We start from the raw sequence: 114,188 nt of genomic DNA, 5'->3' as shown, positions 1-114,188 counted from the left end.
CACTGCGGGAAACTCCACTCAACATGCCTTGGCATTGATTCAGTGCTGCTGCAAATGTCCGTAAAGCTTGGCGTATAGACCGCCTTCGGCAATCAACTGCTGATGGTCGCCATCTTCGGCAATCTGCCCGCCATCGAACACCAGCACCCGGTCAGCCTGCTTCACCGCCGACAAACGATGGGCGATGATCAGGGTGGTGCGATGGCTGAGGAATCGCGCGAGCGCCTGGTGCAGGTTGTATTCGGTGGCGGCATCCAGCGCCGAGGTAGCTTCGTCGAGAATCACCACCTTGGGATCGGCCAGCACCATCCGCGCGATAGCCAGGCGTTGGCGCTGGCCACCGGACAAGCGCACCCCGGAACGCCCGACGACGCTGTCCAGGCCGTTGGGCAATTCACGCACCGTGGTGTGCAATTGCGCGATTTCCAAGGCATTCCAGCAAGCCTCGTCACTGCGTTCACGGCCCATGGTCAGGTTCGCGCGCACCGTATCATTGAAGAGCGCCGGGTGTTGCAGGACCACCGCGACATTTTCCCGCACGGTCTCCAGGCCGATTTCCTGCTGGGTCGAACCACCGAAACGAATAGTCCCGGCCAGCGGCGTGTACAAGCCCAGCAGCAATTGCACCAGGGTGCTCTTGCCGCCACCGCTGGCGCCGACGATCGCGACCTTTTCACCGGGGGCAATCGACAGGTTCATCTGGTTCAGTACCAGTTCGTCACCGTAGCCGAAGCTCAGCCCCTGAACCTCGATACCCACGGTCTGGCGACCAATGAACGGGTCGACACCGCACGGGTACTGCGGCTCATCGGCGCGCGACAGCAGCTCATTGATTCGCGACAGTGCGCCACCGGCGGCGTAGTAGGCATATTGCAGGTTGAGCAGTTGTTCAACCGGACCGATCATGAACCACAGGTAGCTGAATACCGCGAGCATCTGGCCGATGGACAGGTCGGAGAACAGCACGGTCAGCATGGCCGCCGCACGGAAAATATCGATGCCGAACTGGAACAGCAGACCGCTGGCCCGGTTCGAGGCATCGGTTTTCCATTGCGAGTTCACCGCGTAATCCCGTACGTCCCGGGCGCGATGCCCCAGACGACCGAGGAAAAAGCCCTGGCGGTTACCGGCACGCACTTCCTGGATCGCGTCCAGGGTTTCGGTCAACGCCTGGGTGAAGCGCGAGGTGCTGTCGTTCTCGAGTTTCTTCAGGTGCTTGACCCGCTTGCCCAGTTGCACCGTGGCGTAGATCACCAGCGGGTTGAACAACAGGATCAGCAACGCCAGTTGCCAGTGCATCCACACCAGGATTGCCGCAGTGCCGACCAGCGTCAGCATGGCCACCAGGAAACGACTGAGGGTTTCGCCGACGAACTTGTCCAGGGTGTCGAGATCGGTCACCAGGTGCGTGGTCACGGTGCCGCTGCCCAGGCTTTCGTATTCCGCCAGCGAGATGCACTTGAGTCGTTCGATCAGGCGGATGCGAATGCGGTAGACGATGTCCTTGGCCAAGGCCGCGAACAAGCGCGCCTGCACCACGTTGAACAGCAATGCCGCGCAACGCAGGGCCAGCGTCACCACCAGCATCAGGCCAATGTAGCCCGCGGCTTTCTGCCAAACCTCAGGCAGCGCGAGGTTCATGATTTTCAGCGCGGCGTCACCGTGCCCCAGCAACACTTCGTCCACCAGCAACGGCAGGAGCAAGGGAATCGGCACGCTGCACAGTGTCGCCAGCACGGCCACACCGTTGGCGATCCACAGGGATTTCTTGTGATGAAGAGCCAGGCGACGAATTTCTGCCCAGCTCAGCCGGTCGACACGCTTTACGACTGGGGTGTCGTCGGGCTGGTCATGCACAGGCAGCGCGCTCCAGCCAGCGGCCGAGTAAGGGGGACAGGACACTGAGGGGCTGATAGCCATTGGTCAGCAACGCCAATTGCCCATTGCGTTCCGCCAGCAAGGTCGGGAAACCGGCGATACCCAGGTCCTGGACCCAGGTGAAATCGGCGGCCGTCGCGGCGTGCGTATCGGCACGGTCGAAAGCGGCGGCGAACTCGATGCGCGGCAGCCCGGCCTGCTCCGCCAACTCGACCAGAACGCTGGCGCGGGTGACATCACGACCTTCGGCGTAAAACGCATGCTGGATCAACCCGAGCAGCTTCCATGCGCAATCCGGCGCCAGGCCGCGTGCAGTCACCAGCGCCCGGCAAGCGGGTTCGGTGTCGTAGACGAAGCCGTCGGGCAGCGCCCCTTCAAGCTTGAAGGGTTGGCCGGTGGCCTCGGTGACCGCCTGCCAGTGCTCGAGTATGTAGCGACGGGTGGTCGGCTCCAGCGCCGAACCGCTGCCGGTGCGCAAACCACCCACCACCAGGTGTACATCCACGCCGGCGGCTTGCGCCTGCTCGACCAATGCGTTGGCAACCGGCGCGAAGCCCCAGCACCAGGAACACATCGGGTCCATCACATAGAGCAGGCGTGCAGACATGGTTCAGGCCTCGGTGGATGCTTGCTTGTAGTTGTAGCCGATCGGGTGCGGCATGTTGCGAGCCTTGGCCAGTTCGATCTGCTTTTGCCGGTCGATGGCGCTGCGACGGGTTTTCTCGCTCAGCGTATTCCAGCAATGCGGGCAGCTGATCCCGGGCACGTAATGTTCGGACGCGCGGTCGGAGGCGCTGACCGGTGTGCGGCAGGCATGACATTGATCGTAGTCGCCTTCGCTGAGGTCGTGGCGAACCGTCACGCGGTTGTCGAACACGAAGCAGTCGCCCTGCCACTTGGTTTCTTCCTGAGGCACCTCTTCGAGGTATTTCAGGATGCCACCCTTGAGGTGATAGACCTCATCGAAACCCTCGCTGAGCATGTAGCTCGAGGCTTTTTCGCAACGAATGCCACCGGTGCAGAACATTGCCACTTTCTTGTGCACGGCCGGGTCGAAATTGGCTTTGATGTAGTCAGGAAATTCGCGAAAACTGGTGGTTTTCGGATCGATAGCACCTTCAAAGGTGCCGATCGAGACTTCGTAGTCGTTGCGGGTATCGATCAACAGGACTTCAGGGTCGCTGATCAGCGCATTCCAATCCTGCGGATCGACATAGGTGCCGACCTTCTTGTTCGGGTCCACGCCCTCGACGCCCAGGGTCACGATCTCTTTCTTGAGCTTGACCTTGGTGCGGTAGAACGGCTGTTCGTCGCAGTACGACTCTTTATGGTCGATATCGTCCATGCGCGGATCGTTCTTGAGCCAGGCCATCAGCCCGTCGATGCCTTCGCGGCTGCCGGACACGGTGCCGTTGATGCCTTCTTCGGCGATCAGTAGCGTGCCCTTGATGCCGTTGTCGACCATTGCCTTGAGCAGGGGCTCGCGCAGGGCGACGTAATCTTGCAGGGTGACGAACTTATACAGTGCCGCCACGACAATCTGTTGTGTCATGGGTAAATCTCCAGGTGGCTACCCTCGTAAGGGGTGAACCGGATGCGAAAAAAAACGCGCCGCAGGAGCGGCGCGTTGGACATTCTAACAAATATTACGCCATCGCTGTAGGCGCTGGCTTGTGTAGGAGCTGGCTTGCCAGCGAAAGCGATCTTAAGGACGCCTTCGCTGGCATGCCAGCTCCTGCAACAAGCCAGCGCCACAAGGCGTGTCAGGTTTTGCTACCACCGGCACAGGTCGGCGAGGCCGGAGCCGCGTCGATCTGCGCCCATTCCTCGGGCGTGTAGGTGTGCAAGGCCAACGCATGGAATTCACCCATCAGCTCGCCAAGCGTGGCGTAGACCTTCTGGTGGCGCTTGACCCGGTTCAAGCCTTCGAACTGTGCACTCACCACTACAGCCTTGTAGTGGGTTTGCAGCCCACGACTGTGCATGTGGCTTTCGTCCAGCACCTGCAAATGCTCGGGCTGTAGAAGGCTCAGTGTCGATTCAATGCGTTGTTGCATGGTCATGCCGAACTCCGCTTATGGCTTTTTCTTGGCCGGAGCAGCGGCGCCTTTCGGCTCCAGCTCGGCGGTCATGTCAGCCAGCAGTTTGTTGACCACAGGCACCGCGCTTTCCAGCTTGGCCTGGGTCATCTGGGCCGATTGCTGGGTCAGCTGCGGCATTTTCTCCAGGACTTTCTTGCCCAGTGGCGACTGGTAGAACGCGACCAGATCCTTGAGCTCCGATTCGGTAAAGTTGGTGGTGTAGAGCTTGACCATGTCCGGCTTCAGCTTGTTCCAGCCAATGGCTTGGTCCAGAGCGGCATTGGCCTTGGCCTGATAGGTTTCCAGTACGGCTTTTTTCGACTCGGGGGCTTTGGTTTGCTGGAAGCGCTGGGCGAACATCTGCTGTACTTGCATGTACACCGGAGTGCCCAGTTTGTCAGCGTGCGCCAGGGTCAGGAAAGCCTCGGCACTGGCGTTGTGGCTGGCGGTATCGGCAAAAACAGGGCCGCTGGCGCAGACCAGTGCAACCGCGGTACAGATGGCACGAAGACGAGTCATCGAGTTTCCTTTTCTAGCAGACGAGGTAAAACCCCAAGGACGACCATTCTGCGCCTAAAAAAGTGTGTCGCTCAACCCCAAGCCTTGTCGCACCTGATTTAGAGGGGTTGAATGGGCAGATCCCAGACTGATGGAACCACGGCCGTCGATCACGGCCTAAACTGCGCAATCAGACCTACAGGAGTGTGCATGATGAGCCGAATCGAAACCGATAGCCTGGGCCAGGTAGAAGTCCCGGATGAGGCCTACTGGGGTGCTCAGACGCAACGCTCGCTGGTCAATTTCGCCATCGGCAACGAACGTATGCCGCTGGCGGTACTGCACGGCCTGGCGCTGATCAAGAAAGCGGCTGCACGGGTCAACGACCGTAACGGCGATTTGCCCGCCGACATCGCCCGGTTGATCGAGCAGGCGGCCGACGAAGTGCTCGACGGCGAGCATGACGATCAGTTCCCGCTGGTGGTCTGGCAAACAGGCAGCGGCACCCAGAGCAACATGAACGTCAACGAGGTGATCGCCGGACGCGCCAACGAACTGGCCGGTAACCCCCGCGGCGGCAAGTCCCCGGTGCACCCCAACGATCACGTCAACCGCTCCCAGAGTTCCAACGACTGTTTCCCCACGGCCATGCACATTGCGGCGGTCCAGGCGGTGCAACAGCAGTTGCTGCCGGCCATCAGCGAACTGTCCGGTGGCCTGGCCGAGCTATCGGCCCGCCATATGAAACTGGTCAAGACCGGCCGCACCCACATGATGGATGCCACGCCGATCACCTTTGGCCAGGAACTCTCGGCGTTCATCGCCCAGCTCGATTACGCCGAACGGGCGATCCGCAGTGCGCTGCCGGCGGTCTGTGAACTGGCCCAGGGCGGTACGGCGGTTGGCACCGGGCTGAACTCGCCCCACGGCTTCGGTGAAGCCATCGCCGCGGAACTGGCGGCCCTTTCCGGCTTGCCGTTCGTCACCGCGCCGAACAAGTTCGCCGCCCTGGCCGGCCACGAGCCGCTGACCAGCTTGTCCGGCGCGCTGAAGACCCTCGCCGTGACGCTGATGAAAATCGCCAATGACTTGCGCCTGCTCGGCTCCGGCCCGCGCGCCGGCTTTGCCGAAGTGAAGCTGCCGGCCAACGAACCGGGCAGTTCGATCATGCCGGGCAAGGTCAACCCGACCCAGTGCGAAGCGCTGTCGATGCTGGCCTGCCAGGTCTTGGGTAACGACGTGACCATCGGTTTCGCGGCAAGCCAGGGTCACCTGCAGCTGAACGTATTCAAGCCGGTGATCATCCACAACCTGCTGCAATCGATCCGCCTGCTGGCCGACGGCTGCAGCAACTTCCAGCAGCATTGCATCGCCGGCCTGGAACCGGACGCCGGGAAAATGGCTGAGCATCTGGAACAAGGTTTGATGCTGGTGACAGCGCTGAACCCGCACATTGGTTATGACAAGTCGGCGGAGATCGCCAAGAAAGCCTATGCCGAGGGGCTGACATTGAGGGCGGCGGCGTTGCAGCTGGGCTATCTGACCGATGAAGAGTTCGATGCCTGGGTGAGGCCGGAGAATATGCTGGAGGCTGGGGCCAAGGGCTGAGCTCTTTAGCGCCTGATAGTCCGTCTTCGCGAGCGGGCTCGCTCCCACAATGGACCGTGCACGGATCATGTGGGAGCGAGCCTGCTCGCGAAGAACGAAAACGCGGTCTAACTGGCCGCCATCCGAATCTTGCGAGCCCGAAGCCCGGCCATCAACGACGGCCCCAACGCCACCAGCGCCGACCCCAACACCACCAGCACCGCTCCGCCATAGCCCAGGCCATTGATGGTCTCGGCGTGCACATACTCCGGCCACCACCAGGCGGCCACGGCCACGGCGGCCAAGGTCACCAGCGGCGTGATAGCCAGGGTCGCACTGACCCGCGACGCCTCCCAATGCGCCAGCGCCTCGGCAAATGCGCCATAGGCAATCAGGGTGTTCATGCAGCACGCCAGCAGCAGCCAGCCTTGTACGGGGGTCAATTGCAGCGCCTCCAGCGGATGAACCCACGGCGTCAGCAACAGCCCGCAGAACAGGTAGATCACCATCATCACCTGCAGTGAATTCCATACGGTCAGCAACTGCTTCTGCCCCAGCGCATAAAACGTCCAGACCGTGGAAGCCAGCAATACCAGCAGCACACCGGCGGTGTAGTCGCTCAACGAGGTCAGCAGTTCACTCAGGCGCTGGTTGAAAAACAGCACGAAGCCGACCAGCAACACCAACAAACCGATCCCCTGCCCCAGACTGAAGCGCTCCTTGAACACGAACACACTGGCGATCAGCAACATGATCGGGCCCATCTGCACCACCAGTTGCGCGGTGCCGGGACTGAGCAGATTCAACCCCATCAGATACAGCACGTAGTTGCCCACCAGGCCGAGCACCGCCATCAGCACCAGCCAGCCCCCGCGCGGCCCGAGCACCTTGCGGCTCGGCAGGCGCCGGGTCGCCGCCAGGTAAATGAACAGGCAACTACCGGACACCATCAGGCGAAACCAGGTCACCGTGACCGGGTCCATCACCAGCAGCACCTGCTTGAGCTTGATCGGCAGGATTCCCCACAACAGCGCGGTCAGCAAGGCCAGGAACAGCCCATAAACCCAGCGACCCGATGAAATGTGCATGCCAACCCCAATCCGGAAACAAGTAGCGCCATTCTAGGCGCTGACTCGCTTGGGACACAGGGACAGTTGAGGCCTGGGCGCGAATGAAACTGTGCAGGTCGCGAGCTGGCTTTACGACTATCTATACAAATCCGTGAAACCTAACGCACCGCCTCGAACAACCCGGTAGCCCCCATCCCGCCGCCCACGCACATGGTGACAATGCCGTAACGCAGATTGCGCCGCTGCAACTCACGAACGAGGTGCCCGACCTGGCGCGAACCGGTCATGCCGAACGGGTGGCCGATGGAAATCGAACCACCATTGACGTTATACCGCTCGTTGTCGATTTCCAGCCGGTTACGCGCGTACAGGCACTGCGAGGCGAAGGCTTCGTTGAGTTCCCACAAATCGATATCGTTAATGTGCAAGCCCTTGGCCTTGAGCAGTTTCGGCACCGAGAACACCGGGCCGATGCCCATCTCGTCCGGTTCGCAGCCCGCCACGGTGAATCCGCGGAAGAACGCCTTGGGCTTCAAGCCCAGCGCCAGGGCTTTTTCCAGGCTCATCACCAGGGTCATGGAGGCGCCGTCGGACAGCTGCGACGAGTTACCGGCGGTGACCGAGCCACCCTCGGCAAACACTGGATTCAGTCCGGCCAGGCTTTGCAGGGTGGTGTCGGGACGGTTGCAGTCATCGCGCCCCACCATGCCCTCGAGAATCTGCACCTGGCCGCTGGCCTTGTCTTCGACCCGGTACTTCACCGCCATCGGTACGATTTCATCGTCGAACAATCCCTGCGCTTGTGCCCGGGCAGTGCGCTGCTGGCTTTGCAGGGCGTACAGGTCCTGTTCTTCGCGGCTGACGTCGTATCGACGTGCGACGATTTCAGCGGTCTGGCCCATCGGGAAGTAGATCCCCGGCACTTGCTCCTTGAGCAGCGGATTGATCAGGTGATCGGTGTTGATGCTTTTCATCGTCAGGCTGATGGACTCAACGCCACCGGCCACGATGATGTCGCTGCAACCGGAGGCAATCTGGTTGGCGGCGATGGCGATCGCCTGCAAGCCCGAGGAACAGAAGCGGTTGAGGGTCATGCCGGCGACGCCGATGCCCAGGCGCGACAACACCGCGACGTTGCGCCCGATGTTATAGCCCTGGGAGCCTTCGTTGGAGCCGGCACCGACGATGCAGTCCTCGACGCTGGCCGGGTCGATGCCGGTACGCGCCAGCAAGGCGTCGACACAATGCGCCGCCATGTCGTCGGGACGGGTCATGTTGAACTTGCCGCGAAAGGATTTGGCCAGGCCGGTCCGCACGCTGTCGACGATCACCACTTCACGCATGGCATACCTCATTGTTGTTGTCGGTTGAAAGTGAACCGAGCATAAGCCCACCCAATAACCGACCGCGACAATCATTCACCCCGCGTATGCGCAACCATCGCCTGACTACTTGCCCCTGCCCTTGCCCTTGCCTTTGCCCTTGTCCGACTGTTCGAACGCTTCTTCCACTGCGCGATTGATGGTGCGCAAGACCTTGACCCGCGCCCAGCGCTTGTCATTGGCCTCAACCAGTGTCCAGGGCGAGATCTCCGTGCTGGTGCGGTCAACCATGTCACCGACGGCGGTGCGATAGTCCTCCCACTTGTCGCGGTTGCGCCAATCGTCCTCGGTGATCTTGAAGCGTTTGAACGGGATGTTTTCGCGTTCCTGGAAGCGTTCCAGCTGCGTCTGCTTATCGATGGCCAGCCAGAACTTGACCACGATCACCCCGGCATCGCTGAGCTGTTCCTCAAAATCGTTGATTTCGCTGTAGGCGCGCAGCCAGTCCGCCGGGGTGCAAAATCCTTCGATACGCTCCACCAGCACCCGCCCGTACCAGGAGCGGTCGAACACGGTGAATTTGCCCCGTGCGGGAATATGCCGCCAAAAACGCCAAAGGTACGGCTGTGCCCGCTCCTCCTCGGTGGGCGCGGCAATCGGCACGATGTTGTATTGGCGCGGGTCCAACGCCGCGGCAACCCGGCGAATCGCCCCGCCCTTGCCCGCCGCGTCATTGCCTTCGAACACCGCCACCAGCGCGTGGCGGCGCATGCGTTTGTCGCGCATCAACCCGGAAAACCTTGCCTGTTCGGTAATCAGTTGCTCTTCATAATCGTTTTTGGCCAGATTCGAGGTGAGGTCGAGGCTATCCAGCAGGTTCAATTGATCGACGCTTGGGAATACGGGGGCGGCGTTGACTTTTTCCGGGTGGATTTTCGGTCGTCTCAGGGCGTTTTGCAGGCCTTCGAGCAGAATTTTCCCCACCACCAGGCTGCGATAATGCGCATCCATGCCGGCGATCACATGCCAGGGCGCATAGTCGCGGCTGGTGCGACGCAAGACGCGTTCACCGTATTTCACAAAGCGGTCGTAGGTTTCGGATTGCTGCCAGTCCAGCGGGCTGATGCGCCAGCTGTGGAGCGGGTCATCGGCCAAGGCCTTGAGGCGTGCCTTCATTTGTTTCTTGGACAAGTGGAACCAGAACTTGAAGATCAGCGCGCCTTCGTCGCACAGCATTTTTTCCAGGCGTTCGGCGGCGTTGATACTTTGATCGAACCTTGGGTCCTTGATCACGCCATGGACCCGAGCCTGCAGCATCTGGCTGTACCAGTTGCCGAAAAACACGCCCATGCGGCCCCTGGCCGGGAGCATCCGCCAATAGCGCCAGGCCGGTGGCCGCGCCAGCTCTTCATCGGTTTGCTGATCGAAGGTGCGGACCTCGATCAGGCGCGGGTCCATCCACTCGTTGAGCAGCTTGACCGTCTCACCCTTGCCGGCGCCTTCGATGCCATTGATCAGAATGATCACCGGAAAGCGGCTCTGCTGGCGCAGCTCGAATTGCGCTTCGAGCAAGGCTTCACGCAGGGCCGGGACCTCGGCGTCGTAGGTTTCTTTGTCGATGGCGTGATCGATTTCGGCGGATTCGAACATGGGCAGCTCCCTGGCAGATGTGAGCAAGACTAGTGGATTGACCTCTCCTGCGGGGGAGAAATCCCATTTTCATCGCTGGCGGCGTTGCCGGCCTTGCCATGGATCAAGCACCCCACCCGCGATCGGATAGAATGTGCGCCTTGCCGTGACCGAGCCTGCCATGAAACCTGTACTGCCCCACGCCCAGATCGACTGGGACGACCAAGGCCTCCCGCGCTCGCGGGTGTTCGACGATGTGTACTTTTCCGACCTGTCGGGGCTGGATGAAACCCGCTACGTGTTCCTCGAACAGAACGCTTTGCGTGAACGTTTTGCCGCGTTGCCGGTGGGCGGGCGACTGGTGATTGGCGAAACCGGCTTCGGCACCGGGTTGAATTTTCTCTGCGCCTGGCAGTTGTTCGAGCAGCACGCTTTGGCCGGTGCGCGCCTGCATTTCGTCAGCGTCGAGAAATACCCGCTGAGCCTGGCCGACCTGCAACGGGCGCTGGCCTTGTGGCCGGAACTCAAGCCGTTCGCTGATCAACTGCTGGCGCAATACCAGGCGATCCACCAAGGTTTCCAGCGCCTGGTCCTGGATAACGGCCGCGTCACGCTCACCTTGCTGATCGGCGATGCCCTGGAGCAATTACCGCAACTGGACGCGCAGATCGACGCCTGGTTTCTCGACGGCTTCGCCCCGGCGAAAAACCCCGACATGTGGACCGCCCAATTGTTTGCCGAACTCGCCCGCCTGGCGGCACCCGGTTCGACCATCAGCACCTTCACCAGTACCGGTTGGGTGCGCCGGCTGCTCAATGCCGCGGGCTTCAAGATGAAACGTACGCCAGGCATCGGCCACAAATGGGAAATCCTGCGCGGCACGTTTCTCGGCTGGCCGGCAGAAGGCCCGACACCCGCGGTGGCGAAACCCTGGTTTGCGCGCCCGACACCGCCCACCGGCGAACGTCGCGCGCTGGTGATCGGCGCCGGGCTGGCCGGTTGTGCGACGGCCGCGAGCCTGGCTGCGCGCGGTTGGCAGGTGAGTCTGCTGGAGCGTCACCATGCGCTGGCGCAGGAAGCCTCGGGCAATCCCCAGGGCGTGCTGTACCTCAAGCTTTCCGCGCACGGCACGGCGTTGTCGCAATTGATCGTCAGTGGCTTCGGCTACACCCGGCGCTTGCTTGAGCATCTGCAACGGGGCGTCGACTGGGACGATTGCGGAGTCTTGCAATTGGCCTTCAACGCCAAGGAAGCCGAGCGGCAAGCGCAATTGGCGGCGGCGTTTCCCGAAGGCTTGCTGCACAGCCTCGATCAAGTGCAAGCCGAGGCTCGCGCCGGTATCGCGTTGCCAGCGGGGGGCCTGTTTTACCCCGAAGGCGGCTGGGTGCATCCACCCGCTCTGTGCCAATGGCAGGCCGGGCAATCGAACATTGAACTGCTGACCCATCACGATGTGCTGGAATTGCGCCGCGTGGACGGAGACTGGCAAGCCTGGGATGGCGACAGGTTACTTGCCCAAGCCCCCACCGTGGTGCTGGCCGGCGCCGCCGAGATCAAGCGATTCACCTACAGCAGCGGGTTGCCGCTCAAGCGCATTCGCGGACAAATCACCCGCCTGCCCCAAACCCCTGCAAGCCAGGCGCTGAGTACCGTGGTGTGCGCCGAAGGCTACGTCGCGCCGGCACGCCTGGGTGAACATACCCTGGGGGCGAGTTTCGATTTCAACAACGACGACCTGACCCCGACCACTGCCGAACACCTCGGCAACTTGCAGATGCTCGAAGAGATCTCGCTGGATCTGGTCGCTCGGCTCGGAGCCGACTCGTTGCACGCAAACGAACTGGAAGGCCGCGCAGCGTTTCGCTGCACCAGCCCGGATTACTTGCCGATTGTCGGCCCATTGGCCGACAGCCAGGCGTTCACCGACAACTACGTCGCATTGAGCAAGGATGCCCGGCAAGTCCCGGACATCCCTTGCCCTTGGCTGGATGGCTTGTACGTCAACAGCGGCCACGGTTCGCGAGGGCTGATCACTGCGCCGTTGTCAGGCGAACTGATCGCCGCCTGGCTGGATGACGAACCGCTGCCGCTGCCCAGGGCCGTGGCCGAGGCCTGTCATCCAAATCGCTTCGCCTTGCGTCGCTTGATACGCGGCAAGGCCTGACGGGGTCAGTCCAGCGCAAAGCAGGCCTTTAACTCGTCGGCTTTCATGGCGGCCTCGGTCAGGCGCTTCAACAAATCGCTCTCAGCCACCTTCATTTCAGCGGCGATGCCGTCGACCGTGGTGCGATAGTCCGCGCCAAACGCTTCCTCACTTTCAAAGGCGGTCTGCATACGCTCTTGAAATGGTGCAGCCAGGTCGGTGAACTGTTTGCCATGATGCTGGCGCAAAAAGTCACTCCAAAACGTACGGCCTCGCACGTAAGTCAATAGTTCGGGGGACATTTCGGCGGTGAGGACGTCGTTGCAGGCATCGTCCAGGTCCTTGGCTGTTACGCCGCTGAGTGATGCATAGCGCATATGCCGGGGTTGACCTACCAGTTCGAGCCGATCGGCCAGGCCGGTGCGATAGGCCAATTCCACTTCCACGGGGTCGAGCTTGGGATTGGCCCGGACTTTCTCCCGGGCGAACCTGGCGAGGTAATCCAGGCGGAACAAACGTCGCGCAAGTTTCAACAACCGAGCGGCCTGATCATGGGCATTGACCGACTGGCGAACCACCGTGTCGATATCCACGGCCACTTCAAGATTACTGAAGATTGTCGCCGCAGAGTCGGCGCAGTTGGCTTTCACCGCCATCGCCAGCAATTGATCGCGCAATGCAGGGTCTGTCCGGGTCGAGTCAATGACACTCCACACCCGCCGCGTCATGTCTTCGTGGACAAAGCGGCTGTCCCCCGAGCTTCCCAACTCTGCCAGCAACTCAAAAAAACCCTTCGAACCCGGTTCGTTCTTCAACGCCAGCCATGCCTGGTTACGAAGGGCATAGGTTTCTTCCACCGGGTTCGACATCCACAGGTCTCGCGCCTTCTGCTCGTTGAACACTTCGGTTCTGGTGTCCAGCAGCCCCATCCCGATCCCCGTGTTGTCACGGAAGATTTCCAGCTTCGCACGGCTCGCCTCGGATATCGGGTTGTTGCGCAGGTTGATCGTCTGGGCAAGTCGTCGAGGGACCTGGAGCAGCCAGGCAGGCAACTCACGAATCTCGTTGCCCCTCAGGTCGACGAAATCCAGATACGGCAAGTGCGCCAGCCCGACGGGCAATTCCGTTGCGTGGGTATCGCCCAGGAACAGGGCTTGCAGATGCAGCATCTTGCTGACGTCGATCGTGGCCCCCAACCGATTGCCACTGAGCCCCAAGGTGCGCAAATTGCGCATGCCGGCGAGTTTTTTCAGCGTGTGCTCGGTCAGCGCTATCTGATTGCCGTCCAGCCTCAGGTGCTCAAGGTCGGGCATGTGCGACAGCACTTCAGGCAATCGTGTGAGTTGATTGCGGTCCAGCTCCAGGCTGACAAGGCCTTTGAACGGTTTGAGGAAATACGCGAGTTCATCACCGGCCTGCATGTCCATGATCGAAAGGCTGCGCACATGGGCGACATCCTCCTCGGTCAGGGTCGGTAACTGGCCCACCGGGTTGCGCGTCAGCGTGAGCGAAGTGAAGGGCTGATGTTGCGGCCACCCCACAGGCGTTATCCGGCGCCAGCAGTTTTCGAGGGTCCTGGCCACCTGACGACGGCTGACACGGATGTCGTTAAGCACCCCCGGCAACTTCCTCATCTGCACCTCGTCGCTGCACCAGGCGTCCAGCACCCCGCGCAGTGTCTTCAGTCGCTGACCCAGCACCTTGACTCGATTCGCCCGCTGCATCGGCGTACTGCCGGCCCCATCGAGAAACGCCGACACCTGGGCATTCGTAAACATCGGATACAGCTTTTTGACTTTACGCATCAAGCCCGAGGGATAGGCGCTGGCAGCGGGAGGACTCGCCTGGACACAGGCGTACAGGTACGCCGCTGTTTCAGTGCGTTCGCCCCGTAGCACCCGCCCGGTATGCGCGGGGTCACCCGTGGCGGCCCTCGACAGACGAGACCGAAGTGTCGGGACGTCGAGCGTATCGCTGCCGGTGAAGCCCATGCGGGAACGATCGGAAGCAGGCAATGCATCCAGTATTGACTCAAGCAGCGATTGGCTCGTATGAGTGAAAGTCACATTGCCGCCGTCGTTTGTGACCTGATAGCGGGTGGGCAGCTTGACGATCACAGCGAGCGACTGCGCAGCAGCGTCGCCCACGCTGTCGAGCAAGGTGCTTGTTACTGACCCCTGGCGTACTTCGAGTCGAAAGTCGTCATTCCAGCCTTGCACTCGATCCATCAAACCGAGCATCAGTTTGTCGGTGTCGGCATTGGCCAGTGTCGGCAGGTGCAGCCCCGTGAGTGCACGGTCCTGCCTGATCCTGGCCTGCGCCTCACTGACCTGCCGGGCGAGATCCACCCCCGGGATCTTGCGCTCGCGCAGAAAGCTTCGATCCCGACCCGAAGCGTTGTCCAGCAACTCCTGGCACACGCGCACGGGCAGGTCAGCGGCGTGTTCGCGCAGTGTCGCGACGTCACCGGTAGCGCTTGAGTTCCAGGTTTTATAGAGCCATTCAAACAACGGCTGACGATTGCCCTTGAGACTGGTTGCGATCTTCTTGGCCAACAACTGCGATCGCGACTCAGTTGTCGTGGTACCGACAATGCCCTCGACTTCTTCCGGATAGAGACCATCGATGACGGTATCGAGCAATTGTCCCGAGTTCAATTGCGTCTGCCAAACCGGCACGCTGTTGACATCATCGTCGTATGGGGCTGTTTCGGGGAAGCGGGACACGACCAGGTCGCTCTCGTCGAGCACTTCGATGAAACGCTCCTGCGGCCAACCGGCCAGCCTTGGTAACGTATGCAGTTGTTCCTGGATGAAAGCCGTGTTTGCGATCTCTCCCTGCTCCAGCGAAGCAACCATCGCGGTAATGCGCCGGTCGATCCTGAAACGCTCGACACAGTCATTCAACCGCTGCGGCAACTTGAGGTTGCTTTCATGCAAACGGTGCAATTTGTCAGGGGTCATCGCAGTGATTTCGGCAATCGCATCCAGGTCGCTGCCCAGATCACTCAAGCGCTGATCCGTGCGCCCCAACGCATATCCCCCTTCGCGCCATTCGTGGACGTGCTCATAAACATGCCGCCAGCCACCTTGCAAGTTCCGCTCGACGGCCGGCCGGAATGCGTCACTTCGCACCGGGTGATTGATGATCCATGCCGTGTCCGCCGCGTTGCGGGTCACTCTATAGGGTGCTCCATCCACGACGATCGAAGTGTGTCCGGCGTGCCGGTAGATCCCTTGCGAATCAGGTTGTACATCTGCTGGCAGCGTCGTGGTGTGCTTATAGGGTTCGAGGTCCGGCTTCCATAGCCTTGCCTTGCCATCCGTTCCGGTGACGGCCTCGAAACCGTCGAAGAATGCCGCCTGCTCTTTCACGCCCTTGCTCACGGCTGTCGAGATTATTTTGCTGCCCGCCGCAAACGCCGCTATCTGCGCGAGGTTTTCCACGACGTTCAGCAAATGGGACAACGCCTGCGTTCGCTCACCGCGAGTCCAATCCAGCACCCCTTCGAACACCTCGCTGGCAATATCGACCACAGCCGCCGCCAACATCATCTGGCCAATCAGCGGGACGAAAAACGAGGCGGCATTCATTAGCAGAAGACCTCCGTCCTGCAACACCCGAAGGGTTTTTTCCCGTTGTTGTTCATCCACGTCTTCGGTCGGCACAACAAGGATCCGTGCGTCTTCCTGGGTCTTGCTGACAAACGAACTGAAGAAAAAATCGGCAAGGCACGTATCGGCAGGAAGGGCCTTGAGCGTTCCCAAGGCCCTGCCGTTGTCAAACCGGGAAAAAAACCCGGTCTTGTCGTGGCCATGCAGGTACTGCCGGACGAAAAACTTCCTGTAGCTTGTACTTTGCAGCTTGAGGGTGAGGTAGGTCCGGAACTCCTCCAGCGAGGCGTATTCATACAGCGGTCGACGAGGTTCGTTCGGCATGTAGACCACGCACCCGGCTTTCGTGTCGGTATCGATGGAGACCTTGCTGAACACCAGGACTCCACAAATGCAGGCGTCATGAATCGACAGGCCTTGCCACAGCACCGGGGCGCCAGCAAGCAGCGCATCCCTTGTTTGAGCCGCCGGGACATCCTGTTCGAGCACGCTCAGCAGCATGGTGTAAACGGCGTGGGTGATGTCCTTTTTCAGATAGGCCATATGCAGTGCGACTTGCATATCCAGCGCCTTCAGGCGCCGGATATCCGCGATGCCAGCCTGATCATCGACGGGCGCACCGCCTGCAGGCTTGGCCGGTAACGCCAGGGTTTCAATAATGTGGCGTTGATAGTTGGCACCAAGATCAAGCTCTCGACACAGCGTTGCGAATTCGCCAGCAGTGACTTCATCACCTGATGGCGGCTTTGTATCGATTCGAATCACCGCGCCCGTCAGGCCGCCGCCGCTCCCGGCCTCTGCGAGGGTGAAATTTTCCATGGCCGCCTGGAGCAGGCTGCGAGAAAGGGTGTTGTCTTCAGCCAAATAACCGACCGGGAACAGCCCTGTTGATGCGTAGGCTTTTTTTGCGATTTGCAGGGTGTCGCGCTCGACGTCGACATCAATCTTCCATTTGGCCTTGAGGCCGCTGGTCAGCTGCTCTTTGCAGAACTCGTCCAGTGGCTTGAGCTGTTCAAGTGCCGTCGTGACTTTGCCTTGAGTGAGAAACGACTGCTCGAACGCAGTTTTCAGCGCCTGCACCACTTTCAGGTCCGCATCGGACAACCACTTTGGAATGGACGCTTGCAAGACGTCAGCCTTGTCCAGATCGCCGGCGTGCTCCAGCAAAGCCTCCAGACGTTGTGCTGGGGTCATGGACGCGGCCTCGGGGGCGTCCTCAAGTGTTTTGATTAGCATGGGGCAATATCCTTATTGCATGGGGAGACACTCAGTTTATGAAGCTCGACGGGCAATTGATAATTCGAAAACCGGAACGAAGCGGGCGGTGTCACAACAGCTTCTCCTATGCATCCCAGCAATAATTACCACCACGGCAATGCAAGCTTGTGCACCACGGACGTGCGCCGCCAAACGACTGCTTATAACCGATTGTTCTAAAACTCCCACTACCGAGGCGGGTCAGTTTCTGAGTACCCGCCGTTTTGGCGGTATCGATTACCCCTCCCCAACGGAAAAACCGGTAAGGAATTTATGTGCGGATTAGCTGGCGAGTTACGTTTTGACAATCAACCTGCAGACCTTGCAGCCATTGAGCGGATCACCCATCACCTGGCACCTCGAGGCCCCGACGCCTGGGGTTTTCACAGCCAGGGGCCGATTGCCCTGGGCCATCGCCGCCTGAAAATCATGGACTTGTCGGACGGTTCGGCGCAGCCGATGATCGACAACCAATTGGGGCTGTCCCTGGCCTTCAATGGCGCGATCTACAACTTCCCGGAACTGCGCAGCGAACTTGAAAGCCTGGGTTATGCCTTCTATTCCGGTGGCGACACTGAAGTACTGCTCAAGGGCTTTCATGCCTGGGGTGAAGCACTTCTACCAAAACTCAACGGCATGTTTGCCTTCGCCATTTGGGAACGCGACAGCCAACGCCTGTTCATCGCTCGCGACCGCCTGGGCGTCAAGCCGCTGTACCTCTCGCGCACCGGCCAGCGCCTGCGCTTTGCCTCGGCGTTACCAGCGTTGCTCAAGGGCGGCGATATCAATCCGATCCTCGATCCGGTTGCGCTCAATCACTATCTGAATTTCCACGCCGTGGTTCCGGCGCCGCGCACATTGCTGGCCGGTATCGAAAAACTGCCACCGGCGAGCTGGATGCGCATTGAAGCGGATGGCCGCACCGAGCAGAAAACCTGGTGGACCCTGCCCTACGGCCCACACGACGATGAGAAAAATCTGACGCTCGAAGACTGGCGTGACCGCGTACTCGACAGTACGCGCGACGCGGTGGCCATCCGCCAACGTGCCGCGGTGGATGTCGGCGTGCTGCTGTCCGGCGGTGTCGATTCGAGCATGCTGGTCGGGCTGTTGCGCGAGGTCGGCGTGGAAAACCTGTCGACCTTCTCCATCGGTTTCCAGGATGCCGGCGGCGAGCGCGGCGACGAGTTCCAGTATTCGGACCTGATCGCCAAACACTACGGTACCCAGCACCACCAATTGCGCATCGACGAAAAAGAGATCATCGAACAATTGCCCGCTGCGTTCCGCGCCATGAGCGAGCCGATGGTCAGCCACGACTGCATCGCCTTTTACCTGCTGTCCCGGGAAGTGGCAAAGCATTGCAAAGTGGTGCAAAGCGGCCAGGGTGCCGACGAACTGTTTGCCGGATACCACTGGTATCCACAGGTCGACGGCGCCAGCGATCCGTACGCGGCCTATCGCGAAGCGTTTTTCGACCGCAGCTACGACGACTATGCCGCCACCGTGCAGCCGAAATGGCTGACAGCCAATGACGCTGCCGGCGACTTCGTGAAGGAACATTTCGCACAGCCCGGCGCCGATGCCGCTGTGGACAAGGCCCTGCGCCTGGACAGCACGGTGATGCTGGTGGACGACCCGGTCAAGCGCGTCGACAACATGACCATGGCCTGGGGCCTGGAAGCGCGCACACCGTTTCTCGACTATCGCCTGGTGGAATTGTCGGCGCGGGTGCCGGGCAAATTCAAACTGCCCGACGGTGGCAAGCAGGTCCTGAAGGAAGCGGCGCGCCTGGTGATCCCCAGTGAAGTGATCGACCGCAAGAAGGGTTACTTTCCGGTACCTGGTCTCAAGCACTTGCAGGGTGACACGCTGAACTGGGTGCGCGAACTGCTGCTCGATCCAAGCCAGGATCGCGGCCTGTTCAACCCCGCCATGCTCGATCGCCTGCTGACTGATCCGCAAGGTCAATTGACGCCGTTGCGCGGCTCCAAGCTGTGGCAACTGGCAGCGCTGAACCTGTGGCTCAGTGAACAAGGAATCTGACCGATGAAACCTCACGCTACGGCCATCAGCCAGCGCTTGTTGCGCGGTCAGGCGCCTTCCTACGAACGTTTGCAGGCGCGCCTGGCCGAAGACGGCAGCAGCCTGGGCGCCGAGCCCATTGCCGTGCATTGCGGCTGGGGCCGCCTGCTGATCGGGCACACTTTCGCCGACGCCGCCAGCCTCGCCCGGGAGCTGCTCAAGGAGCAGCCAGGCGAACGGGATATCGCTCTCTACGTCGCCGCGCCCCAGCAGGTGCTGGGGCTGGAACCCGCTCAGCTGTTCCTCGATCCGTCCGATACCTTGCGCCTGTGGTTCAGCGATTACCGCCAGGCCACCCGGGTGTTTCGCGGTTTTCGCATTCGCCGTGCCCAGAGCGAAGCAGACTGGGACGCCATCAATCAGCTTTACCACGCACGCGGCATGCTGCCGATCGATGCCCGCCGGCTGACCCCCATGCACCAGGGCGGTCCGGTGTATTGGCTGGCGGAAGACGAAGACAGCGGCGCGATCATCGGCAGCGTCATGGGCCTCAATCATCACAAGGCCTTCAACGATCCGGAAAACGGCAGCAGCCTGTGGTGCCTGGCGGTCGATCCGCGCTGTTCGCGGCCCGGCGTCGGTGAGGTGCTGGTGCGGCATTTGATTGAACACTTCATGAGTCGCGGGTTGAGCTACCTCGATCTGTCCGTACTGCACGACAACCGCCAGGCGAAAAATCTCTACGCCAAGCTCGGCTTTCGCAACCTCTCGACGTTCGCCATCAAGCGCAAGAACGGTATCAACCAGTCGCTGTTCCTTGGTCCGGGTCCTGAAGCGGCGTTCAATCCGTACGCGCGGATCATCGTCGAAGAAGCGCACCGGCGCGGCATCGATGTCCAGGTCGATGATGCCGAAGCCGGCATGTTCACCCTCAGCCATGGTGGCCGCCGGGTACGCTGTCGCGAGTCCCTCAGCGACCTGACCAGCGCCATCAGCATGAGCCTGTGCCAGGACAAAAGCCTGACCCATAAAGTGCTTACGGCCGCTGGCCTGAACCTGCCGGCGCAGCAACTGGCGGGTAACGCCGATGACAACCTGGCGTTTCTCGACGAACACCATCGAGTGGTGGTCAAACCGCTGGACGGTGAACAAGGCCAAGGGGTGGCAGTGGATCTGCAAACGATCGAGGAGGTCCAGCAAGCCATCGACGCGGCCCGCCAATTCGACACTCGAGTGCTGTTGGAAAGCTTCCACGAAGGCCTGGACCTGCGGATTCTGGTGATCGGCTTTGAAGTGGTGGCTGCGGCGATCCGTCGGCCGGCGGAGGTGGTGGGCGATGGCCAGCACTCCATCGGTGCGCTGATCGAAGCCCAGAGTCGGCGGCGGCAGGCGGCTACGAGCGGCGAAAGCAAGATACCGCTGGATCATGAGACCGAGCGTACCGTGCAGGCAGCGGGTTACGACTTCGACAGTATTCTGCCGGCGGGCGAGCATTTGTTCGTACGGCGTACTGCGAATCTTCATACAGGCGGGATTCTCGAGGACGTCACCGCGATTCTGCATCCCACCCTGGTGGACGCCGCCGTGCGCGCGGCGCGGGCGCTGGATATTGCCATGGTCGGCCTCGACCTGATGGTGTCTGCCGCCGACCAACCGGAGTACGTATTCATCGAAGCCAACGAGCGCGCCGGGCTGGCCAATCATGAACCGCAGCCGACGGCTGAGCGGTTTGTGGACCTGTTGTTTCCGCACAGTCAGCCGGCCGTTTCTTAATTGTGGTGGCTGGACGGCCGCTTTCGCTGGCAAGCCAGCTCCCACAAGGTTTTTTGTTTGACCTGTAGGAGCTGGCTTGCCAGCGAAGACGGCCTGACAGGCCACAAAAAAACCTCATCGAAACCATCGATGGCCTCAACTCATCAGGAGTTTCCATGACCCGCCAATACCCGGAACCGGACCTGACCTATCTGCAAAAAGTCCTGCTGGAAATGCTCGCCATTCCCAGCCCCACCGGCTTTACCGACACCATCGTGCGCTATGTCGCCGAACGCCTCGAAGAGCTGGGCATTCCCTTCGAGATGACACGCCGCGGCACCATCCGCGCCACCCTCAAGGGCAAGAAAAACAGCCCCGACCGCGCCGTCTCCGCCCACCTGGACACCATTGGCGCCGCCGTGCGCGCCATCAAGGACAACGGCCGCCTGACGCTCGCCCCCGTGGGTTGCTGGTCCAGCCGCTTTGCCGAAGGCAGCCGCGTGAGCCTGTTTACCGACAATGGCGTGATCCGCGGCAGCGTGTTGCCCTTGATGGCCTCCGGGCACGCGTTCAATACTGCCGTGGATGAAATGCCAATCAGTTGGGATCACATCGAACTGCGCCTGGATGCCTATTGCGCCACCCGCGCCGATTGCGATTCCCTGGGCATCAGCGTCGGCGATTTCGTCGCCTTCGACCCGCTGCCGGAGTTCACCGAGAGCGGCCACATCAGCGCCCGTCACCTGGACGACAAGGCCGGCGTCGCGGCCTTGCTGGCCGCGTTGAAAGCCATCGTCGACAGTGGCGAAGAGCTGGCGATCGATTGTCATCCGCTGTTCACCATCACCGAGGAAACCGGCAGTGGTGCCGCGGCGGCGCTACCGTGGGACGTCAGTGAATTCGTCGGTATCGACATTGCGCCCGTCGCGCCCGGCCAGCACTCCAGCGAGCACGCGGTTAGCATTGCGATGCAGGATTCCGGCGGGCCGTACGACTATCACTTGTCGCGGCACCTGCTACGCCTGGCCAGTGACAACGAGCTGCCGGTCCGCCGCGACTTGTTCCGCTACTACTTCAGCGACGCGCACTCGGCGGTCACCGCCGGCCATGACATCCGCACCGCCCTGCTCGCCTTTGGCTGCGATGCCACCCACGGCTACGAACGCACCCACATCGACAGCCTCGCCGCCCTCAGTCGCCTGCTCGGCGCCTATATCCTCAGCCCGCCGGTGTTCGCCAGCGACGCGCAGCCGGCCAAGGGCTCGCTGGACCGGTTCAGTCACCAGATCGAGCACGAAACGCAGATGGAAAGCGATACGCGGGTGCCATCGGTGGATAGCCTCGTAGGCCAACGCAACAATAGCTAAGCCGGTATTTCGCTGACCGGTCTACCGTCATCACCATCAGGCTGGCGCCCGCAGGGTTGTGCACTCAACTGTGAGAGCCAGCCTGATGGCGATGACGTCAGACCGACAACGCAGCCCCCAGGCTAGCCCCGCCCGGTGATTCACCGTAGCATCGCGCCATTGATTTGACCGAGGTGCCTATGCTGATTCCCCACGACCAACTTGAAGTCGATACCCTGACCCGCCTGATCGAGGATTTCGTGACCCGCGACGGTACCGACAATGGCGATGACACACCGCTGGAAACCCGTGTATTGAGGGTTCGCCAGGCATTGACCAAGGGCCAGGCCCTGATTGTCTTCGATCCGGACAGCGAGCAATGCCAGCTGATGCTCAAGCATGACGTGCCCAAGCATCTATTCGACTGATTTTTTGTTTTGAGCCAGCTTGCGCTGGATGCGCTCGTAGATCTCCGAACGGTGCACGCTGACATGGTTAGGGGCTTCAATGCCGAAGCGTACATGGCCGCCATTGACGGCAATGATGCGCACCGAAATGGTGTCGCCGATGGAAATCAATTCGCCGACTACGCGACTGAGTACAAGCATGGCTGTGGTCCTTCAGGGTTACCGGACCTTGAAGATGCCCGGTGCACCCCGGGCCTACAAGACAGCCGCGGTAAACCAGACCAAACCTACAACCACAGGCCTGCCTTGCTGAAGGAAATGCCTGACAAACGCTTCAAACAAAGGCCGATTCGTCAGGACGCCGAGAAGCGCGGGCCGAACAGGATGATGCTTGCACCTATCACGCACAGGGCTACGCCAAGCCAGTCGGAGCCCAGTGGACGAATCCGCTCGACCATCGCCAGCCAGGCAATTGAAGCAATGATGTAGATACCGCCGTAGGCGGCATAGGCACGGCCTGCATAAGTCGCCTCTATTCGCGTCAGCAGCATCGCGAACAACGTCAGGCTCAGTAGCGCCGGCAGTACCCACCAGGCACTTTTACCCTGACGCAACCACATCCAGAAGGCAAAGCAGCCAGCAATTTCAAACAGCGCGGCGAGGAAAAACCACAGGTAATTGAGCATGGGAAGGTCTCGCGAGGTTGGCCGATGGCGGCCACCCTAACGAGGCTGTTCGGAGCAGGCAAGTTCAGCTAGCGGATTGTTTGGCCTTGGCGCGCATCTTGTCGGCCATCTGGGTCATTTCGTTGTAGAGCAGTTGCGGGTTCTTCTGCTTGAGCGCCCAGGCCAGACGACCCTGTTCGTGGGGCAGGATCATGAACTCGCCAGCGGCGACCTGCTGGTAGATATAGTCGGCAATATCGGCAGCACTGATGGGCGAGCTTTCCAGCAACTTGCCGACCTGGGCTTTCATGGCCGGGGTCGGGCCACGGAAGGAGTCCAGCAGATTGGTCTGGAAGAACGACGGGCACACCACATGCACGCCGACTTCCTGATGCGCGAGTTCAATCAGCAGGCTTTCGGATAACGCCACCACGCCGGCCTTGGCCACGTTGTAGTTGCTCATGGCCGGGCCCTGCATCAGCGCCGCCATCGACGCGATGTTGATAATCTTGCCCTTGCTCTTCTCCAGCAACGGCAGGAAAGCCTTGCAGCCCTTGACCACGCCCATGAGATTGATTGCGATCTGCCAGTCCCAGTCTTCCAGGGACAGCTCGCTGAAGAACCCACCCGACGCCACGCCAGCGTTGTTGACGATGACGTCGATGCCGCCGAACTTGACTTCGCAAGCCTGGGCGAACGCGGTCAGTTGACTGTAGTCGCGTACGTCACAACGCTGGATAAACCCGTCACCACCAGCCTCTCGCACCAGCTTCAGGGTTTCCTGCAGGCCAGGCTCACTGACGTCCGACAAGGCCAGCTGCCAGCCTTCGCGCGCCCAGCGCAGCGCGATTTCGCGACCCAGGCCTGAGCCTGCGCCAGTGATCATCATGCGATTTTGCATAGCAAACAGCCTTGTTGTTCCGGGGAAGATGCGTCGAGTGTAGCGAAGGCTATCGGCCTACCCACGCTCTATCAGATTGCTGAATGCCCCGGGCAAACCGCAGACACGGCACATCAACTAACGCAACAGCGTCCGGAATAGGCCATCGCTCTAAAAACTGCAAAAAAACTTGGAATTTTATGCCTTGCGTCGCGGTCGGATTTTTTAAGCAGCTCGAATTAATGACATTCCCGCTGACTGTTGAACGGCTAGGTCATTCCTGAATACTTACAGCAAGGAAACAGACATGGGCACAATTCTTCTGATCATTTTGATCCTGTTACTGATCGGTGGTCTACCGGTCTTCCCACACTCCAGAAGTTGGGGTTATGGCCCGTCCGGTATCATCGGCGTGGTGTTGGTGGTGATACTCATCCTGTTGTTGCTCGGCAAGATATGAAGTTCTGACCGATAAAAAAAGAGGCCCTTAAAAAGGGCCTCTTTCTATTGCAGCACTGTTTAGTCCGGCTTGCCGTCGACTACACCGGCGGTGTTATCAATCAGGCTCTTGGTCGCCGTTTGCAGGAACGCTTCGAGCTTGGTTTTAAGCTCGGCGGTGCGCGGAGCATTCGCAACGACCACGGCACTTGGCGTAGCGCCCAGTTGGTACTGGTACATCTTCGGTGCCATGTCCTTGTCTCTCGGCAAGACCAGGATCTGGTCGGCGGTGATGATCGCGGTGGTCTGCTCGCTGCCCGATGGCTTGATCACGCCAAAACCGGTATCGCCTTCAGGCAGGTTGAGCAAGTCGCGGCCCCAGCACTGATGACGTACTTCGCCACCGATGCGGCCCATGATGGTCGGCACGATGTCGACCTGGGTGCCCACGGTGTGGTCGAGGGTGCCGAATTTTTCCTGGATGCCCGGTGCGATCATCAGCATCGGCACGTTGAAGCGGCCCAGGTCCATTTCGGTGATCTGGCGCTCGTTGCCGAAACCGTGGTCGCCGACGATGACAAACAGGGTCTCCTTGAAGTACGGCTCCTTGCGCGCCTTTTCAAAGAACTGGCCCAGGGCCCAGTCCGAGTAGCGCATGGCCGTCAAATGTTCGTTCAAGCTGCCGCGGTCGGTCACACGTTCAACCGGCAATGGGCTCGGCAGGGCGTACGGGGTGTGGTTGGACAGGGTTTGCAGCAAGGCATAGAAAGGCTTCTTGTCCTTGCCATCGCGAGCCTTGAGTTCCACCAGACCGCGATCGAACATGTCCTGGTCGGACACGCCCCAGGTCGGATCGGAGAACACCGGGTTAACGAAGTCGTTACGACCGATGAAATTGGTCATGCCCTGGTTACTGAAGAAACCCGACTGGTTATCCCAGGCGAAATCGCCGTTGTAGACATACACATCGTCGTAGTCACGCGCGCTGAGCAACTGCGGCAGGCCGGACAGTTTGTGGCTGCCCTCCGGGGTCTGCATCAGGTATTCGAAACCCGGCAGGTTCGGGAAGCAGGCCATGGTGGCGAACATGCCCTGGTGGGTATGGGTACCGTTGGAGAAGAAACGGTCGAACAGCAGGCCCTCCTTCGACAGTTTGTCGAGGTACGGCGTGATGTTGCCCGGCCCGCCGAGTGCACCCACAGAGTGACCGGCCATGCTTTCCATCAGGATCACGACGACGTTCTTGATCGGCAGGGTCTTGTCCGCTGGCGGCATGTAGTCGCGACGTACGGCGGCGGTCTCGGCATCCACCAGTTTGTCGTCCTTCATCACCAGCAGGTCCCGCACGGTCTGCTGCGCCATCGGTTGCGGCAACGTGGCTTTCCAGATGTTATCGCGATCTTCGGACATCCGGCTCTTCGCCGCCGCCACCAGGGACAGGGTGCCGTTGAGACCCAACTGGTTGGCGAAGTTCGAATCGGTGGTGTAGACATCACCCCAACGCATTGGCGGACCTTGACGCAAGGTGCCGCGAGCGGCGACCACGCAGATCAGCAGGCACACCACGAATACCGCGGTGCGCGTATACCAGGGGGCAACCTGACGGGTGCTGATGCTGCCGCCGCTGAAAGGCCCACGAGGACGCGTGGCACGATCGGCGCCCTTGAACGCCAGGCTCAGGATCCAGGTGCCTAAAGCCCAGGCCAGCAGGTAGCGAACCACCGGAAAACCGTACCAGAGCATGCTCATCACGGTTTTCGGGTCTTCCTTCACATACTGGAAGACCAGACCGTTGAGGCGCTGGTGGAATTCACGGTAGAAGTCCATCTCCATCAGGCCCAGGAACAGCGCGATACTGGAAGTCACTGTCAGCCAGAAGCGGAAGATTCCCCGCGCCGCCATGGCACGGGCACCGAACAGCGCCAGTATCAGCGGTATGCTGAGGTAGACCACCAGGCGCAGGTCGAAACGCAAGCCATTGGCGAAGGCTTCGAAAAAGGTCGCGGCCGGTGTATCGAGGATCATTTCGCGGTTGTAGACCAGCAGCGCGAGGCGCAGCGCGGAAAACATCACCATCATGACCAGAGCGCACAACAGCGTGTAGGCCAGATGCGATTTGACGGTCGGTTGCAGCAAGCGACTCGATGCTCGCTTCTGACTCAGGGCGTCCGGGATTGCCATGTCGTTTTAGGACCCATTGGAAGTTGAAGTTTCGAAAATACAGCTGCGCCCTGCCCTCTGTTGGCCAGTACTCGGCCTGGGGTTTGCGCGGTGCGCAAATGTTGCACGATCAATCGCGGCATTGCCATTGATTACTGTTCGTCGATGGCGGCGCGGGCGAATTGTCTTGGAGGTGTTGTGAAAATTCTGTGCAAAGCATATCTGGAAACACAATAAAGGTTTTCAGGCTTTGATGGCGGTTTGGGGGGCAAGGCCAAAGATCGCAGCCTTCGACACCTCCTGCAGAGGCTGCGATCTTTTGATCGGGCTTACTTTTCGGCGCGCGCCTTCAAAGCCTTCAACGTATTGAACGGGGCATCCACCACAAATTTGTTGGCCACCATCGACGGCACGCTGCCACCCGGCTCGGTATGTACCTGGTAGGTCACTTCAACCTGATCGCCCTTGGGTACGAATTTCCAGAAACCGTCGACCTTGGCGACCCGGACAAAGCCTTTTTCTTCAGGCAAGTATTTCGGTACGCCCTCGAGCTTGCGGGTCAGGCTGCCATCGGCACCTTCTGTGGTGGTGACATGCAGCACCGAATCACGTGGCGTGACCGGCCATGGCGTATTGAACTGGGTGTAGGTCCAGGTCTGGTTGCCTTCGTGCTTGAGCAGCTTCTGGGTCTTGCACTCGTGAATCCAGGCGCAGGCGCCGACCACGTCTTCCTGCAGCGCCCGCAGCTTGGCCACGGTGGTCTTCATCAGGGCGACACCCTGATAGGCCTTGTAGTCGGAACCGGCCACGTCACTCAGGGATATCTTGATGCCGTCTTCATTCCTGGCGTCCTTCCAGTCTTCGGCCTGGGCGACCGAAGTGACCAAAACCGCCGTCAAACCACACAACACAGCCATACGATGCAGCGAACCCATAATTTTATTCCTTATTGTTTAAGTTCCGTTCGTCGAACACATCACGCTGCCGTCATCTGCTCCCACCAGCCAATCAACCGAATCGCCTCCTCGCTGCTGCTGCCACACACCTCGACGTCAGCCTCGAACGCCGAACACACCGCCGGGCGCTCAGGCTTACCGAAAATATTGCACAGGTTCTCGGCAGACAGTTGCAGGCAACGTTCACCGGCGGCCTTGCCATTGGGCATACCGGGAATCGGTGAACTGATGGAAGGGGCAATGCAGCAGGCGCCACAGCCCTCACGGCATTTCATGACGAAAAGCTCCTCGCGACGAGCGATGTGTTAAAAGACGGGGCACAGAGTAACCGCTAAAACAGTTGTTTTAAATTACTGGCCCTCGGGTTTTTACGCGCAAGCGGGCTTGACCGGGCAGTCTCCGACAAAGCGTCTGGCTGACGGCCATGCAAAAGCAGGATTCAGCGCTTGAATTCGAATTCCAGCGCCGCGCCTTCGACTTCACGGCGATCTTCGTTACGTAGTTGCAACTGCATTTCGTTATTGATCAGCCGGCCGTTGAGCTGGAACTGATGACTTTTGTCCCCGAACATCTGCGGCAACACCGGTTCGCGCTTGGGCAATGGCACCATGCCGAGCGGTTTCAGCTCATCGACCATGTCCTTGGGCAGACTCAAGTCCAGGTCGGCTGTAGGTACCGGGGTTTTCACCACCTCGCTGGCCGGTTTTGACTTGGCGGCAATAGGTGGGCGTTTTTTGACCGCGGCGGTCTTTTTGACCGGTGCGGTCTTATTCGCAGGTGCGGTTTTTTTCGGGGTAACCCGGGCATCGCTCGCGGCGGGTTTTCCCTGCCCGGATTCGGCCATCACGGACGCGGGATAAACACTCGTTAAAAGGCAGATCAACAGCCAAACGGCAGGAAAAATCGGCTTCATGTACCCAACGATGCAAACGGCGTAGATGACAGAAGTGTAGATGCTGGCCTTTTGCGCCCCCCTTGACAAGCACGGACCGAAACCGCCCGCTCAAAAGCCGCCGGCCATTTCCTGGCAGAGCTGGGTGGCAAGCATGCCCAGGGTCATCAACGCACGTTCGGCTTCGCGGTTCCACGGGATGCCGCAATTGAGCCGGATGCAGTGATTGAACTGCTCGGTGTTACTGAAAATCAGCCCCGGCGCGATGCTGATGCCCTGCTGCAACGCTCGCACATGCAGTTCCTGGGTGTTGACCCGTCCCGGCAGGCTCACCCACAAAATGAACCCGCCGGTCGGCCGGGTCATTTGCGTGCCCTCGGGGAAATACTGCTGCACCGCCAGCTGGAAAGCGCTGAGGTTCTTGCGGTACTCCTGGCGGATGTAACGCAAATGGCGGTCGTAACCACCGTTTTCCAGATAGGCGGCAATACCCATCTGCGTGACGCTGCAGGCTGAATGGGTACTGAAGGTCTGCAAGCGCTGGATCTCCTGCTGATACTTGCCGGCAATCATCCAGCCGATCCGCACCCCCGGCGACAGGGTCTTGGAGAAACTGGAGCAATAGATCACCCGATCCAGGCGGTCATAGGCCTTGAGCGACTTGGTGCGGCCCTGTTCAAACATAAGCTCCCCGTAGATATCGTCCTCGACTATCTGGATATCGAAGTCCGACGCCAGGCGCAGCAGCTGCTTCTGCCGCTCCTCGGGCATGGTGCCGCCTAACGGATTACTCAGACGAGTGGTCAACACCAGCGCCTTGATCGACCACTGGTTGGCCGCCAATTGCAACGCTTCGAGGCTCATGCCGGTGGACGGGTCGCTGGGAATTTCAATGACCTTGAGACCCAGCAGATCGGCAAGCTGCAGCAAACCGTAGTAGGTCGGCGACTCGGCCGCAATCAGGTCACCGGGCCGGGTCAGTACTCGCAGCGACATCTGCAAGGCGTCGACACAGCCGTGGGTGATCACCACTTCCGAGGGGTCGACCACCACGCCGGCATCGCGCATGCGGATCGCCACCTGTCGGCGCAAGGGTTCGAAACCGGGGCTGAACATGTAGCTGAAAGCCCGCGGGCTATGGAACCGGGTGACTTTTGCCAATTGCTGGTGCAGCGCCCGCACCGGCAAATAGTCGACGCTGGGCACCGCGGCGCCCAGGGGGAAAACACCTTCGCGACGGGATTCGACCAATACCTGCTGGATGATGCTGCTGCGGGTGACCAGGCCTGGTCGTTCGACCCGGGCGATGTCCGGGGTCGGCGCAGTCAGCGCCGGGGTCTGGTGCACGTAGTAACCGGATTGCGGCCGCGCACGGATCAGACCCTGATCCTCTAGATTGGCATACGCCTGCAGCACCGTGGCATGGCTGACGTTGAGCTGCGAACTCATCTTGCGCACCGAAGGCACGCGCTCTCCCGGTTGATAGACACCACGGCGGATGTCTTCGGCCAGTTGCTGAGCAATACGTTGGTAGAGCAAGAGATTAGTCATGACGCAGCACTCGATTTCACGGGCATTTTATTCTTGTGTGAAACAATACCGGAACAGTTTAGAAGTGTACGGGGACAGTTGCCACAATAGTCGACAGTACAGTGCAGTGTCAGCAAGAACTGTACTGTTTTGTGCGGTAATCGGCAGGCGAAAAAAAACCCGGCGCTGTCTGGCAGGCCGGGCTTTCCAGAGACGCCGCCCTTTAGCGGGCCGCGCCCAACTGGCCTTTCTCGTCGGAAAACACGATTTCCACTCGACGGTTCTGCGCACGCCCACGCTCGGTGGCGTTCACGTCCACAGGGTATTCATCGCCGTAACCTTCAACCTTGATGCGCTTGTCGTCGATACCCAGGTCCATCAAGACGTTAGCCACCGACTGCGCGCGGTCCCGTGACAGCTTGAGGTTGTCCTGTTTACCACCGGTGCTGTCGGTGTAGCCCTCGATCCGCACCACGCGCTTGGGGTTGAGCTGCAGGAACTGCACGATCTTGAGCACCACGCGGTTGGCCGAGTTTTTCAACTCCGCTTCGCCAGTGTCGAACAGCACATCGCCCAGGGTCATCACCAGGCCACGATCGGTCTGGGTGGTCGCCAACGCGACAATCTGTTCTTCGAGCAACTTGCCTTGCTGCTGCACGCTGAACAGCTTGGATTCACGCAATGCCAGTTGCAGGCGTTGACGCTCCAGTTCGAGCTTCGCTGCGCGCTCTTCGTTGAGCACCTGGTTGGTGTGCTCGCGAGCGATTTCGCTATAGCGCTTGCTCAGGTAGGCGTAATGCACCACGTCCGAACCGCTGCCCCAGTAGCTGGACAACCGGTCGGCGCGGGCAAGGGACTCACCGGCGCGAATCACGTCCTTGGGGGCGATGCGCAGCACGTTGGAGTCTTCCTTGACCTTCTGGAAGTCGGCGCCAGCCTGCTGCAGTGCCACTTCGCTTTGCTGTCCGGCACAGCCAACAAGGCTCGCGGTACCGGCCAGGATCAAGCAGCCGAGAATATTGCACTTGAGGCTCATTGGGCATCTCCCAACTGCTTGTGCAGGCGGGCTATGCGGGTATTGAGCACGTTCAGTTGCTCTTCACTCTTGAGGGTCAGGACGCGGGCCTCTGCCAGGCGCGCGTCCAGCTCGGCCTGTTCAGAGCGCATCCGCGCATTCCTGAAAGACTGGTCGGCCATGCTGCCCTTGGCCCGGTTGAACTTGTCTTCAGCCAGTTTCATTTCCGGCACTTCGTCGGCAGTGGCGCCCACGGCCTTCGCTTGTTCGAGTGCCTGTTCGGTCAGGCGCATTTGTTCATTAGGCGCCGGATCGGCTGCACAACCCGCCAGGGCCAGAAGGGCCAGGGCAGCGAAAAGGGGTCGGATACTCACTAAAAATCCTTACTGTTTTGGGGCACTGACAGGTTGTTTCTGCCGTTGAGAAAGTTGAGCGTTCCAGCGCTCGATATTGCGCAACAGCACGACCTCCGTCAGTCCGGACGCGGGCAATTCTGTCATCTTTTTGGCCAGCTGTCCGCGTAACCACGGATCGTTGCAGGCGGAGTTGTGGGAAACCGCCAGGAACAGTCCGGGTTTGTCGACCGGGTGTTCGCGCGCGACCAGGTCGTTGGTCATGCCCAGGGTCTGCGCCATTGCAATGCCGGAATAGCGCCCTGCCAAGACAAATTCCACCTCGCCCAAAAGCAGTTTCTGAAAGGCCTGGGTGAGGTTTGGCGTACGCGTGAGGGTCAATTGCTGCTCGGCTACAGTGCCGAATTCCGTGGTCAATCGAGACTTTTCCGACAAAGCGCCGGAATGACCGTGCAGGTCCTGGACGTCGTTGTAGACCAGCGATGAATCCTTGCGGGTCCAGACCAGGTAATCGTTTACCAGCAACGGCGGATGAATGTAATCCAGGGATTCCAGCTCGCTGACCGTCAACGGGGCATCGGCCAGCATGTCCATGCGCCCGCTGCGCACTTCATCCAGGGCCTGGGAACGTTTGCCGGCGTAGAGAATGTCGACCTTGATCCCCAACTGCCCCGCTACCTGCTGCAGCAAGTCGGCGCTGGCACCGATCAGGTGCTTGGGATTTTGCGGGTCCTGCCACAGGTAGGGTGGGGCATCCGGGCTGCCGGTCACCACCAGGCGTTCGCATTTGCCGGCGGCGTTGGACAGTGCCGGCAACAGCACACATCCGAGCAAGCTCCACGCGAGGCGCAAATCCATGGCAATACACTCCTCGATCCCGGTTATGTCATAGAAAAAAACTAAAAAAAAAGCCCGACCAAAAGGTCGGGCTCTTTATAAGTGAAGCAGCCGGATTAGACCAGCTTCTCCAGCTCAGGGATGGCTTCGAACAGGTCCGCCACCAGGCCGTAATCGGCCACCTGGAAGATCGGCGCTTCTTCATCCTTGTTGATCGCAACGATCACTTTGGAGTCTTTCATGCCGGCCAGGTGCTGGATCGCGCCGGAAATACCGACGGCGATGTACAGCTGTGGAGCAACGATCTTGCCGGTCTGACCGACCTGCATGTCGTTCGGAACAAAACCTGCGTCGACCGCGGCGCGGGAAGCACCGACAGCAGCGCCCAGCTTGTCGGCCAGGGCGTACAGGTGTTTGAAGTTGTCGCCGTTCTGCATGCCGCGACCGCCGGAAACGACGATCTTGGCAGCGGTCAGTTCCGGACGATCAGATTTAGCCAGCTCTTCGCCAACGAAGCTGGAGATACCAGCGTCGTGAGCAGCGCCAACAGCTTCAACAGCCGCCGAACCACCGGTAGCGGCAACCGGGTCGAAACCGGTGGCACGCACGGTGATCACTTTCACGGCAGCGTTCGATTGAACGGTAGCGATAGCGTTACCGGCGTAGATCGGACGCTTGAAGGTGTCGGCGCTTTCTACCGAGATGATCTCGGAGATCTGGTCAACGTCCAGGGCAGCGGCAACGCGCGGCAGGATGTTTTTGCCGTTGGAAGTGGCGGCGGCCAGGATGTGGCTGTAGCCCTTGCCCAATTCAGCAACCAGAGGAGCAACGTTTTCCGGCAGTTGGTGAGCGTAGGCAGCGTTGTCAGCGACCAGGACTTTGCTCACGCCAGCCACTTGCGCTGCAGCTTCAGCCACGGCGCCAGCGCCCTGGCCTGCAACCAGAACGTGGATATCACCACCGATTTTGGCGGCAGCAGCCACGGTGTTCAGCGTGGCCGGGGCCAGCACTTTGTTGTCGTGTTCAGCAATAACCAAGATAGTCATTTAGATTACCTTCGCTTCGTTTTTCAGTTTCTCGACCAGTTCAGCCACCGACTTGACCTTGATACCCGCGCTGCGTGCAGCAGGCGCTTCGACTTTGACGGTCTTGTTGGTGGAGGCGGTGGAAACGCCCAAAGCGTCCGGAGTCAGCACTTCGAGAGGCTTCTTCTTGGCTTTCATGATGTTTGGCAGGGACGCGTAGCGCGGCTCGTTCAAACGCAGGTCGGTGGTAACGATGGCCGGCAGTTTCAGGGAAACGGTCTGCGCGCCGCCGTCGATTTCGCGGGTTACAGCAACGCTGTCGCCGCTGATTTCGACTTTCGACGCGAACGTGCCCTGACCGTAGCCGCTCAGTGCAGCCAGCATCTGGCCAGTCTGGTTGTTGTCGCTATCGATGGCTTGTTTGCCAAGGATCACCAGCTGAGGCTGTTCCTTGTCGACAACGGCTTTCAACAGCTTGGCAACGGCCAGGGAAGTCAGGTCTTCGGCGGACTCGACGAGGATGGCGCGGTCGGCACCCAGAGCCAGCGCGGTGCGCAGTTGCTCTTGAGCGGTGGACGGGCCGACGGAGACGACGACGATTTCAGTCGCAACACCCTTTTCTTTCAGGCGTACGGCTTCTTCCACGGCGATCTCGCAGAACGGGTTCATCGACATCTTGACGTTGGCAAGATCGACGCCGGAATTGTCCGCCTTGACGCGAACTTTCACGTTGTAATCCACAACGCGTTTGACAGCTACAAGAACCTTCATGGATTCCTCGTTACTCTCCGGTGAAAAGAAAGTCGCCTAGGCGAACCTGGCGGTTGATGCTCATCGGGCGCAAGGGCACCTCCAAAAACGCCGGCAAACGTGTCAAGTGACCATCGCTCATGATGCAAATGACCGTTTGTCAGGAGTGACTAACGGGTCATTCAATATCGTGGCGTGTAAACTGCGCGCCAAACCCGCGCTACGCATTCACCTTCCACTGCCATCGCCCTGTCTTTAGAGGTGCTCTTGAAACCAACAGTCAGCCTACGGCGAGCGCAAAACCGCCCGTATCTTGACCGGAACACCTATTCCGGTCAATACGCCAAAATGGCCGTTCATAAGCCGGGTGACTTTGATTTCTCTGGCTTGGAGCCATTTCAAACAAACGTTTGTATTGGACGCTGAGAGTGGTGTAGATATAATGCGCCACCAAAGAGAAAGGTGGTTAATCGATTGTCCTCTCCCTGCGTTGCGCAGGGATTCACGGATGCGACACCCAACCTCCATATTAGAAAAAAAACTGTTGAGCCTTGAGTAGGAGATAACCTGTGGAACGCGAATACATGGAATTCGACGTGGTCATCGTCGGTGCCGGCCCCGCTGGTCTTTCCGCTGCCTGCCGATTGAAGCAGAAGGCCGCCGAAGCCGGTAAGGAAATCAGCGTCTGCGTGGTCGAAAAAGGCTCCGAAGTCGGTGCTCACATCCTGTCCGGTGCGGTGTTCGAGCCACGGGCCCTGAACGAACTGTTCCCGGACTGGAAAGCGCTCGGCGCGCCGCTGAACACGCCGGTCACCCGCGACGACATCTTCGTGCTGAAGAACGCTGAAAGCGCGCAGAAAATTCCAGACTTCTTTGTGCCCAAGACCATGCACAACGAAGGCAACTACATCATCTCCCTGGGCAACCTGTGCCGCTGGCTGGCCCAGCAGGCCGAGAACCTGGGTGTAGAGATCTACCCGGGCTTCGCCGCCCAGGAAGCCCTGTTCGACGAGAACGGCGTGGTTCGCGGGATCATCACCGGCGACCTGGGTGTCGATCGCGAGGGCAATCCGAAAGAAGGCCTGTATACCCCGGGCATGGAACTGCGTGGCAAATACACGCTGTTCGCCGAAGGTTGCCGTGGCCACATCGGCAAGCAGCTGATCAAGCGCTTCAACCTGGACACTGACGCTGATGCCCAGCACTACGGCATCGGCCTGAAGGAAATCTGGGAAGTCGACCCGGCCAAGCACCAGCCAGGCCTGGTGGTCCACACCGCCGGTTGGCCGATGGACATCATGGGCACCGAGAACACCGGTGGCTCGTTCCTCTATCACCTGGAAAACAACCAGGTAGTGGTCGGCCTGATCGTCGACCTGTCCTACAGCAACACTTACCTGTCGCCATTCGACGAATTCCAGCGCCTCAAGCATCACCCGGTGCTCAAGCAGTACCTGGAAGGCGGCAAGCGCATCAGCTACGGCGCCCGTGCCATCTGCAAGGGTGGCCTGAACTCGCTGCCGAAAATGGTCTTCAAGGGCGGCGCGCTGATCGGTTGCGACCTCGGCACCCTGAACTTCGCCAAGATCAAGGGCAGCCACACCGCGATGAAGTCCGGCATGCTCGCCGCTGAATCCGTGGCTGACGCACTGTTCGCCGAGAAGGACGGCAGCGAAGAGCTGACCACCTACGTCGACGCGTTCAAGAACAGCTGGCTGCACGAAGAACTGTTCGCCAGCCGTAACTTCGGCCCGGCGATCCACAAGTTCGGCGCTATCGTCGGTGGTGGTTTCAACTGGCTCGACCAGAACATCTTCGGCGGCAAACTGCCGTTCACCCTGCACGACACCAAGCCGGACTACGCGTGCCTCAAACTGGCGGCCGACTGCAAGAAGATCGACTACCCGAAACCGGACGGCAAGATCAGCTTCGACAAACTCAGCTCGGTGTTCATCTCTGGTACCAACCATGAAGAAGAGCAGCCGTGCCACCTCAAGCTGACCGACCCAAGCATCCCGATCAGCAAGAACCTGCCGCTGTACGATGAACCGGCACAGCGTTACTGCCCGGCCGGCGTGTATGAAGTGATCACCAAGGAAGACGGCGAGAAGCGCTTCCAGATCAACGCCCAGAACTGCGTGCACTGCAAGACCTGTGACATCAAGGATCCTTCGCAGAACATCACCTGGGTGACGCCGGAAGGCGCTGGCGGCCCGACTTACCCGAACATGTAAGCCGATAGCCCGAACATCAAGGCTCCCGCCATGGGGGCCTTTTTGTTGCCTGCAATTTAAGCCCCCGCCACAAGACCACTGTGGGAGCGAGCCTGCTCGCGAAGACGGCCTGAAATCCAACATCGATGCTGACTGACATACCGCATTCGCGAGCAGGCTCGCTCCCACAGGGTTTCCTTTCGGGATCAGGCGGCGCGTTCTTCTCCTGGATTACGCTCGAAGTAGCGCTTGTACTCGCGACTGAACTGCGACGTGCTCTGATACCCCACCCGATGCGCCACCTGGGCCACGCCCAGCCCCTCGCCCAGCAACAACTGCTGCGCCCGAAGCAAGCGCAGTCGCTTCAGGTACTGCACCGGCGACAACAAGGTGCTGCGCTTGAAATGCTCATGAAAGGTCGAGGCACTCATGTTCGCGCAACCGGCCAGGGTCTCGACGTTCAACGGTTCGGCGAAATGCGCATGCAGATGGCTGAGCGACGCCGCGATCCGCGCGAATTGCCCCTGCTGCTCGACCAGCGCACGCAACACGTCGGCTTGCGGACCGCGCAAGGCGACGAACAACAATTCACGCAAACGTGCTTGCCCCATGATCTGGCATTCCAGCGGATCGTGCAGGCAGCGCAACAAGCGCTCGACACAACCGCGCATGGCGTCATCGAGCACTGCCGAGGTCATGGACTCCGGCGTTTGTGCCGGAATCTGCCGACCCGGTGCCAGGCCCATCGCCAATACCAACTCGCCGAGCATTACCCGGTCGATCGCGACAGAAACACCCAGCATTGGCCCGCTCGGCGCGGCAAAGGTTTCACACTCGAACGGCACCGGAAGGGCCTGAATCAGATAGTGCCCTGCCCCGTATTCCAATGTGCGCGGCCCCAGGTACGCCAGTTTGCTGCCCTGGGCGATGATCACCAGGCTCGGCTCGTAGATCTGCGGCCCACGGGCCACATCGCAACTGGCCCGAAGAATCTGCACGCCCGGCAACGCGGTCGGGACAAAACCTTCGCGCGTGGACAGCGGCGCGATCAACGAAACCAGCGTGGCATTGGCATCAAGATGACGGGTCAGCAGCATCGGAGCTCTTCACAAAAGACACGGAAAAAGGAATGAAAGCATCATCGCAGGTCTGATCGCCAATGCGATCGATCAAGGGACGATGTCGGAGGAATAGGCATGACACCCGGAGGAATTGCCATGGCCGCGATGAGGGTCGGCGCCCAGAATGCGCCACCTCACTTGTCAGCGCTTTTGCGAGGTTCACCATGTACACCGCCATCGGATACGCCGCCCAATCGGCCACCACGCCCCTCGCCCCAATGAAATTCCAACGTCGCAGCCCACGGGCCGATGACGTGGCGATCGAGATTCTCTACTGCGGCGTGTGCCATTCCGACATCCATCAGGCACGCAACGAGTGGGGCATTGCCGTCTACCCCTTGATGCCTGGCCACGAGATCGTCGGAAAAGTTACCGCCATTGGTGCGAATGTCACCCAATACAGAATCGGCGATCTGGTCGGTGTTGGCTGCATGGTTGACTCCTGCCGCAGCTGCGACGCCTGCCAGGCCGACCTCGAGCAATACTGCCTCGCAGGTCCGACCATGACCTACGCCACCCCCGACCGGGTCGACGGCAGCAACACCATGGGCGGCTACTCCGATAGCATCGTGGTCAGCGAGCACTTCGTTGTGCGCATTCCGCAAAAGCTCGACCTGGCCAGTGCCGCGCCCATCCTGTGTGCCGGTATCACCACCTATTCGCCGCTCAAGCACTATGGCGTGAAGGCCGGTGACAAAGTCGGGATTCTCGGCATGGGCGGCCTCGGCCACATGGGCATCAAGTTCGCCAAGGCCATGGGTGCCGAAGTGACCTTGTTCACCCGTTCGCCGAGCAAGGCGGAAGAAGCCCGCCGCCAGGGCGCGGACCACGTCATCGTGTCCACCGATGCCGAACAGATGAAGGCCGCGGCGGGACATTTCGACTTCCTGCTCGACACCATTCCGGTGCAGCACGACCTCAATCCCTACCTTGATACGTTGCGCTTCGATGGCGTGCACATTCTGGTGGGCTTGATCGAACCGGTGGATCCGCCGGTGCACGCCGGCAAACTGGTGATGAGCCGTCGCGTGCTGGCCGGTTCCTTGATCGGCGGCATCGCCGAAACCCAGGAAGTGCTGGATTTCTGCGCCGAGCACAACATCACCTGCGACATCGAGATGCTCGACATTCGCCAGATCAACGAGGCGTTCACACGCATGATCGCCGGTGACGTGAAGTACCGCTTCGTCATCGATATGGCGACCCTCAAGGTCTAAACCTTGAGCCCAAGCTCCGCCGAGAGCCGGGCTGTGACCCCTTTGATCAGGGGAATCAGCTCGGCCATTTTTTCCAGCGGCATGTACGGCACGGTGCTGGCAATGCTGATGCCGGCGACGATGCGCTTGCTGGCATCGCGGATCGGCGCCGCCACGCAGCGGATAGACGGTTCGTTGTCTTCCAGGTCGAAGGCGTAGCCGCCGGCCACATACTCGACCATGCGCTGCCGGAACTGCTCCCAGGACTGCTCCGGGTGCTGCGGCCAGAACAGATTTTTCCCACCCACCGGCAGGCTGACTTCGTACAGGCGCTGCCACTCCTGCGGTGAGTCATCGAGCATCAATGCCTTGCCGATCCCGGTACGCGCCAACGGCATGCGATGGCCGACCCGCGAACGCATTTCCGGACCGTTGCGCCCCGGATTCTTGTGCAGGTACAGCACTTCGTCGCCTTCGCGGATCGCCAAGTGAATGGTGTCGCCGGTGGCCGCCGACAACTCATCCAGGTACGGCCCGGCCAGGGTCACCAGCGGCAACTCTTCGCGCGCCTGAAACCCCAGCTCGATCAGCTTGGGCCCCAACAGGTAACCGACCTGCGGTACCACCCGCAGATAGCGCTCGTCCACCAGGCAACTGGCCAGGCGGTGCGTGGTGCTGCGCGTGGTGCCGATCAACCGGGCGATTTCCTTGAGGTCGCGGGCGCCACTGGCCACGGCCTGAACCACACCCAGACCGCGAAGCAGGGTCTGAGTGCCGGTGGGCGCGGCGTCCTTGGCGATTTTTGGGGCGTCTTCCTGCATATCCAGCCTTTACCGTTGAGCGAGTGAACGGGCGGCATTATGGTCGCCCGCAGGTCACGACTACAACTTGATACGCTCGACCTTTCCAACCAGCAAGATGTAGGAAAGTGCCCCGATCAACGCCAGAACCGAGATATAGGTGATGGCCGGGGCAAAGGAGTCGCCGCTGGCCAGGAAGCCGATCACGATTGGCGTGGCGATGGCCGACAGGTTGCCGATGAAATTGAACACACCACCGGTCAGTCCCAGCAAGCGGGCCGGCGCCAGGGTCGACACCAGCGACCAGGTGATCGACGCCAGGCCGTTGCCGAAAAATGCCAGCGCGAGGAAGGCAATCACCAGCGGCGTCGACTCGACGAAGTTGGCGCCAATGATCGAGGTCGAGATCAGCAAGCCACTGATGATCGGCAACTTGCGCGCGAACCCTACGCTGTAGCCGCGACGGATCAGCAAGTCCGAGAAGAACCCGGAACACAACACACCGACGAACGCCGCGAGAAACGGCAGCGACGCCAGCAGGCCGGACTTGATGAAGTCCATGCCGCGGTATTTCACCAGGTAGGTGGGGAACCACGTCAGGAAGAACCACAGCGTCGAGTTGAGGCAGAACTGGCCGAGGTAGATGCCCCAGAGCTTGCGCTTGGTCAGGACAATGCCCAGGTCGGTCCAGCTGAACTTGGCCTTGACCTTGGCTTGTTCAGCCTGGATATCCACCAGCCCGCCGCCTTCGCGGATCAAATCGATTTCGGCCTCGTTGGCACCTTTGAAATCCCGTGGCTCGCGATACACCGCGTACCAGATCGCCGCCCACAGAATGCCCACCGCGCCAGTGGCGACAAACACCATGTGCCAGCCAAATGCATGCTGCAGCCAGGCCAGTACCGGCGTCAGGAATGCCAGGCCGACGAATTGCCCGGAGGTGTAGAAACCGATGGCCGTGGCGCGCTCACGCTCGGGAAACCAGGTGGTGACCACGCGGCTGTTGATCGGATACGCCGGTGCTTCGAGTGCACCGACCGCCATGCGCAACACGAACAGGGCGATGAAACTGGCGGCGAAACCGAGCATGACTGTGGCAATCGACCACAGCAGCAGTGCGGCGGTGTACAAGATACGCGGCGGTACCCGGTCCACCAGCCAGCCACCGGGAATCTGCATGGCGGCGTAGGTCCAGCCGAAGGCCGAGAAGATCAGGCCGACGTGGATCGGATCGATGCCCAGGTCGCTGGTCAGCGCTGGCGCGGCGATCGACAGATTGCTGCGGTCCAGATAGTTGATCACCACGGTGATGAACAGCAGGACCATGATGAAAAAACGCTTGCGGCTGGGCGCCGCCAACGACGCCTGCCCGGTGAGGGTTTGCGGTTGCATGGGGAGTGCCTCTTTTTATGTTTATTGAGGTCGGTCTAAAGACTGGCGCTGAACCCTGTAGGAGCTGGCTTACCAGCGAAGGCGGTCTCAGGTGTGGAGCAAGACTCAAAGACCCCTTCGCTGGCAAGCCAGCTCCTACAGTGGGCTTGTGGTGGGTCAGGCAGCACTCACCACTCGGCAAAACTGCCGTCGGCATGGCGCCAGATCGGGTTGCGCCAGCGGTGGCCGACTGCGGCGCGTTCGATCACGTATTCCTCGTTGATCTCGATGCCCAGGCCCGGACCGTTGGGGATCTTCACGAAACCTTTGTCGTAGTCGAATACCCGCGTGTCTTTCACGTAGTCGAGCAGGTCATTGCTCTCGTTGTAATGGATGCCCAGGCTTTGCTCCTGAATGAACGCGTTATAGCAAACCGCATCCAGTTGCAGGCACGCCGCCAGCGCGATCGGGCCCAGCGGACAATGCAACGCCAGCGCCACGTCGTAGGCTTCGGCCATGTTGGCGATCTTGCGGGTTTCGGTGATGCCGCCAGCGTGGGAAGCATCGGGCTGGATGATGTCGACGTAGCCTTCGCTGAGCACGCGCTTGAAATCCCAGCGCGAGAACAGCCGCTCGCCCAGGGCGATCGGCGTGCTGGTCAGCGGCGCCAGCTCCTTCAGTGCTTCGTAGTTTTCGCTGAGCACCGGCTCTTCGATGAACATCAGTTTGTAGGGGTCGAGTTCCTTCATCAGCACCTTGGCCATGGGCTTGTGCACGCGGCCATGGAAGTCGACGCCGATGCCGACGTTCGGCCCCACCGCATCACGCACGGCGGCGACGTTGGCCAGGGCCAGGTCGACCTTGTCGAAGGTATCGAGGAACTGCAGCTCTTCGGTGCCGTTCATTTTCACCGCGGTGAACCCCCGGCTGACCGCTTCTTTCGCAGCACGCGCGGTGTCGGCCGGGCGGTCGCCGCCGATCCACGAATACACGCGGATCTTGTCCCGCACCTGGCCACCCAGCAGGTCACTGACCGACACGCCCAGCGCCTTGCCCTTGATGTCCCACAACGCCTGGTCGATACCGGCCAGGGCACTCATGTGGATCGCACCACCACGGTAGAAGCCACCGCGGTACAGCACGGTCCAGATGTCTTCGATGTTGCGCGGGTCTTTGCCGATCAGGTAGTCGGACAGTTCTTCAACGGCGGCAGCAACCGTGTGCGCGCGGCCTTCGACCACGGGCTCACCCCAGCCGGTCACGCCTTCGTCGGTCTCGACCTTGAGGAAGCACCAGCGCGGTGGAACGATGAATGTGGTCAGTTTGGTGATTTTCATCTTTTGTCTCTCTTATGGATGCAGCGCTCGCAGCGCCAAAAAAGTCTTAGCGAAGGGCTTTCCAGGCAGTGACGTAGGCCTTGGCATTGGCCGCCACTTGCGCCGGGGTCATGCCCGGCTTGAACAGCCCGGAGCCGAGACCGAAGCCCTTGACGCCGGCGTCGATGAACACCTGCATGTTGTCCGGGGTGATGCCGCCGACCGGCACCAGCAGGGTTCCGGCGGGCAGCACCGCGAGCCAGGCTTTGACGACCGCCGGCCCCATCTGCTCGGCCGGGAACAGCTTCAGCACATCAGCGCCCTCGGCCAGCGCCGCGAAGGCCTCGGTCGGGGTGGCGACACCGGGCGACAGATACAGGCCGGCCGCTTTCGCCGCGCGCAAAACCTTCGGATCACTGTGAGGCATGACGATCACCTGCCCGCCCGCCGCCTTGACCTGTTCAACCTGCTCCGGCGTCAGCACCGTGCCCGCACCGACCAGGCAATCGGCGGGCAAGCTGCTGCGCAGGATGCGGATGCTTTCGTATGGCTCCGGGGAATTGAGCGGTACTTCGATGACGCGAAATCCGGCCGCGTAGAGGACTTCGCCGATGGCGGCTGCTTCTTGCGGTCGCAGGCCACGCAGAATCGCGATCAGACCGTTTTGCGCCAGTGCTTGCTTGAGCATGTCAGGACTCCAGTCAGGTTTAATGATTTTGAGTGGACGCGATCAGGCCGGCCGCCATTGCCAGCTGCCACAGCCCGCGTTCGGTGGCCTGCTCGGCCAGGGTCACCCGGGCAAAACCGCAGGCATCGAGCGCCCGGCCATAGCGGCTGCACAGTTGGGAATTGCCGATCAGGACGACCGAAGGCAAGTGCACGCTGTTGCGTCGATGCCGCTGCACGCAGGCCAGGGCCGACAGTTCATGGCCGATCAACAGGCCGGACAGATAATCCACTTGCGCCGTGGCGCTGAGCTCACCGGTCAGGCCGAGGCTGCGCGCACTGAACACGGTCGACAGGGGGCCGATTTCGCCGTCCGTCGACAACGCCACTTGCACGCCGCGATCGAACGCATCGCCGTCGAATGACCCGCCGCGTTGCTGGGTGCGCCCCAGAATGCTGTGTTCGCTGAGCACGGCGAAGATTTCGCCGGTCATGAAGGTATCGAAATGCACGATGCAGCCGTCGGCCACTTCCACCCATTTCGAATGGCTGCCCGGCAGGCCGATCAGCAGATCGGCACCCGCCTCGCCCGCCAGGTTCTGCAGCACGCCGAGCACCTGGGTTTCCTCGCCGCGCATCACGTTCGGCAGGCGCGAACGCTGAATCACTCCCGGCACGATGTGTACATCGACACCGCGAAGACTGCGTACGGTTTGCAGGGAGGTACCGAGGTTGGCGACGTTCGCCGGTGTGTCGCGATAGGCCGCTTCGCGCCAGCCCTGGGCGCTGCCGACCATGCCGCAGGCGATGACCGGCAAGTCGGGCTGTTCGTCGAGCCAGTCACCACAGGCCTCGTCGAAGGCCAGTTCAAAACCGTCGGTGCATTCGCGACCCTTGATGATTCGCCCAGCCTTGGGCAACTGCATGATCCCCGACGACAGCGAACGCTGTTCGAGCACCTGGCCGCCCGCGGCAAGTTTGTAGGCACGTAATGAGGTTGTCCCCCAGTCGAGCGCGATCAATTGCGCCTGCATCGCTTCACCTGTTCTGTTTTTGGCAGTGAGTGAGCGGACTATAAACCTTGGCGCCGATAAATCTCAATATATAAATATCATTCCCATATATTGGGATACTCTTATTTCAGACAAAAAAAATCGCAGACGTTGATTTCTGCGATATTTGAAACATACACAGCCCTGGAGCCGGCTTGCTGGTGATCCTACCTGAGGTGCTGCGCTGCTCTTCAGGTCGCCTTCGCTGGCAAGCCAGCTCCTACAGATGGGTTTACGCCGTGATTAATTACCGTCTGCGAACTCTCTCAGCACCTTGCCATCCATGCGGTAACGAACCCACTCTTCCTGCGGCTGCGCGCCCAGGGATTTGTAGAAGTCGATGGCTGGGGTGTTCCACTCCAGCACGCTCCATTCGAAGCGCCCGCAGTCGTTGGCACAGGCAATTTTCGCCAGGTGGCGCAACAGGGTCTTGCCAGCGCCGCCGCCGCGCTGCTCAGGCGTGATGTACAGGTCTTCGAGGTACAGGCAGTTGCTGCCCAGCCACGTGGAGTAGCTGAAGAAGAACACGGCAAATCCGATCGGCACGCCTTCGCGCAGACAGATCAGGCCATGGGCCGTGGCCCCTTCGCTGAACAGGCTGCGTTCGATGTCAGCGACGCTGGCGATGACTTCATGCCGAGCACGTTCGTAGTCGGCCAGTTCAGTGATGAACGCGAGGATTTGCGGCGCGTCACTGGGGGTCGCCGGGCGGATTTCGATCGTCATGGACGTGCCTTGTCAGAAAGTGAAAACGCCATACTAAGGCGGTGCGTGGCGCTCGTCACATGGCAAATGAAAATGCCATCCCGGGCATTACTCCGCCCGACGCTAACCCTCGCATCGCGAACCTCGGACCTATCCTTGCCGCCCGCCGTGTTAGATAGAGGCCCTGGGTATCTATCGGGTCAAGGAACCGCGTCATGTCTACTGCAACACCTCAAGTCTCCAGTAAGTTGTTCGGCCTGTTTTGCCTGGCCAGCTACTTGCTATCCCTGTCCTACGGCTCGACTTTTTTGCTGTCCTTGCTGATCGGTTCCCGCGGGGGGAACGAGCACGATGCCGGCAGCGTGATTTCGACGGCGATGCTCAGCACCTTCGTTGCGGTGATCGTTTCCGGTCACCTGTGCGACCTGCTCGGTGCGGCACGTTCGGTGGCACTGTTCGGCCTGTTGCTGGCGGCCGCCAGCCTGGGCTTTGCCCTGACACCGGGCATTGGCCACTGGCTGCTGTTTTTCGGGCTGCTGCTGGGCTTGGGCTGGGGCGTGTTCTACACCCTCGGGCCGATCATCGTCGCCAGCCTGGTGATGCCAGCGCAACGGGCGAAATATTTTGCCCTGCTGTCGGGCAGCATGATGACCGGGATCGGCAGCGGTCCCTTGCTGGGTCGTGCCGCCAGTGCCCTTGGCTATCCGGTGACGGTCGCGTTTTACCTGGCCGCCTTCGCCAGCCTGATGGGCGTGTTGCTGTTCTGGCGACTGGATCGCCAACTGAAACAAGCAGCCGTGCCCTCGACTGCCGTGTCGCGGATTTCCTGGCGTGCCGCCGCGCAAGTGCTGTCGTCCCGGGCGGCGCTGCCGATCGTCATGGTCGGCCTTGGCGGGTGCGTTTTTGGTGGCCTGTCGAGTTTCCAGACCAGCTACGCCGCCGCGCGCTCACTGGACTATTCACTGTTCTTCCTCGGTTTCATGGGTGCAGCGATCAGCAGCCGCCTGCTGATCGCAGGCTTCGTGGTCAAGCGCGATCCGCTGCGCGCCTCGTGCCTGCTTTCGGGCCTGATGATGGGCTCGATCCTGATGTTCGGTTTCATGGTCGACGATGGCTTGAGCTATGTGCTGGCGGCGGTGATGCTCGGGGTCGGTTACGGCCTGACCTATTCGGTGATCAACGGCCTGGCCGCTAATGAGGCGCCGAGCGGCACCACAGCGCAATCCTTGCTGCTGTTCAGCCTGTCTTACTTCATCGGCGTGTTCGGTTTCCCGCTGATCGCCGGGAAAATTATCGTCGAGCAAGGCATGGCGACGCTCCTGTACGCCGTGCTGGCAGTCGCCGGCCTCAACTGGCTGATCACTGTGGGGCGGCTAATCTGGCGTCGATTGAGTGCGACCCGGTCATTGCAGCAAGCCTGAACCGTTCGTCGTTCATCAGGCACCAATTCGAAACGGGGGCGGACCAACATCAGGTAAGGACTCTAAATCGATGGAGACACCACCATGCGCACGCCCAGGTTGACCGCCCTCGCTCTCGCTGTCCTGCTATCCCCACTTGCCGTTGCTGGCACCACCGCTTCCGGCACAGGCCCGACCAACCCGGTCGAAGCACCCAAGGCCCCCGCCATCCAGAGCGCCCCCGGCATCAACACCAACGGCACGGGCGTCGACAACAGCTTGCCGCCGTCAACCGGCACAGATCCGCGCATCCAGGGCAACGATACCGGCCGACAGGGCGGTCTGAACCTGCCCGATACCAAGACACCCGATAACGCCGCCCCCGGCATTGGCTCGACCACCACCGAAGGTGGCCCGGACGCATTAGGGGGCGTGAGCCAATAGTTCGCCGCACGACCTACCCATCGCAACGAAGAGGTAACCATGAACGTCGATAAAAACCTGGAAAAAGAAGTCCTGACCCGTCTGCTGCACGCCCACCCCAGCGGCCTGGGCAAGGAGGTGCTGGACAATTACCGGGGGGAAAAAATCGTCGCCAGTACCCTCGCCACACTGCAAGAGCGTGGTCTGATCCAGCACGGCAATGTGGTGTGCAACGAAGCCGGCGAACATTCGTTGAACTTGCCGATCAAGCTCAGCGCTGCCGGCGTTGAGGCGGCACGCAAGCTGGATGTTTGAACCCACCAAGAAGCCAGGAGAAATCCCATGCCTCGTGGAAGCAAAGACAAATACACCGCCGAGCAGAAACGCAAGGCCGAACACATTGAAGAGAGCTATGAGCACAAGGGCGTGTCCAAGGACGAAGCCGAAGCGCGTGCCTGGGCGACTGTGAACAAACAGTCCGGTGGCGGCGAACGTGCGGGTGGTTCAGGGCGCAAGAAGCCGGCCAGTGCCAAGGCGGAGGATCGCAAGGAATCGTCGCGACGCGCAGTGGCCAGCCGTGAAGGTCATTCGCGCAGCAGCAAGGCTTCGCGCGATGCGCAGACCGTGGACAGCCTGATGAAGGAGGCCCGGGCGAAGAATATTCCGGGGCGGTCGAGCATGCGCAAACAGGCGTTGATCGAGGCGCTGCGCAAGGCAGGCTAGAGTCCAATCCTGCATTGGCTCTGATGGCCTCATCGCAGGCAAGCCAGCTCCTACAGGGTTCGATGGTGTTCACCCATTATGTGTTCACCACCAGGAGCTGGTTTGCCAGCGATGGCGTCCGATCAGGCGCCGAAAGTCTCGCGGATCAAAGCATCCACCTCAGCAGCCCCAGGCGAAGTCGCCGGCCCCCACCGGGTTACCGCCAACGCCGCTGCCGCATTCGCCCGTTGCGCCGCATCAAACGCCGACAACCCCTGCGCCAGCCCCGCCATGAACACGCCGGCATGAGCATCGCCAGCGCCATTGCTGTCGACCGCCTGCACTTTGAAACCCGGTACATGTCGACGCTCGCCGTGCTGATCAATCCAGCATCCCTGGGGCCCGTCACGCACGACCATGAGCACATTGCGCGGCAGAAACCCGAGCAGACCATCCAGCGCCTGAGCGATGTCTGTCGAGTCGGTAATTTTCAGCGCTTCGACGCTGTTGCTGGTCCACACGTCGATACGCGGCAGTAAAGCCTGCATCAGCGGCGCGTCCGGCGAATCCACCAACGGCCCCGGATCGAACACCACGTTGACGCCTTGTGGCAGCGTCAGCACCCAGTTCACCAACGGTTGTGCCTTGCCCACGTGCAGCAGGCTGTAGCCGCTGACGTAGACATAATCGCCCGCCTCGGTCGGCACACTGCCCAGGTCCTCGGCAGTCAACTCGCCTTCGGCACCGATGTAGGAGACGAAACTGCGTTCGGCCGAAGCGTCGGTGATGGCCACGCACAGCCCGGTATCGCGCTCGGCAGGATCAGCGATGCCGATCCGGATGCCTTCGGCATTCATGGCCTCACGCGCCAGGTCACCGAAACGTCCGGTGCCGTGGCGACCGAGGTAGACCACCGGCAGCCCGTTACGCTGGGCGGCCGCCATCACATTGAAACCGCCGCCAGCCTGGAAACTGGCGGACTGCGCCAACACGTCGCCCCCCGCTTGCGGCAATTTATCCACGGCCATGACCAGGTCGATAATGACCTGGCCGGTGTGCAGCATCTTAGGCATGAGCATTCTCGACCAGCGCGGCACGACGGTCCGTCGCCCCGCCGAGTACAAGATAAATGCCACCGGCAACCACAAAGGTGACGATCCAGCCGAGGCCGTTATGCCCCAGCCACGAGTCGGACAGGAAGCCCTTGAACCAGGTGTTGTCTGCCGTGGTGCCGATGGTGGTGAAGCTGAAACCGAGCACGATCGCCAGCGCCCAGGCGCCGAACGCGCGCCACTCGACGCCGCCGCGATACCAGTAGGCGCTGCTCGGACTGACGTCCAGCAGGTCCTTGGGGCTGTAGTAATGCCGATGAATCAGGTCGACCACGAAGATCCCGACCCATGCCGTGATCGGCACCGCCAGCAGGGAAATGAAGGTGATGAACGGGCCGTAGAAACTGTCGGCGATCAGCATGAAGTAGATCGAACCGGCGAAGATCGCCACGATGTCCACCACCACGGCGTAGACGCGCTTGACCTTCAGGCCGAGGGTCAGCGTGGTCAGGCCGGCGGAGTACACCGACAGGTTGTTCGACAGCAGTAGGCCACCGAAGGCGGTGATCAGGTACGGCACGGCCATCCAGGTCGGCAGCATGTCGCGGATGGCGATGATCGGGTCGGTGGCCTGGGCCAGGTCGTTGTTGCCCACCGACAACAGGCCACCGAGGGTGATCAACAGCACCAGTGGAATGCCCGCGCCGAACGCTGCCGACGCCACCAGGCGCACGGCCTTGACGCTGCGATGCTGATAGCGCGACATGTCGGCACCGGCATTGGCCCAACCGATCCCGGTGCCGGCCGCCATGGTGCCGATGCCAATGATCATCGCGCTCATCGGTGCCGGCGTGGCGTTGAACACCGCGCTCCAGTCGATGGTGGCGCAGAGGAAGCCGCCGACCAGGATGTTCAGCGCACCGAACACGTAGGTCGCCCACTTCTGGATCACCAGCAATGTGGCGTGACCGAGGCCGGAGACCGACAAGGTCAACAGCACGAAAATCGCGATGAACACCAGCGTCAGCATCGGCGCGCTTTTCGCTTCCACCGGCGAACCAAAGAGGATCGAGCACAGCGACAGCAGCACGAACGCGGCGGTGGTGGTGTTGACGGTTTCCCAGCCCAGGCGCGACATCAGCGAGACCAGGGTCGGGCCGATATTACCGCGCACACCGAAGATGGCGCGCGACAGGGTCAGGCTCGGCGCACGACCACGACGACCGGCGATGGAAATGATCCCGACCACCGCGAAAGAACCGGCGGCACCGAGGATAGCGACGATGATCGCCTGCCAGATCGCCAACCCGCGAAAGGCCACGAGGGTCGCACCCAGCGGCAGGCCGAGGATGGAAATGTTGGCGGCGAACCAGACCCAGAACAGCTGCAGCGGATGCCCATTGCACTCGGCTTCCGGCACCGGCTCGATGCCGCGGGTTTCCAGCTGCCCGGCGTTCTGCCCGGCGTTCGATGAACTCATGAAAAAATGCTCCTGTTGCCATTTTTGTGGTTGTAGGCAAATACGGGAGTTGGCACAACATCCCGGTGAAAAACTTCAATACGCGGCGCTCCCCTTCGCGAGCAAGCCCGCTCCCACACTTGATCCGCAGCGCCTACAAATTATGTGCATGGCACAGATTCAATGTGGGAGCGGGCTTGCTCGCGAAGAGGCCAGCCCAGTCAACGCAAGGCCAAAAGCCCTTGCACCAAAGGTTCCAGCTCCAGGTCATTGACGGTTTTGACCGTCTCGATCATCGCCACCGGCCAGCTCGCCAGCCCCAGGCAGGCCCCGAGCATCGCCCCCAGGATCGCCGCGATGGTGTCGGTGTCACCGCCCAGGCTGGCGGCCATGCACAGTGCGTCGAAGGCATTCATTTCGCCAATGGCCACTTGCTGGGCCAGGGCAAACGACACCACCACCGACTCTTGCGAAGCCACCGAGGTGCCGATGACGTCGTACAGCAAGTCGGCGAGCAACGCCTTGTCACTGTCGACGCTGATGCTGCGTGCCCAACTGATGCGCGAAGCGATTCGTCCGCCGGCCACCCAGTGTCCATGACCCTCGGCTTGCAGGGCGAATTGCTGGCCGAGGTTCAGCGCCTCACCCAGGTCCATGCCGTTGATCCCGGCGGACACCACCGCCGCCACCGCTGCCGCGCTGGAAATGCCCAGCGTGGTGTTGTGGGTGACCTGGCAGGCCTGCACCACGGCAGCGATGAAGCGCTCGGGGTTGGCCACGTCCGCGGCAATCCCGACCGGTGTGATACGCATGGCGGCGCCATTGGTGGTGCCATAGCGCCCGGCTTCTTCGGCAGAATGGCCGGCGAGGATCATCTCGATCGCCCGTTTGGTCGAAGGGCCGAGCAAGTCCTGCGAGCCCTTGGCCTGCATCACCGCTTCCCATTCGATCAAGCGTTGTGCAAGCACCGAGGGTTCGATGTGGCCTTTGCCTTCGAGCAGCAACTGACCAACCAGAATTGCCTGTTCGGTGTCATCGGTGATCGAGCCCTTGGGCATATTGGCGGCGATCGGCTGATCGGGGCCAGCATCTTCAAGGTCGGTGATGTCGCCGAATCGCGCCTTGATGTCGGCGCGGCTCAGGGATTGGGTCGGCATGCCCAGCGCGTCGCCCAGGGCCAGGCCGTAGAACGCGCCAAGCGCACGATCGAGCGCGGTCATTTCGAAGGTCCAAATTGCAGGTGCAGACGAAAATGCACTGGGTCGAGCAGGCTTTCCACCTGCTCCATGAAGCGGTGTTGCCGGTCATAAGTGGTGCGCAAGGCCTTGAGGAAAACGGTGCCGACCGGACGGCCCAGCAGTTCGGCATCTTCGGCGTTCAACGGCTCGGCACCGATCCATTGATCGCCGCGCTCGCCGATGTAGCCATAGGCGGCCAGGGTGATGGTCAATGAGTTATCGATCAAGCCAACCCGCGGCAGGCTTTCCAGGCCTCCGGTAGCGGGCATCAGTGAGCGTTCGAGGGAGACCAGCGTGCCGTCATTGGAGCGGCGGCGACGGTCGAGGGTGATGAATTGGTCGGTGCCAAAGCGTGACATCAGGTCGGGACGGGTCACCGCCTCCAGCCGCAGCACTTCGGTATTGACCAGCGCGCCGCTGTCGGCCAGGGCCTGGGCCCAGCCGCTGCGCTGATCCAGTGCCACGCCGTCGAAAGTGACAATGGAACCGACCCCGCTTTGCGTCGCAATGTAGTTACGCCGTTTCAACTCGGCTAGCGCTTCACGCAAGGTTCCTCGGCTGACTTTGAATTCCTGGGCCAACTGATGCTCGCCTGGCAGATGAAAGCCGTCCTCCATGAGACCGCTTTCAATGCGCCGGATGAGTTCGTCGACCACCCGTTGTTTCTTGTCGAATCGTACCTGTCTAATCATGTACAAATTAGTAACCGAAACAGGTTATGACGGGCAAGGATTTTTTAAGGAATATGACAGAAGGATGGCATGGCAAATACCCAGTGGGAGCGAGTCTGCTCGCGAAGAGGTTGGCACATCCAGCATCAATGCTGGTTGACACTCCGTCTTCGCGAGCAGGCTCGCTCCCACAGGTTATCAGGGTGTCAGCGCTGTTTCAGGCGGTCAATCACCACCGCCAGCAACAGGATCGAACCGCGAATCACATACTGGTAGAAGGTATCGATGTTCTTCAGGTTCATCGCGTTCTCGATGATCGCCAGGATCAGCACCCCGGCAATCACGTGCCGGATCATGCCGATCCCGCCGCTGAGCGACACGCCGCCCAGCACGCAGGCCGAGATCACCGTCAGCTCGAAACCCTGGCCGATCATCGGCTGGCCCGAGGTCATGCGCGAGGCCAGGATGACGCCGGCCAGCGCACCGATCAGGCCGTGCACGGCGAAGATGATGATCTTGGTCCGATCGACGTTGACCCCCGCCAGCAGCGCCGCTTCCTGGTTACCGCCGATGGCCATGGTGTTGCGCCCGTAGGTGGTGTAGTTGAGCAACCAGCCGAAGAACAGGAAGCAGACGATGGTGATCAGGATGGGCACCGGCACGCCGAACAACTGCCCGTTGCCGAACACGAAGAACGACTCCTGGGACACGCCCACCGCTTTGCCGTTGGCGAAGATGTAGGCCAGGCCACGGACGATCTGCATGGTCGCCAGCGTGGTGATCAGCGCATTGACCCGCAGCTTGGCAATCACGATGCCATTGATCAGCCCGACGATCAGCCCCATGGCCAACGCCGCGCTGACACCCAGGAAAAGGCTGTCGGTGTCACGCATCACCACCGCGGCAACCACCCCGGCGCAGGCGATCACCGAGCCCACCGACAGATCGAAATGCCCCGACGCCAGGCAATACAGCATGGTGCACGCCGCGATCCCGGTGGTGGAAATCGCCAGGCCCAGGCCGCGCATGTTCAAGGGCGAGAGGAAGTTGTCGATCAGCAAGGTGCAGAGCACGAAGATCCCGACGGCCGCCAGCAGCATCACCCAGTCATCGAGAAAGCGCCGCAGGTCCAGGGGCTTGCGCGGGGTTGGCAGTGCGTCGTTTTGGCTTGTCATCATAGTCACCTCTCAGTTCGCCACGCCGTCAGTGCGTTGGCGCGGCAAAGCCAGTTGCAGCAGATTGGATTCATTGGCCTGTTCGCGGCTCAGTTCGCCGCGCAACGCGCCTTCGCACAGCACCAGGATGCGGTCGGAAATGCCCATCACTTCCATCAGGTCGCTGGACACCACGATCACCGCAATGCCACTGGCGGCCAGGTCATGGATGATCTGGTAGATCTCGGCCTTGGCGCCGATGTCGATGCCGCGGGTGGGCTCGTCGAGCAGCAGGACTTTCATCGGCATCGACAGCCAGCGACCGAGAATGGCCTTCTGCTGGTTGCCGCCGGAGAGAAACTTGATCGGCTGCCCGGCGTGGGGCGTCTTGACCTTGAGCGCCTTGATCTGCTTGTCGGCGTTGCCCTTCTCCCACAGGCCGCGCAACAGGCAGCCGAAGGTGGCATGCGCACCACGGGCACTGATGTTGATGTTCTCGGCGACGCTCGCCAACGGCAGGATGCCCTCCTTCTTGCGGTCCTCGGGACAGAGCAGGATCCCGGCCGCAATCGCATCCCGGGGTGAGCGCAGTTTCAGCTCATGACCGCGCAACTCAAGGCGTCCGGCACTGTTGCGTTCCAGGCCGCTGAGCAGGCGAAACAATTCCGTGCGCCCCGCGCCGACCAGGCCGAACAAGCCGAGGATTTCGCCTTTGTGCGCCTCGAAACTCACAGGTTCGCGCAGGCCAGGCCCGAGCAGGCGGTCGACCTTCAACGCCACCGCGCCGCGCTGGCGAGGGCGGTAATCGTAGATGTCCTGGATGTCGCGACCGACCATGCAGGTGACCAATTGATCGTGGGTCAACTGGCTCATGTCTTCGAAGGTGCGCACATAACGGCCGTCCTTGAACACCGTCACCGCGTTGCAGATACGGAACACTTCCTCCATGCGATGGGAGACGTAGAGCACCACTTTGCCCTCGTCGCGCAAGCGCGCGATGATCGCCATCAAGCGGTCGATCTCCCGCGCCGACAGGCTGCTGGTGGGCTCGTCGAAGGCGATGACATGGGCGCCACGGGACAAGGCCTTGGCGATCTCGACCAACTGCCGCTGGCCGAGGGACAGGCGCCCGACCTTCTCCTGCGGGTCGATTTCGTCGGCCAGGCCGCGAAGGCACGCCAGGGCCTGCTGGCGCAGAGTGCCGCGATTGATCAGGCCGAAACTGGCGGGCAGGTGACCGAGAAACAGGTTTTCCGCCACGGTCATTTCCGGCACCAGGTGCAGTTCCTGATGAATCACTGCGACGCCGCTGCCGATGCTGTCGGCGGTGGACTTGAAGGCCATCGTCTGGCCGCCGATCTGCAGGTCGCCGCTGCTCGGGATGTAGGCGCCGCCGAGGATTTTCAGCAAGGTCGACTTGCCGGCGCCGTTCTCGCCCATCAAGGCATGAACCTGCCCCGGATGGGCGACGAAGTTGATGTTGTCCAGCGCTTTCACCCCGGGAAAGGTCTTGCCGATCCCGTTGAAGCGCAAGCTGCCACTGCCACTGAAAGAACTGCCGGGATGTTTCTGTACTTGTGTTTGCGCGTGCATAACCACCTCATCACACAGATCAGGCAGCCCCGTTGCCGGGGCCGCCAATGAAATCAACCGGCCCTCAGTTCCACAGGCCGATCTTTTCCAGTTCCTGCTTGAAGTTGTCGCGCGTGATCAGCGTCACGTCGTCCATGGCGGTGTACTTCGGCGGTTCTTTGCCGCTGGTGACCCACTCGTACATCATGCTGGCGGTGTTGTAGCCCTCGATATGCGGGCTGGGCAGCATCGAACCGTAGAAGCCGCTGTCGGGTTTCTTCAGCTCGCCAATGGCGTCGGTGCCGTTGATGCCGATGCCGATCACGTTCGCCGCAGCAAAACCGGCGGCTTCGGTAGCGCGCACGCCGCCGAGCACGGTGTTGTCGTTCATGCCACCGATGATCAGGTTCTTCGCCGCGCTCGGCAGCTTCACCAGCGCCGAGTTGGTGGCGTCCATGCTGCCCGGTACGTCGAGGGTCTTCAGCGCCGAGAAGAGGATGTGGTCCTTGGGCATGCCGGCATCCTGCAAGGCCTTGACCGAGCCGTCGGTGCGCTTTTTGCCCGTGTCGAGTTCGTTGTAGGTGTTGATCACGGCATAGGTGTCTTTCCAGTCCCAACCGCGTTTTTTCGCTTCGCTGGCCATGGCGCTGCCCTGCTTCTGGCCGACTTCGAACGCGGCCATGCCCAGGTACGGCACGTCTTCCATGAACTTGCCGCTGGCATCGACGAAGCGGTCATCCACGGCGATCACTTTCAAACCGTTGAGCTTGGCCTTGGCCATGATCGCCGGGCCCAGGGACACGTCCGGCGGGCAAATCACGAAACCCTTGGCGCCGTTGGCCGCCAGACTGTCGATGGCCGACAGGGTTTTCTCACCATCAGGCACGGCAATCTTGATCAGGGTGAAGCCCTTATCCTTGCCGGCCTTTTCGGCGAAGGCCCATTCAGTCTGGAACCAGGGTTCTTCCGCTTGCTTGACCAAAAAACCGATTTTCACTTCCTCGGCCGCCAGCAGCGTGCTGCTCAAGCTGACAGCGCTGACCGCCAGGGCGGCACAGCACAGGGTACGGATGGCATGACGACGATTCATAAGCTGACTCCTTGTTGTTTTTGTTGAGCGTATTGCCAATAGTCATATCGTATGATGATTGGATTCCAGACGTGGCTTGCCGCCTCAAACCCGGACAGCTTAGTCGTGGTACATCACGGAGCGTCCGCCATCGATGGTGATGCACGATGCGTTGATGAACGGCGCCTCATCACTGGCCAGGAACACCGCCGTCATGGCCACTTCGATCGGCTGGCCGATGCGACGTGGCGGATGCAGGTCAAAGGCGCGCTGACGTTCGGCGCGAGGGTCGGCGAAACCGTTCCAGTAGTCGACGTTCAGTTGGGTTTCGATGTAGCCCGGCGCGATGGCGTTGACGCGAATGCCCTTGGGGGCGTATTCGATGCCCAGGGCGCGGGTCAGGCCGAGCAAGCCGTGCTTGGCCACCGGATAAGGGAAGCAGCCCGGAATGATGTGGGTGGAATGGGTCGAGGCAATGTTGATGATGCTGCCGATGCCCTGCTCGATCATCTGCGGCAACACGGCCTTGCAACCGTACCAGGCGCCATCCAGGTCGATGGCGAAGCAGCGACGCCAGTCTTCCTCGGTCATTTCCAGAGGATCGCGGAACACGTTGACCCCGGCGCAATTGACCAGCACGTCGATCCGCCCGTGCAACTCAACCGCCAGCCTGGCCATCGCCTGCAGGTCTTGCTGCTGCGAAACGTCAGCCTTGATCGCCACCACGTCGGCCCCTTTGCCCCGCCACTGCGCTGCGACGTTTTCGACTTTTTCGCCCTGGATATCGCTGATGACCAGCTTGGCTTGCTGGGACGCGAAAGTCGCGACGATCGCCTCGCCGATGCCTTGGGCGGCGCCGGTCAACAGCACGACCTTGTTTTTCAGACGTTCTCCCTTGGGGGGTTCGGGCACCGGGGGCAGCGAAAGAGGTTCAGCCATGGATCAGGACTCCTGTTCGAAAGCACGACGAAAACCGGGCATCGGTAGATGGCCGGTCAAAAGGCGTTGAGGAAGAAACAGGCAGGCGCGAAAACGCTTCAGCACCAAGGTGCCCTGAAACGCAGACCCCACAAGGGAGTACGGGGGAACATCGCTGCATCACTTCACCTGTTTTGTTTTTTTAAGTGTGAGTGCGTGTAACTGACGGAGCCGACTATAAACCCGGCCCGATGATAATCTCAATATATATATTTGCATCCCATATTTAGGGATTTATCCTGCAAATCGGCTACAGACCTTTCCTGCAACATCGACACGGATCGCCAGCACCGCCCCATCCAGCGGGTGCCCAAGCGGACTCGCGGCGCTGGTGATGTACAGGGTCTTCAGGTCGGCGTCGCCAAACACGCAACTGGTCGGACGGCTGACGGGCAGCTCGATGACCCGATCGACCTGGCCATCCGGTGTCAGCCTGAGCAGACAACTGCCGTCCCATCGGGCATTCCAGATAAAACCTTCGGCATCCATCGCCGAGCCGTCCGGGCCGCCGCGTGTATGGGGCCCGAACCAAGCCTGCGCCGGTTCGAGGTGGCCGTCGGTACGAATGAAGTGCCGGTACAACGTGCCTTTGAGGCTGTCGCCGAAATATACGGTGGTGGCGTCATCACTCCACAACAGCGTGTTGGGAATGCCCAGGCCACGCAGCAGCGGCGTCACTCGCGCATCGCGGTCAACACGGAACAGGCCACCGGAACAGCGTTCGACAGGCAGGTCTTCGCCCTGCTCGCCAATGTTGTTTTGCATGGTGCCCAGCCACAGCCTGCCCAAGGCATCGCAGCGGGCCTCGTTGGCGCGGTTGCCGGGTTGCGGGTCGGCGACGCAGAACAACCTCAGTCGAGGCTTCAACCCCGGGGAGTCCAGGTCCAGCCGATAGACGCCGCTGCTCAAGGTCACCAGCGCATCGCCGCTTTCGCAGGGAATGAAGGCGGACACATGCTCCGGCATCTGCCAGATCTGCACGTTGGCACCGATCAACCGCAGCACCTGCTTGCCAGAGATGTCCACCCAATACAGCGCCTGGGTCGGCGCATCCCAGAACGGACCTTCGCCGAGCTGGGCCCGGTGTTCGGTAACGGCAGTCCACTCCATGAAACCTCCTGCATTGTTATTGTTTTTATGCGGGTTCTTCGATGTCAGCTGGCCCTTTTATCGGCCATCACTTGCGGGTAGTAGCGCTTGATCGCCAGGTCCGCGTTGTCGATCAGAGTCATGCAGGCCCAGACACCCCGCGCGGTATCCCGGGCGGCGATGGCATCGGCCATGTCCTTGTGAATCGGCAAGGTGCGGCGCAGTTCGTCCGGGTCGGCGGCGGACACTTCGAAACACACCGCCAGCAGCGCCCCCAGGGCCGGGACCATTTGCTCGATGAATTGATTGTGGCTGGCCGCGAGAATGCATTCGTGGAAGAGCTGGTCGGCTCGGTTGTAATCGACGCCGCTGTCCACCGCCCGCTCCAGCGCGTTATAGGCCAACAGGATGGCGTCGAGTTGTCCGGCGGTTGCGCGTTCGCAGGCCCAGCGCACGGCCATCGGCTCGATGGTGCGACGCAGGTCGAGCAAGTCATCGACGAAGTTCTCCGGCAACCCGCTGCGGGACAGCCAGCCGACGACTTGCGGATCGAAGAGGTTCCAGCGCCGTACCGGCAACACCCGCGTGCCGACTTTCGGCCCGACTTCGAGCATGCCCTTGGCGACCAGGGTCTTGATGGCTTCGCGAATGACCGTGCGGCTGACACCCAGTTGTTCGCCAAGGTCAGCTTCGACTCTCAGCGAATCACCCGGCCTGACCTGCCCGGCAGCGATCCAGCAGCCCAGCCAATCGACCGTCGATGCATGAAAACTGCTGGACATGGACACCTCAAAGCCTTTCGCGATGGATGCCCACGCTAATCATCATATGATTGAGTGTCAAATTGATTTTTATGAGCGTATGAAAATACCGGTGGGAGCGAGCCTGCTCCCAATAAAAAGGTCGACTGAACCGGCGCCTTCGCGAGCAGGCTCGCTCCCACAGGGGGATGTGTCAGGGTTCAAGACCAATGCGGAAAAACTCACCGCCACTCCACACTCCCAACCAGCGTTGACCTTCGATCTCACGACTCACCGCCAGCTCAACCAGCTGATAAAACACATTGCGATGGATCAGCGCTTCGAGGTTGGTGCGCACATGCACGTAGGGGGACGGTTCTTGTGTATCGGGATCGATGACCACGCGAATCGGATGCTCGGTGCCGGCTTCTGCAGTCTCATCGACGTTGGTGGTAAAGCGCAGAACCTGCGCCTCACCCTCGCCCTCCGCTTCCACGGCAATCGCCACAAAGGGCGCGTCATCGACCTTGATGCCGACCTTCTCGACGGGAGTGATCAGGAAGTAATCATCGCCGTCGCGGCGAATGATGGTGGAGAACAGCTTGACCATCGGCTTGCGTCCGATCGGCGTACCCAGGTAGTACCAGGTGCCGTCGCGGGCGATGCGCATGTCGATGTCGCCGCAGAAGTCGGGATTCCACAGGTGGACCGGGGGCAAGCCTTGGGTCTTGGGGATTTGCCCCAGCAGGTCGTTGGCTTTTTGCGGGCCACTCATGGCGTTCTCCTTGATATTACTGGTCGCTGAGCCCCAGCAGGCTGCGCGCGTACTGTTGCAGCGGCGGGCCCATCAGGTCTTCGGGTTTTTCGTCGTGGAAGGTCAGGAGACCACCACGACTGTTGATACGTGCAGTATCAATCAAATACTGGGTGCTGGTCTCGATCAACATGATCTGAATCACGCCGGTGTCGATACCAAGGCGATCCAAGGCTTCCTGATCCAGCCACTCATCCGAGTTGCCGATGCGGTCGTCGGACTTGGCGAAACGGGTATAGAGCAGGTAATGAGCCCCCACGGCACGGGCTTCGCCCATGGCCTGGTCAAGACCTTGCGGTGTGCGGGCGCGGCGGACCATCGGGAAGTATTCGACGAAACCATCGAAGGCGACTTCGGCGATTACGTTGGGACGCGGGTAGACGGCACTGCCAGGCGGCATGAAGGCGCCCTGGGCAATGTAGACGAAGGAGTCCGGCTGAATGCGCAGGTTGTTTACCCGGCGACTGTCGCTGTGGTCCAGCAGGCCGGCGTCGCTCATGTGGTAGCGAGTCCCTTCGGCCATGTCGCTGACATTCATGCAGCCACCGAGCGCCAAAATGGCCAGCAGCAAAACCAGGCTACGCATCCTATCCTCCAGAGGCCGGTGACGGAAAACCGGCGAATGGCCGTGGGATGCAGCTTTTGCGCCAGCTCAGCCGCCAATAATCTTCATGACCGTGGCACCACCGGAAAACGCCACTTCCTGCTTATCGCCCAACGCCTTGACCAGCAACCGCTGCAAGGCCGGCAATGCTTGATGGCGCGGCTTGTCCAGAAGATCGCCGACATAGTGGCGATTGCTCGACGACAGGCAGCCATGCAGCCAGCCAGTAGACGACAGGCGCAACCGTGAGCAGGTGCGGCAGAACGGAACGCTTTCGTTGGCGATCACGCCGAAGTGGCCCTGCCCCGGAATCTCGTAGCGCACGGCGGTGGCATCGACGGGCGCATCGGCCTGCAGATACTCATAGCGTTCGCCGATCAGGCTCAGCAGCTGTTGCAGGCTGACGAACTGCTGCAGGAACGCATTGGCGTCGCTCGCCAGATGGCCCATGCGCATCAATTCAATGAAGCGCAGCTCATAGCCGCGCTCCAGGCAGTAGTCGAGCAGTGGCATCACCTGGTCGAGGTTCTGGCCGCGCAGCGGCACCATGTTGACCTTGACCTTCATGCCCGCCGCGCGGGCCTGGTCCATGCCGCCGAGCACTGTCGCCAGGTCGCCGCCACGGGCAATGCCGCGAAACGCAGAAGCGTCCAGGGTATCGAGGGAAACGTTGATGCGCCGAATGCCGGCGTCGACCAGGATCGGCAGCTTCTTCGCCAACAGCTGCCCGTTGGTGGTCAGGCTGATGTCCTGCAGTCCCATCTGGCCGACGGCGGCCATGAAGGCTTCGAGTTTCGGGCTGACCAGCGGTTCGCCACCCGTGATGCGCAAGCGCTCGATGCCCGCCGCCTCGATGAGGTAGGCCACCCCGCGCGCCATGGCTTCGGCCGACAATTCATCCTGCGCAGCCACCAGCCGCTTGCCGTTGGGCACGCAGTAGGTACAAGCGTAATTGCAGGCTGAGGTCAGGCTGACTCGCAAATTGCGAAAACGCCTGCCTTGACGGTCAACGATCATGATGACTCCGGCGAAGAATATACGGGCTGGTAAAACTTGACTCACAAATCAAGTTTTAGCAAGCCCTATGCCTGAGTATATTCCTGCGGTACTGCTCCATGTAGCGAAATCATGGGCAATAAGGCAGCTGAATGGCTCAGCTGCTCGGGGTGTCGCTGTCGCGTTTGCGCTTGTTGCCCATGCGCACGCCGATGTCCATCAGGAACTGGAAGAAGCCTTCCTGGTCTTCCAGCACATTGCTCCAGAACGGCGAGTGGTACAGCGCCACGGCACCATGCACCAGCGCCCAGGATGCGCAGTAATGGAAGTAAGGCGGCACGTCTTCAAGCTTGCCTTCGCTGATCCGGCCCTTGATGAGCAAGGTCAGGCGTTCGAAGTTCGAAGCGCGGATCTTGTGCAGCTCCTCGACCATCTCCGGCACCTGGTTGCCCTTGACGACCTTTTCTTCCAGGCGGTCAAACAACCGGTAACGCTGTGGGTCGCGCATGCGGAACTCGAAATAGGCGCGGGACAGGGCTTCCTTGTCCTTGTCGACATCGGCTGAATGCAACAGCTCGTTCAAATCGCGCTCATAGTCGAGCATCAGGCGCAGATAGATCTCGGCCTTGGACTTGAAGTGCTTGTAGATCGTGCCTTTGCCGATACCGACAGCATCAGCGATCATCTCGACGGTGACACTGTCTTCACCCTGGTCGAGGAACAGCTTGAGCGCGGTATCGAGAATTTCTTGCTCGCGGCGACGAAACTCACGGACCTTACGAGGTTCTTTATGCATAGGAAAGGTCTGTAGGGGTCAAAATTCGAAGCCGCGTATTATGCCTAAATTACGCCAAAATGCACGGATCATCCGACCATATCTGTGTTTCTTGATGATTTCGCGCAAGATCGACCTTTGATGAGAACTCTTCTGAAGCGTCCGTATTCCAAATTTGTTTAAAAACCGCGGCCTACAAACTGGACGGTGCGAAATACTGATCAATACTTGAACTGTCGGCGGGGCATCTCCCCCAAGTGTCACGCCGATATTGGTACCAACGGACCGCGTGCCATTGTTTTACTCCTAATGGTCTTAACCCGGATTCACCCCCCAGAACCCGGGTTTTTTTTGCCTGCGATTTAACCTTTCACATGCGCCAACGGGAACAATCGCTTGAAGTTCTCGGTGGTCTGCTCGGCAAATCGCTCGTAAGCCTCACCCCGCAACATTGCCAGAAATTCCGCTACTTCACGAACGTACTGCGGCAGGTTCGGCTTGCCGCGATACGGGATCGGCGCCAGGTACGGTGAGTCGGTTTCCACCAGCAAACGGTCGGCTGGCACCTTGCTCGCCACGTCGCGCAATGCGTCGGCATTGCGGAATGTGACAATCCCGGACAGGGAAATGTAGTAACCCATGTCCAGCGCGGCTTTCGCCATGTCCCAGTCTTCGGTGAAACAGTGCAGTACGCCCGCCTGGGGCAGCGCCGCTTCACGCAGCAGGTTCAAGGTATCGGCGCGGGCACCGCGGGTATGGATGATCACCGGCTTGCCGGTCTGCTGGGCCGCTTGCAGGTGCAACCTGAAGGATTGCTGCTGCAACGCTGCCGCTTCCGGTTCGTAGTGATAATCCAGGCCGGTTTCACCGATCGCCACCACGCGCGGATGGTTGAGCTCGTGCAACAGCCAATCCAGCGCAGGCGCCGCACCCGGCTGCACGTCCAGCGGATGCACGCCGACCGAGCAATCGACATCGTCGTAGCGCTCGGCCAGGGCTTTGACATCGGCCGCGTTGTCGGCGCTGACACCGATACACAGAAAGTGCCCTACCCCACGCTGGCGGGCCGCCTCCAGGGCGGCATCCAGCGAGCCGTCATGGGCGGCGAGGTCGAGGCGATCAAGGTGACAATGGGAATCTACGAGCATAAATGGGCTGCAACTACATCGTATGAGTGGGACAGTCGGATTGCCTGTGACTTGGAGTTTAGGCGCAGAGGGTTATCTCTGGGTAGGCAAAGTCGCCCATTGCACCAGCAGCGCTTCCAGCAAAAGCACCCGGTTGAGGTTGGCTTTGCTCAACACTTTCTGGCGTTGGGCAAGGATCCAGTCCTGGATGTTCAGGACCTTATCCTGAGTGGTTTTTTGCGCCAGGTACTGAATCACCTTGCGCATGTCCATCAGCCCCAGGCCTTCTTCATCCTGGGTCAGCTGATAGCGCAGGATCAGGCTCGACCAATCACAGAACCAGTCGAACAGCAGCAACAACGGAATCGCATTCCAGCCCTCAGCCAGCTGTGTCGGCGATTGTTGCTGCTTGAGCAATTTCTTCACCCCATCGACCACTTGCGCGCGCTGCTCACGCACGCCCTGGGCCTGCAGGTTGACGGCGGCCAGCGGCGAACCGGCGGCCAGGGTCAGCAATTCGATGCGTTCTTCCTGCGAACACTCCGGCAAGGCCTTGGCCAGCCAGTCCAGGCTCATGGCCTCGCCCGGCAGCGGGCAGGCTTGTTGCACGCAGCGGCTCTTGATGGTCGGCAACAGACGGCTGGGCTGGTGGCTGACCAACAGCAACACGGTGTCGCCGGACGGCTCCTCGAGGCTTTTGAGCAAAGCGTTGGCGGCGTTGATGTTCATCGACTCGACCGGCTCGATCAGCACCACCTTGCGTCCACCCAACTGTGCGGTCTGCACCACGAAACTGACCAGGTCGCGCACCTGGTCGACCTTGATCGCCTTGTCGGCTTCCTCCGGCTCCAGGATGTAGTTGTCGGGATGACTGCCGGCCTTGAGCAACAGGCACGATTTGCATTCGCCACAAGCGCCCTGCGCGGTCGGACGCTGGCACAGCAGGCTGGCCATCAGGCGTTCGGCCAACGCCCGCTTGCCGATCCCGGCCGGGCCATGCAGCAGATAGGCATGGGCGTGTTGCGCACGACCGGCCAGCTGCTGCCAGAGACTGTCCTGCCACGGGTAGGCTTCAGCCACGGCTCAACTCCAACAGGCGTGGCAGCAAGGCATCCAGGGATTGCTGGACCTGCGCCAACGGCTGTGCGGCGTCGATCAGCACGTAACGCGCAGGCTGTTCTGCCGCGCGCTTTAGGAAAGCACCGCGCACGGCATCGAAAAAGGTCCGGCCTTCCAGCTCAAAGCGATCCAGGCGCCCGCGGGCACTGGCGCGCGCCAGGCCCACTTCCACCGGCAGGTCGAAGATCAGCGTCAGGTCGGGTCGCAGGTCGCCCTGGACAAAGTTTTCCAGCGCCGCGATACGTTCCAGGGACAGGCCGCGGCCTCCGCCCTGATAGGCATAGGTGGAATCGGTGAAACGATCACACAACACCACCGCACCACGGGCCAGCGCCGGACGAATGACTTCGGCCAGGTGCTGGGCACGCGCGGCGAACACCAGCAACAACTCGGTGTCCGGATTCATGACTTCATCGACCGGCGCCAACAGCACTTCGCGGATGCGTTCGGCCAGTGGCGTACCACCCGGTTCGCGGGTCAGCACCACCTCGATACCGGCAGCGCGCAGGCGCTCGGCCAGGTATTCGCGATTGGTGCTCTTGCCGGCACCTTCCGGGCCTTCCAGCGTAATAAACAAGCCAGTCACAGGCAGTCCTTAGTCAGATTCATTGCGTGCTTTGCGGTGCTGTAGCATTCGGTCCTGGTTGCGGATCCGGTGCAGCTTCAGGCGCTGGTTCTTGCTCTGGCACTGCAGGTGCCGTCTCGGGCGCCGGGTCGGGCGAAGCCGCCGGGACCGGGGGCTGGCCCTCGGGAGCATCGCTAGCCTCGGGTTGCGCCGTCTCGGTTTGCTGTGCCTGGGTATCCGGTGTTTCGGGCGTTTCTGGCGTGCTCACCGGTGCCGGACTGGAGCGGTAATCGGCACGACGCTTGAGCTGGAACTCTCGCACGGCGTTGTTGTGCGCGTCCAGGTCATCGGAGAACACATGGCTGCCATCGCCGCGCGCCACGAAGTAAAGGCTGGTGCCTTCCACAGGATTGAGTGCCGCGTGGATGGCTTCACGGCCGACCATGGCAATCGGGGTCGGCGGCAGGCCGGCAATCATGTAGGTGTTGTAGGGAGTCGCTTCCTTGAGGTGGGCGCGGGTCAGCTTGCCGTTGTAACGGTCACCCAGGCCATAGATCACCGTCGGGTCTGTTTGCAGCAACATGCCGATCGCCATGCGCCGCACAAACACGCCGGCTATCTGCCCACGTTCCTGCGGCACACCAGTTTCCTTCTCCACCAGCGAGGCCATGATCAGGGCTTGATAGGGCCCGGAATAAGGCAGGTCGGCTGCGCGCTGGTTCCACTCCTTGGCCAGCACTTCGTCGAGGCGGTCGTAAGCGGTTTTCAGCAGCTCGGTGTCGGTCATGCCCCGTACGAAGCGGTAAGTGTCGGGAAAGAATCGCCCTTCAGGAAAAATCCCGCCATGACCTATCTTGTCCATGACCTGACTGTCGCTCAAACCGTTCAGGGTTTGCTCAAGTTTTTCTTCCTTGGCCAGGGCCGCACGGACCTGGTGGAAATTCCAGCCTTCGACCAGGGTCAGGCTGTACTGCACCATTTCCCCGCGCTTCCACAGGTCGATCAGGCCTTCGACGGTCATGCCGGGCGTCATGCGGTACTCACCGCTGTGCAGCGGCTGTTTAGGCAAATTGAAACGCCAATAGACGCGCAGCCAGAAGGCGTCCTTGATGACGCCATCGGCTTCCATGCGCAGGAAAGTGCGGTTCGGGGTGGTGCCCTTGGGCACCTCAAGCAGTTCTTCCTGTGTGATATTCAGCGGTTGCACCAGTGCCGAATGAATTTTCCAGGCAGAAGCACCTAACGTCAGCCCCGCCAGAACCAGTCCGGTTTCCAGCAGCAGCAAGAGTTTACGTCTCACGTATCAAGCATCCAGTAGCGCGCGGGCAATGGTTTGGAGTTTACGGGTGAGCGGCCCAACCGGCCAGCTCAGTGCTGCATAGGCGCGCACCGGCCAAATGCCATACACGCTGTTGCAGACAAAGACTTCATCGGCCCACTGCAGCTGTTCGAGAGGGATATCGGTGATTTGCGTGGGAATACCCAACGACTCGGCTTGAAACAATAATTCGGCTCGCATCACCCCTGCCACGCCGCAACGCTTGAGATCGGCGGTGACCAGCACGCCATTGCGCACCAGGAACAGGTTGCTGAACACACCCTCGACCACCCGACCGGCCTGATCGAGCATCAAGCCTTCGGCGTGCTCGGTGTCTTGCCATTCGGCGCGGGCAATGACCTGCTCAAGGCGATTGAGGTGCTTGAGCCCTGCCAGCAGCGGCTGCCTGGAAAGTCGCGTGGTGCAAGGGAACAGACGCACGCCCTGCTCGCCATGGAGAGCAGGATAGGCAGCGGCAGGATTACCCTGCAGGATGCGCCGGGCGTGGGCCTTGGGATCAGGCGCATAACCGCGCAGGCCATCGCCACGGGTCACGATGAGCTTGAGCACGCCCTCGCCCAAAGCATTCGCGTAGGCCAGCAGCTCGTTGTGGATCTGCTCGGGGTCGACGTAGATTGCCAGGCGCGAGCAACCCTGTGCCAGACGCGACAAATGCCGGTCCAGCAACAGCGGTTGCCCATTGCGCACGGCGATGGTCTCGAACAGACCGTCGCCATAGGCCAGGCCGCGATCCTTCAGCGACAATGCGTCAGCCGGCTGACCGTCGACCCAGCTGTCCATCAGCCTGCAAACCGGCGGAACACCAGCGAGCCGTTGGTACCGCCAAAACCGAAGGAGTTGGACAGGACCACATCGATATCCATGTTGCGCGCTGTGTGCGGCACGAAGTCGAGATCGCAGCCTTCGTCCGGCTCATCGAGGTTGATGGTCGGTGGCGCCACCTGGCTGTTGATTGCCAACACGCTGAAGATGGCTTCGACCGCGCCCGCCGCACCCAGCAAGTGCCCGGTCATCGACTTGGTCGAACTGACGGCCATCTTGTAGGCGTGCTCGCCGAACACCGACTTGATCGCATTGACCTCGGCGAGGTCACCCGCCGGCGTCGAGGTGCCGTGGGCATTGATGTACTGCACTTGATCGCCATTGATTCTGGCGTCACGCAGCGCATTGGTAATGCAGCGAGCAGCACCGGCACCGTCGGCGGGTGGCGAAGTCATGTGGTAAGCGTCGCCACTGGTACCGAAACCGATCAGTTCGGCATAGATGGTCGCGCCACGGGCCTTGGCGTGTTCCAGTTCTTCAAGAACCAGTGCACCGGCGCCATTGGACAATACGAAGCCATCACGGCCCTTGTCCCATGGACGACTGGCGCGGGTCGGCTCGTCGTTGCGGGTCGACAGTGCGCGGGAGGCACCAAAACCGCCCATACCCAGGCCGCAGGCGGCCATTTCGGCGCCGCCGGCGATCATCACGTCGGCTTCGTCGTACATGATGTTGCGTGCAGCCATGCCGATGCAGTGCGTACCGGTAGTACACGCCGTGGCGATGGCGTAGTTAGGCCCCTGTGCCCCGAGGTGGATGGACAGGAAGCCGGAAATCATGTTGATGATGGAACCAGGCACGAAGAACGGAGAAATCCGTCGCGGGCCGGTCTCATGCAAGGTGCGACTGGTTTCTTCGATGTTGGTCAGTCCACCGATACCCGAACCCATGGCCACGCCAATGCGCTCGCGATTGGCGTCGGTCACTTCCAGGCCGGCATTGCGCACTGCCTGAAAACCTGCGGCCAGACCGTACTGAATGAACAGGTCGAGCTTGCGCGCTTCCTTGAGCGACAGGTATTCCTCGACATTGAAGCCCTTTACCGAGCCGCCAAAACGGGTGGAATAGGCAGAAAGGTCGGTGTGTTCGATCAGACCAATGCCACTGCGGCCAGCCAGAATGCCCTGCCAGCTGCTCGGCACATCCGTGCCCAGTGGCGACAACATACCCATACCGGTGACTACGACGCGTCTACGCGACACAGCACTCTCCTTTTTTCAAATGACGACTTTGCATCAGGCCTAAAGAAAAAACCGCACGCCATGATGGCAGTGCGGTTTTTCCATGACAGCGAGCAACGATTACAAACTATTACGCCTGGTGGCTGGTAACGTAGTCGATTGCAGCTTGTACAGTAGTGATCTTCTCAGCTTCTTCGTCAGGGATTTCGGTCTCGAATTCCTCTTCCAGAGCCATCACCAGCTCAACGGTGTCAAGGGAGTCAGCACCCAGGTCTTCAACGAAGGAAGCAGTGTTGACAACTTCTTCTTCTTTAACGCCCAGTTGCTCGGCAACGATTTTCTTGACGCGCTCTTCGATGGTGCTCATACCTTGTTTTCACTCCTAATGGACAAATTCAGGCAGCTGGCCAGTGGGTAAGTGTATAGAAAGACTTTTCAGCTTTTCAACTGAAAGCTTCACTCCTCAAACCCGGTGACCCGCTGCCTATAAATAGATTGCAGCTTTATAACGGATTTTAGACAGCTCGTATGACATTTTTTTGAAACGATCCGTCACATTTAACTCATGTACATCCCGCCGTTCACCGGGATTGTAGCCCCAGTAACGTAAGCCGCACCGTCCGACGCAAGAAAAGCGACCACAGACGCGATCTCTTGAGCTTGCCCCAGACGACCCAGCGGAATCTGCGTCTGCAAGGCTTCACGCTGTGCCTCGGGCAGTTCGCGGGTCATATCGGTATCGATGAACCCAGGGGTCACCGAGTTTACCGTAATCGAACGCGAACCGACTTCACGCGCCAGAGAGCGGCTGAAACCTTCCAGGCCGGCCTTGGCGGCAGCGTAGTTTACTTGGCCTGCGTTGCCCATGGCACCCACTACCGAGCCAATACTGATAATTCGTCCCCAACGAGCCTTGGTCATACCGCGCAAAACCCCCTTGGACAGGCGGAACAGACTGTTCAGGTTGGTATCGACCACGTCATGCCACTCGTCGTCTTTCATGCGCATCATCAGGTTATCGCGGGTGATGCCGGCATTGTTGACCAGGATCGCCGGTGCACCGAATTGCGCCTGGATGCTTGCCAGGACAGCCGCCACGGACTCGTCGCTGGTGACGTTGAGCTCAAGGCCAGTGCCCTGAATGCCGTTTTCCTTCAGGGTGGCGGCAATGCGCTCGGCACCCGAGGCGGAGGTCGCGGTGCCGACAACGATGGCGCCCTGACGACCCAGTTCCAGGGCGATGGCCTGGCCGATACCGCGGCTCGCGCCGGTGACCAGTGCAACTTTACCTTGCAGACTCATGCAAGCTTCTCCTGATTCAGGCCAGCGCTGCACGGGCGGCAGCGAAAGCGTCTGGGGTGTTGAGATTGGAAGTCGATACGCCTTCGGCGCAGCGCTTGTTCAGACCGGCCAGTACTTTGCCCGGGCCGCATTCGACCAGATTGGTCGCGCCTTTGGCGGCCAGGGTCTGCACGGATTCTACCCAGCGTACTGGCTTGTACAGTTGCTCGAGCAGATCACGCTTGAGCGTTTCCAGATCCGCCGGCACCTGGGCGCTGACGTTCTGTACAACCGGGATCTGCGGGGCCTGCCAATCGATCGCAGCGATCGATTCGGCGAAGCGCTCGGCCGCTGGGCGCATCAGTTCGCAGTGCGACGGCACGCTCACCGGCAACGGCATGGCGCGCTTGGCGCCACGGGCCTTGCAGCCTTCGATGGCACGCTCGACCGCAGCCTTGGCACCGGCGATGACCACTTGGCCCGGAGAGTTGAAGTTGACCGCACTGACGACTTCGCCCTGCGCGGCTTCGGCACAGGCTGCCAGTACGTCGGCGTCTTCCAGGCCGAGAATGGCAGCCATGCCGCCCTGCCCGGCTGGCACCGCTTCCTGCATCAGTTGGCCACGGCGCTCGACGAGCTTCACCGCGTCCGCCAGGCTCAAGCTGCCAGCCGCTACCAGAGCGCTGTATTCGCCCAGGCTATGACCGGCCACATAAGCCGGACGCGCGCCGCCCTCAGCCAGCCACAGACGCCACAGCGCGATCGAAGCGGTCAGAATTGCCGGCTGGGTTTTATCGGTCTGGTTGAGTTGCTCTTCCGGCCCTTGCTGGGTCAGTGCCCACAGGTCGTAACCGAGGGCATCGGAAGCTTCTTTGAATGTGTCGAGGACGACCGGGTGTTGCGCGCCCAACTCGGCCAGCATGCCGAGGGACTGCGAACCCTGTCCCGGAAAGACGAATGCGAGGGAAGCAGACATGTAACAAGCCCCTAATGATCTGGTCGTCGGAGAATTGGCGTCCCGCTCGGGGGACGCAAGAAACTGACAGTTGGATGGCCAATTGGCCCAAGCGGTCACATTTAAGCATTGTCCGACGAAAACGCCTAAAGCAACAAATCCTCCAGACGACCGTGGATGCGTTCCGGCAGGTTTTCCTGGATCTCGATCAGAGCACGGGAAATGGCACTTTGAAAGCCCTGGACCCCTGCAGAACCGTGACTCTTTACGACAATGCCCTGCAAACCGAGGAAGCTCGCACCGTTATGTCGTGCAGGTGCCAGGTCGGCCTGCAGACGCTTCATCAGTGGCAAGGCCAAGGCACCGACCATACGTGCCGGCAGGCTCTGCCTGAATAACGCCTCGATGCGCCCGGCAATCATGGTGGCCAGCCCCTCGCTGGACTTGAGCAGGATGTTGCCGACGAAACCATCGCAGACCACGACGTCCGCTTCGCCACGGTACAACCCGTCCCCTTCGACAAAACCGATGTAGTTGATGCCACGGGCACTCTGCAACAGGGTTGCAGCCAGCTTGACCTGCTGATTGCCCTTGATGTCCTCGGTGCCGATGTTCAGCAAGGCCACACGCGGACGCACGATGCCCAGGGTCTCCGCCGCGACGGAACCCATCACTGCAAACTGCAGCAAATGTTCGGCACTGCAATCGACGTTGGCGCCCAGGTCGAGTAACTGGCAATAACCTTTCTGCGTCGGGATCGCCGCTACCATGGCGGGCCGATCGATACCCGGCAGGGTCTTGAGCACAAATCGCGACAACGCCATCAGCGCTCCGGTATTACCGGCACTGACACAGGCCTGGACCTTGCCGTCGCGCAGCAACTCGAGGGCCACGCGCATCGAGGAATCGGGTTTGCCGCGCAGGGCCTGGGCGGGCTTCTCGTCCATGGCAATGACTTCGGACGCCGGAGTAATCGACAGGCGCGCGCGATCCACAGCCGATTGGCCAGCGATCAATTCTTCAAGGAGGGAGGGTTGACCGACGAGGGTCAGGTGCAGCGAGGGTGTGGCAGACAGGCAAGCAAGGCTGGCCTGGACAATGCTGCGGGGACCGAAGTCCCCGCCCATTGCGTCAATCGCGATGACTTGAGCGGACAAGTGATTACTCGTCAGCGCCCTTGTCGATCACTTTACGGCCACGGTATACGCCTTCTGGCGATACGTGGTGACGCAGGTGAACTTCACCAGTGGTTTTTTCTACAGACAGGGTGCTAGCCTCGAGAGCGTCGTGCGAACGGCGCATGTCACGGGCAGAGCGGGATTTTTTGTTCTGCTGAACAGCCATAATTGATTAACTCCTAAACGTTTGGGTCACGCTTTAACTGCGCCAATACACTGAACGGGTTGGACCGCGTTACCTCGTCCTCGCTCGGTTCGGGCTCATCTGCTCCCGCCGGCTGCTGGCATTCTTCCGGATGATGAGCAGGCACAATGGGCAAGGCGAGCAGAAGCTCCTCCTCGATCAGTGACTGCAGATCCAATGGATCTTCGCCCAGTTCCAGCACGTCATAACCTTTCGGCAACGACTGGGTATTCGCACCCTCCTTCACCACAGCGTAACTGCATTCGCTATGGATCGGCAGGGTGACCAGCTCAAGACAACGCTGGCAAACCATTTTGACTTCAGTGTCGATAAAACTGTGGATGACCACAGATTTACGTTCATCTCGTTCAAAAACGAATTTAGCCTGCACCGTACCGACATTGTCGGAAAGCGGGTCGCAGAGTCTCTTCAAATCGGCCAGCAGCATTTCACCTTGGAGGGTGGTGCCACGATCAGCCAATTTGCGCGGGTCAACGTGAGGTGGAATCGGGTCATTCAACATAGGCGCAGCATTATAGGGATGCACCCGCCCATGTCAAAGGAAATTCAGCCCTGTCCGTCACTTGGAAGCCCCGTTAGAATTCGAGCCAGTCATTTGGAGTTGCGCATGCTGCCTTTATTACTCGCTTCCAGCTCGGTCTATCGCCGGGATTTGCTGGCCCGCCTGCAACTGCCATTCAGCTGCAGCTCGCCGGATATCGACGAAAGTCATCGCCCCGACGAATCCGCCATTGAGCTGGTCAAACGCCTCGCCGAACAGAAAGCGCGCGCACTGGCCGACAGCCATACCGCTCATCTGATTATCGGCTCCGACCAGGTCGCGGTGCTAGGCGAGCGGATCATCGGCAAGCCCCATACCTTCGAAAAGGCCCGCGAGCAACTGCAAGCTTCCAGCGGCGCCAGCGTGACATTCCTGACCGGCCTGGCCCTGCTGAACAGCCAGACCGGCCATTGCCAGGTCGACTGCGTGCCGTTCACGGTGCACATGCGCACACTCGACGACGAACGCATCGAACGCTACCTGCGCGCCGAGCAACCCTACGATTGCGCTGGCAGCTTCAAGGCCGAGGGTTTGGGCGTTAGCCTGTTTCAAGGCACCGAAGGCCCTGACGCCACCAGCCTGGTCGGCCTGCCGTTGATTCGCCTGGTGGACATGCTGCTGGTCGAGGGCGTGCAGGTCCCTTGAAAGCAAGAGATCGCAGCCTGCGGCAACTCCTACACGCTCGACGTCCAATGACGCGAACCCTATAGGAGCTGCCGAAGGCTGCGATCTTTTGATCTTTAAATCGAATTAACGCAACGACGGACCGTTAAAGCCCATCCACATCGCCAAATGCTCAGCCACGCTGGCACCGAGCTTTTTCGAGAAGCGGTCGAACGGCGATTCCTGAACGGTGAAATCCACCAGTTCTTTCTCACCGATCACATCGCGCGCCACCGAGCTGGCATTACCCAGACCATCGATCAACCCCAGCGGCAGCGCCTGCTCACCCGACCAGACCAGCCCGGAGAACAGCTCCGGATGCTCCTTGTCTTTCAGGCGATCGCCACGACCCTGCTTGACGCTGTTGATGAACTGCTTGTGAGTGGTATCGAGCACGCCCTGCCAGAACGCCGTTTCTTCGGGCTTCTGCGGCTGGAAAGGATCGAGGAACGACTTGTGCTCACCCGAGGTGTAGGTACGACGTTCCACACCCAGCTTCTCCATGGTGCCGACAAAACCGTATCCGGCCGCCGTGACCCCGATGGAACCCACCAGGCTCGCCTTGTCGGCATAGATCTGGTCCGCGGCACTGGCAATGTAATACGCACCGGATGCGCCCAGGTCGGAAATCACTGCATAGAGCTTCGTGTCGGGATGCAGGCCACGCAGGCGGCGGATTTCATCATAGACGTAGCCCGACTGCACTGGACTGCCACCAGGGCTGTTGATGCGCAGAATGACACCCTTGACCTTTTCGTCTTCGAAGGCGGCCCGCAGGCTGCCCACGACATTGTCGGCGCTGGCCGGCTCCTTGTCGGCGATCACGCCGGTGATGTCGATCAGCGCGGTGTAGTTGCCACTGCGGGTGGCGACCTTCTCCATGTCCATCAGCGGCGTAAACAGCGCCAATGCGACAAACAGGTACACGAAGGTCAGCAGCTTGAAGAAAATTCCCCAGCGCCGGGAGCGACGCTGCTCCTGCACGCTGGCCAGCAGGGTCTTTTCCAGCAGCTTCCAGCTTTTTTCGTCACCGTTCTCTGCGCTCGCCTTGGCGGGCGCTTTCCATTCGTCGGCCATGCCATCTACCCCAGCAATAACGTATTAAGCCCGCTGACCCAGCCAGGCGTGCAATTGTTCAAAACGATCGATGGTCAGTCGCGGCTCGTAGAGTTTCAGCGCGTCGATCGACTGCGCGCCGTAGCTGACCGCCACCGAATCCATGCCGGCATTGCGGGCCATCTGCAGATCGAAGGATGAATCGCCAACCATCAGCGCCTGACCCGCACAGACCTTACAATGGGCCAGTATCTGCTCCAGCATCAACGGATGGGGCTTGCTGGCCGTCTCGTCGGCGGCACGGGTGATATCGAAGTAATCTTCCCAACCGTGCGACTTCAGCACCCGATCCAGCCCGCGTCGGGCCTTGCCCGTAGCCACGGCCAAGTGATAACCCTCGGCACGAAAGGCCTCGAGCGATTCCACCACGCCCTCGAACAGGGGCGAAGGTTCCGCCTCCGAGGCGATGTAGTGGTCGGCGTAGTGCTGGCGAAAGGCAATCAGCTCGGCATCGCCAATGTCGGGATACAGGGTACGGATCGCCTCCGGCAGCCCCAGGCCGATGATGCCCTTGACGGCAAAGTCATCGCACTGCGCAAACCCGGACCGCTGCGATGCCACATGCATCGCCTCGACAATCCGACCAATGGAATCGGCCAATGTGCCGTCCCAATCGAAAATCAGCAGTTTGTAATCAGATGGGCGCACTCAATCGCTCCACGGTCTTGGCCCACATCTCGTCGACCGGGGCCTGCAACTTCAGCTCGCCGCCATCGGGCAGCGGCACGGTCAGCATGTAGGCATGCAGGAACAGGCGCTTTCCGCCCAGATCGCGGATTTCCTTGCTGAAACCTTCCTCACCATATTTAGTGTCGCCAGCAATGCAATGCCCCGCGTGCAGGGTGTGGACACGGATCTGGTGAGTGCGGCCGGTAATCGGCTTGGCTTCGATCAGGGTGGCGAAGTCGCCGAAGCGGCGCAGGACCTTGAACACGGTCACGGACTCCTTGCCCTCCTCCTCGTCGACCTCGACCATGCGCTCGCCGGAGCGCAGGTTGCTCTTGCCCAGCGGCGCGCGGATTTGCTTGATCGAGCTGGCCCAGTTGCCGCGCACCAGCGCCATGTAGCGCTTGTCGACGCCATCACCGCGCAACGCGGTGTGCAAGTGACGCAACATGCTGCGCTTCTTGGCGATCATCAACAGGCCGGAGGTATCACGGTCGAGACGGTGAACCAGCTCGAGCTCCTTGCAATCGGGGCGCAACTGACGAAAGGCTTCGATCACGCCGAACGTCAGGCCGCTACCGCCGTGAACCGCAATGCCGGCGGGCTTGTTGATCACGATCAGGGCCTTGTCTTCGAAGACAATCGAGGCCTCCAGGCGCTGCAGCAGCCCCTGGGCCAGCGGCACCGGTTCGTCGCGCTCTGGCACGCGAACAGGTGGCACGCGCACGATATCGCCCGCCTGCAGCTTGTATTCGGGCTTGATCCGGCCTTTGTTCACTCGCACTTCGCCTTTGCGCAAAATGCGGTAAATCAAGGTCTTGGGCACGCCTTTGAGCCGAGCGAGAAGGAAATTGTCAATACGTTGGCCGGCATATTCCGGCGAGACCTCAAGCAGTTGTACGCCTGGAGTCGGGGGGGTAGTCGTCGTCATGGCGCGGATGATAACAATTTTTTATGGAATTGAAGCACTTAATCATTGCTGCTATAGTCGCGAACGCCGCCAAAAGCGGCCTGGACAGCGGACCAACGGTCAAAAACCGGCCCTGACCAACGCAATTCACCAGGACGCGAGGCCGTCCTACGGGGCTTTCGCTACGTAACGGTGGAGTTTGCAGGTGTAACAAGCGCAGGTGACATGAGGCCTGAATCAAGCCGCAGAACAGAGTTTTGACTCGTCTTGCGAGTGAATATTCATGGCCAGTTCACAAAGTGCAGTCAGCTGCGAATGACCCCGAGCGAATGCTTCGGAAACAACGCCTAAATTAGCCATGATGCGTGACCTCCCCTTTCGGAGCTCACGGTAAATGCCAACCCGCTGCGGATTCTGCGCGCGGCAGCACCCGAATTATCAGGGATACGTGTAGGGTGGAGATGCACAACCGCTGGCCTGTGTAGCAATAGGCTTTATCAAGACGCTTCATCTCGTCCACAGCCGCCGGTTGATTCCTCCTCCTGACTGAGTGCTTAAGTAGCCACAGCAAGCAGGACGCGTACGTCGCGACGAAGGCCCACATTGGCCGGACATCGCTGGACACGGGAATGGCCAACCACTCCCGACGCACCTGACACCGACCATGAGAAGTCGTGTGTGCCGAACGCCGTTTCCGGCAGCCCGGAAACCGACGGTACTACATGAAAAGAATGCTGATTAACGCAACTCAACCCGAAGAGTTGCGTGTTGCACTGGTAGATGGCCAACGCCTCTACGACCTGGACATCGAATCCGGTGCACGCGAGCAGAAGAAGGCCAACATCTATAAAGGCCGGATTACTCGCATCGAACCAAGCCTTGAGGCTGCCTTTGTCGATTTCGGCTCTGAGCGCCACGGCTTCCTGCCCCTCAAAGAAATCTCCCGCGAATACTTCAAGAAAACCCCCGAAGGCCGCGTCAACATCAAGGACGTCCTGAGCGAAGGCCAGGAAGTCATCGTTCAGGTCGAAAAAGAAGAACGTGGCAACAAGGGCGCAGCCCTGACCACCTTCATCAGCCTGGCCGGTCGTTACCTGGTCCTGATGCCGAACAACCCGCGTGCCGGCGGTATTTCCCGTCGCATCGAAGGTGAAGAGCGCAACGAACTGCGTGAAGCCCTCAATGGCCTGGTTGCCCCGGCCGACATGGGCCTGATCGTGCGCACTGCCGGCCTGGGCCGCAGCAGCGAAGAAATGCAGTGGGACCTCGATTACCTGCTGCAACTCTGGACCGCCATCAAAGAAGCCTCGCTGGATCGTTCCGCGCCGTTCCTGATCTACCAGGAAAGCAACGTGATCATCCGCGCGATCCGCGATTACCTGCGCCAGGACATCGGCGAAGTGCTGATCGACAGCGTTGAAGCCCAGGACGAAGCCCTGACCTTCATCCGCCAGGTGATGCCGCAGTACGCCAGCAAGATCAAGCTGTACGAAGACAGCGTTCCGCTGTTCAACCGCTTCCAGATCGAAAGCCAGATCGAAACCGCCTTCCAGCGCGTGGTCGAACTGCCTTCCGGTGGTTCCATCGTTATCGACCCGACCGAAGCCCTGGTGTCCATCGACATCAACTCGGCACGCGCCACCAAGGGCAGCGATATCGAAGAAACCGCCCTGCAGACCAACCTTGAAGCTGCCGAAGAAATCGCCCGTCAGTTGCGCCTGCGCGACATCGGCGGCCTGATCGTCATCGACTTCATCGACATGACCCCTGCCAAGAACCAGCGCGCCGTGGAAGAGAAAGTCCGCGAATGCCTGGAAGCCGACCGCGCTCGCGTGCAAGTCGGTCGCATCTCGCGCTTCGGCCTGCTGGAAATGTCCCGTCAGCGCCTGCGTCCATCCCTGGGCGAAAGCAGCGGCATCGTTTGCCCGCGTTGCAACGGTACCGGCATCATCCGTGACGTTGAATCGCTGTCCCTGGCGATCCTGCGCCTGATCGAAGAAGAAGCCCTGAAAGACCGTACCGCCGAAGTTCGTGCACAAGTGCCGATCCCGGTGGCCGCGTTCCTGCTCAACGAAAAACGCAACTCGATCACCAAGATCGAACTGCGCACCCGTGCCCGCATCGTCATCCTGCCGAACGATCACCTCGAGACGCCGCACTTCGAAGTGCAGCGCCTGCGTGATGACAGCCCGGAAGCCGCGATCAACCAGTCCAGCTACGAAATCGCCGCTGCCGCTGCCGAAGTGGAAGAAGTGCAGCCAGCTGCCGCGACCCGCACCCTGGTTCGCCAGGAAGCTGCGGTCAAGACGGCTCCGGCCCGCGCCAACGCTCCGGTTCCAACCGAAGTCGTCGCCGCTCCGGTCGCCGCACCGGTGGCCGCACCAGAGCCAAGCCTGTTCAAAGGCCTGGTGAAGTCGCTGGTCAGCCTGTTCGCTACCAAGGAAGAGCCTGTGGCTCCTGCCGTGGTCGAAAAACCAGCTGCCACCGAACGCCCGGCCCGTAGCAACGAAGAGCGTCGCAACGGCCGCCAGCAGAGCCGCAACCGTAACGGTCGCCGCGATGAAGAGCGCAAGCCGCGTGAAGAACGCGCCCCCCGTGAGGAACGCGCCCCCCGCGAGCCCCGCGAAGAGCGCCAGCCACGGGAAGTACGCGAGCCTCGCGAGACCCGCGAAGAAACCCCGGTAGTCGCCCGCGAAGAACGCGCACCACGCCCGCCACGTGAAGAACGTGCACCCCGCGCCCCACGTGAAGATCGCAAGCCACGTGGCGAGCGTGAAGAGCGTGTGCGTGAACTGCGCGAGCCTCTGGATGCTGTCGCTCCTGCCGCTGCCGCTACTGCAACCGCAACCGCAACCGCAGCCACTGAAGAGCGCCCGGCCCGTCCGCCACGGGAAGAACGTGCTCCACGTCCACCACGTGAAGAACGTCAACCACGTGCCGAACAAGCGGCTGCCGTTGCTGAAGAAGAGCTGACCGGCAACGAAGAGCAACTGCAGGAAGACGGTCAGGAAGGCGCCGAAGGCGATCGCCCACGCCGCCGCTCCCGTGGCCAGCGTCGTCGCAGCAACCGTCGCGAGCGTCAGCGTGACGCCAACGGTAACGTGATCGAAGGTTCGGATGAGTCCGACGCCGGCGAGAGCAATGAAGCGCCAAGCACGTCCGACCTGGCCGCTGGCCTGGCTGTTACTGCAGCCGTTGCCAGCACCGTGATCAGCGCTCCAGCTGAAGCACAGGCCAACGAGCAAGCCGAACGCGCTACTGCCGCCACCCTGGAATCGGCTCCGGTCGAAGCACCGGTTGTGGAAGCAACGACTGCGGTCGAAGCCACCGCATCGCCGGAAATCGAAGTGGCACCCGCGCAAGAAGCACAGCCAGTGGTTGAAGCGGCCGCCGAGCCTGCCGTGGTTGCAGAACCGGTTAGCGAAAGCGTGACTGAAACCGTGACCGAAGCCGTTCGTGAAGTTCGCGAAGAGCAAACCGCATTCAACTGGGTTGCCGAGCCAGCCGTCGTCGAAACGCCTGCTCCAGCGCCAGTCGCTGAAGCCGAAGTAGCGCCAGCGTTGGTCTCCGAGCCGGTTGTCGCGGCTGCCGAGCCTGCTCCAGTGGTTGAAGCGCCGGTTGTTGCCGAAGTGGCCGCTCCAGTGGTCGAAACAGCCCCGGTCAGCGCCCTGACGCCAAGTGGCCGTGCGCCGAACGACCCACGTGAAGTGCGTCGCCGCAAGCGTGAAGAAGAGCGTCTGCAGCGGGAAGCCGAATTGGCGGCCGCTGCTGCTCCGGTTGTCGCTGACGAACCAGCACCGGTTGTTGCCGAAGTGGTCGAGGCAGCTCCTGCCCCGGCTGCCGAAGTCGCTGCCGAGCCGGTTGAGTCAGTGATTGCCGAAGCCCCTCGCTCCGTTCAGGAAGCGGTTGAGCAACACGAGCAAGCCAAGGAAAAAGAGCACGAGCCTAAACCTCTCGTCTGATTCCCTCGGCTATTGAAAAGCCCCGCCTGGTCATCCAGGCGGGGCTTTTTTATGCCTGCTGTCTCGTCCTGAACAAGGTTTAAACCGCCTGCCAGCCTTGCAGTTGATAACGGATCGGCAGGTTGCGGATGCGCTTGCCGGTAGCGGCAAAGATCGCATTGCACAGGGCCGGAGCGATCGGCGGCACACCCGGCTCCCCCACACCGCCCAAAGGTACGTCGCCCGGCGGCGTGACCAGGTGCACCGCGACTTCCTTGGGTGCCAGGGACATGCGCGCCACTTCATACATATGGAAGTTGTCTTGCTGGACCTTGCCGTCCTTGAAGCTGATTTCACCCAGCACCGTATTGCCCAGCCCCATGACACAAGCACCTTCGAACTGCGAACGAATCCGCTCGGGATTGATCTGCGGTCCGCAATCGACGGCGATGTCAGCCTTGTGCACGATCAAGGTGCCGTCGTCCTTGACCTCGACGTCGATCACCGCCGCCACGTAGGTCACGAAGCTGTAATGCACCGCCAGGCCCAGGCCCCGGCCCTTGGGCAACTCGCGCCCCCAGCCGGCGGCCTTGGCGGCAGTTTCCAGTACCGTTCGCAAGCGCGCGGTGTCGATGGGATAACGTTCGGGCGATTCACCGTAGTTCCATTCTTCACTCAAGGTACGTGGATCGATCTGACGGTCCGGGCCGAGCAGTCTGACCTGGTACTTGAGCGGGTCYTCCCCGGCCTTGTGCGCCAGTTCATCGATGAAGCTCTGGATCGCAAAACCGTGGGGGATGTTCGACACCGAGCGATACCAGCCCACCCGCGTGTGGACGGTGGCCTCCGGATTTTCCAGGCGGATGTTGGGAATCGCGTAGGCCATGTTCTTGAAGCCCATACCCAGTTCAGCCGCGCCCTGATGAAGGACATTGGGCGTAAACAACGCGGTCATGCTCGGCGCCACCGTGCGATGCAACCAGCTGGAGGGCAGGCCATCCTTGCCCAGGATGGCCTTGAGATATTGCAACGAAACAGTGTGCAGATACCCGCAGTGAAGATCGTCTTCCCGCGTCCACTGCACACGCACCGCCCTACCCGGCAAGGCCCTGGCCAGAATCGCAGCCTCGATGACGTAGTCCGGCTTGGCCTTGCGACCAAACCCGCCCCCCAGCAAGGTGACATTGACCGTGACCTGTTCAACGGCAATCCCAAGACGCTCGGCAACGGTATCCCGCGCCCGCTGGGGCGACTGAACCGGCGCCCAGATCTCGCAGCCCCGATCGGAGAAACGGGCGACAGCGACCATCGGCTCCATCGGTGCGTGGGCCAGGTGCGGCATATAGTAAGTGGCTTGAAGCGTGCGATCTGGATTCGAGATCAGGTCTTCGATCTTGCCGTTTTCGCGCACCACTTTACCGGGCTTGAGCGAGGCGGCCTCCAGCGCTTTGCGGTAGGCGATCGAGTCGTAGCCGGCGTTGGGGCCGTCGTCCCATTGGATTTTCAGTGCCTCGCGCCCCTTGATCGCTGCCCAGGTGTTGCTGGCGACCACCGCCACTCCGCCCAGCGGCTGGAATCCGGAGGGTAACGGGCGGGTTTCCAGGGGCATGACGTGGGTCACGCCCGGGACTTTCAGCGCAGCGCTGGCATCGAAGCCCTTGACCTTGCCGCCGTAGACCGCGGGCCGCGCAATGGTGGCGAACAGCATGCCGTCGAAATGCACGTCAGCCCCATAAATCGCCTGACCCCGCACAATGTCTTCGCCGTCGATGGCAACGCTCGACGCTGATCCGATATAACGAAACTGCGACGGCTGTTTGAGTCGCAAGCTGTCCCGTGCCGGCACGGCCAGGGTGCTTGCGGCGATGGCCAGGGCGCCATACTCCAGTTCGCGCCCGGAGGGCGTGTGGATGACTTTATGCAGCTGCGCATGACACTCGCCGATCGGCACTTTCCATTGGTCGGCAGCGGCCTGCTCCAGCATGGTCCGCGCGGCGGCCCCACAGCGGCGCATCGGCTCGTACCAGTGGCGCATGCTGCGCGAACCGTCGGTATTCTGATTGCCGTAACGCACCTCGTCGCCCGGCGCCTGCTGCACCTTGACCCGCGTCCAATCGGCTTCCAGTTCATCGGCCACCACTCGCCCCACACTCGTCCGAATCCCCTGGCCCATTTCCGAACGGTTACAGACCACCGTCACCGTGCCATCGGTGGCAATGCTTACGTAGATTTTGGGGTCGTCGACCCAGCCGTTGGGCATGCCGTCGGCACCGAACTTTTTCTGCGCCTCTTCGGCAAACGCGTCCTGCCARCCCCAGCTCGCGGCGACCACCAGCGCACTGGCGGCGCCCACGCCCTTGAGGAAACCACGCCGACTGAGGTTGCTCAGGGCGAAATCATCGGGTAACCGGCTCATGCCTTGGCCTCCTTCAGGTGAGTGGATGCCTGGCGRATGGCGGTCTTGATCCGGTTGTAGGTGCCGCAGCGGCAGATATTGCCGACCATCGCCTCTTCGATCTGCTCATCGCTCGGGTTCGGATGGGTCTTGAGCAGCGCGGTGGCGGACATGATCTGCCCACCCTGGCAGTAGCCGCACTGGGCCACGGCCGTATCGAGCCAGGCCTGCTGCACGACCTTGCCGACCGGGTCGGCCTGCAGGTTGTCGATGGTGGTGACGTTCTGGCCGACGACCGAGCCGATCGGCGTGATGCAACTGCGCGCCGGGGCACCTTCGATATGAATGGTGCAGGCGCCGCAAAGGCCCATGCCGCAGCCAAACTTGGTGCCGTTGTAACCGGCCACGTCACGGATCGCCCAGAGCAAGGGCATGTCCTCGGTGACATCGAGCGAATGGTCTTGACCGTTGAGTTTAAGGGTAATCATGGGCACGCCCGCATAGTGCTTGGGTGATGGGGTCGAGCAATCTGCCGCTGGATCTTGGGTGGATGACGCAGATCGACTCAGGCTAATGGGCTCTCTTGTGCGAACAGACACGTCTGCACCGGGCCTTTGGTGGAGCAAATGCTTGCATCGTCAGCAGGGCAGGTTAAGCCTGCATTAACAAAAAAGCCCTGCACAACTTGAGTTATGCAGGGCTTTGACAATCCGTCATGAAAGCTTAGCTTCAATATCGGTTGGGCTCCATTTCCAGATCGACATGGAAACGCTCTGAAATATCTTTCTGGATGCGCTGTGCCAGGCTCAGCAGCTGTAAACCGGTCGCACTGCCATAGTTGACCAGCACCAAGGCTTGCATTTTGTGCACGCCGGCATCGGCATCACGAAACCCTTTCCACCCTGCCCGCTCGATCAACCAGCCAGCTGCCAGCTTCATCTGCCCATCGGGTTGCGCGTACGCCACCAGGTCCGGATATTCGCCCTTGAGCTGTGCGACCAGCGCCGCTGGCACCAGGGGATTTTTGAAAAAGCTGCCGGCATTGCCGAGTACCGCCGGGTCCGGGAGTTTCTCGTTGCGAATGCTGCAGATGGCTTGGCTGACGTCCGTGGCCGTCGGATGGTCGATACCCTGCTCGGTCAGGCGCTGACGCACAGGTCCGTATTCCAGGTGCAGGTGTGCCGTGCGATCGAGGATGAAACGCACGCGCAGGATCAGCCAGCGCCCAGGCTCCTGCTTGAACAGGCTATCGCGGTAAGCGAAGTTGCACTCCTGCAGGCTGAAGTCGCGCAACTCGCCACTGTGGCGATCAAGGGCGGTCAGGCCGGCGAACACGTCCTTGATCTCCACGCCATAGGCGCCGATGTTCTGCATGGGCGCGGCGCCCACGGTGCCGGGAATCAAGCTGAGGTTTTCCAGGCCCGACAAGCCCTGCACCAAGGTGTGTTGCACGAACGGGTGCCATGGCTCGCCCGCTTCGGCTTCAATCACGACTTTGCTGCCATCGTCGCTGATCACGCGTATACCACGGGTGGCCATGCGCAGCACCAGCGATTCAACGTCGGCTGTCAGCAGCAAATTGCTGCCACCGCCGATCACCAGCAAGGGCACCTGATGCTCCCGCGCATAGGCCAGGGCCTCACTCACATCGGCATCGCTGTGGGCCTCGGCAAACAGTCGGGCCTGGACATCCACGCCAAAGCTGTTGAACGGCTTGAGCGAGACCCCTGATCGCAGTTGCAAACTCATAACCGTTCCTTCAGTTCGATCACCAGCAGGTCACTGGCGCGCTCAATCAGGTCCAGCACCATTTCAAAGCCGTATTCACTGTCGTTATACGGGTCCGGGACTTCATCGATATACAAGGGGTAGCGACGCAGGAACAGGTCCAGTTCCGCTCTGGCGTTGGCCGGTTGCAGATCCATGAGGTGGCGCAAGTTGCTGTTGTCCATCGCCAGGATCAGGTCGTACTCGGCGAAATCGGCACGGGTGACCTGCTGGGCGCGCTGGGCGGACAAATCATAACCACGCTTTTTCGCCGCTGCCTGGCTGCGCTTGTCCGGGGCACTGCCCACGTGCCAGTCGCCGGTACCGGCGGAGGCCACTTCGACTTGATCGGCCAACCCCGCTTCGCGCAATTTATACCGCAGTACGCCTTCGGCCGTGGGTGAACGGCAGATATTGCCCAGGCAGACAAACAGAACCCGCATCAGGCCTCCAGCAGGCGACGAACGCGCTCAAGGTCTTCAAGGGTATCGACACCGGCCGGCGGCGCGATCAGCGCATCGGCGACGTGAATCCGCACTCCGTGCCACAAGGCTCGCAGCTGTTCCAGGCACTCGGTGTTTTCCAGCCAGCACGGGCCCCAGCTGACGAAGTCATGGAGGAAACCGGCGCGGTAGGCATAAATGCCGATGTGGCGGCGATACGGCACACCTTGCGGCATTTGCTCGAGGCTCTTGGCGAAGGTGTCACGTGCCCATGGCAAAGTAGCGCGACTGAAGGTCAGTGCCAGGCCATTGAGGTCGCTGACAACCTTGACCACGTTGGTGTTGAACAGGCTCTCGACGTCTTCGATCGGCTCGGCCAGCGTGGCCATGCGCGCTTCAGGGTGGGCCGCCAGGTTGACGGCCACCTGATCGATGACACTCGGCGGGATCAGCGGTTCGTCACCCTGGACGTTGACCACGATGGCATCAGGCGCCAGGCCCAGCTTCGCCGCGACTTCTGCCAGGCGATCGGTGCCGGAGTTGTGATCTACGCGGGTCATCACCACTTGCGCACCAAAGCCTTCGCAGGCCTGGGCGATGCGCGCATCGTCCGTGGCCACGACCACACGCTCGGCGCTGCTTTTGCACGCCTGTTCCCACACGTGCTGGATCATCGGCTTGCCGGCGATCAACAGCAGTGGCTTGCCCGGCAGACGGGTCGAGGCATAACGCGCAGGAATAACAACGGTAAAGGCTGTAGTCATTTATCCAGACGCTCGTCGGTGGTCAGGGTGCGGGCTTCGGTTTCGAGCATGACCGGGATGCCGTCGCGAATCGGGTACGCAAGGCCAGCGCCCTTGCTGATCAGCTCGGTCTTGTCGGCGCTGAGCTTGAGCGGACCTTTGCAGACCGGGCAAGCGAGGATGTCGAGCAATTTGGTGTCCATGAACATTCCCTGGATAGAAACGGAGTTAAGGCAAAAGACGAGCCGGCAACAGGCGCATCAACTGTGTATCGAACCAGGCCGTGAAGGCTGGCGACGGCACAGCGTCGACCGCCAGGTACCACCAGTCGGCGGCGGCGAAGGCACGGCACTTCACCGCGTCCTTTTCAGTCATCACCAATGGCAATGGCGGATTGAAATTCAAGGCCTGCACGCTGTATTCGGCGTGGTCGGCGAACGCATGCGGGACCGGCTGCCAGTGTAACGTTTCAAGGGTCTTGAAGAAACGCTGCGGGTTACCGATCCCGGCCACGGCATGCAGCGCCTGGCCCGCGGGAAAGTGATCGAGCGGGCGCCGTTCGCCGCTTTGCAGGTTGACCAGTGCTGTCGGTTGCAACTGGAAGGCAAAGCCGTCGTCGCTGTCGGCCGTGGCGCCGTTGTAGAGCACCGCGTCGACACTTTGCAGACGCTCGACCGGCTCACGCAATGGCCCGGCCGGCAAGCAACGCCGGTTACCCAAGCCACGGGCAGCGTCGATCAGCACCAGCTCCAGATCCCGAGCCAGACGGTAATGCTGCATGCCGTCATCGGACAGGATCAGGTCCAGCGGTTCACTGGCCAGCAAGGCTTCGACCGCGCGACTGCGATCCGGATCGATCATCAATGGCACCCCGGTACGCTGCACGATCAACAGTGGCTCATCGCCAGCGATGTCGGCGCTTTGATCCGCCTCGACCCGCCACGGCAATTGCGCAGGCTTCGCGCCGTAACCGCGGCTGACCACGCCAACCCGCAAGCCACTGCGTTGACAGTGCTGGATCATCCACAGGATCAGCGGGGTCTTGCCGGTGCCGCCGACGGTGATGTTGCCCACCACGATCAGCGGGACCGGGGGCTGATAGATCTCACCCTCGCCCGCCAGAAAGCGCTTGCGCTTGTTGTTGACCACGCGCCGGTACAGCCACTCCAGCGGCTGCAGCAGTTTCAGGGCCGGATGCCCCCGGTACCACGCGGCGAGCAGGCGATCGGACATGGCCATCAGGGCGCGGGCGGCGCCGCCTCGACTGTGGTCATGCGCAAATGGCTGAAGCCGAGCTTGCCGGCGGCGTCCATGGCGGTGATGACCGACTGATGCTGGGATTTTCCGTCGGCGCTGATGGACAGCGGCCGGCTGGTGTCGCCATTGGATTGTTTCTGCAGGGCATCCATCAACGTTGCCAGGTCGCTTTTGGGCAATACCTGGTTGTTCACCGAGAACACCCCGTCGGCGCTGATCGCGATATCCAACTGCCGGGTCTGGTCATCGGAAGGCGCGCCGCTGACCGCTTCGGGCAGATCGACGCGCAATTGGGTTTCACGAGTGAACGTCGTGGTCACGACAAAAAACAGCAGCAGGATAAACACCACGTCGATCAGCGACGCGAGGTTGATGTCCACATTCTCCCGTTGCTTGCGGCGGAATTTCACGCTTTGCCCCCCGCCAGGTCCACGTCACGATCACCCTGCACGACTTCGACCAGCTTGATCGCCTCCTGCTCCATGCCTACCACCAGCTCATCGATCCGGCGTTGCAGGAAACGGTGGAAGAATACCGACGGGATACCGACCATCAAGCCGGCGGCCGTGGTGATCAGTGCCTTGGAGATACCCCCGGCCAACACGGCGGCGTTGGTGGCCATGCCCGTGCCCATGAACGCACTGAAAATATCGATCATGCCCAGCACCGTACCCAGCAGCCCCAGCAAAGGGGCCATGGCGGCGATGGTGCCAAGGGCATTGATGTAGCGCTCCAGCTCATGGATGACCCGCGCGGCGGCCTCTTCGATACACTCCTTCATGATCTCGCGACCATGCCGGGAGTTGGCCAGGCCTGCGGCCAGGATCTCGCCCAACGGCGAATTGGCACGCAGCTCCTTGAGCTTTTCCTTGTTCAGTTGCTTGTCCTTGATCCAGACCCAGACCTGCCCGAGCAAATGCTCAGGGGTCACGCGACTGGCTCGCAGGGTCCACAGACGTTCGGCAACGATTGCCATTGCCGCGATGGAACTCAGGATGATCGGCAGCATCATCCAGCCGCCGGATTTGACCAATTCCCACACAGTGACAGTCCCCTCGAAAAAGTGCGCCACTCTAACATAGGGGGTGGGCGCACCGAAGACCGTGATGTCGCATCCGGTCGCCCTTTGATCACTTCCGGCTATTTGCTCGAGGGTGGCGGATCGCGCCAGAAGCGCCGTTCCTGACGCATCGAGCGCGGCGCTTCGAAACGCCCCAGTTGCAGATGAACGGCACCTTGCAGCGCACTGTCATAGATCGCCGTCCCGCGATTTCGATAGCGCTCAATCACAACGGAGTGTGGATGGCCGAACGAGTTGCCCTGCCCACGGGAGATCAGCGCCGCCCTGGGCTGCAGGACGTTGAGCAGCGCCATCGAAGACGAACTGCGACTACCGTGATGCGGTGCCTGCAACCAATCGGTGGGCACGGCCAGTGGACTGTCGAGCAGCGCGCGCTCGGCGCTGCTGTCTATGTCACCGCTAAGCAGCAAGCGCTCGCCATTGGCCTCGATCTGCAACACGCAGGAATTCTGGTTGCTGTCCCTGGCCTGTGGCCAATGCCATAGTTGGAAACTGACCCCATCCCACATCCATTGTCGGCCACTCTCGCAACCCTCGGCCTGCAACCCGGCAGGCAGGTCGGCAGGTTCTCCGCTGAGCACCCGCTTCACCGGCAACCCATCGGCGACTGCACGGGCGCCACCGGCATGATCGGCATGGGCATGGCTGATCAACATCAGGTCGAGTTCCTTCACGCCCAGTTTCCGTAGTGCTGGAAGGACGACCCGTGCCCCCTGGTCGAGATCACGAAAACGCGGACCCGCGTCATACAGCAGCGTGTGATGGCGTGTGCGCACCATGATCGCCAACCCTTGGCCAACATCCAGCTGCCAGACCTCGGCAATACCCTCGGGCAGCATCGGTCGCGGGGGGAACACCAGGAGCAGCAGCAACGGCCAGCCTAGCGGACGCATGGGTACGCCTCGCGGCAGCAGCAACAGAAAGGCGCCGAAAGTACCGATGCCCCAAACCCACAGGGGGATCGCTGCGGGCACCCACGCGGGAGCCTTGCCCGCGACCACGGCCAGCCCGGTAAACAGCCAATCGATCAAACCGCCCGCCAGCCACAGCAACCACTCGCCGACGTAGGGCATCGGCAACAACAGAGTCCCGAGCAAGGCCGGGGGCAGCACCACCAGGCTGATCCAGGGCACCGCCAGCAGATTGACCAGCGGCCCGCTGAGGCTGATCGGCAACCCCAGGACCAGCAGAAACGGGCCAAGGCCAATAGCGATCAGCCACTGGGCACGGGTCCAGGTTTGCCACCATGGCCAGGGCCCCAGGCGGCCACCGAACGTGAAGATCAACACCGCCACCGCTGCGAAAGACAACCAGAAACCTGGTTGCAGGCTCGCCAACGGGTCCATCAGCAAGACGCCATCGAGTGCCAGCAACAGAGGCCACCAGGCACCCAGGTGACGAAAACGCACGCGCCACAGCAGCACCAGGCCAATCATCAGGCAAGCTCGGCGAACCGGCACTTCGAAGCCGGCCAACAGCCCATAGCCAAGGGCCGCCAGAAAAGCCAGGCCACAGGCCCAGGGCAACCATGGCAGACGCGCCGGCCACAATCCATAACGGGCAAGCCCGGCGATCAACAGATAGACCAGTCCCGCCAACAAGCCGACGTGTTGCCCGGAAATCACCAGCAGATGAACGGTGCCGGTGTCTTGCAACACCTGCCATTCCTCGCGACTGAGTCCCGCGCCGTCACCCAGCACCAAGGCCGTCAGTACGCCTGTTCGACCTTGAGTGTCCACGGCCTGTAGCCGCTGGCGGACACCGTCGCGCAAGGCCCACCGGGCTGGCGCGAGTCGCTCCCCGGCCTTGACGGTTCCGGTCGCACCGATACGTTGCGCCAACAGCCAGGCCTCATAGTCGAAGGCATGGGGATTGAGCAATCCCACAGGTCGCTTCAGCTTGACCGCCAGCCGCCAGCGTTCGCCGCTGTTGACCGGCGGGCCGTCGTACCAGGCCAGGCGCAAATGTCGCGGCAGGTCGCTGCGGCGTGACTGGCTGTCGCTCAGTTCAAAACGCACCACACCCTCGGCGTTCTGCGGCAACCCGGTGACCCGTCCTTCGAGCCAGCGCGTTTCCCCGTCGAGGCCCGGCGCCAGCCGATCATCCAGGGCCCACTGTGCATGGGCGCAGGCCCAACTCAGGCCGAACAGGAAAAACGCCGCCGGATACGTCCTGAACGGCAGCAACATCAAGCCGGCCACCGGCATCGATAACCACAACCAGACCGGCGGTAACACCGGCAAAAAACGCAGGGCCAGCAGACCCAACGCCAGCGCCATCATCCCTGTGCGCATAAGCTCGTCCTTGAGAGTCCCGTCCCTAGGCATAGTCCGCGCAGGGCACGTCCGTCGTTAACAATTGTCACAAAGTCTGAATGGGCGCTTCATGGAATCCAGACATACTTGCCGACCTGACCGACCGAGAAGCCTTATGCCCCGGCGATTATTCAAACGCTACATGCCAGACCCGACCAGCATCAGGGAACACAAGTCCTTACGCTTTCTCGGCACCCTGCTGCATGACCCGAACCTCTGGCACCTCAATCGCCATTCCGTGGCCCGGGCCATGGCGGTCGGCCTGTTCGCGGCATTCCTGCCGATTCCATTGCAGATGCTGGTGGCGGCGATTTTCGCGATCATCGTGCGTGGCAACATGCCGATTGCGGTTAGCCTGGTCTGGCTGACCAACCCGATCACCATGCCGGCCGTGTTCTTCTGCACCTACCAGACCGGTGCCTGGCTGATGGACGTTCCTGCACGGCATCTGCCGGACGAGCTGACCTGGGAATGGATCAGCGGCGAGCTCTCGACCCTGTGGCAGCCGTTTTTGCTGGGGTCGGTGGTGACAGGGTTGGTGCTGGGGGCGTTGGCCTATTTCATAGTCATGATGTATTGGCGCTGGTGGGTGGCGCGACAATGGCGGCGGCGCAAGCAAAGTCGGCTGTGACAATGCAAAACGGCGCCTTCAGGCGCCGTTTTGATTTGAAATGCGGCAGCTCACAGGGGAACGAAACCATAGGTGGTCAGTAGATCGGGTACATCCGCGAGCAATGATCAGGTACGCATCCCCCGCCCACTCACCAGCAACCGCGCGCACCCGAGGTACAGGACCACGGTCGCCACCAGCATGAAGGTGATCGCAATGCTGATCCGAATATCCGACACCCCGAGAATGCCGTAACGGAAGGCATTGACCATGTGCAGGACCGGGTTGGCCAGGGACACGGTCTGCCAGAACGGCGGCAGCAACGAGATCGAGTAGAACACCCCGCCCAGGTAGGTCAAAGGCGTCAGCACAAAGGTCGGGATGATCGAGATGTCATCGAAGTTGCGCGCAAACACGGCGTTGATGAAGCCCAGCAGCGAGAAGATCGTGGCCGTCAGCACCACCACCAGAATGGTCACACCCAGGTGATGCACCTGCAAATCGGTGAAGAACAACGACAGCAGCGTCACGATGATCCCGACCATCAGGCCGCGCAGCACGCCACCCAGGGTGTAGCCGATCAGAATGGTGTGTGGCGACACCGGCGACACCATCAACTCTTCGATGGAGCGCTGGAACTTGCTGCCGAAGAAACTCGATACCACGTTGCCGTAGGAGTTGGTGATCACCGACATCATGATCAGGCCCGGCACGATGTACTCCATGTAAGTGAAGCCACCCATGTCGCCGATCTGGCGACCGATCAGGTTGCCGAAGATCACGAAGTACAGAACCATGGTGATCGCTGGCGGCAGCAGCGTCTGCGGCCAGATCCGGGTAAAGCGCCGGACCTCACGGTAAACGATGGTGTTGAGGGCAACGAGGTTGGGTTGCAGCTCGGAACTCATACCGCCACCTTCGACAGATTTTTCTCCACCAGGGACACGAACAACTCCTCGAGGCGATTGGTTTTGTTGCGCAGGCTCAGCACTTCGATGTTCTGCTGCGCCAGCTGAGTGAACAGCGCGGTGATGCCCATGCTTTTATCCACCTGGACTTCCAGGGTGTGACCATCGAGCAAGCGTGATGGATAACCCAGCAGCTGCGGCGGCGCGCTCAGATTGTTCTTCAAATCCAGCAGGAAGGTCTCGACATGCAGTTGGCCGAGCAACTGCTTCATGCTGGTGTTCTCGACGATCACCCCGTGGTCGATGATGCCGATGTTGCGGCACAACTGCTCGGCCTCCTCCAGATAATGCGTGGTGAGGATGATCGTGATGCCTTTCTTGTTCAGCTCGGTGAGGAAAGTCCACATCGAACGACGCAGTTCGATGTCCACGCCCGCAGTCGGTTCGTCGAGGATCAGCAGGCGCGGTTCGTGAACCAGCGCCCGGGCGATCATCAATCGACGCTTCATGCCGCCCGACAGCGAACGCGACGGCACATCGCGCTTGTCCCACAGCCCGAGCTGGGTCAGGTACTGTTCGGCGCGCGCTTTGGCGACTTTCGCCGGGATGCCGTAGTAACCGGCCTGGGTCACGACGATGTCGAAGGTCTTTTCGAACTGGTTGAAGTTGAATTCCTGGGGAACGACGCCGATGCAGCGCTTGAGCGCCGCCGGGTTCTTGTCCAGGTCGTGACCGAAGATATTCACTGTGCCGCTGGTCTTGTTCACCAGGGTCGACAGAATGCCAATGGTCGTGGATTTGCCGGCGCCGTTGGGGCCGAGCAAGGCGAAGAAGTCACCTTCGGCGACATCCAGATCGATACCACTCAAGGCCTGGAAACCGTTGCCGTAGGTTTTGGTTAGCTGCCGGATGGACAGAGCGGAACTCATATCGGATTACGCACCAAGAAGGGAAGAAAGGAACAGATATGGGCGGGCGGCAAGCAAAACAACCGCGGCGCATGGACGCAATGGTGCTTGTCGCCAGCCCACAAGTACAGTCAAGTGTGTCGATAGTGAGTATTAAGTCAACGCGGTCATGACTGCCTTGCGATACGCCGGGCGCTGTTTCAACCGCGCGTACCAGGCCTGCAGATGGGGATGCGGCGAACGCTCGATCGGCATCTCGAACCAGGCATAAATGAAACTGCCCAGGGGAATGTCGCCCATGCCGATCTCGTCACCGGACAGGTAGGGCTGAGTCGCCAGCGCCTGGTCAGCCATCGCCAGCAGCGCTTCGCACTCCTTGATCGCCGCCTTGATCGCGGACCAGTCCTGTTGATCGGCCGGGGTGCGCAAAACGCCCCAAAACACCGTACGGAATGGCCCGGCAAAACCGGACGTGGTCCAGTCCATCCATTTCTCGGCGCTGGCCCGCGCTTGCAAATCAGCCGGATACCACGGTGTATTCGGCGCATGCCTGGCCATCAGATAACGCACGATGGCGTTGGATTCCCACAACACGAATCCATCATCTTCAATTACCGGCACGCGACCATTGGGGTTCATGGCACGGTACTCAGGTGTATCGACGACACCAAAGGACCCGCCCGCATCGATGGCCTCATAGGCCAGGCCCAGTTCCTCGGCAGCCCACAATGGTTTCCTGACATTCGACGAGTTTTTCCGACCCCAGATCTTCAGCATGACCGCCTCTTTATGGATGAATGCGCAGGCAGCATACGCCGGATCAGGCGCGACTCAAATCGCTCTGCATGTCCCCCAGCAGCGCCGGCAGTTGGTCGCCGAACAAGTGCGGATAACACTTTTCAAGGTGTGCAAAGAAGAACCTTTCAGGCACGTCGGTAAACTGGCCGTGATCGATCATGTACTCCATCAATTTCTCGCCGTCGCGATTGAAGGGATGGAAAACGCTGTCGTTTATCCCGTCGAATTCCAGCGGCGCCACATTGAACAGGTCGCACAAGCCCTGGTTGAACGCCGGAGTGGCTTTGACCCAACGACCGTTCAGATAAAGCTCGGTGTAGCCGTGCATGGCGAATACGTCGCTCTTGAGCAATTCGAGTAGACGCGGGGTCGACAGATGATTGCGCACATCCGCCAGACCGATTCGCGCAGGTATCGCGCAATGCCGCGCGGCACCGGCCAGCAGCGTGGCTTTGGGCACGCAATAACTTTCCCCGGCCGCCAGTGCATAACTGCCGCACAGGGTCTGCGGATCGCGGCTGAAGGTATAGGGGTTGTAGCGCACCGCCTCGCGCACGGCGTAATAGAGTTGGATCGCCTGTTCGAGCGGGTCACGACTGGTACCGCGGTGTTTTTCCGCGAACTCCACCACCGACGGGTGGTCACTATCGATGAAGCGGCCGGGGCTCAGGTACTCGTGCATGCGGGCAATCTCCATGCTGGTAATGTCCAGGGCAAGCGTCCAGTCTAACGAGAGGTTCAGCACAGAGATAACGACGTATCGGCCAAACATGGGCGCTTTGCCGCCCGCTCAATGAACGATTTTTCACGGTCTGTCGCGCTTGAGGCCTACACAATCATCCAGGGTTTCCCACGATTCCGATCCCCTCGCTCTGACCACCCGGTTTTACGGATGCCGTCTAAGCTCTGTGGGTTGGTACGCCCTGGGTTCACGGAGGATTAAATATGCTGCTGTTGTGGATACTGGTTCTGGTTGTCGGGATAGCTTATTTGGCCCACCGTCGCATCGCGCCGCTGCCTGCCTTGGGCATCGTGGCTGTCTATCTGCTGGCAATGGGCGCGTTCAGTCGCGCACCGGGTTGGCTGCTGCTGATTTTCTGGGTGCTGACCGCCGCCGTGGCGGCGCCCCTGCTTTTGCCTGATCTGCGCCGTAAATTCTTCAGCGCACCGATGTTCAACTGGTTCCAGAAAACCCTGCCGCCGATGTCGGAAACCGAACGCGATGCTATCGAAGCCGGCACCGTGTGGTGGGACGGCGAGCTGTTCAGCGGTCGCCCGGACTGGAACAAACTGCTGTCCTATCCCAAGGTGCAGTTGAACGAAGAAGAACAGGCCTTCATCGACGGCCCGACCGAAGAACTCTGCGCCATGGTCAGTGATTGGCAGCTCGGTCAAACCATGGACTTGCCGGCCGAAGCCTGGGCTTACATCAAGGACCAGGGCTTCTTTGCCCTGATCATTCCCAAGGAGTTTGGCGGCAAGGGTTTCTCCGCCTATGCCCACTCGCAAGTGGCAATGAAACTGGCGAGTCACAGCGGTGACCTCGCCTCTACCGTGATGGTCCCGAACTCCCTCGGTCCGGCCGAACTGTTGCTGCATTACGGCACTGACGAACAGCGCAACCATTACCTGCCACGCCTGGCCCGTGGCGACGAAATTCCGTGTTTTGCCCTGACCGGTCCCTTGGCCGGTTCGGACGCCGGCGGCATGCCCGACACCGGCGTGATCTGCAAAGGCGAATGGGAAGGCAAGGAGACCATCGGCCTGCGCCTGAACTGGGAAAAGCGCTACATCACCCTGGGCCCGGTAGCCACCCTGCTCGGCCTGGCGTTCAAGGCATACGACCCGGATCACTTGCTGGGTGAGGAAGAGGACCTGGGTATCAGCCTGGCGCTGATTCCAACCGATCTCCCCGGCGTGGAAATCGGCCGTCGCCACCTGCCCCTGGGTGCGTCCTTCATGAACGGCCCGAACTCCGGCAAGGATGTGTTCGTGCCGCTGGAATTCCTGATCGGCGGCCAGGAAATGCTCGGCAAAGGCTGGATGATGCTGATGAATTGCCTGTCGGTGGGGCGTTCGATCTCCTTGCCGGCGGTGGGCACGGGCATGGCCAAGTTCACCAGCCTGGTGACAGGCCAATATGCGCAGGTTCGCGAGCAGTTCAACGTCCCGATTGCCGCTTTCGAAGGCATCCAGGAAGCCATGGCGCGCATCGGCGGCAACGCCTGGATGATGGACGCTGCGCGGATGCTGACCGCCAACGCGGTGGACCTCGGTGAGAAACCGTCGGTGCTGTCGGCGATTCTCAAGTATCACCTCACCGAGCGCGGCCGCGAGTGCATCAGCCAGGCGATGGATGTCCATGGTGGCAAGGCGATCATCGAAGGGCCGAACAACTACCTTGCTCGCAAATGGTGTGGCGCGCCGATCTTCATTACCGTGGAAGGCGCGAACATTCTTTCACGCAACCTGATGATCTTCGGCCAGGGTGCGATTCGCTGCCACCCCTTCGTGCTCAAGGAAATGGCCCTGGCCACTCGGGAGGACAAGGACCAGGCGCTCACCGAGTTCGATGACCTGCTGCTCAAGCACATCGGCTTTGCCGTGGGCAACGCCGCCAGCACGCTGGTGTTGAACCTGGGCTTCGGGCACCTGGAGCACGTGCCGGGCGACAGGCTCAGCCAGGGTTATTTCCGCGCGCTGAACCGTCAGGCTGCCGCATTCGCCCTGCTCGCCGACCTCAGCATGATGCTGCTCGGCGGCGAACTGAAACGGCGCGAACGCCTGTCGGCACGGCTGGGCGATGTGCTGAGCAACATGTACCTGGCCAGTGCCGCGCTCAAGCGCTACAACGACCTCGACTCGCCGGAGTACATGAAACCGCTGTTTACCTGGGCCATGGAGGAAAGCCTCGGGCACGGCGAGCGAGCCATGGACGAACTGCTGAACAACTTTCCGAACAAGGTGCTGGGTTGCCTGTTGCGGGTGATCGTGTTCCCGTTCGGCCGTCGCCACAAAGGGCCATCGGACAAACTCGGCGCCGAAGTTGCTGCGGTGATCGGCCGCGCCAAGGGCGATCCGGCCCTGGAAGAAGTGCTGTTGGGTTGCTACCGCCCGCAATCGCTCGAAGACCCTGTTGGTGTCCTGCAGCACACCTGCAATCTGCTGAACGCTGCGCAACCCTTGCGTAAGAAACTGCAGGTGGCGCTCAAGAGCGGCCAGGTCAAACCGGTCGCCGGGGAAAATGTCATCGATGCCGCCTTGGAGGCCGGCGTGTTGCAACCGGGAGAAGCCCAAACGCTGCGTGAGGCCCAGGCGTCGCGGCGAAAGGTGATCGATGTCGATGATTTCGATAAAGAGGAAATAGCGCTGACCGCTGGTAACGTGCGCTGATCCATCCAGCTCTCCATCATGGGAAAATGCGCGCGGGAGCTTTATACTCCCGCGCCCGTTTTGCTCTTGAGGACTTATCTCGTGTCCAACATCGTTGCCGATCATCTCGTTTTGCTCGACCACCTGCGCAGCATCCTGGTCGCCGTAGGTGAGGCCGAGCAGGTTCCCGAAGAAAGCCATGCCTTGTTCCTGGAGCGCTTCGACGAACTGCTGGCGTCACTGCCGATCGATCCGATCGAAAGCCAATACCTGGGCCAGGACATCCTGACGCAAGTCATTTCCCGTTATCCGCAAATCGCCCACCTGATTCCACGGGATCTGCTGTGGTATTTCGCCGGTGACTGCCTGCACTACCTGTCCGATGAAGAAATCGACCTGTACCAGGCACTGGAAGAGCGTCGCTACGAAGCCGAACAGAATGACGAACCCTTCGACTGGAACCAGGAAAAACAGCTGCTGGCATTGTCGAACCAGGACAGCAAGCACTGATCCGGATTGCATAATGAAAAAGGCCCGCATGGTTGAACAGGCGGGCCTTTTTCATACCCTCAAAACAAGCCTTCACTCTCGGGCAACTCATACTCCGATACTGGCGTACTCAGACCGCCAGATTTTCCTGGCTTGCCCAACGTCGGCTCCTTCTCCAGACACTCCACCAGGTAATCGATCAACACCCGTAGCTTGGGCGGCAGGTATCGGGTTGGCGAGTACAGCAACCAGGCGCCTCCGTGGTAGGACGCGAGAAACGTCCAGTCCGGCAGCACTTGCACCATCAAGCCCTTCTCCAAGGCACGGCGCGCCGTGAAATACGGCAGGCTGCCTATGCCGATGTGCTGCAACACCGCGCCAAAACGTACACCCGTGTGATTGGCGGCATATCGCCCACGCACACCGACCGTTACGGTTTTGCTGCCTTTCTTGAACTTCCAGCGCGCATCGCTCGGGGTTTCGCCCAGGTAAATGCAACTGTGGTTGAGCAAGTCATGGGGGTGAGTCGGCGTGCCGTGCTCGGCCAGATATTGGGGTGTGGCGCAGAGCAGATGGTCGATGCTCAGCAACTGTCGCCCCACCAACCCCGCTGGCGGCCGGTCGGTGATGCGAATCGCCAGGTCAACGTGATCGTCGATCAGGTCCACCTGACGATCCTCGAGCAACAGCTCCACATCCACCTTGGGATAACGGCGCAAGAACTCCGGTATATGCGGGTGAATCACGATTCGGCCCACTGCCTTCGGGACGCTGATGCGCACCACTCCCTCGGGCTCATCAGTGAACTGGCCACTGATTTCCATGACGGATCGGGCGGCGTTGAGCATCTCCTGGCAGCGCTTGAAGACCTCCTCGCCACCGTCGCTCAAACGTAACTTGCGCGTGGTCCGCTGCAGCAAACGGGTGGCCAGGGCCTTCTCCAGTCGCGAGATGCTGCGACTCACAGCCGAGGGTGAAGAGCCCAACTGGCGAGCGGCTTCGGAGAAGCTGCCGGTTTCGACGACCTTGACGAAAATTGCCATTTCACCCAGCAACGGCAGTGGAAGATTTATGCTCACAACGCAACAGTCCTTTGATGTTTGAACGGATTATCACGCTAATCCACGCTTCATATAATAAAAAATAGAAATTTGAATACGAGCATGGAATATGACGCTTCGCCTCTTTTTCCATAGTGATGACCTCAAGGCCAATGTGGAAGTCCTGGACTGCGCACCCCACGAGAACGAATTCGCCGTGGTGCTGCGTGCAACCTTGTTTCACCCTCAAGGCGGCGGACAACCTTGTGATACTGGCTGGATCGGCGACAGCCAGGTACTTCGCGTACTCCAGGATCCTGAGCGGATCGTCCATTTCGTCGATAAGCCGGTCAACCCTGGCATGACCCGAATCCAGGTCGACGCGCAACGCCGCCAGTTCAATACGCGCATGCATTCGGCCGGCCACCTGATTGGCCATTTCGTCCAGGCCATGGGCTGGATGCCGATCAAGGCGCATCACTGGCCCGGCGAAGGGCGCGTGCAATTCAAACCGGCAGAATCGGCCCAGGACGTAGACGCCGAGACCATTCAATACGGCCTTGAACAGTGGATCGCCCATGATCTGCCGCGCCTGACCTCGCTGCGCGAAGGCGCCCGGGAAATCGGTTTCGGTGAACTGCCCGCCTATGGCTGTGGCGGCACCCATGTACGTAGCCTGAAGGATCTGGGCACGGTCACGATCTCGTCCCTTTCGCACAAGAAAGGCACGTTGTCCGTCCACTACCACGTGGACTGAGCCTTTGGGCGATGGCGCTCCCGTCATCGCCATCGCCAGCCAGGCCTGCATCCGCAAGCTTGGCTGACTCTCCGATAGAGGGACCTGAACCATGATGCTTGATGTCGAGCGTCTCGATGAGGCGTGCATAAAAAAACTGGCCAACGAAGAAGTACTCGCCATCCGGATCAAGAGCTGGCTGCCTCCGGCGCTGGCAATCGAGATTGGCGAAAAGATCCTCGCGCCGGGATTTGAAGGCTATATCAACGCGCCGAGCATCGGTCGCATCGGCATGGCGTTCTACGAAACGGAAAATCGGCCACTGCTGATCGAGGATTACTTCGAGCGCGCCACCCGCAACATCGCGCAGTTGCGCAATCGTTGTGCACCCTACGCGTCCCCGGTCGACACCCTGCGCTGCATCTTCGACGAGTCCTGGCCAGCCGGCGCGCACCTGGAAAGCCTCTACGGCCGCAAGATGTATGTCGGGTTGTCGCGGGTAGTCGAACCCGACGTGTGCTTTCTCGCCCATCACGACATTTTCGCCAAGGACGCCCCGGACAGTTTCCAGGCCAGGAGCCTGGCAGCGCAGTTCGCCTGCAACCTCTACCTGAACATGCCCGCCGAGGGCGGCGCGCTGCAGGTATGGAACCACGACATCACCCCCGAGCAGTTTGATGACATGCGTGGCGATAGCTACGGCATCGATCCGTCCCTGCTGGGCAAGCCGAGCCTGGAGATTCTTCCCGGGCCGGGGGATTTCATCATGTTCAACTCACGTCGCATGCACTCGGTAACACCGGGCTCAGTCGATCCTCGCTTGAGCCTTTCATTCTTTGTCGGCTACCGCGGCAATGCTTCCCCCCTGACTTTCTGGAGTTGAGATGCTTTCCAATTACCTGGGCGAGTTTTTGGCACTGGCAACGATTCACTTTTTGGCCGTGGTCGCCCCCGGCCCGGACTTCGCGGTCACCATCCGCCAAAGCGTGCGCTTCGGCCGAGTGGTCGGCATCTGCACGGCACTGGGCATTGGTGCGGGGATTTCCGTGCACGTGCTCTACACCCTGCTCGGCGTCGGTGCGCTGATGCATACCACTCCCTGGCTGTTGACGGCGGCCAAGGTCGTGGGGGGTGCCTACATTTTTTACCTGGGCGTGAGCCTGGTGCGCAGCCGGCCGAAATCCGTCCTGGAAGGCGAAGAACCGACGGACAGGCCACTCGTCGAGCAAACACTGCTCAAGGCTTTTACTACAGGCTTTCTGACCAATGCCACCAACCCCAAGGCCACGCTGTTTTTCCTGGCAATCTTCACCACGATCATCAGCACCACCACACCGCTGAAAATTCAGGCGCTATACGGTGTCTGGATGTGCCTGGTGAATGCCCTGTGGTTTGTAGTCGTCGCCTTGTTCTTTTCCAGCAGCAGGGTGAGGTTGCTGTTCCTGCGCCTGGGGCACTGGTTCGAACGCAGCATGGGGGTGATCCTGATCCTGTTCGCGGGGCGGTTGATCCTGTCGATGTGATACGACGCGCACATAGAAGGCCCGTGCAGACTGACTGGCGGGCTTTTTTTGCGAGGAGCATAAATCGCACGCAAACAAAAACGCCGCTCAATGAGCGGCGTTTTTGTTAAATATGGAGCGGGAAACGAGACTCGAACTCGCGACCCCGACCTTGGCAAGGTCGTGCTCTACCAACTGAGCTATTCCCGCAAAAAGCATCCCCTGAGGGACTCTAACATCTGTTACAAACAAAAACGCCACTCGTTGAGCGGCGTTTTCGTCAAATATGGAGCGGGAAACGAGACTCGAACTCGCGACCCCGACCTTGGCAAGGTCGTGCTCTACCAACTGAGCTATTCCCGCAAATGGCGTCCCCTAGGGGACTCGAACCCCTGTTACCGCCGTGAAAGGGCGGTGTCCTAGGCCACTAGACGAAGGGGACACGCTGCCCGGAACACATGGTGTGTGTTTCGGTGTCCAGATCCGCATCCGAAGACTTGGTTCTGGTTTCACTCAGCCCTGCCCGAGAGCAAGACTGTTTAAAAATGGAGCGGGAAACGAGACTCGAACTCGCGACCCCGACCTTGGCAAGGTCGTGCTCTACCAACTGAGCTATTCCCGCATTGGCGTCCCCTAGGGGACTCGAACCCCTGTTACCGCCGTGAAAGGGCGGTGTCCTAGGCCACTAGACGAAGGGGACACACTACAACATTCACTGCCTGCTTCGTTTCGCTGTGTGCTTTACGCTGCAAGTGGCGCGCATTCTATGGATGGATTGAGAGGTCGTCAACCCCCTGTTATAAATTTATTTAAATCAATGACTTCGGTCTGCTTTTCAGCCCCCTTTCGGCTTTTCCGTCGCCTGGGGTCTGGCGCCTATATTCTGACACTCACCAAGACGTTATAGTCGACGCCATGAGTGATGGCAATATGCTCCAGAGTGCCAGCATTTATATAAGCGGGCGGCGGCCGATAAAAACCAGGCCTGGCCACTTCACTCGAATGCAAACCCTATAAAGAGGTCTTACCGGTGACACCACTCATGATCACCCTGCTCGTCGTAGCCGGGATTGCACTCTTGATTGCCATTGGCTACATCAACCATGTGGTGGAAAACAATAAGCTGGAAAGGGCCCGTACCAAGGTTGAACTCAATGACCGCCTGCGTCGTTGTGGTGAGATCACCGAGACGTTTCCCGGCCAGTTGATGACGCCAGCGCTAAAACTGCTGCTGACCCGCCTGGAGCTGAACGTTTGCCAACGCTTGTTGAACCTGGAAAAAACCAGCGCCAACCTCAAGGCCCGGATCGCCGAACTGGAGGCCCTGGCTGCCCAGGGCGAATCGATACCGGTCAACAACCCGCCGGCACCGATCCAGACTGAGGCCAAGGCCAAGGACGTGCGTTTTCTTCTAGAAGCCCTGCACGGCCAAATCACCCGCGCGGCACAGGATGGCTTCTTGCCTCCCAACGAAGCCAAGGGCTGGATCCGTGAAGTGCGCCACATCCTTGTGCTGCTGCACATCGAGTTTTTCAACAACCTCGGCCAGCACTCCCTGCAGCAGAACCAGCCGGGCCAGGCACGGCTGGCATTCGAGCGCGGCGTGCAGTACCTGCGCAAGCAGCAGGACCCCCAGGTCTACGCCGAACAACTGCAATACCTGGAAAAGCTCCTGGCCCGCGCCAACGACCAGGTCATGGACCGTATCGCTCCGGTGGAAGGTGACGTCAACCAATTGACCGAAGGCCTCAAGGACGTCGAGGCGGATGCGGACTGGAAGAAGAAAGTGATTTACGACTGATCACCGCTTGCAGGAGCCGGCTTGCCGGCGAAGGCGCCCTCCAGTTATGCATCGAACTTGAGGCCGTCTTCGCTGCGATGCGGTGACCCGACAAGCCAGCGCCTACAGAAGAGCCTGCGTACACCGATTTGTTTCGGGCACGGCTCAAAGCCTGAAATGCCCCACCATCCCCTTCAACTCGACCCCCAACTGCGCCAGCTCGATACTGGACGCCGCATTGCCCTGCATCGCCAGCGAAGACTGGTCCGCACTCGCACGAATACTGGTAACACTGCGATTGATTTCCTCGGCCACCGAACTCTGCTCTTCGGCAGCCGCCGCGATCTGCTGGTTCATCTGCTGAATCAAGGACACCGCCGCCGCAATGCTCCCCAGCGCACTCTCAGTCTGCAGTGCATCGCTGACGGCCAGCTTCACCAACTCGCCGCTGCTCTGGATCTGCTGCACGGACGCCTGGGCCGCCGAGCGCAAGGCGCTGACCAGTCGCTCGATCTCCTCGGTTGATTGCTGGGTCCGCTTGGCCAGGGCCCGCACTTCATCGGCTACCACCGCGAACCCCCTGCCCTGCTCGCCGGCCCGTGCCGCCTCGATGGCCGCGTTGAGTGCCAACAGGTTGGTCTGCTCCGCCACGCTCTTGATCACGCCGAGCACCGTGCCGATGTTGTGGATTTCCGCACTCAGGCTTTCGATGCTTGAACTGGCCGACGTGGCGGAATCCGCCAGTTGTTCGATCCGCACCATGCTCTGGCGCACCACCTGTTGCCCACTTTCCACCTTGCCGTCCGCCGTTTGCGCTGCCTGGGCGGCTTCCTCGGCATTACGCGCGACGTCGTGCACGGTGGCGGTCATCTGGTTCATGGCCGTCGCCACCTGCTCGGTTTCTTCCTTCTGGCTGCTCACTTCGAGGTTGGTCTGTTCGGTCACGGCGGACAAGGATTGCGCGGAAGTCGCCAACTGCTCGATACCGGCCTGCAAACCGCTGACGATCTGGCTCAGTCCTTCACCCATCTGCTGCATGGCCTGCATCAACTGGCCAATCTCGTCACGACGGTTCACTTCAACCTTCGCGCTCAGGTCTCCCGCAGCGATCTGCTGCGCCACACGAATCACACTGCGCAACGGCGCCACGATCAAGCGGGTAATGACCCACGCCGCAATCAGGCCGACCAGCAAGGCCAGTGCGGAGGAGCCGAGTATCAGCAACGAGTTCTTTTTCAGCTCCGCTTGCATCGACTGGTCTTCGGCGACGTAGGCTTGATCCACCCGCTCCACCACCTGGGCAGCGCGTTGGTGCAATTGCTGGTAAACGGTTTTTTCCTGTTCCAGCAGGCCGGTGTACTCGGCGAGTTTGTCGTTGAAACTGGCGATATGGCCGGTGACTTCATTGAGGACCGTCTGGTAGCCCTCATCCTTGACCGTGGTCTTGAGTCGTTCGGCCTGGGTCAGCGCCTGGCTGGCCTGCTCGATCTTGCCCTGTGCGCTGTCGTCGCCCTTGCGGCTCTGGTCCAGGCGCACACGTGCTTCGTTCATCGCTTGCAGCATCAAGCGCGACACCTGGCTGACCTGACTGGCTTGCTCGATGAATTGTGCTCCGTCCTTGCCTTCGGAATCCTTCAGCGTATAAGCACCGTCATCGGCGAGCCCGGCTTGCAGGACGTCGAGGTTGTTGGCCACGCTGGACACCGACCAGCTGGCCATTTCCAGCGCCAGGTCCTTGGCCTGGCTGAGCGAGACAAACTCGTCAAACGCCTTGCGGTAAGCCCCCAGGGACTGCTCGACGTCATTCATGACCGGCACGTTGGTCGCCGACGCCGCCTTGAGCTGGTTTGCCAGGTCGACCAGGCCATCAACCCCTGCGTGCAAGGCATCGGCGGTTTTCGCGCTGCCGTGCAAGGCATACTCCTGTTCCAGCAGCCGTACCTTGAGCAAGCCGCTGTTGAGCGAAGACATCTGCTTGAGTCCGTCGAAGCGCTGGCTGATGGTCTGCAGCGACCATACCCCGATGGCCGCCACCAGGGCCGTCAGCAATAGCACCAGCACAAACCCGACACCCAGTTTTTTTGCCATACCGAGGTTGGCAAAACGTCCTTGCACGGCCGATATCATTGCACTCAGTCCCCCGCCATTATCAGTAGCGGCAGATTCGCAACGGGTTTGTAGCAACACAAGTCTCTGGCGTCGGAATAATGGCAAAAAGCTACGTCCACGTCGTTTTCAGAACGCTGGAGGTCGATCCGCTATCAAAACGCCGTCACCCCGCCATCCACGGCCAGTGAGTGCCCCGTGGTGAACGCCGCGCCATCACTGCACAAGTACAGCACCGCGCTGGCGATTTCCTCGACCTTGCCGATGCGACCCACCGGGTGCATGGCATTGGCGAACTCGCCCTTCTTCGGGTCTGCTTCGTAGGCACGGCGGAACATGTCGGTGTCGATCACCGCCGGGCACACCGCGTTGACGCGAATTTTTTTCTTGGCGTATTCGATCGCCGCCGATTTGGTCAGGCCGATGACCGCATGCTTGGAAGCCGCGTAGATGCTCATCTTCGGTGCAGCCCCGAGACCGGCCACTGAAGCCGTGTTGACGATTGCACCGCCACCCTGGGCCAGCAACAAAGGCAGCTGGTACTTCATGCACAACCAGACACCTTTGACATTGACGCCCATGATCGCGTCAAACTCCTCGACCGTACCTTCGGCCAGCTTGCCCTTCTCGATCTCGATCCCGGCATTGTTGAAGGCATAGTCGAGACGGCCGTAGATATTGACCACTTCATCCATCAGATTTTTTACATCGCTTTCCAGCGTAACGTTGCAACGCACGAACGTCGCTTCGCCGCCTGCCGTACGGATCAGCGCTACCGTGCCTTCGCCCCCCGCCGTGTCCATGTCGGCAACCACCACCTTCAAGCCTTCGGCGGCAAATGCCTGGGCAGTGGCCCGGCCGATACCGGCTGCCGCGCCTGTCACTACTGCCACCTGGCCGGAAAACGTCATGCTCATTGTTCTGTCCTCGAAGAGAAGTTGGCGTCGGATTACGTTTTCCCAGCATAGCCACAGCCCCCGCAGCCAGGCAGCACTATCAAAAGGCCGGTTGAACCCCCATGCGTTGCAGTGATGGAACTACCGTACCAACTATCACTGCACTGGATCGGGCTGTATTCGCCGGATCAGCCGAACTTGCGGCATCGACCCTGAGGGTCTATCAACAAGGCTTCATTCATCCTGAGTGCCTGCCATGACGTCCCAGACCAATCGCCAATTTCTCCTCGCCAAACGCCCAGTGGGTGCCGCGACCCGGGAAACCTTCACCTATCAGGAAGTACCGCTGGGCGAGCCGGCTGCAGGCCAGATCCTGGTCAAGAACGAATACCTGTCCCTGGACCCCGCCATGCGCGGCTGGATGAACGAAGGCAAGTCCTACATCCCGCCGGTCGGTCTTGGCGAAGTGATGCGTGCGTTGGGCGTGGGCAAGGTCGTGGCCTCGAACAACCCCGGGTTTGCGGTGGGCGACTACGTCAATGGCGCCCTCGGCGTGCAGGATTATTTCCTCGGCGAGCCGCGCGGGTTCTATAAGGTCGATCCGAAACTGGCACCCCTGCCGCGTTATTTGTCCGCGCTGGGCATGACCGGCATGACCGCCTACTTCGCGCTGCTCGACGTGGGCGCCCCCAAGGCTGGCGATACCGTCGTCCTGTCGGGCGCTGCGGGGGCGGTAGGCAGCATTGCCGGGCAGATTGCCAAGATCAAGGGGTGCCGGGTAGTCGGCATCGCCGGGGGCGCGGACAAGTGCCGGTTCCTCATCGATGAACTGGGTTTTGACGGCGTGATCGACTACAAGAATGAGGATGTGGTTGCCGGCCTCAAGCGCGAATGCCCGAAAGGCGTCGATGTGTATTTCGATAATGTCGGCGGCGATATCCTCGACGCGGTATTGAGTCGCCTGAACATGAAAGCCCGGGTGGTGATCTGTGGCGCCATCAGCCAGTACAACAACAAGGAAGCGGTGAAAGGCCCGGCCAACTACCTGTCGCTGCTGGTCAACCGCGCACGCATGGAAGGTTTTGTGGTGATGGACTACGCCGCCCAGTTCGCCGCCGCCGGGCAGGAAATGGCCGGCTGGATGGCCAAGGGGCAGCTCAAGAGCAAGGAAGATATTGTGGAAGGACTGGAGACGTTCCCGGAGACGCTGATGAAGTTGTTCAGCGGGGAGAATTTCGGCAAGTTGGTTCTGAAAGTCTGACGCTGTCTGTAGGCGCTGGCTTGCCAGCGATGCAGGCACCGCGGTCATTCAGGTGAACCGCGGTGACACGATCGCTGGCAAGCCGGCTCCTATCAGTAATCAGGCCAGCTCAGCCACTACCGAAGCCAACGCCTTGGCCGGATCCGCCGCCTGGCTGATCGGACGGCCGATTACCAGGTAGTCGGAACCGGCGTCCAGTGCCTGGCGCGGGGTCAGGATGCGGCGTTGATCGTCCTGGGCGCTGCCCGCCGGACGAATACCCGGGGTCACCAGCTGCAGCGACGGGTGCGCGGCTTTCAACGCCTGGGCTTCCAGGGCCGAGCACACCAGGCCATCCAATCCGGCTTTTTCCGCCAGTGCAGCCAGGCGCAGGACCTGCTCCTGCGGCTCGATGTCCAGACCAATACCGGCCAGGTCTTCACGCTCCATGCTGGTCAACACCGTCACGCCGATCAGCAGCGGTTTTGGCCCGCTGCGCTGGTCCAGCACTTCACGGCAGGCAGCCATCATGCGCAGGCCACCGGAGCAGTGAACGTTGACCATCCACACGCCCATTTCCGCAGCCGCCTTCACCGCCATGGCCGTGGTGTTGGGGATGTCGTGGAACTTGAGGTCGAGGAACACTTCGAAACCCTTGTCACGCAGGGTGCCGACGATTTCCGAAGCGCAGCTGGTAAACAGCTCTTTACCGACTTTGACCCGGCACAATTTCGGGTCCAACTGATCGGCCAGCTTCAGTGCGGCGTCACGGGTAGGGAAATCCAGGGCGACGATGATAGGAGTCTGGCAGGCGGACATGAGTGGGCTCTCAGGCAAGTCGAAATCGGCGCGCATTGTAGCGGAACCAACGGCCCTGCGGGACCCGATGATCGGTAAATCGTCGAGAACGCTCAGGCAAGACTAGCCTCTGCGGCAATTGTGTCGAGTTCGGTACAGTCACGACACGCCTTCAACATCCTTGCCCGCTACCCTCTGCAACCGCAATTCGTCCCTACCACAGCACTTCCCGCCTCCGGGCTGGACGCCTATGCTGGAACCACAACCTCGCAGCCTATCTTTGTGGTTGGCAGCCAACCTGGCAGATGAACCCACGCATGTACAACATTCCAGCCCCCGTGAACGACGATCAAAAAGCGCCCGGCGACGATAGACGCTGGAGCATTCGCGCCCTGATCGTCGACGATGACGTGCCGATCCGCGAGCTGATGATCGACTACCTGGCCCGTTTCAACATCCACGCCAGCGGTGTCACCGATGGCGCCGCCATGCGCCTGGCGATGCAGGCGGAGCATTTCGACGTGGTGGTACTCGACCTGATGCTGCCGGGCGAAGATGGCCTTTCGCTGTGTCGCTGGCTGCGTGCTGAATCGGATATTCCGATCCTGATGCTCACGGCCCGCTGCGAACCCACCGACCGGATCATCGGCCTTGAACTGGGCGCCGACGACTACATGGCCAAGCCGTTCGAACCCCGCGAACTGGTCGCGCGCATCCAGACCATCCTGCGCCGGGTGCGTGATGACCGCACCGAACAGCGCGCAAACATTCGCTTCGACAACTGGCGCCTGAACAGTGTGCTGCGCCAATTGGTTGCAGCCGATGGCTTGGTGGTGCCGCTGTCCAACGCTGAATTTCGCCTGCTCTGGGTGTTCATCGAGCGTCCGCATCGGGTCCTGAGTCGCGAGCAGTTGCTCGATGCCGCCCGTGGCCGCTCGATCGAAGCCTTCGATCGCAGCATTGACCTGCTGGTGTCGCGCCTGCGCCAGAAACTCGGTGACGACCCCAAGGCCCCGCAACTGATCAAGACCGTGCGCGGCGAGGGATACCTGTTCGACGCCCGAGACATCGGCTGATGCGGGCGCGCTTCGATACGTTGTTCGGCCGCCTGTTTGGCGTGCTGCTGATCGCGATTATCCTGGCGCACCTGCTGGCATTTGCCTGGTTTCACTCTTACGGCCCGCCGCCTCCCCCTCCACCGCCGGCGTTATCGGGAAACGTGAACGGTCAACACTCAGCCACGGACCCACGCCTCGCCGAGCGTCCGCCTCGCCCATGGTTCGGCGGACCGCTGGTGCCGCTGACCTTTCAATTGATCTCGCTGATCATTGCCGCCTGGTACGGCGCCAAATTGCTCAGTCGGCCGATTCAGCGCCTGAGCGATGCGGCCGAGCGCCTGAGTGAAAACCTCGACAGTGAGCCGCTGGAGGAATCCGGCCCACGGGAAGCGCGGCAAGCGGCGCACACCTTCAACAAGATGCAGCGGCGCATCATCGAGCAGGTCAAGCAGCGCTCGCGCATGCTCGGCGCTGTATCCCACGACCTGCGCACCCCCCTGTCGCGGCTCAAACTGCGGCTGGAACAGATCGACGACGACAAGCTGCAAGGCCAGATGCGCCAGGATCTGGACGACATGATCAGCATGCTCGATGCGACGCTCGGCTACCTGCACGAACAGCGCACCAGCGAGGCCTCACAGTGGATGGATGTGCAGGCGCTGGTCGAGTCCCTGAGCGAAAACGCCCAGGACCGGGGTGCCGATGTTCAGGCCAGCGGTCATTGTGCGCCGCTGCAAGTACAACCGATGGCGTTGCGTTCCTGCATCAATAACCTGCTGGATAACGCCTTGCGTTACGCCGGGCAGGCGCGGATCACCCTGCAGGATCACCGCGAACACCTGGTGATCCGGATCATCGACCATGGACCGGGTATCGCGGCGGATAAACGTGAAGCGGTCTTCGAACCGTTCTTTCGCCTGGAAGGATCACGCAATCGCAACTCCGGCGGCGTCGGCCTGGGCATGACCATTGCTCGCGAGGCGGCGCAACGGCTGGGCGGGCAGCTCAGCCTGGAGGAGACGCCCGGTGGTGGACTGACCGCGATCATCCACCTGCCCAGGCAAGATTGATTCAGCGACGATCGTCGACCCGAGCGTGACTCTTGCTCCAGTCGGTCAACAGGCTGTAAGCCACGGCCAGCAGGGTCGGGCCGATAAACAGGCCAATGAAGCCGAACGCGATCAAGCCGCCAAACACACCAAGCAACACGATCACCAGCGGCAAGTTCCCGCCCCGGCTGATCAGGTAAGGCTTGAGCACGTTGTCCACGCCACTGATGATGAACATGCCCCAGATGCCAAGGAACACCGCCATTGCGTAATCACCCTTCCAGACCAGCCAGGCAGTCGCTGGAATCCATACCAGCGGCGGTCCCATGGGTATCAGGCTGAGCATGAAGGTCACGATACCCAGCACCAGCGCACCGGGAACGCCGGCAATCAGGAAGCCGATCAGCGCCAGCACGGCCTGCGCCGCTGCGGTGCCGATCACGCCGTTCACCACCCGTTGCACCGTGCCCGCTACCAGCTCGATGTAATACCCGGCACGGTGGCCGATCAGGCGCTCCAGCAAACCATGGACAAAGGCCGCCAACCGCGGGCCGTCCCGATAGAAAAAGAACACGAAGACAATGCTCAGGGTCAGCTCGAGAATGCCACTGCCAATCTGCGCGCTGCGCGCCAGCAACCAGTTACCGACCTGGCCCAGATAAGGCTTGAGCGACACCATCATCGCCGCGCCCTGCTGATCGATGCTGTTCCAGATCACCACCAGCCGCTCGCCCACCAAGGGAATGCTGCCCAGCCAGTGCGGCGCTTCAGGCAGACCATCGACCTGCACATCCTTGATGAACGCCGTGGCATCGCGCACATGGTCCGCCAGGTTGAACCCCAGCCATACCAGGGGTGCCGCCACCAGCACCATCCAGCCCAAGGTGAGCAAGGCGGCCGCCAGGGATTCGCGGCCATTGAGCCAGCGGGTCAGCAGGCGCATCAGTGGCCAACTGGCGAAGGCCAGCACTGCGCCCCAGAACAGGGCCGACCAGAACGGCGCCATCACCCAGAAGCTCGCGCCAAACAGCACCAGGAGCAGGATCTGCACCAACAGCCGATCGTTATTGATCATCACAGTCTCGATAAAATCATTTCAGCAAAAAGAGTAGGCGAACACGCCGCGCGCGTTCGCCGGATAACCCTAACGCAGCAGTTTGATATGCAAACCGGAGCCGTCGACAGCACCGGTTTCCATCCGTGCCGCCCGAACGCCCTGCTCGATCAGCGACTGACGCCATGCTTCGGCATTGGGCCCCGAGACACTGACCCGCAAGGTGGTGTCCAGGTTCAGTCCCCGGGAGATCAGGCGCAGCCAGGTGTCATCGGGCGCTTCGGTCAACTTGGGGAAGTCGAGCTCGCCGGTACTCTTGAGCTCGCGCAGCAAGGTCGCGGAGGTGGGCAGCAAATCCCCCAACGGAGCGACGGCGTCGAACTGTTCGACGTGCAGATAGGCTTTACGGTTGCCACGGGTGATGCTGTAAAGCGCCACCAGCGTGTTGTCCCGAGGCGCGGCCAGGCGCAGCAGCAGGTACGCCTGCTCATTATCGGCGCCATAGAGCTTGGCGTTACCGAACACTTCGTTGGCCCATAGGCTGCTTTCGCCGCAATCTCGAGCCTGGCACCAGAACAGCAACTGCGCATCCTGCTGCTGCAGCGCTTCGCGCGCCGCGGTGAACGCCTCGGTGGCTGAATGCTCGGCCGGCAACTCATAGGTCACCGAGGTGACATTCCCACGGGCACTGACCTGGCCGTCAAAGCGCAACTGGCCGCTGATCTTGCGGATCGAGCCGAGCGGGTAGATCCGCTCCAGCTCTGCCGCGGGGCGATAATCGACGATCTGCGCATCGGTCATGCGCGGCACGATCGGCAGGTCCTGACTGCCCGGCAGATCGGCGGCTAACGATAGAGGACTGAAACAACAGAGCATCAGCAAACTGAGTGAGCGCATGGATAGACTCATCGGATCAGCACGACCTTGTGGCCAATCGGGGGCGCAGCGGTGTAGAGGTCTATCATGGTTGTCTCCCTTTTCAACCCGCCCAGCCTCGACAGTTGCCCGGCGCAAGTCAAGGAATGACGAAGAACCGATTGAAACAGTCTGCGACAAGATCGGCGCCGGCTTCATCATTCAGGTGCAAATGATGGCCGCCTGGCAGCTGTTCAATGCTCAAGGGTAGACGCTCCAGCAACTCGGGGTGCTTGGCGAGCATGCCATCGGCGGCGACCACCAGCTTCGCCGGGCAGGCGATCCGCTGGACGAAGGCCATGGCCTGCTCGGTGGTCAGGCGCAACGGCGACGGCAGCGTGAGGCGACTGTCGGTGCGCCAGGTGTAGCCGCCCGGCACCGGCATCAGGCCACGCTGGGCCAGCAGCTCGGCGGCTTCGCGACTGACCGCCACCAGGCCTTTCATGCGCGCTTCGATGGCGCGGTCGAGGGTGCTGTAGACCGGCTTGCGCTTTTCCCGCAGATCCAGCTGCGCCTGCAGGGCCATGCCCATGCGTTCGGCAGCGTTTTCGCCTTTGTCCGTGGGCGGAATGACGCCATCAATCAACGCCAGGTGGGTGACCCGCTCCGGTAACGAGCCGGCAATGATCAGCGATGCGATGGCCCCCATCGAATGCCCCAGCAACGCAAACCGCTTCAGCCCAAGCTGTTCTGCCACTTGCAGCACATCGTGGGCATAGTCCCACATGGCGTAACCGGCGCCCGGCGGGCGGTGCCCCGAATGCCCGTGACCGGCCATGTCCAGGGCGATAATGCGCAGGCCTTTGAGTTTCGGTGCCAGGCGGGCAAAGCTGTTGGCGTTGTCCAGCCAGCCATGCAGGGCAATCACCGGCAAACCGTCTTCGGGGCCAAACAGGTGCGCCGCCAGTTCGATGTGCGGCAGGTTCAGGCGAACTTCTTCGACGACATGGCTCATGCGCAATCCTGCTGTTGGCGAGCGCCCCAGCGGTTGAACAGTTTTTTCAGCAGCGTGGCCGTGTCCTGCGGGCGTTCCAGGGGAAACATGTGACCGCCAGGCATGCTCAGCGCCTCGCCCTTTGGCATACGCCCGACGGAACTGGTGTGATGGCGCATCACCACCTTGCTCTTTTGCCCGCGAACCACCGCCAGCGGCACTTTCAATTGCCGCGTCCTGCCGGGGCTGGTGTGCGGCACGCCACGGTAGATGCTGATTTCCGTGGCCGGATCGAAACGCAGGCGCAGCTTATCGCCCACTTGGTGCAATCCATATTGCAGATAGGCGTCGAAGCACTCCGGATCGAAGCTGCGAAACAGGGTTTTACCGGCGAAATAACGGCGCGCGCTGTCAAGGTCGGCGAACTCTTCCCGCCGCCCCAGGGTGCGACCGGCCGGGGTCAGGCGGTCAATGAAACCGAATCGCTTGGCGGCACGGATGACCCATTGGTCGGTACGGGTCAGCACCGGGGAATCGAGCATCACCACCCCGCGATACAACTCGGGGCAACGCAACGCCGCGTGCAGGTGCAGTACGCCGCCGAAGGAATGACCAACGCCCCACACCGGCTCCGGTTGTTGCTGCAGGTGGTGGATCAGTTCATCCACCAGGTTGTACCAGTTGTCATCCGCCGGGTACCGCGGGTCGTGAGCGTGCTGCTCCAGATGCGTCACCTGATATTCGGGTGCCAGCGCCGCAAACAACTTGCCGTAGGTCCCCGAAGGAAAACCATTGGCGTGGGCGAAAAATATCTGTTGCGACATACCGTTCGATCCATCAACGAAGACAAAGCCCGATTGTCCGCAAGAGCGCGTCCTACAGCAATGACCGTAACTGACAGGAAGGATGACAGTCCGGTCAAAGCCATCGTCCACCATTACCTTGCTGGCGGATTCTCACCCAGCGGCACTACCGCCATGGTTAGCCGCGACACACAACTGGCTTTGCCTTCGTCACTGGTCAAACGGATATCCCAGACATGGGTCGTACGCCCGATATGAATGGCCTTGGCCACCGCCGTCACCCGCCCGCTGCGCAGGCCGCGCAAATGGTTGGCGTTGATTTCCAGGCCCACGCAATAGAATTTGCTGGTATCGATGCACAAATAGCTGGCCATCGAGCCGACCGATTCAGCCAGCACCACCGAGGCGCCGCCATGCAGTAAACCGTAAGGCTGGTGAGTGCGATGATCGACGACCATGCTCGCGGTGAGGGACTCTTCATCGAAGGCTTCAAAACGAATGTCCAGCACTTCGCCGATGGTGTTTTTCTGAAGTGCGTTCAACTGTTCGATGTTCGGAGCGGTACGCCACAGACTCATAGCAGAGTTTCCTTGTTGATTTTGTTCGTGGCTCAATCCTGCCACAGCACCGCTTCACTGTGTTCGCTCCATTCTTCGAAGCGGGCGCCGTAAGCGGCTTCGATCACGTTGCGCTTGATCTTCAGGGTCGGCGTGAGAAAGCCGTTTTCCACTGCCCAGCTGTCCTTAACCACCACCAGTCGCCGCAAGCGCTCGTGCTTGTCCAGGGCGTTGTTGACCTCTTCCAGAAGTTTTTCCAGGCTTGAATGCAACCCGGCCCGTGCCTCCTGCTGCCCGACAGCCGAGAGTACGCACAAGCCCAGCGGCGCACTCAAGCCATCACCGACCACGCACACTTGCTCGATACGCGAATGCACCGCCAGGCGGTTTTCGATGGGCGCCGGGGCCACGTATTTGCCTTTGCTGGTCTTGAAGATTTCCTTCAGGCGCCCGGTCAGGCGCAGGTTGCCTTCGGCATCTTCCTCGCCCTTGTCGCCGGTGCGCAGGAAGCCATCCTCAGTGATGGTATCGGCGGTTTTCTGCGGCTCCTTGAAATACCCGAGCATGGTCGCGCCGCTGCGCACCATGACCTCGCCCGATTCGTCGATGCGCACCTCGACCTCCGGGCATGGCCTGCCAATCCAGCCCTGTTTGTAATGTCCCGGCAGACAAATGTGCGAGTAGCCGCAACTTTCCGTCATGCCGTAGACCTCCAGCACGTCCAGCCCAAGCTTGCGGTACCACAGCAGCAAACTCAGCGGCACCGGCGCGGCACCGGACAGGGCAACGCGCAAGGCATCGAGCCCCAACCCCGCGAGGACTCTATGCCCGACCCGCTTGCCGATGATCGGCAGACCGAGCAGGAAGTCGAGGCGCTTTGCCGGAATCTTGCTGTACACCCCCATCTGGAACTTGGTCCAGATGCGCGGCACGCCGAACAGTGCAGTGGGCCGGGCACGTTTTAGATCAGTGAGGAAGGTATCGAGGCTTTCGGCAAAAAACACAGTTTGCCCGGTATAGATCGATGCCAGTTCGACGAACATCCGCTCAGCAACGTGGCACAACGGCAAATACGACAACAACCGATCCGACTCATTCAGGCCGAACAGTTGCGTGCCGCGCGTGGTGGCGAACGCCAGATTGGCGAAGCTGTGCATCACGCCCTTGGGCATGCCGGTGGTGCCGGAGGTGTAGATGATGGTCGCCAGTTGATCGGCGGTGGGCTTGGGGTCGTCCTGGATCGGTGAGCTGCGTTGCAGGTCGGCCCAGCTGTAATCGAAGGTGCCGGGGGGATGCAGCGGCAGGCTGATGGTCGGCAGATCGGGACTGACCCCTCGGGACATGCCTGGCCAGTCGTCAAGTTTGCCGATGAACACCAGCGCCGCTTCCGAGTGTTCGAGCACCTGGCCCACCGATTCGGCAGTGAGGTTGGGGTACAGCGGCACCGAGACATGCCCGGCCATCCAGATCGCCAGGTCGGCAATGATCCAGTGCGCGCAGTTTTTCGAGATCAGGGCGATATGACTGCCTTGCGGCAGTTCCCGCGATCGCAGCCAATGGGCCGCGCATCGGGCCTGGTGACCGACGTCTTCCCAGGTCAGGGTCTCGACCTGCCCACCGCCCACTGGCTGGACAAGAAAACGCTGGCGGGGATGACGTGCCTCGCGCTCGTAGAAGATGTCCAGGGGCAAACGCGAAGCAGCAGGCATGGGACTCGCTCCTTTGTTTTTTGTGCTTTG

General features: G+C 60.8%; 107 protein-coding genes, 5 tRNA genes and 1 pseudogene. 25 read left to right on the top strand and 88 right to left on the bottom strand.

The annotated features are described in order from the left end of the window. Nucleotides 1-39: 39 nt before the first annotated feature. From BKX96_RS24510 to BKX96_RS24490, 5 genes are all read right to left on the bottom strand, one after another. Nucleotides 40-1,857: an ABC transporter ATP-binding protein gene (locus BKX96_RS24510; protein WP_046815998.1), complete on the bottom strand. Its 1,818-nt coding sequence runs from the start codon at nt 1,855-1,857 to the stop codon at nt 40-42. Continuing rightward, complete coding sequence (locus BKX96_RS24505; protein ID WP_178134215.1) at nt 1,850-2,452, bottom strand: DsbA family protein; 603 nt, start codon at nt 2,450-2,452, stop codon at nt 1,850-1,852. The genes BKX96_RS24510 and BKX96_RS24505 overlap by 8 nt, the downstream gene beginning before the upstream one ends. Before the next feature lie 36 nt (nt 2,453-2,488). Beyond that, nucleotides 2,489-3,430, bottom strand: a complete 942-nt coding sequence (gene trhO, locus BKX96_RS24500; protein ID WP_046815996.1) for an oxygen-dependent tRNA uridine(34) hydroxylase TrhO — start codon at nt 3,428-3,430, stop codon at nt 2,489-2,491. 211 nt (nt 3,431-3,641) lie between these two features. Beyond that, nucleotides 3,642-3,941 carry a BolA family protein gene (locus BKX96_RS24495; protein ID WP_077185667.1) on the bottom strand — a complete coding sequence of 100 codons (300 nt, stop codon included), beginning with the start codon at nt 3,939-3,941 and terminating at the stop codon, nt 3,642-3,644. 12 nt (nt 3,942-3,953) lie between these two features. Continuing rightward, complete coding sequence (locus BKX96_RS24490) at nt 3,954-4,478, bottom strand: DUF2059 domain-containing protein (protein ID WP_046815994.1); 525 nt, start codon at nt 4,476-4,478, stop codon at nt 3,954-3,956. Nucleotides 4,479-4,670: 192 nt separating this feature from the next. Here BKX96_RS24490 and BKX96_RS24485 point away from each other — a divergent pair, with 192 nt between their 5' ends. Then, a complete protein-coding gene (locus tag BKX96_RS24485; RefSeq protein ID WP_046815993.1) occupies nt 4,671-6,065 on the top strand; it encodes a class II fumarate hydratase in 1,395 nt (464 codons plus the stop codon). Nucleotides 6,066-6,172: 107 nt separating this feature from the next. On the opposite strand, the gene BKX96_RS24480 is transcribed toward BKX96_RS24485, so the two are convergent. From BKX96_RS24480 to pap, 3 genes are all read right to left on the bottom strand, one after another. Next, nucleotides 6,173-7,132, bottom strand: coding sequence for a DMT family transporter (locus tag BKX96_RS24480; protein ID WP_077185666.1), 960 nt, complete (start codon nt 7,130-7,132; stop codon nt 6,173-6,175). A gap of 140 nt (nt 7,133-7,272) precedes the next feature. Further along, entirely contained in the window at nt 7,273-8,457 is a 1,185-nt protein-coding gene (locus BKX96_RS24475) for a thiolase family protein (protein WP_077185665.1), read from the bottom strand. 105 nt (nt 8,458-8,562) lie between these two features. Next, on the bottom strand, nt 8,563-10,086 hold the full coding sequence (gene pap, locus BKX96_RS24470) for a polyphosphate:AMP phosphotransferase (protein ID WP_077185664.1): 1,524 nt from the start codon (nt 10,084-10,086) through the stop codon (nt 8,563-8,565). Nucleotides 10,087-10,246: 160 nt separating this feature from the next. Here pap and mnmC point away from each other — a divergent pair, with 160 nt between their 5' ends. Then, nucleotides 10,247-12,229: a bifunctional tRNA (5-methylaminomethyl-2-thiouridine)(34)-methyltransferase MnmC2/FAD-dependent 5-carboxymethylaminomethyl-2-thiouridine(34) oxidoreductase MnmC1 gene (gene mnmC, locus BKX96_RS24465; protein WP_077185663.1), complete on the top strand. Its 1,983-nt coding sequence runs from the start codon at nt 10,247-10,249 to the stop codon at nt 12,227-12,229. A 5-nt stretch (nt 12,230-12,234) separates the two neighbouring features. Here the strand turns inward: mnmC and BKX96_RS24460 are convergent, their stop codons facing one another. Beyond that, entirely contained in the window at nt 12,235-17,058 is a 4,824-nt protein-coding gene (locus BKX96_RS24460) for an NEL-type E3 ubiquitin ligase domain-containing protein (protein ID WP_077185662.1), read from the bottom strand. A 294-nt stretch (nt 17,059-17,352) separates the two neighbouring features. Between BKX96_RS24460 and BKX96_RS24455 the strand changes: the two genes are divergently transcribed. The 4 genes from BKX96_RS24455 (at nt 17,353) to BKX96_RS24440 (ending at nt 22,630) form a co-directional block, all read left to right on the top strand. Beyond that, nucleotides 17,353-19,125 carry an N-acetylglutaminylglutamine amidotransferase gene (locus BKX96_RS24455; protein ID WP_077185661.1) on the top strand — a complete coding sequence of 591 codons (1,773 nt, stop codon included), beginning with the start codon at nt 17,353-17,355 and terminating at the stop codon, nt 19,123-19,125. A 3-nt stretch (nt 19,126-19,128) separates the two neighbouring features. Further along, a complete protein-coding gene (gene ngg / locus BKX96_RS24450; RefSeq protein WP_077185660.1) occupies nt 19,129-20,877 on the top strand; it encodes an N-acetylglutaminylglutamine synthetase in 1,749 nt (582 codons plus the stop codon). Between the two features lie 155 nt (nt 20,878-21,032). After that, entirely contained in the window at nt 21,033-22,223 is a 1,191-nt protein-coding gene (locus BKX96_RS24445; RefSeq protein WP_046815985.1) for an osmoprotectant NAGGN system M42 family peptidase, read from the top strand. Between the two features lie 179 nt (nt 22,224-22,402). Continuing rightward, nucleotides 22,403-22,630: a YheU family protein gene (locus tag BKX96_RS24440; RefSeq protein WP_025212539.1), complete on the top strand. Its 228-nt coding sequence runs from the start codon at nt 22,403-22,405 to the stop codon at nt 22,628-22,630. Here BKX96_RS24440 and csrA read toward each other — a convergent pair. The 3 genes from csrA to BKX96_RS24425 all read right to left on the bottom strand — a co-directional run bounded on the left by csrA (nt 22,619) and on the right by BKX96_RS24425 (nt 24,175). Beyond that, complete coding sequence (csrA, locus tag BKX96_RS24435) at nt 22,619-22,810, bottom strand: carbon storage regulator CsrA (RefSeq protein ID WP_046815984.1); 192 nt, start codon at nt 22,808-22,810, stop codon at nt 22,619-22,621. The two genes, BKX96_RS24440 and csrA, sit on opposite strands and share 12 nt — an antisense overlap. Before the next feature lie 152 nt (nt 22,811-22,962). Continuing rightward, nucleotides 22,963-23,295 carry a YnfA family protein gene (locus BKX96_RS24430; RefSeq protein WP_077185659.1) on the bottom strand — a complete coding sequence of 111 codons (333 nt, stop codon included), beginning with the start codon at nt 23,293-23,295 and terminating at the stop codon, nt 22,963-22,965. Nucleotides 23,296-23,359: 64 nt separating this feature from the next. Continuing rightward, nucleotides 23,360-24,175 (bottom strand): SDR family oxidoreductase, encoded by an 816-nt coding sequence (locus BKX96_RS24425; RefSeq protein WP_046815982.1) that lies wholly within the window; start codon nt 24,173-24,175, stop codon nt 23,360-23,362. Between the two features lie 286 nt (nt 24,176-24,461). Between BKX96_RS24425 and BKX96_RS24420 the strand changes: the two genes are divergently transcribed. Continuing rightward, nucleotides 24,462-24,614, top strand: a complete 153-nt coding sequence (locus tag BKX96_RS24420) for a DUF3309 family protein (protein WP_008060837.1) — start codon at nt 24,462-24,464, stop codon at nt 24,612-24,614. A 59-nt stretch (nt 24,615-24,673) separates the two neighbouring features. Here the strand turns inward: BKX96_RS24420 and BKX96_RS24415 are convergent, their stop codons facing one another. From BKX96_RS24415 to BKX96_RS24370, 10 genes are all read right to left on the bottom strand, one after another. Continuing rightward, entirely contained in the window at nt 24,674-26,773 is a 2,100-nt protein-coding gene (locus BKX96_RS24415) for an LTA synthase family protein (RefSeq protein ID WP_046815981.1), read from the bottom strand. A 308-nt stretch (nt 26,774-27,081) separates the two neighbouring features. Next, complete coding sequence (locus BKX96_RS24410; protein WP_077185658.1) at nt 27,082-27,687, bottom strand: START domain-containing protein; 606 nt, start codon at nt 27,685-27,687, stop codon at nt 27,082-27,084. Between the two features lie 41 nt (nt 27,688-27,728). Next, a complete protein-coding gene (locus BKX96_RS24405; protein WP_046815979.1) occupies nt 27,729-27,983 on the bottom strand; it encodes a zinc/iron-chelating domain-containing protein in 255 nt (84 codons plus the stop codon). 164 nt (nt 27,984-28,147) lie between these two features. Then, on the bottom strand, nt 28,148-28,621 hold the full coding sequence (locus BKX96_RS24400; RefSeq protein ID WP_077185657.1) for a translation initiation factor 2: 474 nt from the start codon (nt 28,619-28,621) through the stop codon (nt 28,148-28,150). A 90-nt stretch (nt 28,622-28,711) separates the two neighbouring features. Continuing rightward, nucleotides 28,712-30,151, bottom strand: coding sequence for an aminotransferase-like domain-containing protein (locus BKX96_RS24395; protein ID WP_020799971.1), 1,440 nt, complete (start codon nt 30,149-30,151; stop codon nt 28,712-28,714). 202 nt (nt 30,152-30,353) lie between these two features. After that, entirely contained in the window at nt 30,354-31,166 is an 813-nt protein-coding gene (locus tag BKX96_RS24390) for an OmpA family protein (RefSeq protein ID WP_046815977.1), read from the bottom strand. Then, nucleotides 31,163-31,519, bottom strand: coding sequence for a DUF4398 domain-containing protein (locus BKX96_RS24385; protein WP_046815976.1), 357 nt, complete (start codon nt 31,517-31,519; stop codon nt 31,163-31,165). The genes BKX96_RS24390 and BKX96_RS24385 overlap by 4 nt, the downstream gene beginning before the upstream one ends. A 9-nt stretch (nt 31,520-31,528) precedes the next feature. Next, a complete protein-coding gene (locus BKX96_RS24380) occupies nt 31,529-32,356 on the bottom strand; it encodes a substrate-binding periplasmic protein (protein ID WP_077185656.1) in 828 nt (275 codons plus the stop codon). 95 nt (nt 32,357-32,451) lie between these two features. Beyond that, nucleotides 32,452-33,381: an electron transfer flavoprotein subunit alpha/FixB family protein gene (locus tag BKX96_RS24375; protein ID WP_046815974.1), complete on the bottom strand. Its 930-nt coding sequence runs from the start codon at nt 33,379-33,381 to the stop codon at nt 32,452-32,454. Beyond that, nucleotides 33,382-34,131 (bottom strand): electron transfer flavoprotein subunit beta/FixA family protein, encoded by a 750-nt coding sequence (locus BKX96_RS24370; protein WP_007987229.1) that lies wholly within the window; start codon nt 34,129-34,131, stop codon nt 33,382-33,384. 548 nt (nt 34,132-34,679) lie between these two features. On the opposite strand from BKX96_RS24370, the gene BKX96_RS24365 reads away from it, so the two are divergent. Continuing rightward, entirely contained in the window at nt 34,680-36,344 is a 1,665-nt protein-coding gene (locus BKX96_RS24365) for an electron transfer flavoprotein-ubiquinone oxidoreductase (protein ID WP_046815973.1), read from the top strand. A gap of 185 nt (nt 36,345-36,529) precedes the next feature. Here the strand turns inward: BKX96_RS24365 and BKX96_RS24360 are convergent, their stop codons facing one another. Next, entirely contained in the window at nt 36,530-37,420 is an 891-nt protein-coding gene (locus BKX96_RS24360; RefSeq protein WP_077185655.1) for an AraC family transcriptional regulator, read from the bottom strand. A 188-nt stretch (nt 37,421-37,608) separates the two neighbouring features. Between BKX96_RS24360 and BKX96_RS24355 the strand changes: the two genes are divergently transcribed. After that, complete coding sequence (locus BKX96_RS24355) at nt 37,609-38,661, top strand: NAD(P)-dependent alcohol dehydrogenase (RefSeq protein ID WP_046815971.1); 1,053 nt, start codon at nt 37,609-37,611, stop codon at nt 38,659-38,661. Here BKX96_RS24355 and BKX96_RS24350 read toward each other — a convergent pair. The 6 genes from BKX96_RS24350 to BKX96_RS24325 form a co-directional block, all read right to left on the bottom strand. After that, the gene (locus tag BKX96_RS24350) at nt 38,658-39,461 is read right to left on the bottom strand and encodes an IclR family transcriptional regulator (RefSeq protein WP_046815970.1); all 804 of its coding nucleotides are present in this window, start codon (nt 39,459-39,461) and stop codon (nt 38,658-38,660) included. The two genes, BKX96_RS24355 and BKX96_RS24350, sit on opposite strands and share 4 nt — an antisense overlap. Nucleotides 39,462-39,521: 60 nt before the next feature. Beyond that, on the bottom strand, nt 39,522-40,832 hold the full coding sequence (locus BKX96_RS24345; RefSeq protein ID WP_046815969.1) for an MFS transporter: 1,311 nt from the start codon (nt 40,830-40,832) through the stop codon (nt 39,522-39,524). A gap of 167 nt (nt 40,833-40,999) precedes the next feature. Further along, nucleotides 41,000-42,148, bottom strand: a complete 1,149-nt coding sequence (dgoD, locus tag BKX96_RS24340; RefSeq protein ID WP_077185654.1) for a galactonate dehydratase — start codon at nt 42,146-42,148, stop codon at nt 41,000-41,002. 46 nt (nt 42,149-42,194) lie between these two features. Further along, nucleotides 42,195-42,815 (bottom strand): 2-dehydro-3-deoxy-6-phosphogalactonate aldolase, encoded by a 621-nt coding sequence (locus BKX96_RS24335; RefSeq protein WP_077185653.1) that lies wholly within the window; start codon nt 42,813-42,815, stop codon nt 42,195-42,197. Nucleotides 42,816-42,834: 19 nt separating this feature from the next. Further along, on the bottom strand, nt 42,835-43,827 hold the full coding sequence (locus BKX96_RS24330; RefSeq protein ID WP_046815966.1) for a 2-dehydro-3-deoxygalactonokinase: 993 nt from the start codon (nt 43,825-43,827) through the stop codon (nt 42,835-42,837). A gap of 261 nt (nt 43,828-44,088) precedes the next feature. Next, nucleotides 44,089-44,571: a GNAT family N-acetyltransferase gene (locus tag BKX96_RS24325; RefSeq protein ID WP_046815965.1), complete on the bottom strand. Its 483-nt coding sequence runs from the start codon at nt 44,569-44,571 to the stop codon at nt 44,089-44,091. Nucleotides 44,572-44,765: 194 nt separating this feature from the next. On the opposite strand from BKX96_RS24325, the gene BKX96_RS24320 reads away from it, so the two are divergent. The 4 genes from BKX96_RS24320 (at nt 44,766) to BKX96_RS24305 (ending at nt 47,096) form a co-directional block, all read left to right on the top strand. After that, nucleotides 44,766-45,971 carry an MFS transporter gene (locus BKX96_RS24320; protein WP_077185652.1) on the top strand — a complete coding sequence of 402 codons (1,206 nt, stop codon included), beginning with the start codon at nt 44,766-44,768 and terminating at the stop codon, nt 45,969-45,971. Nucleotides 45,972-46,055: 84 nt separating this feature from the next. Further along, nucleotides 46,056-46,394, top strand: a complete 339-nt coding sequence (locus BKX96_RS24315; RefSeq protein WP_046815963.1) for a hypothetical protein — start codon at nt 46,056-46,058, stop codon at nt 46,392-46,394. 39 nt (nt 46,395-46,433) lie between these two features. Further along, nucleotides 46,434-46,688, top strand: coding sequence for a hypothetical protein (locus BKX96_RS24310; RefSeq protein ID WP_046815962.1), 255 nt, complete (start codon nt 46,434-46,436; stop codon nt 46,686-46,688). A gap of 27 nt (nt 46,689-46,715) precedes the next feature. After that, complete coding sequence (locus BKX96_RS24305; protein WP_046815961.1) at nt 46,716-47,096, top strand: Rho termination factor N-terminal domain-containing protein; 381 nt, start codon at nt 46,716-46,718, stop codon at nt 47,094-47,096. 122 nt (nt 47,097-47,218) lie between these two features. On the opposite strand, the gene BKX96_RS24300 is transcribed toward BKX96_RS24305, so the two are convergent. The 26 genes from BKX96_RS24300 to BKX96_RS24175 all read right to left on the bottom strand — a co-directional run bounded on the left by BKX96_RS24300 (nt 47,219) and on the right by BKX96_RS24175 (nt 71,560). Continuing rightward, the gene (locus BKX96_RS24300; RefSeq protein ID WP_077185651.1) at nt 47,219-48,148 is read right to left on the bottom strand and encodes a PfkB family carbohydrate kinase; all 930 of its coding nucleotides are present in this window, start codon (nt 48,146-48,148) and stop codon (nt 47,219-47,221) included. Continuing rightward, complete coding sequence (locus BKX96_RS24295; RefSeq protein ID WP_077185650.1) at nt 48,141-49,607, bottom strand: purine-cytosine permease family protein; 1,467 nt, start codon at nt 49,605-49,607, stop codon at nt 48,141-48,143. Before BKX96_RS24295 ends, BKX96_RS24300 begins: the two co-directional genes overlap by 8 nt. A 200-nt stretch (nt 49,608-49,807) precedes the next feature. Further along, on the bottom strand, nt 49,808-50,806 hold the full coding sequence (locus tag BKX96_RS24290; protein WP_077185649.1) for an ADP-ribosylglycohydrolase family protein: 999 nt from the start codon (nt 50,804-50,806) through the stop codon (nt 49,808-49,810). After that, nucleotides 50,803-51,516 carry a GntR family transcriptional regulator gene (locus BKX96_RS24285; RefSeq protein WP_046815957.1) on the bottom strand — a complete coding sequence of 238 codons (714 nt, stop codon included), beginning with the start codon at nt 51,514-51,516 and terminating at the stop codon, nt 50,803-50,805. Before BKX96_RS24285 ends, BKX96_RS24290 begins: the two co-directional genes overlap by 4 nt. 185 nt (nt 51,517-51,701) lie before the next feature. After that, nucleotides 51,702-52,670, bottom strand: a complete 969-nt coding sequence (gene araH, locus BKX96_RS24280; protein WP_077185751.1) for an L-arabinose ABC transporter permease AraH — start codon at nt 52,668-52,670, stop codon at nt 51,702-51,704. A gap of 12 nt (nt 52,671-52,682) precedes the next feature. Beyond that, nucleotides 52,683-54,242, bottom strand: a complete 1,560-nt coding sequence (gene araG / locus BKX96_RS24275; protein WP_077185648.1) for an L-arabinose ABC transporter ATP-binding protein AraG — start codon at nt 54,240-54,242, stop codon at nt 52,683-52,685. A 64-nt stretch (nt 54,243-54,306) separates the two neighbouring features. Further along, a complete protein-coding gene (locus BKX96_RS24270; protein WP_077185647.1) occupies nt 54,307-55,311 on the bottom strand; it encodes a substrate-binding domain-containing protein in 1,005 nt (334 codons plus the stop codon). A gap of 99 nt (nt 55,312-55,410) precedes the next feature. Further along, nucleotides 55,411-56,229 (bottom strand): SDR family oxidoreductase, encoded by an 819-nt coding sequence (locus BKX96_RS24265; protein ID WP_077185646.1) that lies wholly within the window; start codon nt 56,227-56,229, stop codon nt 55,411-55,413. 273 nt (nt 56,230-56,502) lie between these two features. Further along, a complete protein-coding gene (locus BKX96_RS24260) occupies nt 56,503-57,378 on the bottom strand; it encodes an SMP-30/gluconolactonase/LRE family protein (protein ID WP_046815953.1) in 876 nt (291 codons plus the stop codon). A gap of 44 nt (nt 57,379-57,422) precedes the next feature. Further along, nucleotides 57,423-58,139 (bottom strand): FadR/GntR family transcriptional regulator, encoded by a 717-nt coding sequence (locus BKX96_RS24255; RefSeq protein ID WP_046815952.1) that lies wholly within the window; start codon nt 58,137-58,139, stop codon nt 57,423-57,425. A 172-nt stretch (nt 58,140-58,311) separates the two neighbouring features. After that, nucleotides 58,312-58,872 carry a DUF1285 domain-containing protein gene (locus BKX96_RS24250; protein WP_077185645.1) on the bottom strand — a complete coding sequence of 187 codons (561 nt, stop codon included), beginning with the start codon at nt 58,870-58,872 and terminating at the stop codon, nt 58,312-58,314. A gap of 16 nt (nt 58,873-58,888) precedes the next feature. Then, complete coding sequence (locus tag BKX96_RS24245) at nt 58,889-59,497, bottom strand: DUF4823 domain-containing protein (RefSeq protein ID WP_046815950.1); 609 nt, start codon at nt 59,495-59,497, stop codon at nt 58,889-58,891. A 66-nt stretch (nt 59,498-59,563) separates the two neighbouring features. Then, entirely contained in the window at nt 59,564-60,532 is a 969-nt protein-coding gene (locus BKX96_RS24240) for a GTP 3',8-cyclase MoaA (RefSeq protein WP_046815949.1), read from the bottom strand. 136 nt (nt 60,533-60,668) lie between these two features. Then, nucleotides 60,669-61,307 (bottom strand): TetR/AcrR family transcriptional regulator, encoded by a 639-nt coding sequence (locus BKX96_RS24235; RefSeq protein WP_007945721.1) that lies wholly within the window; start codon nt 61,305-61,307, stop codon nt 60,669-60,671. Nucleotides 61,308-61,648: 341 nt separating this feature from the next. Then, nucleotides 61,649-62,434, bottom strand: coding sequence for a TatD family hydrolase (locus BKX96_RS24230; protein WP_046815947.1), 786 nt, complete (start codon nt 62,432-62,434; stop codon nt 61,649-61,651). A 72-nt stretch (nt 62,435-62,506) separates the two neighbouring features. Continuing rightward, nucleotides 62,507-63,493, bottom strand: coding sequence for a DNA polymerase III subunit delta' (locus tag BKX96_RS24225; RefSeq protein WP_046815946.1), 987 nt, complete (start codon nt 63,491-63,493; stop codon nt 62,507-62,509). Further along, nucleotides 63,486-64,118 carry a dTMP kinase gene (gene tmk, locus BKX96_RS24220; RefSeq protein ID WP_046815945.1) on the bottom strand — a complete coding sequence of 211 codons (633 nt, stop codon included), beginning with the start codon at nt 64,116-64,118 and terminating at the stop codon, nt 63,486-63,488. Before tmk ends, BKX96_RS24225 begins: the two co-directional genes overlap by 8 nt. 19 nt (nt 64,119-64,137) lie before the next feature. Continuing rightward, entirely contained in the window at nt 64,138-65,397 is a 1,260-nt protein-coding gene (gene mltG, locus BKX96_RS24215; protein WP_046815944.1) for an endolytic transglycosylase MltG, read from the bottom strand. Nucleotides 65,398-65,400: 3 nt separating this feature from the next. Beyond that, a complete protein-coding gene (pabC, locus tag BKX96_RS24210; protein ID WP_077185644.1) occupies nt 65,401-66,216 on the bottom strand; it encodes an aminodeoxychorismate lyase in 816 nt (271 codons plus the stop codon). Beyond that, a complete protein-coding gene (fabF, locus tag BKX96_RS24205) occupies nt 66,216-67,460 on the bottom strand; it encodes a beta-ketoacyl-ACP synthase II (protein ID WP_077185643.1) in 1,245 nt (414 codons plus the stop codon). The genes pabC and fabF overlap by 1 nt, the downstream gene beginning before the upstream one ends. Nucleotides 67,461-67,569: 109 nt before the next feature. Next, nucleotides 67,570-67,806 (bottom strand): acyl carrier protein, encoded by a 237-nt coding sequence (acpP, locus tag BKX96_RS24200; RefSeq protein WP_003175607.1) that lies wholly within the window; start codon nt 67,804-67,806, stop codon nt 67,570-67,572. A gap of 191 nt (nt 67,807-67,997) precedes the next feature. After that, nucleotides 67,998-68,741 (bottom strand): 3-oxoacyl-ACP reductase FabG, encoded by a 744-nt coding sequence (gene fabG, locus BKX96_RS24195; protein ID WP_046815941.1) that lies wholly within the window; start codon nt 68,739-68,741, stop codon nt 67,998-68,000. Between the two features lie 16 nt (nt 68,742-68,757). Beyond that, nucleotides 68,758-69,696 (bottom strand): ACP S-malonyltransferase, encoded by a 939-nt coding sequence (gene fabD, locus BKX96_RS24190; protein ID WP_033043587.1) that lies wholly within the window; start codon nt 69,694-69,696, stop codon nt 68,758-68,760. A gap of 125 nt (nt 69,697-69,821) precedes the next feature. Beyond that, entirely contained in the window at nt 69,822-70,832 is a 1,011-nt protein-coding gene (plsX, locus tag BKX96_RS24185) for a phosphate acyltransferase PlsX (RefSeq protein ID WP_077185642.1), read from the bottom strand. Between the two features lie 4 nt (nt 70,833-70,836). Next, a complete protein-coding gene (rpmF, locus tag BKX96_RS24180; protein ID WP_003179396.1) occupies nt 70,837-71,019 on the bottom strand; it encodes a 50S ribosomal protein L32 in 183 nt (60 codons plus the stop codon). A 13-nt stretch (nt 71,020-71,032) separates the two neighbouring features. Further along, nucleotides 71,033-71,560, bottom strand: coding sequence for a YceD family protein (locus BKX96_RS24175; protein ID WP_008066540.1), 528 nt, complete (start codon nt 71,558-71,560; stop codon nt 71,033-71,035). A 105-nt stretch (nt 71,561-71,665) separates the two neighbouring features. Here BKX96_RS24175 and BKX96_RS24170 point away from each other — a divergent pair, with 105 nt between their 5' ends. Next, nucleotides 71,666-72,244, top strand: coding sequence for a Maf family protein (locus tag BKX96_RS24170; RefSeq protein ID WP_077185641.1), 579 nt, complete (start codon nt 71,666-71,668; stop codon nt 72,242-72,244). A gap of 105 nt (nt 72,245-72,349) precedes the next feature. Here the strand turns inward: BKX96_RS24170 and BKX96_RS24165 are convergent, their stop codons facing one another. From BKX96_RS24165 to rluC, 3 genes are read right to left on the bottom strand one after another with little or no spacing between them, the layout of a single operon-like run. Next, nucleotides 72,350-73,339 carry a S49 family peptidase gene (locus BKX96_RS24165; protein ID WP_046815938.1) on the bottom strand — a complete coding sequence of 330 codons (990 nt, stop codon included), beginning with the start codon at nt 73,337-73,339 and terminating at the stop codon, nt 72,350-72,352. A 24-nt stretch (nt 73,340-73,363) separates the two neighbouring features. Continuing rightward, complete coding sequence (locus tag BKX96_RS24160; protein WP_046815937.1) at nt 73,364-74,026, bottom strand: HAD-IA family hydrolase; 663 nt, start codon at nt 74,024-74,026, stop codon at nt 73,364-73,366. Continuing rightward, entirely contained in the window at nt 74,013-74,975 is a 963-nt protein-coding gene (gene rluC / locus BKX96_RS24155) for a 23S rRNA pseudouridine(955/2504/2580) synthase RluC (protein ID WP_046815936.1), read from the bottom strand. Before rluC ends, BKX96_RS24160 begins: the two co-directional genes overlap by 14 nt. Nucleotides 74,976-75,676: 701 nt before the next feature. On the opposite strand from rluC, the gene rne reads away from it, so the two are divergent. Continuing rightward, nucleotides 75,677-78,916 carry a ribonuclease E gene (rne, locus tag BKX96_RS24145; RefSeq protein ID WP_077185639.1) on the top strand — a complete coding sequence of 1,080 codons (3,240 nt, stop codon included), beginning with the start codon at nt 75,677-75,679 and terminating at the stop codon, nt 78,914-78,916. Nucleotides 78,917-78,995: 79 nt separating this feature from the next. Here the strand turns inward: rne and BKX96_RS24140 are convergent, their stop codons facing one another. The 10 genes from BKX96_RS24140 to BKX96_RS24095 form a co-directional block, all read right to left on the bottom strand. Beyond that, a complete protein-coding gene (locus tag BKX96_RS24140; protein ID WP_077185638.1) occupies nt 78,996-81,311 on the bottom strand; it encodes a xanthine dehydrogenase family protein molybdopterin-binding subunit in 2,316 nt (771 codons plus the stop codon). Next, on the bottom strand, nt 81,308-81,778 hold the full coding sequence (locus BKX96_RS24135) for a (2Fe-2S)-binding protein (RefSeq protein ID WP_077185637.1): 471 nt from the start codon (nt 81,776-81,778) through the stop codon (nt 81,308-81,310). Before BKX96_RS24135 ends, BKX96_RS24140 begins: the two co-directional genes overlap by 4 nt. A 241-nt stretch (nt 81,779-82,019) precedes the next feature. Then, nucleotides 82,020-83,039, bottom strand: a complete 1,020-nt coding sequence (gene murB, locus BKX96_RS24130) for a UDP-N-acetylmuramate dehydrogenase (protein ID WP_077185636.1) — start codon at nt 83,037-83,039, stop codon at nt 82,020-82,022. Next, a complete protein-coding gene (locus tag BKX96_RS24125; RefSeq protein WP_046817685.1) occupies nt 83,036-83,500 on the bottom strand; it encodes a low molecular weight protein-tyrosine-phosphatase in 465 nt (154 codons plus the stop codon). The genes murB and BKX96_RS24125 overlap by 4 nt, the downstream gene beginning before the upstream one ends. After that, entirely contained in the window at nt 83,500-84,264 is a 765-nt protein-coding gene (kdsB, locus tag BKX96_RS24120) for a 3-deoxy-manno-octulosonate cytidylyltransferase (protein WP_046817686.1), read from the bottom strand. Before kdsB ends, BKX96_RS24125 begins: the two co-directional genes overlap by 1 nt. Continuing rightward, the gene (locus BKX96_RS24115) at nt 84,261-84,446 is read right to left on the bottom strand and encodes a Trm112 family protein (protein ID WP_007945752.1); all 186 of its coding nucleotides are present in this window, start codon (nt 84,444-84,446) and stop codon (nt 84,261-84,263) included. Before BKX96_RS24115 ends, kdsB begins: the two co-directional genes overlap by 4 nt. Nucleotides 84,447-84,471: 25 nt before the next feature. After that, nucleotides 84,472-85,482 (bottom strand): tetraacyldisaccharide 4'-kinase, encoded by a 1,011-nt coding sequence (gene lpxK / locus BKX96_RS24110; protein WP_046817687.1) that lies wholly within the window; start codon nt 85,480-85,482, stop codon nt 84,472-84,474. Continuing rightward, nucleotides 85,482-85,910, bottom strand: coding sequence for a flagellar polar localization protein PocB (gene pocB / locus BKX96_RS24105; RefSeq protein ID WP_046817688.1), 429 nt, complete (start codon nt 85,908-85,910; stop codon nt 85,482-85,484). The genes lpxK and pocB overlap by 1 nt, the downstream gene beginning before the upstream one ends. After that, nucleotides 85,907-86,542: a flagellar polar localization protein PocA gene (gene pocA / locus BKX96_RS24100; RefSeq protein ID WP_046817689.1), complete on the bottom strand. Its 636-nt coding sequence runs from the start codon at nt 86,540-86,542 to the stop codon at nt 85,907-85,909. Before pocA ends, pocB begins: the two co-directional genes overlap by 4 nt. Before the next feature lie 98 nt (nt 86,543-86,640). Further along, nucleotides 86,641-88,875, bottom strand: coding sequence for a DNA internalization-related competence protein ComEC/Rec2 (locus tag BKX96_RS24095; RefSeq protein ID WP_077185634.1), 2,235 nt, complete (start codon nt 88,873-88,875; stop codon nt 86,641-86,643). Nucleotides 88,876-89,011: 136 nt separating this feature from the next. On the opposite strand from BKX96_RS24095, the gene BKX96_RS24090 reads away from it, so the two are divergent. Then, entirely contained in the window at nt 89,012-89,527 is a 516-nt protein-coding gene (locus BKX96_RS24090; protein WP_046817691.1) for a DUF2062 domain-containing protein, read from the top strand. Nucleotides 89,528-89,634: 107 nt separating this feature from the next. Here BKX96_RS24090 and BKX96_RS24085 read toward each other — a convergent pair whose 3' ends face one another. The 4 genes from BKX96_RS24085 to BKX96_RS24070 all read right to left on the bottom strand — a co-directional run bounded on the left by BKX96_RS24085 (nt 89,635) and on the right by BKX96_RS24070 (nt 92,802). After that, complete coding sequence (locus BKX96_RS24085) at nt 89,635-90,414, bottom strand: ABC transporter permease (protein WP_034149978.1); 780 nt, start codon at nt 90,412-90,414, stop codon at nt 89,635-89,637. Further along, nucleotides 90,411-91,343: an ABC transporter ATP-binding protein gene (locus BKX96_RS24080; protein WP_046817692.1), complete on the bottom strand. Its 933-nt coding sequence runs from the start codon at nt 91,341-91,343 to the stop codon at nt 90,411-90,413. The genes BKX96_RS24085 and BKX96_RS24080 overlap by 4 nt, the downstream gene beginning before the upstream one ends. A 132-nt stretch (nt 91,344-91,475) precedes the next feature. Continuing rightward, nucleotides 91,476-92,099 carry a glutathione S-transferase family protein gene (locus BKX96_RS24075; protein WP_077185633.1) on the bottom strand — a complete coding sequence of 208 codons (624 nt, stop codon included), beginning with the start codon at nt 92,097-92,099 and terminating at the stop codon, nt 91,476-91,478. A gap of 43 nt (nt 92,100-92,142) precedes the next feature. Next, complete coding sequence (locus BKX96_RS24070) at nt 92,143-92,802, bottom strand: transglutaminase-like domain-containing protein (RefSeq protein WP_077185632.1); 660 nt, start codon at nt 92,800-92,802, stop codon at nt 92,143-92,145. Nucleotides 92,803-93,065: 263 nt separating this feature from the next. Here BKX96_RS24070 and BKX96_RS24065 point away from each other — a divergent pair, with 263 nt between their 5' ends. Continuing rightward, nucleotides 93,066-95,513 carry an acyl-CoA dehydrogenase gene (locus BKX96_RS24065; protein ID WP_077185631.1) on the top strand — a complete coding sequence of 816 codons (2,448 nt, stop codon included), beginning with the start codon at nt 93,066-93,068 and terminating at the stop codon, nt 95,511-95,513. 81 nt (nt 95,514-95,594) lie between these two features. Then, nucleotides 95,595-96,002: a PA2817 family protein gene (locus BKX96_RS24060; RefSeq protein WP_046817696.1), complete on the top strand. Its 408-nt coding sequence runs from the start codon at nt 95,595-95,597 to the stop codon at nt 96,000-96,002. A 59-nt stretch (nt 96,003-96,061) separates the two neighbouring features. Here the strand turns inward: BKX96_RS24060 and BKX96_RS24055 are convergent, their stop codons facing one another. Next, nucleotides 96,062-97,060, bottom strand: coding sequence for a LysR family transcriptional regulator (locus BKX96_RS24055; protein WP_077185630.1), 999 nt, complete (start codon nt 97,058-97,060; stop codon nt 96,062-96,064). Between the two features lie 91 nt (nt 97,061-97,151). Between BKX96_RS24055 and BKX96_RS24050 the strand changes: the two genes are divergently transcribed. From BKX96_RS24050 to BKX96_RS24040, 3 genes are all read left to right on the top strand, one after another. Further along, nucleotides 97,152-97,778 carry an alanyl-tRNA editing protein gene (locus BKX96_RS24050; RefSeq protein ID WP_077185629.1) on the top strand — a complete coding sequence of 209 codons (627 nt, stop codon included), beginning with the start codon at nt 97,152-97,154 and terminating at the stop codon, nt 97,776-97,778. Nucleotides 97,779-97,869: 91 nt separating this feature from the next. Beyond that, entirely contained in the window at nt 97,870-98,640 is a 771-nt protein-coding gene (locus BKX96_RS24045) for a 2OG-Fe(II) oxygenase (protein ID WP_046817699.1), read from the top strand. A 1-nt stretch (nt 98,641) separates the two neighbouring features. Continuing rightward, nucleotides 98,642-99,280 carry a LysE family translocator gene (locus BKX96_RS24040; RefSeq protein WP_077185628.1) on the top strand — a complete coding sequence of 213 codons (639 nt, stop codon included), beginning with the start codon at nt 98,642-98,644 and terminating at the stop codon, nt 99,278-99,280. 113 nt (nt 99,281-99,393) lie between these two features. Here the strand turns inward: BKX96_RS24040 and BKX96_RS24035 are convergent. The 5 genes from BKX96_RS24035 to BKX96_RS24015 form a co-directional block, all read right to left on the bottom strand. After that, nucleotides 99,394-99,469 (bottom strand) — tRNA-Gly (locus BKX96_RS24035). A 77-nt stretch (nt 99,470-99,546) separates the two neighbouring features. Then, nucleotides 99,547-99,622, bottom strand: a tRNA-Gly gene (locus BKX96_RS24030). Nucleotides 99,623-99,625: 3 nt separating this feature from the next. Continuing rightward, nucleotides 99,626-99,701, bottom strand: a tRNA-Glu gene (locus BKX96_RS24025). Between the two features lie 104 nt (nt 99,702-99,805). Next, nucleotides 99,806-99,881: transfer RNA gene (locus BKX96_RS24020), tRNA-Gly, on the bottom strand. 2 nt (nt 99,882-99,883) lie between these two features. Beyond that, nucleotides 99,884-99,959 (bottom strand) — tRNA-Glu (locus BKX96_RS24015). 342 nt (nt 99,960-100,301) lie between these two features. Here BKX96_RS24015 and BKX96_RS24010 point away from each other — a divergent pair. Continuing rightward, on the top strand, nt 100,302-101,060 hold the full coding sequence (locus BKX96_RS24010; RefSeq protein ID WP_046817701.1) for a hypothetical protein: 759 nt from the start codon (nt 100,302-100,304) through the stop codon (nt 101,058-101,060). A 144-nt stretch (nt 101,061-101,204) separates the two neighbouring features. Here BKX96_RS24010 and BKX96_RS33625 read toward each other — a convergent pair whose 3' ends face one another. The 3 genes and pseudogenes from BKX96_RS33625 to BKX96_RS24000 all read right to left on the bottom strand — a co-directional run bounded on the left by BKX96_RS33625 (nt 101,205) and on the right by BKX96_RS24000 (nt 104,062). After that, complete coding sequence (locus BKX96_RS33625) at nt 101,205-101,909, bottom strand: methyl-accepting chemotaxis protein (protein WP_410454549.1); 705 nt, start codon at nt 101,907-101,909, stop codon at nt 101,205-101,207. Nucleotides 101,910-102,110: 201 nt separating this feature from the next. Further along, a pseudogene (locus BKX96_RS33620) lies at nt 102,111-102,290 on the bottom strand (HAMP domain-containing protein); the annotation flags it as partial. Nucleotides 102,291-103,300: 1,010 nt separating this feature from the next. After that, nucleotides 103,301-104,062 (bottom strand): SDR family oxidoreductase, encoded by a 762-nt coding sequence (locus BKX96_RS24000; RefSeq protein WP_077185625.1) that lies wholly within the window; start codon nt 104,060-104,062, stop codon nt 103,301-103,303. A 235-nt stretch (nt 104,063-104,297) separates the two neighbouring features. Here BKX96_RS24000 and BKX96_RS23995 point away from each other — a divergent pair, with 235 nt between their 5' ends. Continuing rightward, the gene (locus tag BKX96_RS23995) at nt 104,298-105,302 is read left to right on the top strand and encodes an NADP-dependent oxidoreductase (protein WP_077185624.1); all 1,005 of its coding nucleotides are present in this window, start codon (nt 104,298-104,300) and stop codon (nt 105,300-105,302) included. Between the two features lie 99 nt (nt 105,303-105,401). Here BKX96_RS23995 and pyrF read toward each other — a convergent pair whose 3' ends face one another. After that, a complete protein-coding gene (gene pyrF / locus BKX96_RS23990) occupies nt 105,402-106,100 on the bottom strand; it encodes an orotidine-5'-phosphate decarboxylase (protein WP_179092171.1) in 699 nt (232 codons plus the stop codon). Nucleotides 106,101-106,396: 296 nt separating this feature from the next. Between pyrF and BKX96_RS23985 the strand changes: the two genes are divergently transcribed. Together BKX96_RS23985 and BKX96_RS23980 are read left to right on the top strand one after the other, a co-directional pair. Continuing rightward, complete coding sequence (locus BKX96_RS23985; protein ID WP_077185622.1) at nt 106,397-107,155, top strand: response regulator; 759 nt, start codon at nt 106,397-106,399, stop codon at nt 107,153-107,155. Next, nucleotides 107,155-108,207, top strand: coding sequence for a sensor histidine kinase (locus tag BKX96_RS23980; RefSeq protein WP_046817707.1), 1,053 nt, complete (start codon nt 107,155-107,157; stop codon nt 108,205-108,207). Before BKX96_RS23985 ends, BKX96_RS23980 begins: the two co-directional genes overlap by 1 nt. 1 nt (nt 108,208) lies before the next feature. Here BKX96_RS23980 and BKX96_RS23975 read toward each other — a convergent pair whose 3' ends face one another. From BKX96_RS23975 to BKX96_RS23950, 6 genes are all read right to left on the bottom strand, one after another. Continuing rightward, nucleotides 108,209-109,261, bottom strand: a complete 1,053-nt coding sequence (locus BKX96_RS23975; protein ID WP_077185621.1) for an AI-2E family transporter — start codon at nt 109,259-109,261, stop codon at nt 108,209-108,211. 69 nt (nt 109,262-109,330) lie between these two features. Continuing rightward, nucleotides 109,331-110,137 carry a DUF4892 domain-containing protein gene (locus BKX96_RS23970; RefSeq protein ID WP_077185620.1) on the bottom strand — a complete coding sequence of 269 codons (807 nt, stop codon included), beginning with the start codon at nt 110,135-110,137 and terminating at the stop codon, nt 109,331-109,333. A 118-nt stretch (nt 110,138-110,255) separates the two neighbouring features. Continuing rightward, nucleotides 110,256-111,110, bottom strand: coding sequence for an alpha/beta hydrolase (locus tag BKX96_RS23965; RefSeq protein ID WP_046817710.1), 855 nt, complete (start codon nt 111,108-111,110; stop codon nt 110,256-110,258). Then, nucleotides 111,107-111,913: an alpha/beta fold hydrolase gene (locus BKX96_RS23960; protein ID WP_046817711.1), complete on the bottom strand. Its 807-nt coding sequence runs from the start codon at nt 111,911-111,913 to the stop codon at nt 111,107-111,109. Before BKX96_RS23960 ends, BKX96_RS23965 begins: the two co-directional genes overlap by 4 nt. A 113-nt stretch (nt 111,914-112,026) precedes the next feature. Further along, nucleotides 112,027-112,470: a hotdog fold thioesterase gene (locus BKX96_RS23955; RefSeq protein ID WP_046817712.1), complete on the bottom strand. Its 444-nt coding sequence runs from the start codon at nt 112,468-112,470 to the stop codon at nt 112,027-112,029. Nucleotides 112,471-112,502: 32 nt separating this feature from the next. After that, a complete protein-coding gene (locus BKX96_RS23950; protein ID WP_046817713.1) occupies nt 112,503-114,158 on the bottom strand; it encodes an AMP-binding protein in 1,656 nt (551 codons plus the stop codon). Nucleotides 114,159-114,188 lie beyond the last annotated feature (30 nt).

The sequence above is a fragment of the Pseudomonas putida genome, from assembly GCF_001976065.1.
GTDB lineage: Bacteria > Pseudomonadota > Gammaproteobacteria > Pseudomonadales > Pseudomonadaceae > Aquipseudomonas > Aquipseudomonas serbica.
Note: the sequence above shows the minus strand (reverse complement) of the source record. Positions and strands in the feature narration are given on the sequence as shown.

Bases quoted from the DNA above. Each gene is read 5' to 3' on its own strand.
- BKX96_RS24505 (WP_178134215.1), bottom strand. From the start codon at position 2,452: ATGTGTTCCTGGTGCTGGGGCTTCGCGCCGGTTGCCAACGCATTGGTC.
- trhO (WP_046815996.1), bottom strand. From the start codon at position 3,430: ATGACACAACAGATTGTCGTGGCGGCACTGTATAAGTTCGTCACCCTG.
- BKX96_RS24495 (WP_077185667.1), bottom strand. From the start codon at position 3,941: ATGACCATGCAACAACGCATTGAATCGACACTGAGCCTTCTACAGCCC.
- BKX96_RS24490 (WP_046815994.1), bottom strand. From the start codon at position 4,478: ATGACTCGTCTTCGTGCCATCTGTACCGCGGTTGCACTGGTCTGCGCC.
- BKX96_RS24485 (WP_046815993.1), top strand. From the start codon at position 4,671: ATGAGCCGAATCGAAACCGATAGCCTGGGCCAGGTAGAAGTCCCGGAT.
- BKX96_RS24480 (WP_077185666.1), bottom strand. From the start codon at position 7,132: ATGCACATTTCATCGGGTCGCTGGGTTTATGGGCTGTTCCTGGCCTTG.
- BKX96_RS24475 (WP_077185665.1), bottom strand. From the start codon at position 8,457: ATGCGTGAAGTGGTGATCGTCGACAGCGTGCGGACCGGCCTGGCCAAA.
- pap (WP_077185664.1), bottom strand. From the start codon at position 10,086: ATGTTCGAATCCGCCGAAATCGATCACGCCATCGACAAAGAAACCTAC.
- mnmC (WP_077185663.1), top strand. From the start codon at position 10,247: ATGAAACCTGTACTGCCCCACGCCCAGATCGACTGGGACGACCAAGGC.
- BKX96_RS24460 (WP_077185662.1), bottom strand. From the start codon at position 17,058: ATGCTAATCAAAACACTTGAGGACGCCCCCGAGGCCGCGTCCATGACC.
- BKX96_RS24455 (WP_077185661.1), top strand. From the start codon at position 17,353: ATGTGCGGATTAGCTGGCGAGTTACGTTTTGACAATCAACCTGCAGAC.
- ngg (WP_077185660.1), top strand. From the start codon at position 19,129: ATGAAACCTCACGCTACGGCCATCAGCCAGCGCTTGTTGCGCGGTCAG.
- BKX96_RS24445 (WP_046815985.1), top strand. From the start codon at position 21,033: ATGACCCGCCAATACCCGGAACCGGACCTGACCTATCTGCAAAAAGTC.
- BKX96_RS24440 (WP_025212539.1), top strand. From the start codon at position 22,403: ATGCTGATTCCCCACGACCAACTTGAAGTCGATACCCTGACCCGCCTG.
- csrA (WP_046815984.1), bottom strand. From the start codon at position 22,810: ATGCTTGTACTCAGTCGCGTAGTCGGCGAATTGATTTCCATCGGCGAC.
- BKX96_RS24430 (WP_077185659.1), bottom strand. From the start codon at position 23,295: ATGCTCAATTACCTGTGGTTTTTCCTCGCCGCGCTGTTTGAAATTGCT.
- BKX96_RS24425 (WP_046815982.1), bottom strand. From the start codon at position 24,175: ATGCAAAATCGCATGATGATCACTGGCGCAGGCTCAGGCCTGGGTCGC.
- BKX96_RS24420 (WP_008060837.1), top strand. From the start codon at position 24,462: ATGGGCACAATTCTTCTGATCATTTTGATCCTGTTACTGATCGGTGGT.
- BKX96_RS24415 (WP_046815981.1), bottom strand. From the start codon at position 26,773: ATGGCAATCCCGGACGCCCTGAGTCAGAAGCGAGCATCGAGTCGCTTG.
- BKX96_RS24410 (WP_077185658.1), bottom strand. From the start codon at position 27,687: ATGGGTTCGCTGCATCGTATGGCTGTGTTGTGTGGTTTGACGGCGGTT.
- BKX96_RS24405 (WP_046815979.1), bottom strand. From the start codon at position 27,983: ATGAAATGCCGTGAGGGCTGTGGCGCCTGCTGCATTGCCCCTTCCATC.
- BKX96_RS24400 (WP_077185657.1), bottom strand. From the start codon at position 28,621: ATGAAGCCGATTTTTCCTGCCGTTTGGCTGTTGATCTGCCTTTTAACG.
- BKX96_RS24395 (WP_020799971.1), bottom strand. From the start codon at position 30,151: ATGACTAATCTCTTGCTCTACCAACGTATTGCTCAGCAACTGGCCGAA.
- BKX96_RS24390 (WP_046815977.1), bottom strand. From the start codon at position 31,166: ATGAGCCTCAAGTGCAATATTCTCGGCTGCTTGATCCTGGCCGGTACC.
- BKX96_RS24380 (WP_077185656.1), bottom strand. From the start codon at position 32,356: ATGGATTTGCGCCTCGCGTGGAGCTTGCTCGGATGTGTGCTGTTGCCG.
- BKX96_RS24375 (WP_046815974.1), bottom strand. From the start codon at position 33,381: ATGACTATCTTGGTTATTGCTGAACACGACAACAAAGTGCTGGCCCCG.
- BKX96_RS24370 (WP_007987229.1), bottom strand. From the start codon at position 34,131: ATGAAGGTTCTTGTAGCTGTCAAACGCGTTGTGGATTACAACGTGAAA.
- BKX96_RS24360 (WP_077185655.1), bottom strand. From the start codon at position 37,420: ATGCTGCTGACCCGTCATCTTGATGCCAATGCCACGCTGGTTTCGTTG.
- BKX96_RS24355 (WP_046815971.1), top strand. From the start codon at position 37,609: ATGTACACCGCCATCGGATACGCCGCCCAATCGGCCACCACGCCCCTC.
- BKX96_RS24350 (WP_046815970.1), bottom strand. From the start codon at position 39,461: ATGCAGGAAGACGCCCCAAAAATCGCCAAGGACGCCGCGCCCACCGGC.
- BKX96_RS24345 (WP_046815969.1), bottom strand. From the start codon at position 40,832: ATGCAACCGCAAACCCTCACCGGGCAGGCGTCGTTGGCGGCGCCCAGC.
- dgoD (WP_077185654.1), bottom strand. From the start codon at position 42,148: ATGAAAATCACCAAACTGACCACATTCATCGTTCCACCGCGCTGGTGC.
- BKX96_RS24335 (WP_077185653.1), bottom strand. From the start codon at position 42,815: ATGCTCAAGCAAGCACTGGCGCAAAACGGTCTGATCGCGATTCTGCGT.
- BKX96_RS24330 (WP_046815966.1), bottom strand. From the start codon at position 43,827: ATGCAGGCGCAATTGATCGCGCTCGACTGGGGGACAACCTCATTACGT.
- BKX96_RS24325 (WP_046815965.1), bottom strand. From the start codon at position 44,571: ATGACGATCGAAATCCGCCCGGCGACCCCCAGTGACGCGCCGCAAATC.
- BKX96_RS24320 (WP_077185652.1), top strand. From the start codon at position 44,766: ATGTCTACTGCAACACCTCAAGTCTCCAGTAAGTTGTTCGGCCTGTTT.
- BKX96_RS24315 (WP_046815963.1), top strand. From the start codon at position 46,056: ATGCGCACGCCCAGGTTGACCGCCCTCGCTCTCGCTGTCCTGCTATCC.
- BKX96_RS24310 (WP_046815962.1), top strand. From the start codon at position 46,434: ATGAACGTCGATAAAAACCTGGAAAAAGAAGTCCTGACCCGTCTGCTG.
- BKX96_RS24305 (WP_046815961.1), top strand. From the start codon at position 46,716: ATGCCTCGTGGAAGCAAAGACAAATACACCGCCGAGCAGAAACGCAAG.
- BKX96_RS24300 (WP_077185651.1), bottom strand. From the start codon at position 48,148: ATGCCTAAGATGCTGCACACCGGCCAGGTCATTATCGACCTGGTCATG.
- BKX96_RS24295 (WP_077185650.1), bottom strand. From the start codon at position 49,607: ATGAGTTCATCGAACGCCGGGCAGAACGCCGGGCAGCTGGAAACCCGC.
- BKX96_RS24290 (WP_077185649.1), bottom strand. From the start codon at position 50,806: ATGACCGCGCTCGATCGTGCGCTTGGCGCGTTCTACGGCCTGGCCCTG.
- BKX96_RS24285 (WP_046815957.1), bottom strand. From the start codon at position 51,516: ATGATTAGACAGGTACGATTCGACAAGAAACAACGGGTGGTCGACGAA.
- araH (WP_077185751.1), bottom strand. From the start codon at position 52,670: ATGACAAGCCAAAACGACGCACTGCCAACCCCGCGCAAGCCCCTGGAC.
- araG (WP_077185648.1), bottom strand. From the start codon at position 54,242: ATGCACGCGCAAACACAAGTACAGAAACATCCCGGCAGTTCTTTCAGT.
- BKX96_RS24270 (WP_077185647.1), bottom strand. From the start codon at position 55,311: ATGAATCGTCGTCATGCCATCCGTACCCTGTGCTGTGCCGCCCTGGCG.
- BKX96_RS24265 (WP_077185646.1), bottom strand. From the start codon at position 56,229: ATGGCTGAACCTCTTTCGCTGCCCCCGGTGCCCGAACCCCCCAAGGGA.
- BKX96_RS24260 (WP_046815953.1), bottom strand. From the start codon at position 57,378: ATGGAGTGGACTGCCGTTACCGAACACCGGGCCCAGCTCGGCGAAGGT.
- BKX96_RS24255 (WP_046815952.1), bottom strand. From the start codon at position 58,139: ATGTCCAGCAGTTTTCATGCATCGACGGTCGATTGGCTGGGCTGCTGG.
- BKX96_RS24250 (WP_077185645.1), bottom strand. From the start codon at position 58,872: ATGAGTGGCCCGCAAAAAGCCAACGACCTGCTGGGGCAAATCCCCAAG.
- BKX96_RS24245 (WP_046815950.1), bottom strand. From the start codon at position 59,497: ATGCGTAGCCTGGTTTTGCTGCTGGCCATTTTGGCGCTCGGTGGCTGC.
- BKX96_RS24240 (WP_046815949.1), bottom strand. From the start codon at position 60,532: ATGATCGTTGACCGTCAAGGCAGGCGTTTTCGCAATTTGCGAGTCAGC.
- BKX96_RS24235 (WP_007945721.1), bottom strand. From the start codon at position 61,307: ATGCATAAAGAACCTCGTAAGGTCCGTGAGTTTCGTCGCCGCGAGCAA.
- BKX96_RS24230 (WP_046815947.1), bottom strand. From the start codon at position 62,434: ATGCTCGTAGATTCCCATTGTCACCTTGATCGCCTCGACCTCGCCGCC.
- pabC (WP_077185644.1), bottom strand. From the start codon at position 66,216: ATGGACAGCTGGGTCGACGGTCAGCCGGCTGACGCATTGTCGCTGAAG.
- acpP (WP_003175607.1), bottom strand. From the start codon at position 67,806: ATGAGCACCATCGAAGAGCGCGTCAAGAAAATCGTTGCCGAGCAACTG.
- fabG (WP_046815941.1), bottom strand. From the start codon at position 68,741: ATGAGTCTGCAAGGTAAAGTTGCACTGGTCACCGGCGCGAGCCGCGGT.
- fabD (WP_033043587.1), bottom strand. From the start codon at position 69,696: ATGTCTGCTTCCCTCGCATTCGTCTTTCCGGGACAGGGTTCGCAGTCC.
- rpmF (WP_003179396.1), bottom strand. From the start codon at position 71,019: ATGGCTGTTCAGCAGAACAAAAAATCCCGCTCTGCCCGTGACATGCGC.
- BKX96_RS24175 (WP_008066540.1), bottom strand. From the start codon at position 71,560: ATGTTGAATGACCCGATTCCACCTCACGTTGACCCGCGCAAATTGGCT.
- BKX96_RS24170 (WP_077185641.1), top strand. From the start codon at position 71,666: ATGCTGCCTTTATTACTCGCTTCCAGCTCGGTCTATCGCCGGGATTTG.
- BKX96_RS24165 (WP_046815938.1), bottom strand. From the start codon at position 73,339: ATGGCCGACGAATGGAAAGCGCCCGCCAAGGCGAGCGCAGAGAACGGT.
- rluC (WP_046815936.1), bottom strand. From the start codon at position 74,975: ATGACGACGACTACCCCCCCGACTCCAGGCGTACAACTGCTTGAGGTC.
- rne (WP_077185639.1), top strand. From the start codon at position 75,677: ATGAAAAGAATGCTGATTAACGCAACTCAACCCGAAGAGTTGCGTGTT.
- murB (WP_077185636.1), bottom strand. From the start codon at position 83,039: ATGAGTTTGCAACTGCGATCAGGGGTCTCGCTCAAGCCGTTCAACAGC.
- BKX96_RS24125 (WP_046817685.1), bottom strand. From the start codon at position 83,500: ATGCGGGTTCTGTTTGTCTGCCTGGGCAATATCTGCCGTTCACCCACG.
- kdsB (WP_046817686.1), bottom strand. From the start codon at position 84,264: ATGACTACAGCCTTTACCGTTGTTATTCCTGCGCGTTATGCCTCGACC.
- BKX96_RS24115 (WP_007945752.1), bottom strand. From the start codon at position 84,446: ATGGACACCAAATTGCTCGACATCCTCGCTTGCCCGGTCTGCAAAGGT.
- lpxK (WP_046817687.1), bottom strand. From the start codon at position 85,482: ATGGCCATGTCCGATCGCCTGCTCGCCGCGTGGTACCGGGGGCATCCG.
- BKX96_RS24095 (WP_077185634.1), bottom strand. From the start codon at position 88,875: ATGCGCACAGGGATGATGGCGCTGGCGTTGGGTCTGCTGGCCCTGCGT.
- BKX96_RS24090 (WP_046817691.1), top strand. From the start codon at position 89,012: ATGCCCCGGCGATTATTCAAACGCTACATGCCAGACCCGACCAGCATC.
- BKX96_RS24085 (WP_034149978.1), bottom strand. From the start codon at position 90,414: ATGAGTTCCGAGCTGCAACCCAACCTCGTTGCCCTCAACACCATCGTT.
- BKX96_RS24080 (WP_046817692.1), bottom strand. From the start codon at position 91,343: ATGAGTTCCGCTCTGTCCATCCGGCAGCTAACCAAAACCTACGGCAAC.
- BKX96_RS24075 (WP_077185633.1), bottom strand. From the start codon at position 92,099: ATGCTGAAGATCTGGGGTCGGAAAAACTCGTCGAATGTCAGGAAACCA.
- BKX96_RS24070 (WP_077185632.1), bottom strand. From the start codon at position 92,802: ATGCACGAGTACCTGAGCCCCGGCCGCTTCATCGATAGTGACCACCCG.
- BKX96_RS24065 (WP_077185631.1), top strand. From the start codon at position 93,066: ATGCTGCTGTTGTGGATACTGGTTCTGGTTGTCGGGATAGCTTATTTG.
- BKX96_RS24050 (WP_077185629.1), top strand. From the start codon at position 97,152: ATGACGCTTCGCCTCTTTTTCCATAGTGATGACCTCAAGGCCAATGTG.
- BKX96_RS24045 (WP_046817699.1), top strand. From the start codon at position 97,870: ATGATGCTTGATGTCGAGCGTCTCGATGAGGCGTGCATAAAAAAACTG.
- BKX96_RS24040 (WP_077185628.1), top strand. From the start codon at position 98,642: ATGCTTTCCAATTACCTGGGCGAGTTTTTGGCACTGGCAACGATTCAC.
- BKX96_RS24010 (WP_046817701.1), top strand. From the start codon at position 100,302: ATGATCACCCTGCTCGTCGTAGCCGGGATTGCACTCTTGATTGCCATT.
- BKX96_RS33625 (WP_410454549.1), bottom strand. From the start codon at position 101,909: ATGACCGCCACCGTGCACGACGTCGCGCGTAATGCCGAGGAAGCCGCC.
- BKX96_RS24000 (WP_077185625.1), bottom strand. From the start codon at position 104,062: ATGAGCATGACGTTTTCCGGCCAGGTGGCAGTAGTGACAGGCGCGGCA.
- BKX96_RS23995 (WP_077185624.1), top strand. From the start codon at position 104,298: ATGACGTCCCAGACCAATCGCCAATTTCTCCTCGCCAAACGCCCAGTG.
- pyrF (WP_179092171.1), bottom strand. From the start codon at position 106,100: ATGTCCGCCTGCCAGACTCCTATCATCGTCGCCCTGGATTTCCCTACC.
- BKX96_RS23985 (WP_077185622.1), top strand. From the start codon at position 106,397: ATGTACAACATTCCAGCCCCCGTGAACGACGATCAAAAAGCGCCCGGC.
- BKX96_RS23980 (WP_046817707.1), top strand. From the start codon at position 107,155: ATGCGGGCGCGCTTCGATACGTTGTTCGGCCGCCTGTTTGGCGTGCTG.
- BKX96_RS23975 (WP_077185621.1), bottom strand. From the start codon at position 109,261: ATGATCAATAACGATCGGCTGTTGGTGCAGATCCTGCTCCTGGTGCTG.
- BKX96_RS23970 (WP_077185620.1), bottom strand. From the start codon at position 110,137: ATGCGCTCACTCAGTTTGCTGATGCTCTGTTGTTTCAGTCCTCTATCG.
- BKX96_RS23965 (WP_046817710.1), bottom strand. From the start codon at position 111,110: ATGAGCCATGTCGTCGAAGAAGTTCGCCTGAACCTGCCGCACATCGAA.
- BKX96_RS23960 (WP_046817711.1), bottom strand. From the start codon at position 111,913: ATGTCGCAACAGATATTTTTCGCCCACGCCAATGGTTTTCCTTCGGGG.
- BKX96_RS23955 (WP_046817712.1), bottom strand. From the start codon at position 112,470: ATGAGTCTGTGGCGTACCGCTCCGAACATCGAACAGTTGAACGCACTT.
- BKX96_RS23950 (WP_046817713.1), bottom strand. From the start codon at position 114,158: ATGCCTGCTGCTTCGCGTTTGCCCCTGGACATCTTCTACGAGCGCGAG.